The sequence below is a fragment of the Bradyrhizobium sp. WSM4872 genome, assembly GCF_055811715.1.
The window spans coordinates 113,978-216,816 of sequence record NZ_JBVVPT010000010.1; the positions used below are offsets into that span (position 1 = coordinate 113,978).

At 64.6% G+C, this 102,839-nt stretch carries 109 protein-coding genes and 2 pseudogenes (1 of these 111 cut by a window edge); 67 read left to right on the forward strand and 44 right to left on the reverse strand.

The annotated features are described in order from the left end of the window. On the forward strand, positions 1-541 hold the final stretch of the coding sequence (locus AC0L3C_RS16460; RefSeq protein ID WP_473258365.1) for a BaiN/RdsA family NAD(P)/FAD-dependent oxidoreductase. The gene continues 686 nt to the left of window position 1, outside the view; only the last 541 of its 1,227 coding nucleotides appear in the window; the start codon falls outside the window, past its left edge; its stop codon occupies positions 539-541. A 29-nt stretch (positions 542-570) separates the two neighbouring features. Here AC0L3C_RS16460 and AC0L3C_RS16465 read toward each other — a convergent pair whose 3' ends face one another. The 3 genes from AC0L3C_RS16465 to AC0L3C_RS16475 form a co-directional block, all read right to left on the reverse strand. Then, positions 571-1,650: a D-TA family PLP-dependent enzyme gene (locus AC0L3C_RS16465; RefSeq protein WP_473257401.1), complete on the reverse strand. Its 1,080-nt coding sequence runs from the start codon at positions 1,648-1,650 to the stop codon at positions 571-573. A gap of 64 nt (positions 1,651-1,714) precedes the next feature. Continuing rightward, a complete protein-coding gene (locus tag AC0L3C_RS16470) occupies positions 1,715-3,520 on the reverse strand; it encodes an ABC-F family ATP-binding cassette domain-containing protein (RefSeq protein WP_473257398.1) in 1,806 nt (601 codons plus the stop codon). A gap of 8 nt (positions 3,521-3,528) precedes the next feature. Further along, positions 3,529-4,026, reverse strand: a complete 498-nt coding sequence (locus AC0L3C_RS16475) for a YaiI/YqxD family protein (RefSeq protein WP_007609125.1) — start codon at positions 4,024-4,026, stop codon at positions 3,529-3,531. A gap of 141 nt (positions 4,027-4,167) precedes the next feature. On the opposite strand from AC0L3C_RS16475, the gene AC0L3C_RS16480 reads away from it, so the two are divergent. Then, positions 4,168-4,968, forward strand: a complete 801-nt coding sequence (locus AC0L3C_RS16480; RefSeq protein ID WP_473408479.1) for a hypothetical protein — start codon at positions 4,168-4,170, stop codon at positions 4,966-4,968. Positions 4,969-5,139: 171 nt separating this feature from the next. Here the strand turns inward: AC0L3C_RS16480 and AC0L3C_RS16485 are convergent, their stop codons facing one another. Next, complete coding sequence (locus AC0L3C_RS16485; protein ID WP_473408480.1) at positions 5,140-7,512, reverse strand: xanthine dehydrogenase family protein molybdopterin-binding subunit; 2,373 nt, start codon at positions 7,510-7,512, stop codon at positions 5,140-5,142. A 211-nt stretch (positions 7,513-7,723) separates the two neighbouring features. Here AC0L3C_RS16485 and AC0L3C_RS16490 point away from each other — a divergent pair, with 211 nt between their 5' ends. Both AC0L3C_RS16490 and AC0L3C_RS16495 read left to right on the forward strand, forming a co-directional pair. Beyond that, entirely contained in the window at positions 7,724-8,791 is a 1,068-nt protein-coding gene (locus AC0L3C_RS16490) for a Ppx/GppA phosphatase family protein (RefSeq protein ID WP_026233757.1), read from the forward strand. A 1-nt stretch (position 8,792) separates the two neighbouring features. Beyond that, positions 8,793-9,479, forward strand: coding sequence for an RlmE family RNA methyltransferase (locus AC0L3C_RS16495; protein WP_473280942.1), 687 nt, complete (start codon positions 8,793-8,795; stop codon positions 9,477-9,479). Positions 9,480-9,500: 21 nt separating this feature from the next. Here AC0L3C_RS16495 and AC0L3C_RS16500 read toward each other — a convergent pair whose 3' ends face one another. Then, entirely contained in the window at positions 9,501-10,991 is a 1,491-nt protein-coding gene (locus AC0L3C_RS16500; RefSeq protein WP_473257388.1) for an MFS transporter, read from the reverse strand. 393 nt (positions 10,992-11,384) lie between these two features. Here AC0L3C_RS16500 and guaB point away from each other — a divergent pair, with 393 nt between their 5' ends. From guaB to AC0L3C_RS16515, 3 genes are all read left to right on the forward strand, one after another. Beyond that, complete coding sequence (gene guaB / locus AC0L3C_RS16505) at positions 11,385-12,875, forward strand: IMP dehydrogenase (RefSeq protein ID WP_473408481.1); 1,491 nt, start codon at positions 11,385-11,387, stop codon at positions 12,873-12,875. A 120-nt stretch (positions 12,876-12,995) separates the two neighbouring features. Then, positions 12,996-14,018, forward strand: a complete 1,023-nt coding sequence (locus AC0L3C_RS16510; RefSeq protein ID WP_473257386.1) for an NADP-dependent oxidoreductase — start codon at positions 12,996-12,998, stop codon at positions 14,016-14,018. A 149-nt stretch (positions 14,019-14,167) separates the two neighbouring features. Next, positions 14,168-14,458, forward strand: coding sequence for a hypothetical protein (locus AC0L3C_RS16515; RefSeq protein ID WP_473257384.1), 291 nt, complete (start codon positions 14,168-14,170; stop codon positions 14,456-14,458). Between the two features lie 16 nt (positions 14,459-14,474). Here AC0L3C_RS16515 and AC0L3C_RS16520 read toward each other — a convergent pair whose 3' ends face one another. After that, positions 14,475-15,317, reverse strand: a complete 843-nt coding sequence (locus AC0L3C_RS16520) for a metallophosphoesterase family protein (RefSeq protein ID WP_473408482.1) — start codon at positions 15,315-15,317, stop codon at positions 14,475-14,477. Between the two features lie 70 nt (positions 15,318-15,387). Beyond that, positions 15,388-16,059, reverse strand: a complete 672-nt coding sequence (locus tag AC0L3C_RS16525; RefSeq protein ID WP_473408483.1) for an acriflavin resistance protein — start codon at positions 16,057-16,059, stop codon at positions 15,388-15,390. Positions 16,060-16,228: 169 nt separating this feature from the next. Here AC0L3C_RS16525 and AC0L3C_RS16530 point away from each other — a divergent pair, with 169 nt between their 5' ends. Together AC0L3C_RS16530 and AC0L3C_RS16535 are read left to right on the forward strand one after the other, a co-directional pair. Then, a complete protein-coding gene (locus AC0L3C_RS16530) occupies positions 16,229-16,651 on the forward strand; it encodes an MAPEG family protein (protein WP_473257380.1) in 423 nt (140 codons plus the stop codon). Positions 16,652-16,685: 34 nt separating this feature from the next. Continuing rightward, on the forward strand, positions 16,686-17,987 hold the full coding sequence (locus tag AC0L3C_RS16535) for an RsmB/NOP family class I SAM-dependent RNA methyltransferase (protein WP_473408484.1): 1,302 nt from the start codon (positions 16,686-16,688) through the stop codon (positions 17,985-17,987). A 207-nt stretch (positions 17,988-18,194) separates the two neighbouring features. Here the strand turns inward: AC0L3C_RS16535 and AC0L3C_RS16540 are convergent, their stop codons facing one another. The 3 genes from AC0L3C_RS16540 to AC0L3C_RS16550 form a co-directional block, all read right to left on the reverse strand. Next, complete coding sequence (locus tag AC0L3C_RS16540) at positions 18,195-18,404, reverse strand: cold-shock protein (protein WP_007592195.1); 210 nt, start codon at positions 18,402-18,404, stop codon at positions 18,195-18,197. A gap of 258 nt (positions 18,405-18,662) precedes the next feature. Next, positions 18,663-18,995 carry a DHCW motif cupin fold protein gene (locus AC0L3C_RS16545; protein ID WP_219683300.1) on the reverse strand — a complete coding sequence of 111 codons (333 nt, stop codon included), beginning with the start codon at positions 18,993-18,995 and terminating at the stop codon, positions 18,663-18,665. Between the two features lie 238 nt (positions 18,996-19,233). Next, positions 19,234-19,605 carry a nuclear transport factor 2 family protein gene (locus tag AC0L3C_RS16550; protein ID WP_473408485.1) on the reverse strand — a complete coding sequence of 124 codons (372 nt, stop codon included), beginning with the start codon at positions 19,603-19,605 and terminating at the stop codon, positions 19,234-19,236. Positions 19,606-19,754: 149 nt separating this feature from the next. On the opposite strand from AC0L3C_RS16550, the gene guaA reads away from it, so the two are divergent. Both guaA and AC0L3C_RS16560 read left to right on the forward strand, forming a co-directional pair. Further along, positions 19,755-21,353 (forward strand): glutamine-hydrolyzing GMP synthase, encoded by a 1,599-nt coding sequence (gene guaA / locus AC0L3C_RS16555; protein ID WP_473280993.1) that lies wholly within the window; start codon positions 19,755-19,757, stop codon positions 21,351-21,353. Positions 21,354-21,370: 17 nt separating this feature from the next. After that, positions 21,371-21,760 carry a hypothetical protein gene (locus AC0L3C_RS16560; protein ID WP_473408486.1) on the forward strand — a complete coding sequence of 130 codons (390 nt, stop codon included), beginning with the start codon at positions 21,371-21,373 and terminating at the stop codon, positions 21,758-21,760. 134 nt (positions 21,761-21,894) lie between these two features. Here AC0L3C_RS16560 and AC0L3C_RS16565 read toward each other — a convergent pair. From AC0L3C_RS16565 to AC0L3C_RS16585, 5 genes and pseudogenes are all read right to left on the reverse strand, one after another. Beyond that, positions 21,895-22,056: pseudogene (locus tag AC0L3C_RS16565) on the reverse strand (class I SAM-dependent methyltransferase); the annotation flags it as partial. An 83-nt stretch (positions 22,057-22,139) separates the two neighbouring features. Next, positions 22,140-22,550, reverse strand: coding sequence for a nuclear transport factor 2 family protein (locus AC0L3C_RS16570; RefSeq protein WP_473408487.1), 411 nt, complete (start codon positions 22,548-22,550; stop codon positions 22,140-22,142). Positions 22,551-22,635: 85 nt separating this feature from the next. Next, complete coding sequence (locus tag AC0L3C_RS16575; protein WP_473408488.1) at positions 22,636-23,235, reverse strand: NADPH-dependent F420 reductase; 600 nt, start codon at positions 23,233-23,235, stop codon at positions 22,636-22,638. A gap of 28 nt (positions 23,236-23,263) precedes the next feature. Then, positions 23,264-24,016 carry an SDR family NAD(P)-dependent oxidoreductase gene (locus tag AC0L3C_RS16580; protein ID WP_473408489.1) on the reverse strand — a complete coding sequence of 251 codons (753 nt, stop codon included), beginning with the start codon at positions 24,014-24,016 and terminating at the stop codon, positions 23,264-23,266. 50 nt (positions 24,017-24,066) lie between these two features. Next, complete coding sequence (locus AC0L3C_RS16585) at positions 24,067-24,801, reverse strand: SDR family NAD(P)-dependent oxidoreductase (protein WP_473408490.1); 735 nt, start codon at positions 24,799-24,801, stop codon at positions 24,067-24,069. Positions 24,802-25,067: 266 nt separating this feature from the next. On the opposite strand from AC0L3C_RS16585, the gene AC0L3C_RS16590 reads away from it, so the two are divergent. Together AC0L3C_RS16590 and AC0L3C_RS16595 are read left to right on the forward strand one after the other, a co-directional pair. Continuing rightward, positions 25,068-25,964: a LysR family transcriptional regulator gene (locus tag AC0L3C_RS16590; protein WP_473408491.1), complete on the forward strand. Its 897-nt coding sequence runs from the start codon at positions 25,068-25,070 to the stop codon at positions 25,962-25,964. 148 nt (positions 25,965-26,112) lie between these two features. Then, positions 26,113-27,015, forward strand: coding sequence for an HNH endonuclease (locus AC0L3C_RS16595; RefSeq protein WP_473408492.1), 903 nt, complete (start codon positions 26,113-26,115; stop codon positions 27,013-27,015). A 15-nt stretch (positions 27,016-27,030) separates the two neighbouring features. On the opposite strand, the gene AC0L3C_RS16600 is transcribed toward AC0L3C_RS16595, so the two are convergent. Then, positions 27,031-27,930: a LysR family transcriptional regulator gene (locus tag AC0L3C_RS16600; RefSeq protein WP_473257346.1), complete on the reverse strand. Its 900-nt coding sequence runs from the start codon at positions 27,928-27,930 to the stop codon at positions 27,031-27,033. 110 nt (positions 27,931-28,040) lie between these two features. On the opposite strand from AC0L3C_RS16600, the gene AC0L3C_RS16605 reads away from it, so the two are divergent. The 8 genes from AC0L3C_RS16605 to AC0L3C_RS16640 all read left to right on the forward strand — a co-directional run bounded on the left by AC0L3C_RS16605 (position 28,041) and on the right by AC0L3C_RS16640 (position 34,268). Beyond that, complete coding sequence (locus AC0L3C_RS16605) at positions 28,041-28,685, forward strand: DsbA family protein (protein ID WP_473257344.1); 645 nt, start codon at positions 28,041-28,043, stop codon at positions 28,683-28,685. A gap of 72 nt (positions 28,686-28,757) precedes the next feature. Then, complete coding sequence (locus AC0L3C_RS16610) at positions 28,758-29,654, forward strand: MBL fold metallo-hydrolase (RefSeq protein ID WP_473408493.1); 897 nt, start codon at positions 28,758-28,760, stop codon at positions 29,652-29,654. 1 nt (position 29,655) lies between these two features. Continuing rightward, positions 29,656-30,060, forward strand: coding sequence for a nuclear transport factor 2 family protein (locus tag AC0L3C_RS16615; RefSeq protein WP_473280913.1), 405 nt, complete (start codon positions 29,656-29,658; stop codon positions 30,058-30,060). A 238-nt stretch (positions 30,061-30,298) separates the two neighbouring features. After that, positions 30,299-31,180, forward strand: a complete 882-nt coding sequence (locus tag AC0L3C_RS16620; RefSeq protein WP_473280911.1) for an AraC family transcriptional regulator — start codon at positions 30,299-30,301, stop codon at positions 31,178-31,180. A gap of 167 nt (positions 31,181-31,347) precedes the next feature. Further along, positions 31,348-32,106 carry an SDR family oxidoreductase gene (locus tag AC0L3C_RS16625; RefSeq protein WP_473280991.1) on the forward strand — a complete coding sequence of 253 codons (759 nt, stop codon included), beginning with the start codon at positions 31,348-31,350 and terminating at the stop codon, positions 32,104-32,106. A gap of 111 nt (positions 32,107-32,217) precedes the next feature. Continuing rightward, complete coding sequence (locus AC0L3C_RS16630; protein WP_473280909.1) at positions 32,218-33,477, forward strand: serine hydrolase domain-containing protein; 1,260 nt, start codon at positions 32,218-32,220, stop codon at positions 33,475-33,477. 60 nt (positions 33,478-33,537) lie between these two features. Next, positions 33,538-33,825 carry a hypothetical protein gene (locus AC0L3C_RS16635; RefSeq protein WP_473257328.1) on the forward strand — a complete coding sequence of 96 codons (288 nt, stop codon included), beginning with the start codon at positions 33,538-33,540 and terminating at the stop codon, positions 33,823-33,825. Then, complete coding sequence (locus AC0L3C_RS16640) at positions 33,822-34,268, forward strand: PIN domain-containing protein (RefSeq protein WP_473408522.1); 447 nt, start codon at positions 33,822-33,824, stop codon at positions 34,266-34,268. Before AC0L3C_RS16635 ends, AC0L3C_RS16640 begins: the two co-directional genes overlap by 4 nt. A 3-nt stretch (positions 34,269-34,271) precedes the next feature. On the opposite strand, the gene AC0L3C_RS16645 is transcribed toward AC0L3C_RS16640, so the two are convergent. Continuing rightward, a complete protein-coding gene (locus AC0L3C_RS16645) occupies positions 34,272-35,822 on the reverse strand; it encodes a carboxylesterase/lipase family protein (RefSeq protein ID WP_473408494.1) in 1,551 nt (516 codons plus the stop codon). 117 nt (positions 35,823-35,939) lie between these two features. On the opposite strand from AC0L3C_RS16645, the gene AC0L3C_RS16650 reads away from it, so the two are divergent. From AC0L3C_RS16650 to AC0L3C_RS16660, 3 genes are read left to right on the forward strand one after another with little or no spacing between them, the layout of a single operon-like run. Beyond that, positions 35,940-36,737 (forward strand): AraC family transcriptional regulator, encoded by a 798-nt coding sequence (locus AC0L3C_RS16650; protein WP_473408495.1) that lies wholly within the window; start codon positions 35,940-35,942, stop codon positions 36,735-36,737. Between the two features lie 57 nt (positions 36,738-36,794). Then, positions 36,795-37,457 carry an SRPBCC family protein gene (locus AC0L3C_RS16655; RefSeq protein WP_473408496.1) on the forward strand — a complete coding sequence of 221 codons (663 nt, stop codon included), beginning with the start codon at positions 36,795-36,797 and terminating at the stop codon, positions 37,455-37,457. Beyond that, the gene (locus AC0L3C_RS16660; RefSeq protein WP_473408497.1) at positions 37,457-37,819 is read left to right on the forward strand and encodes an ArsR/SmtB family transcription factor; all 363 of its coding nucleotides are present in this window, start codon (positions 37,457-37,459) and stop codon (positions 37,817-37,819) included. The genes AC0L3C_RS16655 and AC0L3C_RS16660 overlap by 1 nt, the downstream gene beginning before the upstream one ends. A gap of 31 nt (positions 37,820-37,850) precedes the next feature. Here AC0L3C_RS16660 and AC0L3C_RS16665 read toward each other — a convergent pair whose 3' ends face one another. The 3 genes from AC0L3C_RS16665 to AC0L3C_RS16675 form a co-directional block, all read right to left on the reverse strand. Further along, a complete protein-coding gene (locus AC0L3C_RS16665) occupies positions 37,851-38,231 on the reverse strand; it encodes an MAPEG family protein (protein ID WP_473408498.1) in 381 nt (126 codons plus the stop codon). 49 nt (positions 38,232-38,280) lie between these two features. Beyond that, positions 38,281-38,727: a GFA family protein gene (locus tag AC0L3C_RS16670; RefSeq protein ID WP_473257316.1), complete on the reverse strand. Its 447-nt coding sequence runs from the start codon at positions 38,725-38,727 to the stop codon at positions 38,281-38,283. A 77-nt stretch (positions 38,728-38,804) separates the two neighbouring features. Then, positions 38,805-39,302, reverse strand: coding sequence for a peptide deformylase (locus tag AC0L3C_RS16675; RefSeq protein ID WP_473257314.1), 498 nt, complete (start codon positions 39,300-39,302; stop codon positions 38,805-38,807). 317 nt (positions 39,303-39,619) lie between these two features. Here AC0L3C_RS16675 and AC0L3C_RS16680 point away from each other — a divergent pair, with 317 nt between their 5' ends. Next, a complete protein-coding gene (locus tag AC0L3C_RS16680; RefSeq protein ID WP_473408499.1) occupies positions 39,620-40,840 on the forward strand; it encodes an MFS transporter in 1,221 nt (406 codons plus the stop codon). A 22-nt stretch (positions 40,841-40,862) separates the two neighbouring features. Here AC0L3C_RS16680 and AC0L3C_RS16685 read toward each other — a convergent pair whose 3' ends face one another. The 3 genes from AC0L3C_RS16685 to AC0L3C_RS16695 all read right to left on the reverse strand — a co-directional run bounded on the left by AC0L3C_RS16685 (position 40,863) and on the right by AC0L3C_RS16695 (position 42,606). Beyond that, positions 40,863-41,249, reverse strand: a complete 387-nt coding sequence (locus AC0L3C_RS16685) for an ester cyclase (protein WP_473257310.1) — start codon at positions 41,247-41,249, stop codon at positions 40,863-40,865. 57 nt (positions 41,250-41,306) lie between these two features. Continuing rightward, complete coding sequence (locus AC0L3C_RS16690) at positions 41,307-42,179, reverse strand: bifunctional helix-turn-helix transcriptional regulator/GNAT family N-acetyltransferase (protein WP_473257307.1); 873 nt, start codon at positions 42,177-42,179, stop codon at positions 41,307-41,309. Between the two features lie 73 nt (positions 42,180-42,252). Further along, the gene (locus AC0L3C_RS16695; RefSeq protein WP_473257304.1) at positions 42,253-42,606 is read right to left on the reverse strand and encodes an MmcQ/YjbR family DNA-binding protein; all 354 of its coding nucleotides are present in this window, start codon (positions 42,604-42,606) and stop codon (positions 42,253-42,255) included. 161 nt (positions 42,607-42,767) lie between these two features. Between AC0L3C_RS16695 and AC0L3C_RS16700 the strand changes: the two genes are divergently transcribed. The 9 genes from AC0L3C_RS16700 (at position 42,768) to AC0L3C_RS16740 (ending at position 48,005) form a co-directional block, all read left to right on the forward strand. Next, positions 42,768-43,115, forward strand: a complete 348-nt coding sequence (locus AC0L3C_RS16700; RefSeq protein WP_106943230.1) for a Lin0512 family protein — start codon at positions 42,768-42,770, stop codon at positions 43,113-43,115. Positions 43,116-43,119: 4 nt separating this feature from the next. After that, entirely contained in the window at positions 43,120-43,812 is a 693-nt protein-coding gene (locus AC0L3C_RS16705; RefSeq protein ID WP_473280893.1) for a GNAT family N-acetyltransferase, read from the forward strand. Positions 43,813-43,887: 75 nt separating this feature from the next. Continuing rightward, the gene (locus AC0L3C_RS16710; protein WP_473408500.1) at positions 43,888-45,072 is read left to right on the forward strand and encodes a serine hydrolase domain-containing protein; all 1,185 of its coding nucleotides are present in this window, start codon (positions 43,888-43,890) and stop codon (positions 45,070-45,072) included. Between the two features lie 98 nt (positions 45,073-45,170). Further along, entirely contained in the window at positions 45,171-45,380 is a 210-nt protein-coding gene (locus AC0L3C_RS16715) for a YgaP family membrane protein (protein WP_027517471.1), read from the forward strand. Next, positions 45,377-45,898 carry an RNA polymerase sigma factor gene (locus tag AC0L3C_RS16720; RefSeq protein ID WP_473280889.1) on the forward strand — a complete coding sequence of 174 codons (522 nt, stop codon included), beginning with the start codon at positions 45,377-45,379 and terminating at the stop codon, positions 45,896-45,898. Before AC0L3C_RS16715 ends, AC0L3C_RS16720 begins: the two co-directional genes overlap by 4 nt. A gap of 3 nt (positions 45,899-45,901) precedes the next feature. Beyond that, positions 45,902-46,249: a carboxymuconolactone decarboxylase family protein gene (locus tag AC0L3C_RS16725; RefSeq protein WP_473257291.1), complete on the forward strand. Its 348-nt coding sequence runs from the start codon at positions 45,902-45,904 to the stop codon at positions 46,247-46,249. 34 nt (positions 46,250-46,283) lie between these two features. After that, positions 46,284-46,949: a DUF429 domain-containing protein gene (locus tag AC0L3C_RS16730; protein ID WP_473257288.1), complete on the forward strand. Its 666-nt coding sequence runs from the start codon at positions 46,284-46,286 to the stop codon at positions 46,947-46,949. A gap of 114 nt (positions 46,950-47,063) precedes the next feature. Beyond that, positions 47,064-47,207 (forward strand): hypothetical protein, encoded by a 144-nt coding sequence (locus tag AC0L3C_RS16735; protein ID WP_007609210.1) that lies wholly within the window; start codon positions 47,064-47,066, stop codon positions 47,205-47,207. A gap of 93 nt (positions 47,208-47,300) precedes the next feature. After that, complete coding sequence (locus AC0L3C_RS16740) at positions 47,301-48,005, forward strand: glutathione S-transferase family protein (protein ID WP_473280989.1); 705 nt, start codon at positions 47,301-47,303, stop codon at positions 48,003-48,005. 18 nt (positions 48,006-48,023) lie between these two features. Here the strand turns inward: AC0L3C_RS16740 and AC0L3C_RS16745 are convergent, their stop codons facing one another. Beyond that, positions 48,024-48,395: a tRNA-binding protein gene (locus tag AC0L3C_RS16745; protein WP_456764689.1), complete on the reverse strand. Its 372-nt coding sequence runs from the start codon at positions 48,393-48,395 to the stop codon at positions 48,024-48,026. Positions 48,396-48,500: 105 nt separating this feature from the next. On the opposite strand from AC0L3C_RS16745, the gene AC0L3C_RS16750 reads away from it, so the two are divergent. Next, the gene (locus AC0L3C_RS16750) at positions 48,501-48,854 is read left to right on the forward strand and encodes an ArsC family reductase (protein ID WP_456764688.1); all 354 of its coding nucleotides are present in this window, start codon (positions 48,501-48,503) and stop codon (positions 48,852-48,854) included. 40 nt (positions 48,855-48,894) lie between these two features. On the opposite strand, the gene AC0L3C_RS16755 is transcribed toward AC0L3C_RS16750, so the two are convergent. After that, complete coding sequence (locus tag AC0L3C_RS16755; RefSeq protein WP_473408501.1) at positions 48,895-49,578, reverse strand: hypothetical protein; 684 nt, start codon at positions 49,576-49,578, stop codon at positions 48,895-48,897. A 335-nt stretch (positions 49,579-49,913) separates the two neighbouring features. Here AC0L3C_RS16755 and AC0L3C_RS16760 point away from each other — a divergent pair, with 335 nt between their 5' ends. From AC0L3C_RS16760 to AC0L3C_RS16790, 7 genes are all read left to right on the forward strand, one after another. Continuing rightward, complete coding sequence (locus tag AC0L3C_RS16760; RefSeq protein WP_018459153.1) at positions 49,914-50,669, forward strand: ABC transporter ATP-binding protein; 756 nt, start codon at positions 49,914-49,916, stop codon at positions 50,667-50,669. After that, entirely contained in the window at positions 50,662-51,408 is a 747-nt protein-coding gene (locus AC0L3C_RS16765; RefSeq protein WP_007609233.1) for an ABC transporter ATP-binding protein, read from the forward strand. The genes AC0L3C_RS16760 and AC0L3C_RS16765 overlap by 8 nt, the downstream gene beginning before the upstream one ends. A 33-nt stretch (positions 51,409-51,441) precedes the next feature. After that, positions 51,442-52,665, forward strand: a complete 1,224-nt coding sequence (locus AC0L3C_RS16770; protein WP_473257279.1) for an ABC transporter substrate-binding protein — start codon at positions 51,442-51,444, stop codon at positions 52,663-52,665. 72 nt (positions 52,666-52,737) lie between these two features. Next, entirely contained in the window at positions 52,738-53,601 is an 864-nt protein-coding gene (locus AC0L3C_RS16775) for a branched-chain amino acid ABC transporter permease (protein WP_027517483.1), read from the forward strand. 1 nt (position 53,602) lies between these two features. Then, positions 53,603-54,571, forward strand: coding sequence for a branched-chain amino acid ABC transporter permease (locus AC0L3C_RS16780; RefSeq protein WP_007609238.1), 969 nt, complete (start codon positions 53,603-53,605; stop codon positions 54,569-54,571). A 158-nt stretch (positions 54,572-54,729) separates the two neighbouring features. After that, positions 54,730-55,374, forward strand: coding sequence for a DUF47 domain-containing protein (locus AC0L3C_RS16785; protein ID WP_007609240.1), 645 nt, complete (start codon positions 54,730-54,732; stop codon positions 55,372-55,374). A gap of 15 nt (positions 55,375-55,389) precedes the next feature. Then, positions 55,390-56,397, forward strand: a complete 1,008-nt coding sequence (locus AC0L3C_RS16790) for an anion permease (RefSeq protein ID WP_473257276.1) — start codon at positions 55,390-55,392, stop codon at positions 56,395-56,397. Here the strand turns inward: AC0L3C_RS16790 and sugE are convergent. Continuing rightward, on the reverse strand, positions 56,390-56,704 hold the full coding sequence (gene sugE, locus AC0L3C_RS16795; RefSeq protein ID WP_204510973.1) for a quaternary ammonium compound efflux SMR transporter SugE: 315 nt from the start codon (positions 56,702-56,704) through the stop codon (positions 56,390-56,392). The two genes, AC0L3C_RS16790 and sugE, sit on opposite strands and share 8 nt — an antisense overlap. Before the next feature lie 169 nt (positions 56,705-56,873). On the opposite strand from sugE, the gene AC0L3C_RS16800 reads away from it, so the two are divergent. The 8 genes from AC0L3C_RS16800 (at position 56,874) to AC0L3C_RS16835 (ending at position 65,772) form a co-directional block, all read left to right on the forward strand. Then, the gene (locus tag AC0L3C_RS16800; RefSeq protein WP_473408502.1) at positions 56,874-58,493 is read left to right on the forward strand and encodes a peptide chain release factor 3; all 1,620 of its coding nucleotides are present in this window, start codon (positions 56,874-56,876) and stop codon (positions 58,491-58,493) included. A 234-nt stretch (positions 58,494-58,727) separates the two neighbouring features. Continuing rightward, entirely contained in the window at positions 58,728-59,306 is a 579-nt protein-coding gene (locus tag AC0L3C_RS16805) for a hypothetical protein (RefSeq protein ID WP_473408523.1), read from the forward strand. Between the two features lie 70 nt (positions 59,307-59,376). Then, complete coding sequence (locus AC0L3C_RS16810) at positions 59,377-59,961, forward strand: NnrU family protein (RefSeq protein ID WP_473257271.1); 585 nt, start codon at positions 59,377-59,379, stop codon at positions 59,959-59,961. An 80-nt stretch (positions 59,962-60,041) separates the two neighbouring features. After that, positions 60,042-61,634, forward strand: a complete 1,593-nt coding sequence (locus AC0L3C_RS16815) for a class I adenylate-forming enzyme family protein (protein ID WP_473408503.1) — start codon at positions 60,042-60,044, stop codon at positions 61,632-61,634. A gap of 169 nt (positions 61,635-61,803) precedes the next feature. Further along, positions 61,804-62,457: a tetratricopeptide repeat protein gene (locus tag AC0L3C_RS16820; RefSeq protein ID WP_247360562.1), complete on the forward strand. Its 654-nt coding sequence runs from the start codon at positions 61,804-61,806 to the stop codon at positions 62,455-62,457. A gap of 26 nt (positions 62,458-62,483) precedes the next feature. After that, positions 62,484-63,035 carry a hypothetical protein gene (locus AC0L3C_RS16825; RefSeq protein ID WP_473280879.1) on the forward strand — a complete coding sequence of 184 codons (552 nt, stop codon included), beginning with the start codon at positions 62,484-62,486 and terminating at the stop codon, positions 63,033-63,035. 104 nt (positions 63,036-63,139) lie between these two features. Then, on the forward strand, positions 63,140-64,522 hold the full coding sequence (gene der, locus AC0L3C_RS16830) for a ribosome biogenesis GTPase Der (RefSeq protein ID WP_473408504.1): 1,383 nt from the start codon (positions 63,140-63,142) through the stop codon (positions 64,520-64,522). Further along, positions 64,519-65,772, forward strand: a complete 1,254-nt coding sequence (locus AC0L3C_RS16835; RefSeq protein WP_473408505.1) for a TCR/Tet family MFS transporter — start codon at positions 64,519-64,521, stop codon at positions 65,770-65,772. The genes der and AC0L3C_RS16835 overlap by 4 nt, the downstream gene beginning before the upstream one ends. Positions 65,773-65,893: 121 nt before the next feature. Here AC0L3C_RS16835 and AC0L3C_RS16840 read toward each other — a convergent pair whose 3' ends face one another. The 6 genes from AC0L3C_RS16840 to radA form a co-directional block, all read right to left on the reverse strand. After that, positions 65,894-67,120, reverse strand: a complete 1,227-nt coding sequence (locus AC0L3C_RS16840; RefSeq protein ID WP_007609280.1) for an ABC transporter substrate-binding protein — start codon at positions 67,118-67,120, stop codon at positions 65,894-65,896. 169 nt (positions 67,121-67,289) lie between these two features. Beyond that, a complete protein-coding gene (locus tag AC0L3C_RS16845; protein ID WP_473408506.1) occupies positions 67,290-68,438 on the reverse strand; it encodes an NHL repeat-containing protein in 1,149 nt (382 codons plus the stop codon). 78 nt (positions 68,439-68,516) lie between these two features. Continuing rightward, positions 68,517-69,257: an SDR family NAD(P)-dependent oxidoreductase gene (locus AC0L3C_RS16850; RefSeq protein WP_473253481.1), complete on the reverse strand. Its 741-nt coding sequence runs from the start codon at positions 69,255-69,257 to the stop codon at positions 68,517-68,519. Positions 69,258-69,420: 163 nt separating this feature from the next. Further along, positions 69,421-70,926, reverse strand: a complete 1,506-nt coding sequence (gene purF / locus AC0L3C_RS16855; protein ID WP_219683207.1) for an amidophosphoribosyltransferase — start codon at positions 70,924-70,926, stop codon at positions 69,421-69,423. A 28-nt stretch (positions 70,927-70,954) separates the two neighbouring features. After that, on the reverse strand, positions 70,955-71,584 hold the full coding sequence (locus tag AC0L3C_RS16860) for a CvpA family protein (RefSeq protein ID WP_007592055.1): 630 nt from the start codon (positions 71,582-71,584) through the stop codon (positions 70,955-70,957). Between the two features lie 166 nt (positions 71,585-71,750). Continuing rightward, the gene (gene radA, locus AC0L3C_RS16865; RefSeq protein WP_473257257.1) at positions 71,751-73,196 is read right to left on the reverse strand and encodes a DNA repair protein RadA; all 1,446 of its coding nucleotides are present in this window, start codon (positions 73,194-73,196) and stop codon (positions 71,751-71,753) included. Positions 73,197-73,414: 218 nt separating this feature from the next. Between radA and AC0L3C_RS16870 the strand changes: the two genes are divergently transcribed. Both AC0L3C_RS16870 and AC0L3C_RS16875 read left to right on the forward strand, forming a co-directional pair. Beyond that, positions 73,415-74,572 (forward strand): ABC transporter substrate-binding protein, encoded by a 1,158-nt coding sequence (locus AC0L3C_RS16870; protein ID WP_473408507.1) that lies wholly within the window; start codon positions 73,415-73,417, stop codon positions 74,570-74,572. After that, on the forward strand, positions 74,572-76,641 hold the full coding sequence (locus tag AC0L3C_RS16875) for a putative bifunctional diguanylate cyclase/phosphodiesterase (protein WP_473257253.1): 2,070 nt from the start codon (positions 74,572-74,574) through the stop codon (positions 76,639-76,641). The genes AC0L3C_RS16870 and AC0L3C_RS16875 overlap by 1 nt, the downstream gene beginning before the upstream one ends. An 11-nt stretch (positions 76,642-76,652) precedes the next feature. On the opposite strand, the gene AC0L3C_RS16880 is transcribed toward AC0L3C_RS16875, so the two are convergent. After that, positions 76,653-77,378 carry a sulfite exporter TauE/SafE family protein gene (locus tag AC0L3C_RS16880; RefSeq protein WP_473408508.1) on the reverse strand — a complete coding sequence of 242 codons (726 nt, stop codon included), beginning with the start codon at positions 77,376-77,378 and terminating at the stop codon, positions 76,653-76,655. A 196-nt stretch (positions 77,379-77,574) separates the two neighbouring features. On the opposite strand from AC0L3C_RS16880, the gene AC0L3C_RS16885 reads away from it, so the two are divergent. From AC0L3C_RS16885 to AC0L3C_RS16895, 3 genes are all read left to right on the forward strand, one after another. Next, positions 77,575-78,441, forward strand: coding sequence for a L,D-transpeptidase family protein (locus AC0L3C_RS16885; protein WP_473408509.1), 867 nt, complete (start codon positions 77,575-77,577; stop codon positions 78,439-78,441). Positions 78,442-78,759: 318 nt separating this feature from the next. Continuing rightward, positions 78,760-79,128: a GFA family protein gene (locus tag AC0L3C_RS16890; RefSeq protein WP_473280865.1), complete on the forward strand. Its 369-nt coding sequence runs from the start codon at positions 78,760-78,762 to the stop codon at positions 79,126-79,128. Positions 79,129-79,227: 99 nt separating this feature from the next. Further along, positions 79,228-80,043 (forward strand): hypothetical protein, encoded by an 816-nt coding sequence (locus AC0L3C_RS16895; RefSeq protein WP_473408510.1) that lies wholly within the window; start codon positions 79,228-79,230, stop codon positions 80,041-80,043. Between the two features lies 1 nt (position 80,044). Here the strand turns inward: AC0L3C_RS16895 and AC0L3C_RS16900 are convergent, their stop codons facing one another. Continuing rightward, complete coding sequence (locus AC0L3C_RS16900; protein ID WP_473408511.1) at positions 80,045-80,815, reverse strand: exodeoxyribonuclease III; 771 nt, start codon at positions 80,813-80,815, stop codon at positions 80,045-80,047. Positions 80,816-80,855: 40 nt separating this feature from the next. On the opposite strand from AC0L3C_RS16900, the gene AC0L3C_RS16905 reads away from it, so the two are divergent. Continuing rightward, positions 80,856-81,074: a hypothetical protein gene (locus AC0L3C_RS16905; RefSeq protein WP_473280859.1), complete on the forward strand. Its 219-nt coding sequence runs from the start codon at positions 80,856-80,858 to the stop codon at positions 81,072-81,074. A 12-nt stretch (positions 81,075-81,086) separates the two neighbouring features. On the opposite strand, the gene alr is transcribed toward AC0L3C_RS16905, so the two are convergent. From alr to AC0L3C_RS16920, 3 genes are all read right to left on the reverse strand, one after another. After that, positions 81,087-82,367: an alanine racemase gene (gene alr, locus AC0L3C_RS16910; protein WP_473280985.1), complete on the reverse strand. Its 1,281-nt coding sequence runs from the start codon at positions 82,365-82,367 to the stop codon at positions 81,087-81,089. 51 nt (positions 82,368-82,418) lie between these two features. Beyond that, positions 82,419-83,927: a replicative DNA helicase gene (locus tag AC0L3C_RS16915; RefSeq protein WP_473257238.1), complete on the reverse strand. Its 1,509-nt coding sequence runs from the start codon at positions 83,925-83,927 to the stop codon at positions 82,419-82,421. Between the two features lie 757 nt (positions 83,928-84,684). Next, the gene (locus AC0L3C_RS16920; RefSeq protein WP_473408512.1) at positions 84,685-85,935 is read right to left on the reverse strand and encodes a class I SAM-dependent methyltransferase; all 1,251 of its coding nucleotides are present in this window, start codon (positions 85,933-85,935) and stop codon (positions 84,685-84,687) included. A 280-nt stretch (positions 85,936-86,215) separates the two neighbouring features. Between AC0L3C_RS16920 and AC0L3C_RS16925 the strand changes: the two genes are divergently transcribed. After that, positions 86,216-87,241, forward strand: a complete 1,026-nt coding sequence (locus AC0L3C_RS16925; protein ID WP_473408513.1) for a hypothetical protein — start codon at positions 86,216-86,218, stop codon at positions 87,239-87,241. 61 nt (positions 87,242-87,302) lie between these two features. Next, positions 87,303-87,509: pseudogene (locus AC0L3C_RS16930) on the forward strand (acyl-CoA thioesterase domain-containing protein); the annotation flags it as partial. Positions 87,510-87,549: 40 nt separating this feature from the next. Here AC0L3C_RS16930 and rplI read toward each other — a convergent pair. The 4 genes from rplI to rpsF all read right to left on the reverse strand — a co-directional run bounded on the left by rplI (position 87,550) and on the right by rpsF (position 90,083). Then, complete coding sequence (gene rplI / locus AC0L3C_RS16935) at positions 87,550-88,155, reverse strand: 50S ribosomal protein L9 (RefSeq protein ID WP_007592024.1); 606 nt, start codon at positions 88,153-88,155, stop codon at positions 87,550-87,552. Positions 88,156-88,218: 63 nt separating this feature from the next. Continuing rightward, the gene (locus AC0L3C_RS16940) at positions 88,219-89,196 is read right to left on the reverse strand and encodes a hypothetical protein (protein WP_473257229.1); all 978 of its coding nucleotides are present in this window, start codon (positions 89,194-89,196) and stop codon (positions 88,219-88,221) included. A gap of 129 nt (positions 89,197-89,325) precedes the next feature. Further along, positions 89,326-89,565 (reverse strand): 30S ribosomal protein S18, encoded by a 240-nt coding sequence (rpsR, locus tag AC0L3C_RS16945; RefSeq protein ID WP_007592020.1) that lies wholly within the window; start codon positions 89,563-89,565, stop codon positions 89,326-89,328. Between the two features lie 5 nt (positions 89,566-89,570). After that, a complete protein-coding gene (gene rpsF / locus AC0L3C_RS16950; protein WP_473257227.1) occupies positions 89,571-90,083 on the reverse strand; it encodes a 30S ribosomal protein S6 in 513 nt (170 codons plus the stop codon). A gap of 340 nt (positions 90,084-90,423) precedes the next feature. Between rpsF and AC0L3C_RS16955 the strand changes: the two genes are divergently transcribed. From AC0L3C_RS16955 to gmk, 9 genes are all read left to right on the forward strand, one after another. Next, positions 90,424-91,128, forward strand: a complete 705-nt coding sequence (locus AC0L3C_RS16955) for a TetR/AcrR family transcriptional regulator C-terminal domain-containing protein (RefSeq protein WP_473408514.1) — start codon at positions 90,424-90,426, stop codon at positions 91,126-91,128. A 3-nt stretch (positions 91,129-91,131) separates the two neighbouring features. Continuing rightward, the gene (locus AC0L3C_RS16960) at positions 91,132-92,157 is read left to right on the forward strand and encodes a fatty acid desaturase family protein (protein ID WP_473408515.1); all 1,026 of its coding nucleotides are present in this window, start codon (positions 91,132-91,134) and stop codon (positions 92,155-92,157) included. A gap of 187 nt (positions 92,158-92,344) precedes the next feature. Continuing rightward, on the forward strand, positions 92,345-93,304 hold the full coding sequence (gene fabD, locus AC0L3C_RS16965) for an ACP S-malonyltransferase (protein ID WP_473408516.1): 960 nt from the start codon (positions 92,345-92,347) through the stop codon (positions 93,302-93,304). A 102-nt stretch (positions 93,305-93,406) separates the two neighbouring features. After that, the gene (gene fabG / locus AC0L3C_RS16970; RefSeq protein WP_007592006.1) at positions 93,407-94,144 is read left to right on the forward strand and encodes a 3-oxoacyl-[acyl-carrier-protein] reductase; all 738 of its coding nucleotides are present in this window, start codon (positions 93,407-93,409) and stop codon (positions 94,142-94,144) included. 307 nt (positions 94,145-94,451) lie between these two features. Continuing rightward, positions 94,452-94,691 (forward strand): acyl carrier protein, encoded by a 240-nt coding sequence (locus AC0L3C_RS16975; protein ID WP_006020277.1) that lies wholly within the window; start codon positions 94,452-94,454, stop codon positions 94,689-94,691. A 108-nt stretch (positions 94,692-94,799) separates the two neighbouring features. Then, positions 94,800-96,065 (forward strand): beta-ketoacyl-ACP synthase II, encoded by a 1,266-nt coding sequence (fabF, locus tag AC0L3C_RS16980; protein WP_473257213.1) that lies wholly within the window; start codon positions 94,800-94,802, stop codon positions 96,063-96,065. Positions 96,066-96,190: 125 nt separating this feature from the next. Next, positions 96,191-97,465 carry an endolytic transglycosylase MltG gene (gene mltG, locus AC0L3C_RS16985; protein WP_473257208.1) on the forward strand — a complete coding sequence of 425 codons (1,275 nt, stop codon included), beginning with the start codon at positions 96,191-96,193 and terminating at the stop codon, positions 97,463-97,465. Between the two features lie 117 nt (positions 97,466-97,582). Next, positions 97,583-98,470 (forward strand): YicC/YloC family endoribonuclease, encoded by an 888-nt coding sequence (locus tag AC0L3C_RS16990; RefSeq protein ID WP_473408517.1) that lies wholly within the window; start codon positions 97,583-97,585, stop codon positions 98,468-98,470. Positions 98,471-98,473: 3 nt separating this feature from the next. Then, the gene (gmk, locus tag AC0L3C_RS16995; RefSeq protein WP_473257204.1) at positions 98,474-99,133 is read left to right on the forward strand and encodes a guanylate kinase; all 660 of its coding nucleotides are present in this window, start codon (positions 98,474-98,476) and stop codon (positions 99,131-99,133) included. On the opposite strand, the gene AC0L3C_RS17000 is transcribed toward gmk, so the two are convergent. From AC0L3C_RS17000 to AC0L3C_RS17010, 3 genes are all read right to left on the reverse strand, one after another. After that, complete coding sequence (locus tag AC0L3C_RS17000; protein WP_473408524.1) at positions 99,066-100,265, reverse strand: hypothetical protein; 1,200 nt, start codon at positions 100,263-100,265, stop codon at positions 99,066-99,068. The two genes, gmk and AC0L3C_RS17000, sit on opposite strands and share 68 nt — an antisense overlap. 150 nt (positions 100,266-100,415) lie before the next feature. After that, positions 100,416-100,913 carry a hypothetical protein gene (locus tag AC0L3C_RS17005; RefSeq protein WP_473257199.1) on the reverse strand — a complete coding sequence of 166 codons (498 nt, stop codon included), beginning with the start codon at positions 100,911-100,913 and terminating at the stop codon, positions 100,416-100,418. Between the two features lie 31 nt (positions 100,914-100,944). Continuing rightward, the gene (locus tag AC0L3C_RS17010; RefSeq protein ID WP_473408518.1) at positions 100,945-102,291 is read right to left on the reverse strand and encodes a caspase family protein; all 1,347 of its coding nucleotides are present in this window, start codon (positions 102,289-102,291) and stop codon (positions 100,945-100,947) included. Between the last annotated feature and the right edge of the window lie 548 nt (positions 102,292-102,839).

Genomic DNA, 102,839 nt, shown 5'->3' on the forward strand with positions numbered 1-102,839 from the left:
GATGATCACAAGCGGCGGGATCGAGGGCGGGGCGATCTATGCGTTGTCGGCCGAACTGCGCGAGGCGATCGCGGCGAACGGCGAAGCGGTCCTGCAGGTCGGTTTGCGGCCGGATATCGATCATGGCGAACTCGTCAAGCGCCTGTCCGCTTCGCGCGGCAAGCAATCGTTCTCCAACTTCCTGCGCAAGGCTGCGCAGCTGCCGCCCGTTGCGGTCGGGCTGTTGCAGGAAGCCGCCATCGGTGCTCGCCAATCGTTGTCGGCAATGTCGGCTGAACGATTGGCCGAGCTCATCAACGCGGTGCCAATCAAGCTCACGGGCGTCGCGCCAATCGCGCGCGCGATCTCCAGCGCCGGCGGGATTTCCTTCGATGAACTCGACTCGGACTTCATGATCCGCAAGCTGCCGGGCGTGTTTGCAGCCGGTGAGATGCTGGACTGGGAGGCACCGACGGGTGGCTATTTGCTCCAGGCCTCGTTCGCGACGGGGGCTGCGGCGGCCAGGGGCGTGTTGCGACGGCTCGCCCTGAAGGACGGGTAGAGCGCACGCTCCACCCATCCCACGGAGCCCTACCGCAGCTTTCCCCGTGCCGCCACCGGCAGTGTGCCGATGATCTCCTCGCCGCGCACCATCACGACTTCGTCCATCATGTTGACGACGACGCAGACGTGATTGGGCACGATGCGGACCACGTCGCCGACATTGGGCCGGGTGTTGCTGCGGGAGAGGTCGAGGAAGCCGTGCTCTTCGGCGAAGCGTGCGATCTTCGCTTCGGGGTGCTCCAGGATGAGGCCGTGGCCGTCGAGGCCGCCGGTGTCGGTCGTCAGCGTCTTCGAGCCGGCGTCCAGAATGCCGCGCTCAGGTGCAGCGCGGCTCACCACGGTCGAATAGATGTGCAGCGCGCAGTCGTCCCAGGTGGCGGAGCCGGCGGCGACCTGCATGCGGTCGTTGTAGATGTAGGTGCCGAAGCGGTGCTCGGTGCCGCCCTTGAGCTTGCCGATATTCTTCAGGTTCGGCGTTCCGCCGGTCGAGACGATTTTTGCATCCAGCCCGTGCGCGCGCACGCCAGCCAGAGCTTCGTCATAGAATTTTTGCGCGTCCGCCCAGCCAGTCTCGGTCGGATACATCATGAAGCCGGCGAACTCGAGCCCTTGGGACGCGGCGATTTCGCGCGCTAACGCGATTGCCTCGACGGGCGTCTCGACGCCGGCGCGCTTGCGGCCGGTATCGCATTCGACCACGACCGACAGCGGTCGGCCCGAGGCCGCGGCGGCCTTGGGCAGGCCGGCAACGACGGTCGAATTGTCGGCGGCGACCGTCATGTTGGCCTTCGCCTGCAGCGCCCCTAAGCGCGCCATCTTCTCTTCGCCGAGCAGATTGTAGCTGATCAGGATGTCGTCGATCCCGGCATTGACCATGATCTCGGCTTCACCGAGCTTCTGGCAGGTGATGCCCTTCGCGCCGGCCGCGATCTGCATCTTGCCGATCGTCGGGTTCTTGTGCGTCTTGATGTGGGGACGGTTGGCGATCCCGGAGTCATCGCAGGCCTTCTGAATCCGGGCGATGTTGCGCTCGACCTTGTCCATGTCGATGACGGCACAGGGGGTGCCGTACTCACGGGCGATCTTGGCGGCAAGGGTCGTTGTCATGGAAGTCTCTGAGTTGGCGCGCATTCCGTTTGCAAAAGCGGTGCCCACTTTTGCGAAATGCACGCTAGGCCTGTTCAATCTCTTCGCGCCGCACTTCTAGCTCCAGCCATTTGTCTTCGGCCTCGGCCAGCTCCTTTTGCGCCTTCGTCAGAGCGTCGGAGGCCTGGTCGAAGCGCTTGCGATCCTTGCGGAAGAGATCGGGGTCGTCAAGGAAGCGCTGCTGCTTGGCGATCTCGGCCTGCAGCTTGGCGATGGTCTTGGGCAGCGTCTCCAGCGCGTGTTGCTCGTTGAAGGTCAGCCGTCGTCTCGCGACGCCGGAAGGCGCGGCTGATCGCTGTTCTCTCGTCTCTTCGACGGCCTTCGCTGTCGCGCGCTTCACGTCGGCGCCGCGCTGGGCCAGCATGTCGGTATAACCGCCGGCATATTCGAGCCAGCGTCCGTTGCCCTCGGGCACGATCACGGACGTCACCACGCGGTCGAGAAAATCGCGATCGTGGCTGATCAGGATCACGGTGCCCTCGTAGTCGCTGAGCATTTCCTCGAGGACGTCGAGGGTCTCGAGGTCGAGGTCGTTGGTCGGCTCGTCCAGCACCAGGAGGTTGGAGGGCTTCGCCAGCGCGCGCGCCAGCATCAGCCGGCCGCGTTCACCGCCCGACAGCACCTCCAGCGGCGTGCGCATCTGTTCCTGGGCGAACAGGAAGTCTTTCATGTAGCTGACGACATGCTTCGGCTTGCCGCCGACCATGACATGGTCGCCGCGGCCGCCGGTGAGCGCCTCGGCCAGCGTCGTCTTGGGATCGAGACTTTCCCGATGCTGGTCGAGCGTCGCCATCTCGATGTTGGCGCCGAGCCGTATGCTGCCGCTGTCCGGTGCGCTGCCGCCGGTCAGCATCTCGATCAACGTGGTCTTGCCGGCGCCGTTCGGGCCGACGATGCCGATGCGGTCGCCGCGCTGGACGCGGATCGAGAAGCCGTCGACGATCTTTCGCTCGCCATAGGACCGGCTGATATTCTTGGCCTCAATGACGAGCTTGCCGGATTTGTCGGCTTCGGCAGCCGCGAGGTTGGCGTTGCCCGTCGCGCCGCGATGCGTGCGGCGCTGGTCGCGCAGCGCGTGGAGATTGCCGAGCCGCTTGACGTTGCGCTTGCGGCGGCCCGAGACGCCGTAACGCAACCAGTGCTCCTCGTTGACGATCTTGCGGTCAAGCTTGTGCTGGTCGCGCTCTTCCTCCGCGAGCACCTCGTCGCGCCAGGCCTCGAAGGCACTGAAGCCGCGGTCGATCTGCCGGATCTGGCCGCGGTCGAGCCAGGCGGTGCTGCGCGAGAGATTGCCGAGGAAGCGCCGATCGTGGCTGATGATCACCAGCGCGCAGCGGCGGCTCTCCAGTTCGCTCTCCAACCATTCGATGGTCGGAAGATCCAGATGGTTGGTCGGCTCGTCCAGCAACAGGATGTCGGGCGAGGGCGCCAGCACGCGCGCCAGCGCGGCGCGGCGCGCTTCGCCGCCGGAGACATGTGCCGGATCTTCTTCGCCGCTGAGACCGAGCTGCTCGACCAGATAGCGCGCCTGATAATGGTCGTCGCCGGCATTGAGGCCGGCCTCGACATAGGCCAGCGTGGTGGAGAAACCGGAAAAATCCGGCTCCTGCGGCAGGTAGCGAATGGTGGCGCCGGGCTGCACGAAACGGCTGCCGCCATCCGGTTCGACCAGGCCGGCGGCGATCTTGAGCAGCGTCGATTTGCCGGAACCGTTGCGGCCGATCAGGCAGACGCGCTCGCCGGTCGAAACCGACAGTTCGACGCCCGCCAGGAGCGGTGTGCCGCCAAAGGTCAGCTTGATATCGCGCAGTTGAATCAGCGGTGGCGCCATGCGGTGTCTCAGTCCTGTCTTGTTGCGGCCTGATCGGCGCGGCGGCGCTGGATGCGGCGGATGGTCTGGTCGAGCGTCGACAGAAACGTCGAGCGGTCGCGCGGTGAATACGATTTCGGACCGCCGGTGACTTCGCCGGCCGAGCGCAAATCGGTCATCAGGTTGCGGACCGCCAGCGTCATCCCGATCGATTCCTCGGTGAACGCCTTGCCGTTGGATGCAATCACATCGGCGCCGGCCTTCACGCAGCGGCTCGCGAGTGGAATATCCGAGGTAATGACGATATCGCCGGGCCCGGCGCGTTCCGCGATCCAGTCATCGGCCGCGTCCATGCCGGCACCCGCGGCGACCCGCTCGATCAGCGGATCCTGGGGCACGCGGATGAAGTTGCCCGCGACCACGCTCACGGGCAGGCCGTGCCTTCCGGCGACGCGATAGATCTCGTCCTTCACCGGACAGGCGTCGGCGTCGACATAGATGCGGGTGGTGTTTTGAGGGTTCGTCATTGTCCGTAGATGGGGCTTGCGAAGCGGTTTCGCAGCAGCCGCGTGGTACCCCATTCGGGCCGCAAAGGCGAGGGGATTGACCCCGGTTCCTCAGGGCCTACGATCGGCCCGAAACAACAAGAATTTGGGGAAAGCCAAGCCATGCCGAACCGGCTCGAAACCTATCGCGTCGAGGCCTACAACACGGCCAAGCAGTCCGAAAATAAGATGCATGACGACAATGTGGCGCGCCGCTTCGGCTTTTCCGGCGGGCTGGTCCCCGGCGTCGACGTCTTCGCCTACATGATGCATGTGCCGGTGGCGCGCTGGGGCCGCGATTTCCTGTCGCGCGGGTTGATCGAGGCGCGTTTCATCAAGCCGGTCTATGACGGCGAGACCGCCGATGTCGATGCGACCGAACACAACGGCCTGCTCACGATCGAGGTGTTCAGCCGCACCGAGCTCTGCGCGACGGGGACGGCGTCGCTGCCGGCGATTGCGACTGCGGTGTCGTTGAGCGACTATGTCGAGGTCCCCGCGATTGCCGAGCGCAAGCCGGTCAGCTCGGCAACCTTCGACACCGGTAAATGGTTCGGCACGACGCCGCGCCGCTGGGCGGGGCAGGATGCAGCCGACTACCTCGCCGACATCCGTGAGGCCGATCCGATCTTCGCGCGCGAGGGGCTCGGCCACCCCGGCCTGATTCAGCGCGTGATGAACCGCGTGCTGGTGGACAACACGATCCTCGGGCCCTGGATCCATGTCGGCAGCCGCATGCAATTGCTGTCGGCCGCACGCGCCGGTGACGAGATCACCGCGCGGGCAAAAGTCACCGCGAATTACGAGAAGAAGGGCCACCGCTTCGTCGAGCTCGACGCGCTGGTGGTCGCCAACGGCACGACGCCGCTGGCGCACTGCCAGCACACCGCGATCTACCAGCCGCGCGAGCAGGCGGCGGCGTAGAGCGCGGGCGAAGAGAGGCAAGTACACGGCTCCAAGCTCGGTGTCATGCCCAGCGAAGGCGGGGCATCCAGTACGCCGCGGCTTCTCCGTAAATCACTGCCGCCTCAGAGTACTGGATCGCCCGGTCGAGCCGGGCGATGACAGTGAGCTTGTGGAGGCAGAAGGGCAGCGCTACGCCGCTTTCCCCTTGGCCTCCTGGATCGCCCGCCACACCCGCTCCGGCGTCAGCGGCATGTCGATGTGCTTGATGGCGTAGTCGGAGAGCGCGTCGATCACCGCGTTCACGACCGTTGACAGGCTGCCGGCGCAGCCGGCCTCGCCGCAGCCCTTGCTGCCGAGCGGATTGGTCGTGGCCGGCACCGGGTGGTCGCCGATCGTCATGTTCGGAACGTCCTCGGCGCGCGGCAGAGCGTAGTCCATCAGCGAGCCCGTGATCGGCTGGCCGCTTTCGTCGTAGCGGACGTGCTCCATCAGCGCCTGGCCGATGCCCTGGACGACGCCGCCATGGAGCTGGCCCGCGACCAGCAGCGGATTGATCACCGTGCCGAAATCGTTGACCGCGCTGTAGCGCACGATCTGCACGACGCCGGTCTCAGGATCGATCTCGACCTCGGCGACATGGCAGCCGTTCGGGAAGGCCGAGGGCACCGGTTCGCTGGTGTGATCGACGTCGAGGCTGTCGGGCACGCCTTCCGGCGTCTTGCCGTCGTGCAGGCGCTTGGCGAGCTCCATGATGTCGATGCTGCGGTCGGTGCCGGCGATCGTAAAGCTGCCGCCCTCGAATTCAATGTCGGCTTCGGATGCCTCCAGCATGTGCGCGGCGGCGCGCTTGCCCTTTTCGATCACGAGCTTGGCGGCGCCCACGATCGCCATGCCGGTCGCGGTGATCGAGCGCGAGCCGCCGGTGCCATTGCCGGTGTGCACGATGTCGCTGTCACCCTGCACCAGCTTGACGCTGTCGAAGGGGACGCCGAGCTGCTGGCAGAGCACCTGCGCGAATGCGGACGCGTGGCCCTGACCGTAGTCGAGCGTACCGGTGATGAGCTGCACGGAGCCATCGGGATCGAACACGATCTTGCCGAGCTCGACGCCGGGAGGTGCGGTCACCTCCAGATAGGAGCCGACGGCGATGCCGCGCAACTTGCCGGACTTCTTGCTCTCCTTCTTGCGCTTGGCAAAGTTCTCGTGGTCGGAGATTTCGAGCGCCTTGTTGAAGACAGCCTGGAAGTCGCCGCTGTCGTAGGTGACGCCGGAGGACGCGGCGAACGGCATCTGGTTCTGCTTGATGAAGTTGCGCTTGCGCATCGTCAGGCGGTTGATGCCCATCTCGTCGGCGGCGCGGTCGATCAGCCGCTCCATGTAGTAGTTGGCCTCGGGCCGGCCGGCGCCTCGATAGGCGCCCATCAGCGTGGTGTTGGTCAGCACCGTCTTGATGTCGACGGCCATCAGCGGTGTGCGATAGACGCTGGAAAAGTTCTTGCTGGTATTGAGCGAGAGCGGACTGGGCGCGACCCCGGTGATGTAGGCACCGAGATTGCCGTAGCCCCATAGCTTGGCGGCGAGGAAATGCCCCTCGGCGTCCAGCGCGAGCTCCGCGTGAATCTTCTGCGCACGGCCGTGGCTGTCGGACAAGAAGCTGGTCGAGCGTTCGTCGAGCCATTTCACCGGCCGTCCCAGTTCCTTGGCCGCGTACAGGATGCACATGTACTCGGGATAGTTGACGTTCTTCATGCCGAAGGAGCCGCCCACATTGGCGGTGAGGATGCGCACCTTCTCGTTCGGCACCTTCAGGTTCTTGGCGAGGTTGGCGCGGTTGCCGGCGACGCCCTGCGTCGGCATCTGGATGGTGTAGCGCTCGGTCTTCTTGTCGTAGGAGGCAAGGCCGACGCGCGGCTCCATCGAGACCACGGCGACGCGGGTGTTCTCGATGTCGACCTTGGTCACGTGAGCGGCGCTGGCGAAGGCCGCATTGACCTTCTCGATGTCGCCATAGTGGTAGTCGAGCGCGACATTGTTCGGGATGTGGTCGTAGAGCTGCGGCGCGCCGGGTTTTGCGGCTTGCTCGGGATCGGTCACCGCCGGCAGCGGCTCGATATCGAGCTCGACCGCCTCGGCCGCGTCGCGCGCCTGGGCTAGCGTCTCCGCCACCACGAAGGCGACGGGATCGCCGACGAAGCGGACCTTGTCGGTTGCGAGCGGCTGGCGGTTGGTCTGGAGCAGGGGTGAGCCGTCACGGCTCTTCAGCGGCAGGCCGCAGGTGAAGGGGCCGTAGCCGGCCGCATCGAGGTCTTTGCCGGTCCACACCCCCAGCACGCCCGGCATCGCCCTGGCGGCGTCGATGTTGATGCCGCGAATGACGCCGTGGGCATGGGTCGAGCGGACGATCACGGCATGGGCCTGGCCCGGCAGGTTGAAATCGTCGGTGTAGCGGCCCTTGCCGCGCACCAGGGTATCGTCCTCCTTGCGGCGGACCGGCTGCCCGACACCATATTTTTGCAGTGCAATAGCGTTTTCGAGCGTGGAGGATTTGGTGTGTTCTTGCATGGAATTGACCTGAAAAGCCGGCAAATGCGCGGTTTGGGGGGCGCCTGGGGGACCGGACCCCTCAAAAATAACCCACCGGCCCGTTCACGACAACGCACGAATGGGCATGGTCCCATGTGATGCGTTGTTGCGCAGGATTGGCGCGCTGCTAATGTTTCAGGCGAAAAAGCAATTCCAGATCGGCCCAATCGGCCGCGGAAAGACAGTTTGTATGAATGACCACACGCGGCTCCGCGACGGCCTTGCGCCGCACGGTGAGCTGGGGTCGATGGCGGCGGCGTTCGCCACTGAACCGGCCGTCGGCGCGCAAGCGCCGGGAACCGGTGTCTACGCGGCGCTCGACCTCGGCACCAACAATTGCAGGCTCCTGATCGCCTGTCCGACCCACGACGGCTTTCGCGTGGTCGATTCCTTCTCGCGCATCATCCGGCTGGGCGAGGGCGTCTCGGCAACCGGGTGCATCAGCGAGGCTGCGATCGAGCGCGCCATCGTGGCGCTCGGCATCTGCCGCGACAAGATCAACCTGCGCAAAGCGCGGCGGCTGCGGCTGATCGCCACCGAAGCCTGCCGCGCCGCCTCGAACGCAGAGGGCTTTCGCAGCCGCGTCGCTGCCGAGACCGGGATCGAGCTCGAGGTGATCGACCGAGAGACCGAGGCGGCGCTCGCCGTGCTCGGCTGCTCGCCGCTGGTCGATCCCAGGGGACGCGGCGCGATCCTGTTCGACATCGGTGGCGGCTCGACCGAGCTGGTGCGAATCGAACGCGACGCCGCAAATCCGGAGCCGCGCATCAAAGCCTGGATGTCGATTCCGTTCGGTGTGGTCACGCTGGCCGAGCAGTTCGGGGGCCGCGACGTGACGCCCGAGATCTACGCCGCGATGGAGCGCGAGGTCGCCCATCACATCGCGCCGTTCGCCGAACAGCATGGCGGCGATCTCACTGATATGCATCTGCTCGGCACGTCAGGCACCGTGACGACGCTCGCGGGCATCCATCTCAATCTCGCGCGCTACGATCGCCGCCGCATCGACAGCGTCTGGATGAACGATACCGACGTCACCGCGACCATCAACAAGCTGCTCGGCATGAGCTACGAGGAGCGTGCCGCGAACAGCTGCATCAGCGTCGAGCGTGCTGATCTCGTGCTGGCCGGCTGCGCCATCCTCGACGCGATCCGCCGCGCCTTTCCGCTGCCACGCCTGCGCGTCGCGGACCGGGGCTTGCGCGAAGGCATGCTGGTCGAGATGATGCGCGAAGACGGCGCGCTCAGGAGCTGGTGAGATGGCCAAGGACACCACCGGCCGCTTGCACGTCCAGGTCAAGACCCACGGCAAGCGCAAATTGTCGTCGAAGCTGTGGCTGGAGCGGCAGCTCAACGACCCCTACGTGGTGAAGGCGAAGGCGCTGGGCTATCGCTCGCGCGCCGCCTTCAAGCTGCTGGAGATCGACGACAAATACCGGCTGCTCAAGCACGGCATGGCGGTGGTCGATCTCGGCGCTGCGCCGGGTGGCTGGAGCCAGATCGCCGCCAAGCGCGTTGGCTCGGTCGACGGCAAGGGCAAGGTCATTGCGATCGACCTGCTGGAAATCCCCGAGATTGCCGGCGTCGAGTTCGCACAGCTCGACTTCATGGACAATGACGCGCCGGACAAGCTCAAGGCCATGCTCGACGGCGGCGCCGACATCGTAATGTCCGACATGGCTGCCAACACCACCGGTCATCGCAAGACCGACCAGCTTCGCATCGTCGGCCTGATCGAGACCGCCGCCGCGTTTGCCTGCGACGTGCTGAAGCCGGGCGGGACCTTCCTGGCCAAGGCGTTCCAAAGCGGCGCCGACGCCGAGCTGCTCACCCAGCTCAAGCGCGATTTCGCCACGGTGCGTCACGTCAAGCCGGCCGCGAGCCGTGCGGATTCCTCGGAGCGCTATGTGCTGGCGACGGGATTTCGGGGCGGAGCGACGGAATAGCAACAACGACGAGAAGAGAGGCTACCCCAGCCGCTGATCCCGCACGTCCTGCGTATCCTCGGTTGCGGCCTTGACGGCCGCCTTGGCCGCGCCCTTGCCGGCACCCTTGCGGCTTGCGATCTCCACGGCCTTGCGGCCGGAGACTTCGTGGCCGGCATCGGCGGGCATCTGCCAGAAGAACCAGCTCGACGCCGCCGAGGTCAAGGCGACCACGAGGAAGGCCGGCGCGAACACGCTGGCGTTGAGCTCGCTGGCGTGGCTGAGCCACATCGTCGTCTCCACGGAGGCGGCGCCGACGGCGACGCCGGCCGAGACGGCGAGCTGCTGGTTGACGCTGACGAGCGTGGTGGCGCGGCTCATCTGCGCCTGCTCGACCTCGGCATAGGCCACCGTGTTGATCGCGGTGAACTCGAGTGAGCGGAAGAAGCCGCCAACCACCAGAATGATCATGATGATCAGCAGCGGCGTCGTCACGGTGAAGAGCGCACAGGCGGCGAGGAAAACTGCACTGATGATCGCGTTCATCGTCATCAGGTTGCGGAAGCCGAAGGCGCGGATGATGCGCGCGGCGAGCGCCTTCATGCCCATGGCGCCGAGCGAGGAGCCAAACGTGACGAGGCCGGACTTGAACGGCGAGAGGCCGAAGCCGATCTGCATCAAGAGCGGCAACAGGAACGGCAGCGCGCCGATGCCGAGGCGGAACATGAATCCGCCGAGAACGGCCGCGCGCAGCGTCGGCAGCCTCAACAGCGTGAAGTCCAGCACCGGTGACCCCGTTCGCCGCGCGTGAAGGACATACAGCGTCATCGAGATCGATCCGCCGACGACCAGGGCGGCAACCGTGCTCCATGGCAGCAGATTGAGTCCGGCAACCGACAGCCCGAAGGCGATGCCGGCGAGCCCGAGGCCCGCGAGCACCATGCCGTAGAGGTCGAACGGCTCTCGTTCCTCGCTCTTGATGGGATCGATGAAGCGCAAGGCCATGAAGATGCCGAGCAGCCCGATCGGGATGTTGATCAAGAAGATCCAGTGCCACGACGCGTAAGTCGTGATGAAGCCGCCGAGCGGCGGCCCGATCACGGGGCCGATCAGGGCAGGAACCGTCACCCACGCCATGGCATTGACCAGCGCGCTCTTGTCGACCGACCGCAACAGCACGAGGCGCCCGACCGGCGTCATCATCGCCCCGCCCATGCCTTGCAGGATGCGCGCGAATACGAAATCGGTGACCGATGACGAGAGCGCGCAGCCTACCGAGCCGACCATGAAAACGCCGACGGCAATCGCAAACACCATGCGCGCGCCGAACCGGTCGGCGGTCCAGCCGCTAGCCGGGATGAATACCGCAAGCGACAGCAGATAGGACGTGATCGCGAGCTTGAGCGTTAGTGGGCTGGTGCCGATGTCGGCCGCAATCGCGGGCAGCGACGTGGCGATCACCGTCGAGTCCATGTTCTCCATGAAGAGAGCAGTGGCCACGATCAGCGGAATGATGCGTTGCTTGTCGACCATGATGGATTGGTAATGGACATCGGAAGGAAGGGCGCGGATTGCGGCTTATCACCGCCACCGGGCCGCGACCATTGCGGATCGACGCATGGCACCTAAATCCTGAGTGACCCCGGGTGGGTGCGCCCTTCACCGGAGATCACGATGATCGGCCGGCACGGGGGGACGCCGTTCACCAGTAGGAGGCACCGCGAGGCTATCCCCCGCTGAATTTGCCCAAAAAGCCTGTGCATGGCTGGCCGGCGGTCCGAATTGCTTTGATTCGTCGCCCGCCCGTGCTATCGACCCGCGTCAACCCCACCGATGGGCTCCGATTCTCCGGCGTTGCCGCAAGGTACGCCGAGGGCGGCGCTCATCCATAGCTATTTGCGGCAGGGCCGCGGAAGGAGTTGGCACATGGCCACGGTGCAACAAGGCATTCGCGAAGCCCTCACATTCGACGACGTGCTGCTGAAGCCGGGCCTGTCGGACGTCATGCCGGGCGAGGTCGACATCCGCTCTCGCGTCACCCGCGCCATTCCGCTCAACATCCCGATCATGGCCTCCGCCATGGACACGGTCACCGAAGCCCGCATGGCGATCGCCATGGCGCAGGCCGGCGGCATCGGCGTCATCCATCGCAATTTCGATCCCGAAGGGCAGGCCGCCCAGGTTCGGCAGGTCAAGCGCTACGAGTCGGGCATGGTGGTGAACCCGCTCACCATCAGCCCCGACGCCACGCTGGACGACGCGCTCAAGCTGATGAGCGATCACGGCATCTCCGGCATTCCCGTCGTCACCGGTGCGGGCAAGTCCACGCCGGGCAAGCTGGTCGGCATCCTCACCAACCGCGACGTCCGCTTCGCCACCGACCGCCAGCAAAAAATCTCCGAACTGATGACGCATGAAGGTCTCGTTACGGTGCGCGAGAATGTCAGCCAGGACGAGGCGCGGCGGATGCTGCATCAGCACCGCATCGAGAAACTGCTCGTGGTCGACGAGCAGTATCGCTGCGTCGGTCTGGTCACCGTGAAGGACATGGAGAAGGCGGTCGCCCATCCGCTGGCCTGCAAGGACGCGCAGGGCCGCCTCCGCGTCGCCGCCGCCACCACGGTCGGTGACAGCGGCTTCGAGCGTACCGAGCGGCTGATCGACGCCGGCGTCGATCTCGTCGTGGTCGACACCGCGCACGGCCATTCCCGTCACGTGCTCCATGCGGTCAACCGCATCAAGCGCCTGTCCAATTCCGTGCAGGTCGTTGCCGGCAACGTCGCGACCTCCGAGGGTGCGCAGGCGCTGATCGATGCAGGCGCGGACTGCATCAAGGTCGGCATCGGCCCGGGCTCGATCTGCACCACGCGCATCGTCGCCGGCGTCGGCGTTCCCCAGCTCACCGCGATCATGGATGCGGTCGAGGCGGCGAAGAAGTCCGACATCCCCGTCATCGCCGACGGCGGTATCAAGTTCTCCGGCGACCTCGCCAAGGCGCTCGCTGCCGGTGCCGACATCGCGATGGTCGGCTCGCTGCTCGCCGGCACCGACGAGACGCCAGGCGAAGTGTTCTTGTGGCAGGGCCGCTCCTACAAGGCCTATCGCGGCATGGGTTCGCTCGGCGCGATGGCCCGCGGCTCGGCCGACCGCTACTTCCAGCAGGACATCAAGGACACGCTCAAGCTCGTGCCCGAAGGCATCGAGGGCCAGGTGCCTTACAAGGGCCCGGTCGGCAACGTCATGCACCAGCTAGCCGGCGGCCTGCGCGCCGCGATGGGCTATGTCGGTGCAAAGGACATGAAGGACCTGCACGACAAGGCCCAGTTCGTCCGCATCACGGGCGCGGGCCTGCGCGAAAGCCACGTCCACGACGTCACCATCACGCGCGAGGCGCCGAACTATCCGGGCGGGGGTTAGGCGCTCCACATTCCGCTGTCATGCCCTGGCTCGACCGGGGCATGACAGCGCCTGTTGGGTTTGCTTCATTCCCATCCACCTCCTAAATGATTGCGACAAAGCAATCTGGAGGAAGCCATCATGTCCCAAGGCAAACGCATCGTTCTCGCCGCGCGTCCCGTTGGCGAGCCAAAGCCGTCCGATTTCCGCATCGAGGAATTCGCGGTTCCTACGCCTGCCGCAGGCGAAGTCCTGCTGCGCACGATCTGGCTCTCGCTCGATCCCTATATGCGCGGGCGCATGAGCGACGGTCCGTCCTACGCAACCCCGGTGCCCGTCGGCGGCGTGATGGAAGCCGGTACGGTCTGCGAGGTCGCAGCCTCCAACAATCCGAACTTCGCCAAGGGCGACATCGTGCTCTCGCGCGCGGGCTGGCAGACGCACGCGATCTCCGACGGCAAGGGGCTGAACAAGATCGACCCGAAGCTCGCGCCGATCTCGACGGCCGTCGGCGTGCTGGGCATGCCCGGCATGACCGCCTACACGGGCCTGCTCGATATCGGCAAGCCGCAAGCAGGCGAGACCGTCGTCGTCGCCGGTGCCTCCGGTGCGGTCGGTTCGGCCGTGGGACAGATCGCGAAAATCAAGGGCGCACGCGCGGTTGGAATCGCCGGCGGCAAGGACAAATGCGATTACGTCGTGAAGGAGCTCGGCTTCGATGCCTGCATCGATCACCGCGATCCCGATCTGGCGGCGAAGCTGAAGGACGCCTGCCCGAAGGGCATCGACGTCTATTTCGAGAATGTCGGCGGCGCCGTGTTCGAGGCTGTGTTCCCGCTGCTCAATGCGTTTGCGCGCGTACCCGTCTGCGGCCTCATCGCCCATTATAACGACACTGAAGCGAAGCCGCCGAAATGGGCCGCCAGCATGATGCGCGCGACCCTGACCAAGCGCTTGACCTTCCGCGGCTTCATCGTCTCCGACTTCGCCTCCCGCCATGGCGACTTCCTGCGCGACATGTCCGGCTGGGTCCGCGAGGGCAAGGTCAAGTACAAGGAGTTCGTCACCGAGGGCCTGGAGAGCGCGCCCGACGCCTTCATGGGGCTTCTGAAGGGGGCCAATTTCGGCAAGCAGCTGGTGCGGGTCGGGCCGGATAGGGCTTGATCCGCCGTTCTCGGCCCCTCGGGAGCCGGTATGGTTAACAAAGAGTGACCGATCGGCCACACCCGCCCGTAAAAGCCGCAGGTGTGACCGTCGGTTCATTGACGGGCAGGCGAAGGCATTGAATCATTGCGCATATTTCAGGTGCGATGATGTTAGAGCTTGTTGTTTTCTGCGTAATCCTGCTGGCCGCCGGTTATTGGGCGACGATGTTTGTCATGGGCCGTCGCGACGACGTTATCCATGGCAAGTTCGTTCACACCGAGGACGCTGGCGCGTTCCCGCAATCCGCGATGCCCGCGCCGCCATTCCCCAAGCGTCCGGTCAAAGCCGCGCGGCCTGCCAATGTTCAGCCCGCCAACACCGGGGCCAAGCCGGTGAACAGCGACGCGCTGCAGTCCTTGCTTGCAGCGATCCAGCAGGATCTCAAAAGCGTCGCTTGAGCAGCCATGGGAAGCGCTAATGCTCGCCGTCCATCTGGGCGAGCAGCTCCTCGATATCGATGTCGACCTGGCCGGCGGCCCTGACGTGGCGAACCTCGAAGCCGTCGGGCTGGAAGCGGTACTCCACAAGGCCGACCTCCTTGATCGCGATCCGGTCCTGGCGCGCATCGTTGATCTTGAAGCCGGCCGACGGCGCCCAGACGTGGCGGGTGTGGCGCCAGGTGAAGTCGCGCCGCTGGTGCACGTGACCACTGGCGATGATGCGCAGGTCGACATGTGCAAACATCTCGATCAGCCGCGCGCGGGCCGGCTGCGGCACGTAGCGGATCGACGTCTCCGGCGTCTCGGGGTCGTCGGGCCCGTTGAGAAATACCGGCTTGTGCACGAACAGCGCGATCGGCTTGCCGTTCGCGCGCGAAACTTCCGAGGCGAGCCAATCGAACTGCTCGGCCTCGAAGGCGAGCCCTGAATTCATCACCAGCGAGTTGAGGCCGATGAAGCACCAGCCCGCGGCCTCGAACGACCAATGGTCCTCGCCGATGATCTCGCGGAATTGCTGGCGATGGGCTTCCGCGACCGGCGGCTTCGGCGCAGGGCCGATCGCGGTCGGATTGTCGCCGATGTCGTGATTGCCGGGGATGTAGCGGCAGGCGACGGGCAGGGCATCGTGCAGGCCCTTGGCGAATTCGACATCGTCGCGACTGGTCGGCCCGTCGAACGAGACGTCGCCGGTGTTGACGACGAGATCGGGCCTATCGGTGTCGATATGCGCGCTCAGCGCCTGGAAGTTGGCGATCAGGCCGGGGAAGCGCCGGCCGAGATGGGTGTCGGAGATCTGCGTCAGGCGAAATACGGACATGGATTGATCATAAGCGCCGCCCGACGTCGGAACGATGACGGCGCACCCGCGGTCAGCGATCGAACAATGTTTAAAGCACGCGATAGCGGATCGTGTAGGCGTCCTGCGGCGCGACCGGGCTTGCCAGCGGCGAGGCGATGCGATCGGCGAGGTGCCAAGGACCGAATTGAGGACCGAATTGAGGACCGAACTGAGGACCGAACTGCTCGGAGCGATGCGGCTCGGCGGGCAGGCGGAGGCGAAATTCGAAGGTGCCCTTGCCTGGCAGGTTCACGACCAGCACGCGGTCCGCAGTGCGGTGGTTGAGCACCACCGCGCCGCGCAGCACGGAGCGGCCATCACCGAGCTCCCGCACGCCCTCGACCAGTGCCAGCGTCTGGTTTCGGTCGGTATGCAGCTCAATCTGGGTGTCGGACGCCGCCGCCAAGGTCTCCTTGGGCATGCGGATCTCGAACTCGACCGCGGGTTTTGACGGATTGAGGCCGAGATAGGCCAGCGCGGCATGGCGCATGTCGTAGGCGGCAAAAGCGAACAGAGCGAGGGCGGCGAGCGCAGCGAGGCCATGCCTGAGGACATCGCGCCAGGTCCGATAGCTCATGCGGAAGTAGACCGTCATCGCCAGCGCCACCGCGAGCGCCGTCGCGATGCCTGCCAGCGCCGACATCAGGATGCCGAACTGGCCGTCGGCCGACTCGGTCAACGCGCCGCTCAGGCTGGCGAACTGGCTGAAGAGGGTGTTCATGGCGGTCTCTCGCCTTGCGCCCCCGAGGGGCCAAAATCGCTTTAACTGTCGGCAGTTGGTCGCCTCATCGGGAACGCCGGTTCAACTCGTTGATTGTCAGGACCAGCGGTGACCGCTAAGGGACGCTAGCTGTGCCTTCCGCCGGATGGGAAAATCCCGGGAAATTCCGATGTCCATTCAAATGGTTTTGCTGCCGGTCTTCGTGCAGGTCGGTCTCACCTTCGCGCTCCTGATCGCCATGGCGATGGGACGCCGGCGCGCGCTCGTCTCCGGCGAGACCAAGAGCCGCGACGTTGCGCTCGGCGAGCCCAACTGGCCCAAGGGCGCCACACAAATCGCCAATTGCTACCGCAACCAGTTCGAGCTGCCGGTGCTGTTCTACGCCCTGATCGCGCTGGCGCTCCCGTTGCGCCATGCCGATCTGTTCATCGTGCTGATGTCCTGGGTGTTCGTGGTGACGCGCTTCGTCCATGCCGGAATCTTCGTCTCCTCAAACAATCTTGGCCGCCGCTCCACGATCTGGCTCGCCGGCGTGCTTGTCCTGCTCGCGATGTGGATCTACTTCGCGTTGAAAATGCTGTTGCTGATCTAGGCGCTACTCGCCGATCCTGATCTGAAAGATTCAAATGACTCCCGCTGCCCGGCTGTCCGCAGCCATCGAACTGATCGACACCATCGAGAAAGACCGCGTGCCCGCGGCCAAGGCGCTGAAGGAGTGGGGCACCGCGCACCGCTTCGCCGGCTCCGGCGACCGCGCCGCCATTGCCGGCCTCGTCTGGGACGTGCTGCGCCGCTATGCCTCGAGCGCCTACCTGATGGATTCCGACACCGCGCGTGCTCGGCTGATCGGCATGCTTCGCCTCGAGCGCAACATGGATATCGCGACCATGGCCGCGCTGTTCGACGGCAGCCGCTTTGCTCCGGCGCCCTTGACCGAGGCCGAGCAGGCCGCGCTCGCCTCGCGGTCGCTTCAAGGTGCCCCGGCCGCGATCGCCGGCGACTATCCGGAATGGCTGGATCCGTATCTGGCAAAGGCGTTCGGCGACGAGCGCGTCGCGGAGGCGGCCGCGATGGCGAGCCGGGCGCCGCTCGACCTGCGCGTCAACACGCTAAAATCCAATCCCGACAAGGTGCTGGGGGCGCTTGCTCATCTTCATGCGAAACCGACGCAGTGGTCCACAACCGGGCTGCGCATCGAGCTTTCGGCCGATGCGCGCAACCCCGGCATCCAGGCCGAAGAGGATTTCATCAAGGGCGCCATTGAAGTGCAGGATGAGGGGTCGCAGCTTGCAGCTGCCCTGACCGCGGCAAAACCCGGCGAGCAGGTGATCGATCTCTGTGCGGGAGCCGGCGGCAAGACGCTGGCGCTCGCCGCGATGATGCAGGGCAAGGGCCGGCTGATCGCGACCGACAGCGACAAGCGGCAACTTGCGCCCATTCACGAACGACTGTCGCGCGCCGGCGTCCACAATGCCGACGTGCGCACGCCCAAGGGTGAGGCCGATCCGCTGGCCGAGATCAGCGCCACCGCCGACCTCGTCGTGATCGATGCGCCCTGCACGGGAACCGGAACCTGGCGCCGCAACCCCGATGCCAAATGGCGCATGCGCCCCGGCGCGCTGGAGATTCGCTTGCGGGACCAGACCGAGGTGCTCGAGCGCGCGGTTCCGCTGGTCAAGGCCGGCGGCCGCATCGCCTACATCACCTGCTCGGTGCTCTCAGAGGAGAACGGCGAGCAGGTGAGGGCGTTCATCGGCCGCCATCCCGAGTTCGCGGTGGTGCCGCCCGAGCAGACCGCGAGCGTGCTCTGGGACAAGGCGGAGGAGTTTGCGCAAGCCGCGCTGCAATCGCCGGAAGGCTGGCTGATGACGCCGCGGCGGACGGGGACGGACGGGTTCTTCGTCTCGGTCTTGAAGAAGGCGGGTTGATCTCACGGTCATTCCGGGGCGCCCGCAGGGCGAGCCCGGAATCCATCGCTCGGCAGTCTCCGCGGCCGAATGGATTCCGGGCTCTCGCTTCGCGAGCCCCGGAATGACGGGATCCCAAACAAAAACCCCGCGAACCGGAACCCGGTCGCGGGGTTTTCTAAGTCTGCGTTCTGCCGGTACGTCCGTGGTCAGAACGGTGCGCGGGCTTTAGCCGACGCGGAGATTGTCGGCCGAGGACTTGCCGCTGCGACGATCGGCGACGATGTCGAACGAGACCTTCTGACCTTCGTTGAGGGTCGAGAGGCCAGCGCGCTCGACAGCGCTGATGTGCACGAACACGTCCTTGTCGCCGTCATCCGGCTGAATGAAACCAAAACCCTTTTGATTGTTGAACCACTTCACGGTGCCCATAGCCATGGGGATTTCCTTTGCTTAAGAAGTTAACACGCGGACCGGTACGCACTATTGCGCCCATAATCCTGATCAGTCGATGTTGGAGAAATCATCTGAAGCGTGCGCGCCCGTCAGCAACGAAGCGAAGCGGCCCAGTCGTTCGGCCAAGTATCGATGATCACAATATAGCGAGATTTTGGGGCCACTTCAAGGCACCACCCGCCGCTCGGGATGTCGCCGGATTTTGCTATTTTGCGGTGCAAATTAACCCTTCCGGGGCGCTCAATCGACGATAAACAGCGTCGCCCCCGTCGCCGTCGAGGACCGGTGCGCGGCATCGCCGAAATCCGAGACCTGGTAGCTCATCCCCGCCGTGAGCTTGAACTTGCGGCCGTCGCGCAGCTCGCTGTCAAGCTCGCCCTGCAGCACGTAGAGCACGTGGCCGCGGTCGCACCAATGATCGGCGAGATACCCCGGCGTATACTCGACCATCCGCACCCGGAGATCGCCGATATTGAGCGTGCGCCACTGCGCTTGCCCGGTCTCGCCGGGATGGATGGTCGGCTCGACCTTGCTCCAGTCGGTGACGGTGAAGGGGGAGGTGGGAAGCTTCATGCTGATGTCCTGTTGGTGCCGGCGGCGGTGTTGTTAGCGTATGCGCCCGCCACAGTCTCCGTCATTGCTGCGCCCGCACTGAAGCGCTTGGGGCATGCTCGCGCCTAACTCTCGCTGTCATCGCCCGCGAAGGCGGGCGATCCAGTATTCCAGAGGCCGCGCTGTGATACGGAGAAGCCGCGGCGTACTGGATTCCCCGCCTTCGCGGGGAATGACAGTGGTGGGTAGTTGGCACCGCTCAATGCACCGTATGATTCGCCGACCCCTGCACGATCTTTCCGGCCGCATTTACCCGCAGATATTCGCAGATGCGCTTGCCGCGCTCGTTCTCGTAGAGCACCACCATGCTATCAGGGCTGACGAACAATTCGATCAGCGAGAAATGCAGGTTCGGCAACAGGGCGAGCGCCTTGCCCCAATAGGCGCGCAACGAATCCTTGCCGCGCACGGTGCCGCTTTCATCGAAGCCCAACACGGGGATGCGGTCAGAGGTCATCACGACGTCGTCGGCATAGAGCGTGAGCACGCGTTCGAGATCGCGGGCGTTCCAAGCCTCGACCCAGGTCCGGCCGAGCGCGGCGAGATTCGACGGCTGATGATGGTGTGGCATGGCGTTCTCCCTGATTGGCCCTTAAATGAGTGACGGGCCATATTAGGTCAATAATACTTACCTATATCGATTTGTCCATGCCCAAAGAAGAATGTGGGCGCGCGGCCCGCGCGGTTGCGGGCAGGGGCGCGGTCGCGTATTTGCTTGCCATGACAGCAGCACAGACCGACCGCTCCGCGTCGACGCCCTCAGTGGCCTCGGCGCACGACAAGATTCTCATCGTCGACTTCGGCAGCCAGGTGACGCAGCTCATTGCGCGTCGCGTGCGCGAGGACGGCGTCTATTGCGAAATCGTCCCGTTCAACAAGGCCGAACAGGCCTTCAACGAGATGAAGCCGAAGGCGGTGATTCTCTCCGGCGGGCCTGAATCGGTGCATGAGGCGGGCTCGCCCCGCGCCCCGCAAGCGATCTTCGATTCCGGCGTGCCGGTGATGGGCATCTGCTACGGCCAGATGGCCATGGCGGAGCAGCTCGGCGGCACGGTCGAGGGCGGCCATCACCGCGAATTCGGCCGCGCCGATGTCGAGGTGAAGGCGCCGAGCAAGCTGTTCGAGGACACTTGGTCTCTCGGTGGCAAACATCAGGTCTGGATGAGCCATGGCGATCGCATCACCAAGATGCCGCCGGGCTTCTCGGTGGCCGGCACGTCGCCGAACGCGCCCTTCGCGATCATCCAGGACGAGACGCGCAAATATTACGGCCTGATGTTCCACCCGGAAGTGGTGCACACGCCGGACGGCGCCAAGCTGATCCGCAATTTCGTCCGCAAGATCGCCGGCCTTTCCGGCGACTGGACCATGCGCGCCTTCCGCGAGGAGGAGATCGCCAAGATCCGCGCCCAGGTCGGCAAGGGCAGGGTGCTCTGCGGCCTCTCCGGCGGAGTCGATTCCGCGGTCGCGGCCGTGCTGATCCACGAAGCGATCGGCGAGCAGCTCACCTGCGTGTTCGTCGATCACGGCATGCTGCGTCTCGACGAAGCCAAGACCGTGGTCGATCTGTTCCGCCACCATTACAACATCCCGCTCGTGCACGTGGATGCCTCCAAGCAATTTCTCGGCGAGCTCGAAGGCGTCACCGATCCCGAAACCAAGCGCAAGACCATCGGCCGCCTCTTCATCGAGGTGTTCGAAGCGGAGGCCAAGAAGATCGGCGGCGCCGACTTCCTGGCGCAAGGCACGCTCTATCCCGATGTGATCGAGAGCGTCTCCTTCACCGGCGGCCCCTCGGTGACGATCAAGTCGCACCACAATGTCGGCGGTCTCCCCGAGCGCATGAACATGAAGCTGGTCGAGCCCTTGCGCGAGCTCTTCAAGGACGAGGTCCGCAAGCTAGGCCGCGAGCTCGGCCTGCCCGAAATCTTCGTCGGCCGCCACCCGTTCCCGGGCCCCGGCCTCGCCATCCGCTGCCCCGGCGACATCACACGAGAGAAGCTCGACATCCTGCGCAAGGCCGACGCGGTCTACATCGACCAGATCAGGAAGCACGGCCTCTACGACGACATCTGGCAGGCATTCGCCGTGCTGCTCCCGGTGAAGACGGTGGGCGTCATGGGCGACGGTCGCACCTACGACTTTGTGGTGGGCTTGCGTGCGGTGACCTCCACCGACGGCATGACCGCGGACTTCTACCAGTTCGACATGAAGTTTCTCGGCGAGACCGCCACGCGCATCATCAACGAGGTGAAGGGCGTTAACCGGGTGGTGTACGACGTGACGAGCAAACCGCCCGGGACGATCGAGTGGGAGTAGTTTTTAGAGACCGAGGCATGCTGATGCGCGCCGCGTTGAAAGCGGTGATGGCCGCGGTCTTTGCCATGCCGGCTGCGGCGGCTCTGGCGAAGTCTCCGGACTGCGCGAGTTGGCCCACGAACATGGCCCTCGTGCACCTCAAGAACGCCGGCCTGATTGATATCCCGTCGGTGATCGAGGCGCAGACCAAGGCCGTTCGTCTCGCGTCCGAAAAGATCGGTAAAGACCTCTACCAGCAGGTTTACGACATCACGTTTCACACCGAGGATGGCAAGACGATCGAGGTCATCACGAAAAACCAGGCATCGAGCGAGGAATGCTCGATGAGCGGCGTCGACGTCTACGTGGTCGCGAACAAAATCGGCGGGTCGGCAGAGCTGCCATCTGCCGGCACGCCTAAAAAGTGATCCGGCTGCACCGAAAGCTCAAGACCTGCAATTGACCCGCGGCGGATGCGTAGGGCGGATTAGCCGCAAGGCGTCATCCGCCCTCTCTCGCCGAGTCGCGCGCAAGATGGCGGGTTACGCTTTTATAGTCCGCCCTACGATCTCTCTCTCGGCTTCACGAACCGATAGGCGAAGTGATCGGTCTTGCCCTTGATCGCGGGATCGAACACCTTGATCGTGTGCGGATCGTCCTTGTTCGCGAGCAGGGTGCTTTCCGCGTCCAGCACGAAGCCGGCCGCCTCCACCTCCTTGCGAACGTCGATGACGGTGGAGCCCGCACGGATGCGTGCGAACCGGATCAACTCGGACAGCTTGGATTGGTCGTACATCTGGATCTCCTTTAGGCTTGGGCATTCGACGCGCGCGCGGCTTGCGCCAGTGCTTGCGTGTCGACGTACTCCCGGATGTTCGTCAGTTTGCCGTTGCGAACGGTGATGGCGAAGATCCAGTCGTCCCTAAACGTCTTGCTCGTGGCTTTGATCTTTCCCGTCGCGAAGCCGACGACCAGGACCCGGTCTCCTTGCGCGACGAACTCCCGGGGTTCGGTGGACGTTTCGATCGACTTGGATGCCGTCTCCACCAGATCCGTCACCCCGTCGTGCCCGCGATGCGTTCCGGCCAGCGGCCAGTCCTCCCCGGGGATGATCCACTCGATGTCCTCAGTGATCAGCGCCAGCAGAGCCTCGCTGTCGCCACGGCCGATCGCGGCGAAGAAGTCTTTCACGGTCTGGATGTTCTTCTCGATACTCATGGGAATTTCTCCATCTCGCTCGGATCGGATCGCGCGCGATCCGATCCCGTGTGTCGTATCCCCAAGGGTGGGGACGTCGTGTTCGTCAGCCGAACTTGACCAAATCCTTGAAGATCAGGTGGCCCCAGCTGTTTCCGCGCGCCTGCACGAGCAGTCCGCCTTCCGAAAGCCCGCCGAGTTTGATCGGCGCGAAGCCGAGCTTTTCCGCAAGCGTGCCAATCTCCGCTGCGGCAGCGTCATCGTCGCTCGCCAGGAACACGACTCTCCTGCCGCCATGGACGGCCGGATCCTGACCAAGCACGGCAGCACCCAAATGGTTGAAGCCCTTGACCAGTCGACCGCCGGTGAAGGCTTGCGCGACGGCCTTGGACGAAGGTTGTCCTGCCAGTTTCTCAGGCGGCACGCCGTAGGCGTTGGTCACATCGATGATGGTCTTGCCCTGCCAGGTGGGCAGCGCCTTCGTGACATCCTGGTGCGACTCGAAACGGACCGCCAAGAAGATGATGTCCGCCTTGACGGCGTCCGCCAGTTTTTTGGGAATGATCGTGGGTCCGATCGCGGCCGCGGCGGATGCAAAGTTTTCGGGGTCGCGCGTGGTTGCAACGGACACCTCGATGCCATTGCGGGCAAACGCCCTGGCCAGGGCCTGGCCGATAGGGCCGAAGCCGATAATCGCGTAGCTCATGATGTTTCTCCGATCTTGTCGATGGCGGTCAGACCTGCGCCATGCCGCCATCGACGGCGAGATCCACGCCGGTGATGTAGGAACTTTCATTGGAGGCGAGGAAGGTGACGGCAGCCGCGATTTCCTCCGGCTTGCCCCTGCGACCCATCGGGACCTGTGAAGCAAATCCGGCGGCGGCTTGCTCGGCTTGCTCGCGGGTCAAGCCCGTCGTTGTCGCTAGGGCCGGGGTCTCCGTTGGCCCGGGGCTCATCGTATTGACGCGGATTTTGCGGTCTTTCAGCTCCAGCGTCCAAGCACGCGAGAAGCTGCGCACCGCCGCCTTGCTGGCGGCGTAGACGCTGAACCCCGGCAGTCCCTTCACGTTCGACACCGAAGAGTTCAGGATGATCGAACCGCCGTCCCTGAAGAGGGGGAGGGCCTTCTGCACCGAAAAGAACAGCCCCTTCACGTTGACGTCGAAGGTCTGGTCGAAATGGGCCTCGGTCGCTCCTGCGAGCGGTGCGATCGTTCCTGCGCCCGCGTTCGCAAAGAGAATGTCGATGTGACCATGTTTCTCTTTCACGACGGTATAGAGCCGATCGAGATCGGTAAGGCGCGACACGTCGCCGACAACTGTCGTAACGTTTGTCTTGATAAAGGCTGCGGCCTCCTTCAGCTCTTTCTCGCGTCGCCCGGTGATCACCACGTGCGCACCTTCGTCCACGAAACGCTTGGCCGTGGCCAACCCAATCCCGCTGCTGCCGCCGGTGATGACTGCGATCTTGCCTTCGAGTTTTTTCATGATCTTTCTCTTTCGTTGTGTGTGGGTCAGGCGCGAGACCGCGCCCGGAATCAGAGTTGTGCCAGGCCGCCGTCGACGGCGACTTCGCTGGCGGTCATGAAGCTGCTGTCCGACGAGGCGAGAAAGGCAGCCACGGCCCCGATCTCCGCAGGATCGGCCATCCGCTGCAGCGGCGTCATCGCGGCGAAGACCTTCTGGCCTTCCTCGCCCAGCGCTTCCTTCGCGAGTTCGGTCGCGGTCGCTCCGGGCGACAGCACGTTGACCCGGATGCCGCTGCCTTTCAGGTCCTCCGCCCAGGTCCGCGCGAGGTTGCGCACGGCCGCCTTGCTGGCGCTGTAGGCGCTCATGGCCGGGGCGCCCGTGGTGCCGGCGCTCGATCCGGTCAGGATGATCGAACCGCCCCGGCGCATCAGCGGCAGCGCCTTCTGCACCGTGAAGATCGTCCCCTTCACGTTGGTGTCGAAGGTTTCGTCGATGTGCGCGGCAGTGATCTTGCCGAGCGCAAGCTGGCTTCCCGCGCCGGCATTGGCGAAGACGATGTCGAGGGTTCCGCGCTCGGCCTTCACCGCCGCGTAGAGTCGGTCGAGGTCGGCCTCATCCGAGACCGAGCCCTTCACCGCGCGGGCATTGGGCCCAAGCGCGGTGACAGCCGCGTCGAGCGCTTGCTGTCGGCGGCCGAAGATGAAGACGAAAGCGCCGTCCTCGATGAAGCGCTTTGCCGCGGCGCGGCCGATGCCGGTCGCGCCACCCGTGATGACCGCAACCTTGCCGTCGAGCTTTCCCATGATTTCTCCTGTCGTGGTGTCGGGACAGCATCTGCCCCCGACGACCCCGAGATAGGTCCGGCGGCGTCAGGCGTTGAGTGCGGAAGCGTGCACATCGGTGGTGCGAAATCGATCCGGCTGGGCGACTGACGCCAGCCGCGACGAGGGGTGTCCGCCGTTCGGAATGGGTCCTGCCGGCCGAAACCGGCTATGATGAACGCCCGTACTGCTGTACTAGGCATCCAGATACGGCTTGGAAGGCGCGCCGCGCGGTGCGGGATTGCACCATGATCGACTGGGACGACGTTCGCTATTTTCTGGCCGTCGCGCGCGGAGGCTCGGTGCGGGCGGCCGCCGAGCGCCTCGGCGTGAACCACGCGACCGTGCTGCGACGCATCGCCCAGCTCGAGGAACGCCTCGGGGTCCAGATGTTCGAAAAACTGCCTTCGGGCTACCGCCTGACGGCTGCGGGCGAGGAGGTCCTCGAATTCGCGGACCAGATGGAAGCGTCGTCGCACCAGCTGGAGACGCGCGTGTTCGGGCGCGACCAGAGTGTGCGCGGGCGTCTGCGGGTGACGCTGGCGCCGCCGCTCACGACACATTTGCTGATGCCTGATTTCGCCGACTTCGCGCGTCTGCATCCTGATATCGAGATGGATATCCTGTCGTTCGGCGAGCTGGTCAATTTGACCAACCGGGAGGCCGACGTCGCGATCCGCGTCGTCTACGACCGCAAGACCCTGCCGCTCAATCTTCACGGCGTGAAGGGACCGGAGCTGTTCGGCGCCGTCTACACGTCCAGGGATCGGCTGGCCGCGTGGCGTGCCGGCGCGCCTGATCCCATCCGCTGGATCGTCATCAGCAGTCACGGCATCCCGGACTGGGCCAGCGCGGGTGAGGTTCGCACCACGGGCGTTCCATTCAGGGTCACGGACGCCGGGGCGCAGATCGTTGCGGTCCGGCTAGGGCTCGGCATCACGACACTGCCGTGCTTCGTCGGCGATGCCGACCCGCTGCTGGTGCGAGTGCCGGGCACCGACCTGCACATGTACGGCACGGTTTGGCTCCTCACACAGGGAGAGACGCGCAAGACCAAGCGCGTGCGGCTCTTCACCGAGTTCGTATCCCGCAGGCTCGCCGCGTACGCGCCGCTGCTGGCGGGGCTGTCGGTGGCGCGCGACTGACGCGCGGCAAGTCACGGGCGTAAAGGTTGGCCTCGACAGATCAATGCGTTATCGTGCTTCAGAACAATCGAGTGGGAGTAGGGTTGTGACTGCTATTGAACCAGCGTTGCTGGGTGTTGTTTCCTGGAGAGGCAGCGCCGCTTAGATCATGGGATTTGGGGTATTCATCCATCGATTGGACTCGATCTACGATGACAGCCCCGCTGAGCAGTACCAATTTCCCAGTCAATATCTTCATCGCGTTGAAGCCTGCATCGGCGATTGGATAGTATATTACGAACCGAGCAAGGTTGCTGAAACGCGCGGTTACTTTGCAATCGCTCGGGTTCAGCAGGTTGTTCCCGATCCCGGTACTTCCGGGATGTTTCTCGCTTTGATTGAACCCGGAAGCTATCTCGATTTTGCCAATCCAGTCCCATTCAATGGACCGACAGGTCCAGTAGAGCGCGGCGTCCTTAACGAGCAGGGACGGATTTCAGGACGCGCTCAGTCCGCAGTCCGCCCAATCTCTTCCGACGATTTCAACAGAATATGCGAGCTTGGTTTCGCGGAGAACGCGCCGCTGCTGCCACGGCGCGACGGCGACCTCCCATTGCTCGAGCTTAACGACCAGCCTCAGGTGCCATTCGCGATTGAGCAGCAGCGCGACCGTGTTAGCGTGACGATTTCGAGAATTCTGCGCGATCGAGTGTTTCGCCGGGTCGTCCTCCGCGCCTACGACGAGCGTTGCGCCGTCACCGGCCTCAAGCTCATCAATGGAATGGGGCGCGCGGAGGTCGCGGCGGCTCACATACGACCCGTCGAGGCAAACGGGCCGGACATCATCAGCAACGGGGTTGCTCTTTCGGGCACCGCACATTGGATGTTCGATCGTGGTCTCATCAGCTTCGCGGATGATTTGGAGATATTGATCTCGCGCCAGACAAATGATCTGGGGGGAGTGCAATCGATCATCAACAAGACGGGGCGTGCGCTTGCGCCGCGCCGGGCGTCGGATCGGCCACATCCGCATTTCTTGAAGTGGCACCGCGAGCATTGTTTCAAACAATAAGCAAAGCCGTGCGGCTCATTCGACCGAACCCGCCCGTCGCTGAGCCGCGATCAGCATCTCCACAAACGCCGTCACCTTGGGTGGGCGGAATCGAGCCGCCGGGTAGACCGTGTGGATGCCGCCGGATGGCAGTTGCCATTGCGGCAGGATGTGGATGAGGCGCCCGGCCGCGAGATCGTCGGCCACCAGGAAATCCGGCAGCACCGAAAGGCCGCCGCCGGCGAGCACGGCCGCGAGCACCCCAGGCGTCGTGTCGATGGCGATGCTGGCCTGCAGGCGCACAGCGCGTCGGTCGAGATCGCCGCGCGAGAACTGCCACAGCAGCGGCTCGCGCAGCGCCATGTTGGCGACGAACGGGAGCGTCGCGAGATCGTCGGGATCGCGCGCGGCGGCGATCCGATCCGTGAATGCGGGAGCGCCGACCAGACATTGCCGGAACGCGCCGATCTTGCGCGCCTGCAGGCTGGAATCGACCAGCCAGCCGACACGGATCGCCATGTCGATCTGGCCTGAGGCGAGGTCGACCGTCTGATCTTCGAGCGTCAACTCCACGCGGCAGTTGGGATAGCGTGCCGCGTAGGCCGTGACGACGGCAACGACGACGGCTGTGCCGTAGTCGTTAGGCGCCGTGATCCGCAATGTGCCGGTCGGCGCGGCGGCCGCCTGCGCGAGCTCGTCGAAGGCATCCTCCGCTTCGCGCAAGATCATGACGCAGCGCGCATGAAACATGCGGCCCGCCTCGGTCGGATGGACCCGGCGCGTCGTGCGCACCAGAAGACTGGTGCCGAGATCGCGCTCCAGCTGCGCCACCTGCTGGCTCACCACGGCCTTGGTGATGCCGAGCCGCTCGGCGGCCCGCGTGAAGGATCCGGTGTCCACGACGGCTGCGAAATAGGCCAGTCGGTTCAGGTTCATTTGGTTCGTCCGGTCAGATCTATTGTCAGCCAATACCATACATTCTGTATATTTTGTTGATATTTATCTACCAATGCGCGCGTGCCACATTGCATTTCAAGGAGATCGCCATGTCCGCGCCCATTCATGTCACCTACCTGTTCGATCCGCTCTGCGGCTGGTGCTACGGCGCCGCCGCGCTGCTCGAACAGCTCGTGGCCCGACCAGATTTCGCGGTCCAACTTGCGCCGACAGGCCTGTTCGCCGGCGAGGGCGCCCGTCCGATGGACGACGGCTTTGCCGCTTATGCCTGGACCAACGACCAGCGGATTTCGCGCTTGAGCGGCCAGCCTTTCAGCGAAGCCTATCGCCGCGATGTGCTGGGCGACCGCACGCGCCTGTTCGATTCCGGCCCGGCAACACTGGCGCTCACGGCTGTTGCGCTCACGGCACCCGATCGGGAGTTCGCGGCGCTGAAGGCCTTCCAACTCGTCCGCTATGTCGGAGGCCGCGACAGCACGGACATGTCCGTGCTGTCGGACGTACTGCGCGCGATGAACTTGCCGCAGGTTGCCGCGCGTCTGGCAACGCCCGACGCCGCGTTGATCGCCGCGTATCGCGCGCGCCTCGAGGCTGCGCGTGCCGAGATGCGCCGGTTCGGCGCCAACGGCGTCCCGGCCCTCATCGTCGGGACGCGCCATGATCGCCGCCTCGTGCAAGCAAGCGCGCTGTTCGGCAGCCTCGACGTCCTTGTCGACGGACTGAAGGCGGCCTGAGCGCAGCGATCAACACAGACCGGACCATCCAGCTTTCATTTCGCGATCCCAGACCAGCACCAGGAGACCAGCATGCCGACAAGGAGAACCATCATGAAAACCACTCTCGCCGCAGGCGCTGCCGCCATCTTCGCACCCGCAGGCCTCGGCCATGCCGCCGGCGGGCTCGCCTGGAAGCATTTTCCCGCAGGACCGAACGGCTTCTTCCGGGCTCCCGTTCTGGTGTCCGGGCCGAGCGAAGCCGTGCTGATCGATGGCGGCTTCACGCTGTCAGATGGCAAGGCTGTCGCAGACGCCATCAAGGCAACCGGCAAGAAGCTCACCACCATCTATATCAGCCGGTCGGACCCGGATTACTATTTCAGCCTCGGCGCCATCAAGGCGGCGTTCCCGGAGGCCCGCGTGCTCGCGGCGCCCGCAACTGTGGCGGCCATTAACGCCAGCGTCGAAAAGAAGCTTGCCGTTTGGGGGCCGCAACTCAAGGCGAACGGCCCGCAGGTGCTCGCCGATGTGGTCATCCCCGAGGCGTTTGACGGCAAGACGCTCAGCGTGGACGGCGGGACCATCGAGATCGTCAGCGCGGACGGCCTGGTCAACCGGCGCTATCTGTTCGTTCCCTCGCTCAACGCGGTGTTCGGCGGCGTGCTGATCTTCTCCGGCGTCCATGTCTGGATCGCCGACACGCCGACCAGGGAGCAGCGTGCCGCCTGGATCGCCAATCTCGAAAAGATCGCGGCGCGCAAGCCGGCGATCGTCGTCCCCGGCCATCTGTCGGTAGATGCAAAGACCGATCTGTCCGGTGTCGAGCACACCATCACCTACCTTAAGGCCTTCGACCAAGAGCTGGCCAAGGCCAAGGATTCCGCCGCGCTCAAGGCGGCGATGGAAGCGCGCTTCCCCGGCCTCGGCATGGGCGTTGCGCTCGACATCGGCGCCAAGGTCGCCACCGGCGAGATGAAGTGGGGCTGAGATGGGGGCGAACCTCGACCTGATCCGCGCCACCTATGAGGGATCATCGTCGGAAGAGAACGGCCGCAACTTGCTGGCCGCTCTCGCTCCGGATGCCGCATGGACCGAAGCGGAAGGGTTTCCTTATGCGGGCACTTATGTCGGACCCGACGCGATTATATCAGGCGTGTTCCGACGTCTCGCCACCGAATGGACCGGCTATCGTGCCGACGTTCACACCTATCTGGAAGACGGCGATCGCGTCGCCGCCTTCGGCGTCTACTCCGGGACCTACAAGGCGACGGGCAAATCCATGCGCGCCAACTTCGCGCATCTCTATCTGGTGAAGGACGGCAAGATCGCCGGGATGACGCAATATGTCGACACCGCGATGGTGCAGAAGGCGCTGGAGACTGCTGGCCACTGACAGCCGGCTACGTCGGAATGTACGAGAAGGGAGCCCGCGACATGCGGGCTCCCTTTTTCCGTTTTGACGGCGGCCAGATCTTGATGAAGTTCGCCACGTCCGTTGCCGCCGTCTTGATCCTTGCGCAGGCGCCCATCACGCTAAAAATAGGGTCGACGGAATCCGTGCCAAACCGCAAGATCGGTCGAGCGTGTCATGGCCGTCAGCGACTAGATGGAGCCGCCACGGAGGAGGGACGATGAAGGCGGCGCTGCAGAACTATCAGGACCGGATGCGACGGGTGCTGGATCATATCGATCGGCATCTCGACGATGATCTGGATCTGGACACGGTGAGTGCTGTTGCGGCTTTCTCAAAATATCATTTCCACCGGCAGTTCTCGGCAACCTTCGGGTTATCAGTGCATCGCTATGTCCAGCTGGCCCGCATGAAGCGCGCTTCGCATCAACTGGCCTACATGGACGCCCTTGATGTCACGGAGATTGCGATGGATGCCGGTTACGACGCACCGGATGCCTTCGCCCGCGCCTTTCGGCAACGGTTCGGGCAATCGCCGTCGTCGTTCCGGAAGTCTCCCGACTGGGAGCCGTGGCTTGCGGCCTTAGGGCCTCTCGACAACGCCAGGAGCAAGCTCATGCAGAAAACGTTTACCACCGACGACGTGACGATCCGCGATGTGCCCCCTACGCCGGTCGCGATCATGGAGCATCGGGGAAGCCCTGAGACACTTGGTGACACGATCCGGCGGTTCATCGCGTGGCGCAGGGCCGCCGGCCTGCACCCCAGGACAAATCCCACCTTCACTGTTTGGCATTCCGAGGGGCGTCCGGCGCAGCAGGACGAATACAGCATCGACCTTTGTGTCGGGACCGACCAGCCGATCGCGGCGAACGGCGAAGCGATCAAGACCGGCGAGATCCCCGGCGGACGCTGCGCGGTGCTGCGCGTCGTCGGCTACACCGACAATCTGGAGCCTGCCGCGCTCTTTCTTTATCGTGACTGGCTTCCGGCCAGCGGCGAGGAAGCCCGCGACTTCCCGGTCTATTGCCAGCGGCTGAGCTTCTTCCCCGAGGTGCCGGAGCACGAGACCGTCGCGGACGTTTTCTTGCCGCTGAAGTAGCGTCCGCTGACGGCGCCTGTCGCTTCCGATCACGGAAACCGGCAGGCCGCCATTGGCGGATCAATACCGCCACGATGTGATCCCGCGTTCACCTCGGGAAACGGGTGGCCGCTCGCCGGTGCCTGATGTCTTGTTCGGCTCCTTTTCGACATCAGGAGAGTCTCACGGTGGAACTTGCAAACAAGACGATCATCATAACCGGCGCCAGCAGCGGTATCGGTGCTGCCGCAGCGTCGTTGTTCGCGTCCGAAGGCGCCAATGTGGTGCTCGGGGCGCGTCGCCCCGCCGAGCTGCAGGCCGTTGTTGCAAGCATCAAGAGCGCCGGAGGGCGCGCGACTTTTCTCGCGGGCGACGTTCGGGACAAGGGCTATGCAGCCCGCCTTGTCGCGCACGCCGTCACGACCTTCGGAAAACTTGACGGCGCTTTCGACAATGCCGGCATCCTCGGCGACATGATGCCGGTCCCCGAGATGAGCGTCGAAAACTGGACCGATGTGCTTGCGGTGAATCTCACCTCGGCGTTCCTCAGCGCGAAGGCGCAGATCCCGGCGCTGCGCAAGCAGGGCGGAGGTTCGATCGTTTTCACCTCGTCCTTCGTTGGCTTCAGCAACGGGGGCATGCCGGGAATGGCGGCGTACGCAGCCTCGAAGGCAGGACTGATCGGCCTGGCTCAATCACTGGGCGCCGAGCATGCGGCCGAAGGCATTCGCGTCAACGCGCTTCTGCCTGGAGGAACCATCACCCCGGCGGCAGGCGAGGGCAATCCAGACGCCCTGAATTTCATCGCCGGGCTTCACCCGATGAAGCGGATGGCCAGTCCCAAGGAGATCGCGCAGGCGGCCGTTTTTCTCCTGAGCGACCGGGCATCGTTCATGACGGGCAGCCCCATGACGGTTGACGGTGGCATGTCGGTCCGCCTGACGTGACGACGAACCCGCCAAGCGCGCGGCGACGGTCACCTCGGCGCAAACATTGGATGTTCGCCACGTATCTCCATGATACGAGACCCCGTCGTTCGCTTCCGGAGTTCAATATTGATGTCCGCCGCCACCGCCCCGAGTCAGTCGCCCGCGACCGCCGCCGAAACCGATCCCGAAACACTCGGTTGGATGAAGGGCTTCCCGCCTTCCCCCGACCGCACCATCAGCTTCCAGGATGGTTCGTTCCGCAGCTTCCCCGAGCTGCGCTGGGCCTGGAGCAACATCCGCCAGCTGGTGCCGACCGTGAATGTCTGGCGCGGGGCGGGGCCTGCGTCGGTGCTGCCGCGGCAAGACCATGACATCGGCGCGTCGGCCTCGACCACGATGGACGGCCGGCCCATGACCTTCGCGAAGATGCTAGAGGAGACCTACACCGACGGCATCGCCGTGCTGCATCGGGGCAAGCTCATCTATGAGCGCTATTTCGGCGCGTTGAAGCCGCACAAGCCGCATATCGCGATGTCGGTGACGAAGTCGTTCACGGGCGTGCTCGCCGGCATTCTGGTCGCCGAGGACAAGATCGACCCGCAGGCGCCCGTCACGGACTATGTGCCGGAGCTGAAGGCGAGCGCGTTCGGCGATGCGCGCATGCACGAGGTCATGGATATGACCACGGGGCTCGAATACACCGAAGTCTACACCGACAAGAACTCGCATGTGTGGGGACTGCGGCGCGCCAACGGCATGGCGCCGATTCCACCCGACTATGACGGTGCGACCACCATCTTCGAGTTTCTGATGGCGCAGAAGAAGCAGGGCGAGCACGGCAAGACCTTTGCCTACAAGACCGTCAACACAGACGTGCTGGCCTGGATCATCCGGCGCGTCAGCGGCATGAACTTGTCCGATCTGCTCTCCGAGCGCATCTGGCAGCCGATGGGCGCGGAGGAAGACGCGCATTACCACGTCGATCGCGTCGGCACCGAAAGCGGCGGCGGCGGCCTCTCCACCACCTTGCGCGATCTCGCCCGCTTCGGCGAGATCATGCGCAATCACGGCCGCTTCAACGGCCGGCAGATCGTGCCTTCATCTGTTGTCGAGGACATCGCGCGTGGCGGCGATCCCGAAAAATTCAAGCCCGCCGGTTACACCACGCTCCCCGGTGCGTCCTATCGCAATCAATGGTGGGTCACGCACAACGCCCACGGCGCCTATATGGCGCGCGGCGTTCACGGCCAGGGCATCTATATCGATCCCAAGGCCGAGATGGTGATCGCGCGCTACGCCTCGCACCCCGCAGCGGGCAATGCCGCCAACGACCCCATGACGCTGCCGGCCTACATGGCGTTGGCGAAGGAGCTGATGGCGGGCGAGTGAGGGCGCGGGTGCCTGTCGATCATCTTGCGAAGCATTACATATGGGTGTATGTAAGCCCCTATGGCGCACATCAGCATCCGCGATTTGCAAAAGATTTCAGGGGAGGCCATCGGTGCGTTGCCCGGCCCGACGCCTGTCAAATCGGGTGAGCGGACCGTAGGGCTGCTCATCCCCCTCAAGGCAGTCGATTCAGGCAAGCTCGCGGCGGTTCTGGCGCGGGCCGAGCGGTTCGCGAAGGGACGCGACGTGGCCGCGGACAACGCAGCGCTGGCTGAATTCGGTGACGTCGATCCGGTCGATTGGTCGGTCTCGGCCGTGAAGAAGCTCACGGCCAAGTCGAAGGCATGAGACGACCGTCAACCACGATCGTCGTTGACGCAGCCATTCTGATTGCCGCCGTTCGAGGCCGAAGCTCCGGCGCGCTCCTGAAGGCTGCTGAAATGGCGATCCTGGTGACGACGGACCGCGTTGTCCAGGAAGCGCGTCGCCGTATCGCGCTTGGGCTGCGGCGCCCGGAGCTGACCGAGCTGCTGGACGCGTTGGCTGAGCTGCTCACGATCGTTCCGGTAGCCGCATTGGAGCCTATGCTCGCCCGATGCGAAGAGACGCTTCGCGACGCCGTGGCAAGCCGCAATGGGTCCGAGCGCGACGCGCATGTGCTGGCGCTGGCCTGGAGCGTCGAGGCTGACGTTTGGACGACAGACCGCGACTTCGCCGGAACCGGTGTCGCGACATGGTCGACGCCGAACCTCATGCGCGCCTATGCGGATAGTGACGCGAAACCGGCTTGAGCCTTACGCCATATCCCGCCAGCGCATCGGCAAAATGCCGTCCTGCCTGAAACTGCCGAGGAAGCGGAAGCGGGCGGCTTGCGGATTGGGGCGGGCTTCGATCGGCGCGCCCAGGATCTGCACGACGTCTGCTTCGTCATAGGCGGGCCAGGGTGGCAGGCCCGATCCGTTCGGGTCCCCGTGCGCCGCGAAATTCACCCAATAGGCCATCATGGTCCGCGCCAGAGCGCGGTCCTCTTCGGCCGGCGGCGCCGAGCTGCCGATCACCTGTTGCGGTGTCAGTGTGCCGAACACGAACGGAATTTCGGTGACGTGCGAGGCGATCGGCGTGTAGTGCGAGGTATGGTTGAAGTGATAGCCGTAGACCGGCGCACGTCCCCCGCGCCGATGCAGACGCAGCCACTGCCAGCATTGCTCGCCGACCACGATGCCGCCGGTGAGCGCGGACGCGGACGCCTTGGCCTCCGCGTCGGTCGCGGCGGGGTAGACCTTCACGAAATCGGCCATGCGCTCCCTGCCGAACATCACCTCGGCCGCGGCGACAAAGGCTTGCGCCGATTGATCGGGAAGTGACTGCGAACGGAAAGGAAATTCCTCGACGGCATTCCAGCCCGCCAGCAGCGGGATGTGCATTTGTTCGCCGCGCAGGAAGCGCCGCGCGGGCACGTCAGGCACGACGTGACCATCGATGCTCGGCGAGAAGGCCGTCACGACCGGGCTGGTCCTGAAACTCCATGGCGCGGCTGCATTCAACCGATCGGCTGGCATGCTGCGCAAAGCTGCGATCGACCCGTTGCCCTGCTGCCGGGCAAAAGCCAGACCACGCGCGCGGGCTTCTTCGAAGCCCTGGAGTGGGCCGTGCTTGCCGTCCCAGAACGCGCCGCTCTGTCCAATGGCCTTGTGAAACAATCCGTGCGCGAGCGGCGAGGCCATCAAGATGCCGATGGCCATGGCGCCGGCGGATTCGCCGAACAGGGTGACGTTGCCGGGGTCGCCGCCAAAGCCGGCGATGTTGGCCTTGACCCAGCGCAGCGCCGCCAGTTGATCCTGCAGGCCGTAATTGCCTGACGGCGCCTCCGCATCGAGCTCGGGATGAGCCAAGAAGCCGAGGATGCCGAGGCGGTAGTTGAAGCTGACGACGACGACACCTTTCACTGCTAGCGCGCCTCCATCGGTTGCAGGATTGGCCGAGGAGCCGAACTGAAAGCCGCCGCCGTGAATCCACACCATCACGGGCCGCTTCTCATCCGCGCGCTTCGCCGCGGTCCAGACGTTGAGATAGAGGCAATCCTCGTCGCGCGGTCCCGGCCGCTGGTCGTTTTCGAGCGCCGACAGACACCCCGCGCCGAACACGCGCGCATGGCGCACGCCCTCCCAGGGCGTCGGCGGCTGCGGTGCGCACCAACGCAGAGGCCCGACCGGTGGCGCGGCATACGGAATGCCTTTGAACGCGATCACGCCGCTTGCATCGCGCGGGCCGCCACGCACGGAGCCTGCTTGCGTGCGGACCCCGCGTTCCAGCTCGGCTGCTGTCGCACTGGTGAAACCATGCATGGTCGTTTCTCCTGATCGCAGAGCGTGCCCGACCACCGCCGGGAGACAGCAGCCTATCGACATTCCTCTCCGTTCGATTTAGATGTTCCGCCAATCAATTGCTAAAAACCGGCAAGCATGCGGCAGCCGCTCCGTTTTCCATGGCCTGATCTCGATGTGGATGATGTCTCCGCGCCCGTTATCGCGGTGCGCGTCGACGTGATCGGGACCAAAGGCGAAGTGCCCGATCACAGCCACCGCAAGGGGCAGCTTGTCTTTGCGCTGGGAGGCGCCGTGACGTGCCGCGTTCCCACCGGCCTGTGGATGGTGCCGCCGCATTGCGCGGTTTGGGTGCCCGGGGGCCTGCAGCACAGCAACCTCGCGACAGAAAATGCCCGGCTGTTCTTCGTCTATATCGAGCCTGACGCCGTGGACCTGCCGAATCGATGCTGCACGCTCTCGATCTCCCCGCTGCTGCGTGAAGTGATCGTCGAATTGTCTGATCAGATCGCGGATGACAAGGCGAGGGTGAACCTTCTGGCGAGCGTCCTTCTGCGCGAGCTTCCCCGCATGCCGGTTCAGCAGCTTCATCTGCCGCTCTCGCCCGAGCCGCGGTTGAAGAAAATTGCCGCGGCGCTGGCAAAAAACCCTTCCGATCGCAGGACGCTGGCCGAATGGGCCGCTCGCGTCGCGCTGAGCGAGAGTAGCCTCGCGCGTCTCGTTGTCCGCGAGACGGGCTTAAGCTTCGGGCGCTGGCGCCAGCAATTGCACCTGATCGTCGCCTTGCGCGAGCTGACCTCCGGCGCGAGCGTGCAGCAGGTGTCCGCCGATCTCGGTTATGACTCCGTCGCGGCCTTCATCACCATGTTCAAGAAGGCGCTCGGGAAACCGCCGGGGAAATATCTGAGCGCTATCTCTGCTGAATATAAGACTTGACTTATATTAGGTTGGACCGATATTCATCCTTGCGCGAAACGACAGGGAGCAAGCGCTATGGAGATAGACGTCGCAAGAGTATTGGGGCTGGTTACGCGCTCGGTGAAGAATTTCGAGAAGGACGGGAAAGCGGCCAGTGCGGTGACACTGACGCGGCTTTACGAGACCAGCGTCGACGATCTCTGGGACGCAGTGACCAGCGAGCAACGCATTCCGCGCTGGTTCTTGCCGGTCGAGGGAGATCTCCGGCTCGGCGGAAAGTACCAGCTCAAGGGGAATGCAGGCGGGACCATCACGGCATGTACGCCGCCGACCCATTTTGCGGCGACGTGGGAATTCGGCGGCGCGATGAGCTGGATCGACGTCAAGCTGACGACAGAACGAAGCCAGGCGCGGCTGACGCTTGAGCACACCGCGATGATCGAGGATCATTGGAATCAGTTCGGTCCAGGGGCAGTCGGGATCGGTTGGGATCTCGCCATTGCGGGGCTGGAGCGATATGTTGCGACCGGGGCATCGGTCGACCATGAGACGGCCGAGGCGTGGATTGGCTCTCCCGCGGGCAAGGAATTCATGACGAGTAGCGGCGAGTATTGGCGCGCAGCGCATGTCGCAAGCGGCGTGGATCCTGCCTCCGCGAAACAGCGGTCGGACCGCACCATCGCTTTCTATCGCGGCGAGACGCCGCCCGACGTGGCGCATCCGGGCACAGGAAGCTGATGCAAATCTTCGAGGTCCTCGCCGACCCTGTCCGCCGTCGCATCCTCGAGCTGCTTGCGCCCGGCGAGATGGCGTCCGGTGAGGTCGTCGAAGTGATCGGAGCGGAGTTCGGGATCACGCAGGCAGCCGTGTCGCAGCACCTCAAGGTGCTGCGCGAGAGCGGCTTCGCGACCGTTCGGGCGGAGGCGCAACGACGGCTCTATTCGGTCGATGCTGCGGGGCTCCAAGCGGTGGATGCATGGGTCGGTCAGTTCCGCAGTTTCTGGGAGCCGAAGCTGGACGCCCTGGCGACGGAAATCGCGCGCGGCAAACGCGAGCGTCGCAACGCGCCAATGACCAAGCGGAGCGGGAAGCGGGCGTGATGGCGTCGCGGCAAAGTCGCATCGCGCCGCTTCAGTGAGGCACGAAAGCCGCCGCCAAAACAGCAAGCATACCAAAGCTGGCGATATTCCAGAACAGCGAGCGGACGAGCGGTATGCCGGATAGGTAAAGCGCGGTGTAGGCGATGCGTCCGCCAAGATAGGCGATCGATCCCCAATAAGTCAGCTCGTTGTGAACGCCTGCGGAGTGAGAGATGAGGATCGCGGCGGCAAAGAATGGAAACGTCTCCATGTAGTTGCGGAAATTTCGGTTGAGCCGGCCGGGGATGGCCTTGAGCGGCGGCATCTCGGTGTCGCGCGGGCTCGCAGCCCATCTGAGGCCGTACTGCAGGTTCGCGGCTTGCGCGGCGGCGACAAGCTGTACGAAGCCCCAGACGATCGCGGCGGCCAGCATCGATAGCTCGAAGCTCATCGCCATTGGCTGTCCCCCAAGCTGCAAGAAATCAGCGCGATCCCGGGTGCCATTCCGGGAGTTTGGGAATCTCGGGATCGAGGTGGTCCCAGGCATATCCGCGCGAGCAGAACAGCACGACGGACGGTTTGAACGTGCTGGCATCGTCCAGCGTGCCGACATGGATGCCGATGAACTCCGGCTTCTCGTCCGGCTTGTTGTAGATCGGCGAGCCGCAGCTCGGACAGAATCCCTTGCGCTTGACTGCGCCGCTGTCGGCAGTGCGCTCGATTTCGCGCACCTCGCCTGTCACCGAGACTGCGCTGCGCGCGAACACGAAGATGGAGCTGTGGCCGCTGCCGGTGTCGCGCTGACAGTCGCTGCACTGGCATTGGAAGCCGCGGATCGGCGCGGACGCAATGGTGTAACAAACCGCGCCGCAGGCGCAACGACCTGAATATGTCGTTCGTCTCCCTCCCGACGGGGCCGACCGTTCCAATCATATCAGGCTCGTTTGACTTCTCCACATCGAACAGCCTGCGCGATTTCACACGAGTCCGATCTTCGCCGGCACGCTCACCCGCGCGACATCTTGTCGAACTTTTTCACCAGCCGCTCCCGCTTCAGCCGCGACAGCCGCTGGATCCAGAACATCCCATCGAGCTGGTCGATCTCGTGCTGGTGGCAGACGGCACGCAAGGCTTCCGATTCTTCAGTGTGCATCTCGCCGTCGAGATCCTGATAGTTGATCCGCACGCGGGCGTGGCGCTGGATGTCGTCGTTGACGCCGGGCATCGAGACGCTGCCTTCGCGATGCAGGATCATCTCGGGTGAGGCCCATTCGATCTCCGGATTGACGTAGGTCTGCGCACCCTCCTTGGCGTCGAGCTCGAGCACGACGACGCGCAAGGGCACGCCGATATGCGGCGCCGTGATGCCGATGCCGGGCGCGGCGCGCATGGTCTCGAGCAGATCCGTTGCGAGCTCGCGAAGCGCATTGTCGAACGCGGTGACGGGGCGGGCCGGCAACGTGAGGCGGCGGTCGGGATAGCGGACGATCGGGCGAATGGTCATGCAGGCTCCTGGCCGGAACCCTTGCGGGCGAGGAGACGGCTAATCGGCTGCGCAAGGGAAGACGATCAAGAGCGGCGGGATGATGCCATGATGCAGGTGTTTTGCCCGACGAGTCAAACGGCGAGTCTTTCTTCGCACTGCAAAGAGCTGCGCTGTAAGTCCTTGATCCCAAAGCGCCCGGCTACTGTGCATGGGGTTGTTTTCGCATTTTTTGTTTGGCAGGTCACAAATGCGTGCCGCAAAAACTTGCGTCGGCCTGTCGGCCCACCATGTTCCCATTCGTCTTCCACCCAGACAGACCTGACGGGAGACCAAAAATGAACTCTTCCTCCTATCGCTGGGTGATCGTCGCCGCGGGCGGCTTGCTCGGCTGCGTCGCCATCGGCGGCATGTTTTCGCTGCCGGTGTTCCTGCAGCCGATCGCAAAGGATACCGGCTGGTCCGTGACCGGCATCTCCAGCGCGATGACGATCGGCTTTCTGGCGATGGCCTGCACCAGCATGGCCTGGGGGACGCTGACGGACCGGTTCGGGCCGCGGCTGGTGGTGCTGACGGGATCGACGGTGCTGACCGTGAGCCTGTTCGCGGCGAGCCACGCCACTTCGCTGCTTGCGTTTCAGTTCGTCTTCGGCCTTCTGGTCGGGGCGTCCTGTGCCGCGATCTTCGCGCCGATGATGGCGACCGTGACCGGCTGGTTCGACACCCATCGCAGCCTCGCGGTCTCGCTGGTGTCGGCCGGCATGGGCATGGCGCCGATGACGATGGCGCCGCTCGCGGCCTGGCTCGTCTCCGGACATGACTGGCGCACCTCGATGCAGATCGTGGCGCTGGTGGTCGGCGCCATCATGATCCCGGTCTCATTCCTGGTGCGCCGCCCGCCGGCGCTCGCGCACGCCTTGGCCGCGCCTGCGGGCGAGGGCGCCGTGCAAGGTGAGATGTCGATGGGAGAGGCATTGCGCTCGCCGAAATTCCTGATCCTGCTCGCGACCAATTTCTTCTGCTGCGCCACCCATTCCGGCCCGATCATTCACACCGTCTCTTATGCCGTGAGCTGCGGCATCCCGCTGGTCGCGGCGGTGACGATCTACAGCATCGAGGGTTTTGCCGGCCTCGGCGGGCGCATCGCCTTCGGTCTGATGGGTGACCGCTTCGGCGCCAAGCGCGTGCTCGTCTCGGGCCTGCTGTTGCAGGCGTTCGGCGCACTCGGTTATGTCTTCGCGCACCAGCTCACGACATTCTATGCGGTCGGGGCCGTCTTCGGCTTCATCTATGCCGGCACCATGCCGCTCTACGCCGTGCTGATCCGCGAAAACTTTCCGCTCAAGATGATGGGCACGGTGATCGGCGGCACCGCCATGGCGGGCAGTCTCGGCATGGCCACGGGCCCGCTCGCCGGCGGCCTGATCTACGATGCGTTCTCGAGCTACGCCTGGCTCTATATCGCCTCCTGGGCGATGGGCCTCGGGGCCTTCCTGATGGCGATGAATTTCAGGCCGTTCCCGAAGCCGCGAGCGGAGTTGGCGCCGGCGGCGGCGTAAGCAGGTTCATCGAGGCGCAGCGCTAGAGCTGCGCCTCGATCGCGGGCTTGTCGATGATGGACCACACGTGCCGTATTTTTCGGTCGTGAAATTGATAGAATACGTTTTCGCAGAAGGATACGCGCCTGCCGTTCACATCCAGCCCCAGAAACGTTCCAGCCGGCGTGCAGTCGAACTTCAGCCGGGAGGCAATGTGGGGCGGATCGCAGACCAGCAGCTCGATGTTGAAATGCAAATCCGGAATTGAGCGAAAATCCTGCTCCAGCATGGCACGATAGCCGGACAGTCCGAACTGTCGCGCATTGTGGGCGACGTCATCGTGAACGAACTGTCCGAGCGCGGGCCAATCCTGCCGGTTCAGGCAGGCGATGTAGTCGCGGTAGATGTCGGCGAGGTCGGACCTGGTCATGGCGTTGCTCCTGCGGCTCCGGCCATAACGCGGCAACGGGGCGATCGGCGCCCGCGCTCACAGACGTTTTTCGAAGAAGAGGTCCGGGTAGGGGTCGTCATTGAAGCGGGGGATCTCGCTCCAGCCGCTGCGTCGGTAGAGCTGGCCGGCCTCCGCCAGGGCGCTGTTGGTATCGAGCCGCAGCAGCTTGATGCCGAGCCCGCGCGCGGCATCCTCGGTCGCGTCCATCAGGCGCCGGCCGAGCCGCAATCCGCGCGCCGCCGGTGCGACCCACAGCCGCTTGATCTCGGCATAGCCGTGATCCGTGCCCTTCAGCCCGACGCAGCCAATCGGCAGCGTGTCCGAGATCGCGACGATGAACGTGCCGCGCGGGCGGCGCATGTCCTTGGCGTCAGGATCGCGCGACAGCGAGACGTCGAACCCCTGCTTGAAGCGGCGGCCGAGCTCGCCATAATATTCGCCGAGGCAATAACGGGCCTGTTCGCTCCGCGGATCCATCTCATCCAGCGTGACGCGGTCGCGCGTCAATGCGGAAGCAATCAAATCCATCGCCGCCAGCAGCGCCTCGCGTTGCGAGTGCTGGGCGAGGAAGCCCTCGGCCTGCGTGTTCGACAGCGCCTCATAGGCCGCGAACTCTCGCCGGCCCGCACGTGTCAACGTCGCGACGCGGCGGCGCGCATCGTCCTCATGCGCATTGGTCTCGACCAGCCCTTCGTCCTCGAGGCTGCGCAACAGGCGGCTCATCAGGCCGGAATCGAGGCCGAGGTAGTCGCGAATCTCAGCCACGTCCGAACGTCCGTGCCCGATCGCGTTGAGCACGCGCGCTGCCCCCAGCGGCCGCCCGCGTCCCAGGAATGACGTGTCGAGGGCGCCGACAGCGGACGTGACGGCGCGATTGAAGCGGCGGACGCGTGGAACAGGGTCGAGCATGATGTCTGACTTTAGTCAGGCATATCGTCGATGTCAATCAGCGCAGGCTTTCGCTTCACCGGCGAACTGCGCTTCAATCCAGGCCCAGCGCCTTGCGGGATTTCCGCGTGAGTTTTGCCGCGACCATCGCGTGCGCCTGCGCCAGATAGGCCCTGAGCTCGGCGTCCGGCAGCGCGTTGTTGCCGACGAGCTGCACCCATTTGGCGCGCGCCAGATACGGCGCCGGCCGCGCAAGGCCGTGCTCGATCAGCATGGCATAAGCCATGTTCGAGACTTTGAACATGTAGCCGCCGGAGCGCGCGGCAAAGCCGCCGCCGAGTGCGAACATCTTGCCGCCGACCTTGAACACCGAGGTGCCCTCCCACTGCACCACCTTGGTGACGGCGGGCAGGCGCAGGCAGCGGGTTTCGAAAGTTCTGGGAGTCATCGCTTGAGCGATAGCACAGCGCACGCGGCTTGCAACGCCGCAACGATGGAGCGCCACGGCGTGCCGCGCCGCGTCCGGGATAAGAGGGGACGACCCCACTTGTATCGTGCCGTCCGAATCCCCACACTCCCCACCATTCAATCAGTCACAGGAATAAGAACATGGCTCGCGTTCGCTGTATCACCGAGATGGGCATGGGCGTCGACGTCCATGGCAGGGACGCCACCAAGGCGGCGAAGCGTGCCGTCTCTGATGCCATCAGGCATTCGAGCCTCGGCTTCTTCCGGATGATCGACAAGACTGCGAACGACATGTTCGTGGACGTCACGATCGCGGTGCCGAATCCCGAAGCCGTCGACAAGGACGCGGTCGCGAAGGAGTTGCCTTACGGCACTGTCACCGTCAACGCGGTGAAGGGCGGGCTGGAGATTCCGTCGGCCCCCGAACAGGGCAACGACCCCATCCTCATCGCCAATGCCGCCGTCATCGTCAGCTTCGATAAGGACTAGGCCGGTGTCCGACCGTGACGAGACGCTGCTGGATCGCCCGATCTGGAGCGCGCTGACGACCAGCCACAAACATCTGGCCGAAGGTGGCCCGCGAGCATTGCGCTACCCGGTGGACGTAACGCCCTTTGCCGACATGGTCGACATGTCCGAGGCGAGCTTTGCTGCGCTCCGTGATCTCCTGTCGGGCGCGCAGGTCGCCGCACTGTTCACACCGGAGGCCGTCGACGTTCCCGCCGGGTTCAAGGTCGTGGTGGCCGGACCCTGCGAGCAGATGATCGGCTCTCCGGCCGACAGCCCGCTTCGCGATGCCGAGATCGTTCGGCTGGGGGTGGCCGACGTTCCCGCCATGATGGCGCTGACGGAGTTGACCAAGCCCGGTCCATTCGCGCGGCGCACCCACGAACTCGGGACGTTCCTCGGCATCCGTGCCGGCGGCGAATTGGTCGCGATGGCCGGCGAGCGCATGAAGCCGGGAAATTTCGTCGAGATGACGGCCGTCTGCGTCCACCCCGACCATCGCGGGCGGGGCTACGCGCAGGCGCTGCTGGCGGCGGTCGCACGCCAGATCGAGGCGCGCGGCGAAATTCCGTTCCTGCACGTGTTCTCGAGCAACTCATCGGCCATCGCGCTGTACCAGCGGCAGGGAATGCGGATTCGGCGCAGCCTGCACGTCACTGCGTTCATGAAGCAGGAATGAGCCGCGCCGTCCGGTCAGGCTTCTCATCCGGCGAATTCACGCTATATCGATCCCAACCATCATTGGGGGAAGCACATGGACGCCAGAACACCTGATTTTTCCGCCACGCGGACGGCAATGCAGCGTTACGTCGATCAGGAGATCATTCCCGGTGCATCCTGGGCGGTGCTGCGGGGCCGCGAGGTCGTCGATCAGCAGTGCGTCGGTTTTGCGGATCGCGAGGCGAGCACCGCGCTGCGGCCCGACCACATTTTTCGCGCGTTTTCCAACACCAAGATCTTCGTCACCTGCGCGATCATGCTGCTGGTCGAGGAAGGCCGCATCGGGCTCGAGGACGTTGTCGAGAAATTCCTGCCGCAACTCGGCAATCGCAAGGTTCTGAAGCCGGGCGCTTTGAGCCTTGCCGACGTCGAGCCGGCGAAAAGCCCGATCACGATCCGGCAGCTTCTGACCCATACCTCCGGCCTCAGCTACGGCATCTTCGATCCCGGTACGGTGCTGTTCAAAGGCTATAACGAGGCGCGCGTTCTCAATCCGTTGACGCCGCTGACCGACATGATCGACCAGCTCGCCGATCTGCCGCTGTCCTTTCATCCCGGCGCGTCCTGGGAATATTCGGTGGCGACCGACGTGCTCGGGCGTGTCGTGGAGGTCGTCTCCGGCAAGCCGCTCGACGCCGTCCTCAAGGCGCGCATCTTCGAGCCGCTCGGCATGACCGACACCGGCTTCCACGTGCCGGACGCGCAGCAGGGCAGGCTGGTCGCGCTCTACAACGGCACGGATGTGCTCGATCCCATGAAGCCCGGCCTCGCCCGGGCCGACGACCTGCCTTATCCGCAGGCCTATCGGCGGCAATTCCCGCGGCTGTCGGGCGGCGGCGGACTGGTCTCGACCTTGCCCTACATGCTTGCTCTGGTCCGCGCGCTGCTCCCGGGCTCGGATGCGCTGCTGAAGCCGGAGACGCTGCGGCTGATGATGACGAACCAGCTGCCCGCCGGCGAGAACATCCGCTTCGCCAATCTCGGCCCGATCCCCGGCAAGGGTTTTGGCCTCGGCGGCGCCGTCACCTTCGCGCCGATGCCGTTCGATCCTCCGAATTCGACCGGCGAATTCCAGTGGGGCGGCCTTGCCGGCACCCATTGGTGGATCTGCCCGCAGGCCAATACCGCCGGTGTGCTGATGACGCAGCGCTACATGGGCTTCTGGAATCCGTTCTTCTTCGAATTCAAGCGGCTGGCCTATCAGGCCGTCGGAGGCTGATCGCGAAAAAAACTGCATGTTGCCGCGAATCCTTTCTAGTCGTCGCGCCCTCTCTTGACGGTCGAGGCATTTTGCTTCGGCTTATGTCGGAGGATGTGATGGCATTTTACAGGAAGAACATCGGGGGCCTGCATCAGGCCGTGCGGATCGCCTTGGGCGTCGCGGTGGCCGTCGCGGCATTCGTATATCTTACCGGCGCCGCGGCTTGGCTGGTTGCGCTCGGCGGCGCCGGCTTCGCGCTGACCGGCCTCGTCGGCTATTGTCCGATGTGTGCGATGGCCGGCATCGGAAGGGGAGGCGTGTCGTGAGCGCCACCGTGATCTCGCCGGACCTGTTCGAGGCCGCGCGCCTCGGCGATCCCCAGGCGATCGCGTCTCTGCTCGAGACGGCGCAGCCGAACATCCGCCGCTATGCCCGCGCCACCTGTCGCAGCTCGGCGGATGCCGAGGATGCGACGCAGGAGGCGCTATGGATCCTGTTTCGCCATGTCGGCACGATCCGCTCGTGGCTGGCGTTTTCGGCCTGGCTGTTCAGTGTGGTCCGCCGCGAATGCCTGCGGCTCGCCCGCAAGGCAGGCCTCGCGTCGGCGATCGACGACGGAGAGGCGGAGGCGCTGCTGCTGTCGCGTCCTGAAGCCGATTTGCGGCTCGACGTCGCGGCGGCCTTCGAGGCACTGCCGCCGCACTACCGCGATGTCGCGCTGATGCGCGACGTCAAGGAAATGACCATCGAGGAAATCGCCGTCGCACTCGGTGTGACCCGGCAGGCCGTGAAGGCCCGCTTGCATCGCGCCCGCGCCCTGATGCGCGAATATCTGACGAGGTGAGCCATGGCCTGTTATCAAAGCCCTGACGATCTGAAATCCATCCCGGCCTTCGTGGCGCTCGCGCCGGTCGAGGCCAACGCGTTCCTTGCGTTCAACCACGCCGTCGAGCGCAAGGATGGATTGATCCCGCCAAAATATCGCGAGCTGATCTCGCTCGCCGTCGCGCTCACCACGCAGTGCGCCTATTGCGTCGACGTGCACACGGCGCAAGCGGCGAAAGCCGGTGTAACGCGCGAAGAAATCGCGGAAGCCGCGCTGATTGCGGCGGCGGTTCGCGCCGGCGGCACGCTCGGCCACGCGTTGCTGGCGCAGCGCCTGTTCGAGCGGCACCGGGGCGAGGAACTGCGATAGGGGAGCGGGCGGATGTCCGTCAGGGATCAGGAATTTGCCAAACTATCTCGGCCTTGACGGATTTCGCTCCGGCTGGGTCGCCGCCTGGATCGACGAGCGCGGCGATCACGGCTTCGATTATTCGCCGGGTCTCGCGCGGCTGCTCGCGCTGCCGCATGCGCGCGCGATGATCGACATGCCGATCGGATTGAAATGGAGCGGATACCGCATCTGTGATTTGCGCGCACGCGAGCTGGTCGGTCCCGCCGTGTTTCTCGGCGCACGCCGCGATCTCTGGACGTTCTCCGATATGGCGGCAGCCAATCGCCACTACTGGGAGTGCGAGGGCAAGGGCAGGGGCGTGTCGGCGCAGCTCTGGAACATCAGGGACAAGATCAGGGACGTCGACGAGATCATGACGCCGACGCGGCAGGCGACCATCGGCGAAGCGCATCCGGAATTGATTTTTTGGAATCTGGCTGGGCGGGCCCGGCTTGCAAAGAAGACATCGGCGGAGGGCCGCGAGCAGCGCATCGCACTCCTGGAGCAGCGCGGCTTCGCGCGTTTGCCGAAATGGCTGACTCAACGGCACGGCACCGGCATCGGCCGCGACGACCTCATCGACGCCTGTGGCTGCGCGATCGCGGCGCGCGACAGCACGCAGCGGTTCGGCGGTGAGGAGACCGACCCGCGGGGCTTGCGGATGGAGATCAATTATTGAGGCCGTCGGGGTGCGAGGGATCGGGAAAAAGCTGCAATTTATTTGAAGCTTGCAGGAACAGACGATGGCCGGCCCGCGTTCCTCGTGCGAACCGAACACGGAGAAGCTCGTCCGATGAGGGATGCCAGTCAATTCGCGACCGCGATGCTTGCGCTCGTGTTCACCGGAGCACTGCTCGTCACCGGCCAACTTTTCATCGAACAACGCGCACAGCGCGACGTGATGCACGCCACCAACCATTTGCTGCGGCCGTTGTGACCTGTGCGGGAAAATGATCTGACCACTCGACCTTGCGTCGTTCGTCCGCTTGCCTAAACTAGGCGGCATCTCATGAACGAAGCCGGGGTCCTGATGTCCGATCTGTCCGCCTTTCCCGTCACCGAGCGCTGGCCGGCCAAGCACCCGGAGCTGCTCCAGCTCTATTCGCTGCCGACGCCGAACGGCGTCAAGGTCTCGATCATGCTGGAAGAGATCGGGCTTCCCTACGAGGTCCATCTCGTCGATTTCGGCAAGGACGACCAGAAGACGCCGGAATTTCTCTCGCTCAATCCGAACGGCAAGATCCCGGCGATCCTCGATCCCAATGGTCCCGGCGGCAGGCCGCTGCCGCTGTTCGAATCCGGGGCGATCCTGCAATACCTCGCGGAGAAGACCGACAAGCTGCTGCCGCAGGATCCCGCGCGCCGCTACCAGACCCTCCAGTGGCTGCATTTCCAGATGGGTGGGATCGGGCCGATGTTCGGCCAGGTCGGCTTTTTCCACAAATTCGCCGGCAAGGACTTCGAGGACAAGCGGCCGCTCGAGCGCTACGTGGGCGAGGCCAAGCGGCTGCTCGGGGTGATGGAGATGCATCTTGCCGGCCGGCAATGGTTCATGGACGACGACTACACCATCGCCGACATCTCCGTGCTCGGCTGGGTGCGCAACCTCATCGGCTTCTACGGCGCCGGCGATCTCGTCGAGTTCAGCCAGTTCAAATCCCTCGCCGCCTGGCTCGAACGCGGGCTGGCGCGTCCGGCGGTCGAGCGCGGGCTGAACATTCCGAAGCGGCCGTAAGGTCGAAGCGGCTTGAGGCTAGAACAGCCGTCCGCCGTTTGGCACAGGCTTGCTTGGCTGCACCAGAACGACCTTGCCGTCGGCATCGGGGAAACCGAGGGTCAGCACCTCCGAGACAACAGGGCCGATCTGGCGCGGCGGGAAATTCACGACCGCAGCAACCTGTTGGCCCACCAGCGTTTCAAGCGGATGGTTCTCGGTGATCTGCGCAGAGCTCTTGCGCACGCCGATCGCGGGGCCGAAGTCGATCCACAGCCGCCAAGCCGGCTTGCGCGCCTCCGGGAACGGCTTTGCATCGACGATGGTGCCGACGCGGATATCGACCGCGAGAAAAGTGTCGAAGTCGATGGTCGGCGACGCAGTCGCGCCTGGATCGTGGGTGACGTGCATGGAGTGTCCATTCCAAGAGATGGCATCGTTCGCAATATTGTCGCGCGAACCGGAGTTGCGTACAACGCCTTGGGATCACGACACGACGGATGCGCGAGGAACGTTTTGCCCAACATCATCTACGGCATCAAGAACTGCGACACCATGAAGAAGGCACGCGCCTGGCTCGACACCCATGGTGTCGCCTACACGTTCCACGACTACAAGGCGACGGGGGTGGATAAGGACAAGCTCAAGCAGTGGAGCGACAAGGTCGGTTGGGAGACGCTGCTCAATCGCGCCGGAACGACCTTCAAGAAGCTGCCCGATGCCGACAAGGAAGGCCTTTCGGAGAAAAAGGCGCAGGCGTTGATGCTAGCGCAACCATCGATGATCAAGAGACCGGTGCTTGAAGTTGGCGGCAAGCTGCTGGTCGGCTTCAAGCCGGACGTCTATGCCAAGGAAGTCACGACCAAGTAAGTCACGACCAAGGAAGCCGCCGCCAAATCGCGCTGACCCGCTAGTTCAGCTCGATGATCTCGGTGGGAACACCGGAGCCCTGCTGGTCCGCGAACTCGACCAACTCGGCCGGCGCGATGCGGCCGGGGGTGCGGTGGAACAGGTCGCGGTCGATCACCGCGCGCAACCTCGGGCGCGGCAGCGCGTCATTTCCGCGCATCAGATTCTTGATCTCGAAGCCGCCGTCCTCGCAGAAGGTCTTGAGCGACGCGATGATGTGACAGACCTTGCCGTCAGTCTGGAACGGCAGCAGCAGGCGCTCATAGGCGACGATACGGCCGTAGATGTCATCGACGTCGGCAACGCTGTAGACAGGCAGCCCGCGCGCCACGCATTCATGATAGACCGGCATCACCAGGGGCGCGAGACGCGGTCCGATATAGTCGTCGAGCAGAGCGCCCTTGCCGGTGTGTCCATAGGCGCGCGAGATGCGCGTACCTTCGCTCTGGATGGTCAGACGCGGTGTCGGCGTCGAAATGTCCACCGTATAGTAGATCAGATCGGAGAGCTCTTCCTCGAGCCGCGCAGGCTGGTACTCCCAGATCGCCGGGGCCGTCTGCTCGCGCGCATAGAGCCGCAGCCACGTGTTCAGGAGATCACGCTGCCTGATCGACTTGACCACGGAAGGAGCGGCGCTTGCAAAATCCAAGACAATATTCCCGACGAATAGAAATTCCGGACGCATGAAACCCGCGCATGATCCTCGCCGCGGGAAAATTTTCCATGAAGGCTGGCGCATGGAACGAAAGACCGTTAACGACGGCTTGATGACCGGCGCTTTGCGAACCGGGAGGCCGGGCAGGCGCGACATCAAAACACGTCCGACTAAGGGAGCATAAGTCTCCCGGCCGGAGGCCTGACCTGCTCAGCTTTCCGCCTTGCCTAACCCCCGTCACCTCCGGCATATTCCGCGCCCGGAGGCGGCGTTCCGGATGGGCTTCAGGGAGTGGCTCCAAGGCCTCCGGAAAGCCGAAGCAACAAGGATAGCCACGCGCGTTGTGCGGGCAGGGGGAAAACTGTTTGGCCGATGAGTTCATTCTCGAAACGGAAGGCTTGACCAAGGAGTTCGCGGGCTTCTTCGCCGTCCGCGACGTTGCGCTCAAGGTTCGCCGTGGGAGCATTCACGCGTTGATCGGCCCGAACGGCGCCGGCAAGACGACGTGCTTCAATCTTTTGACCAAGTTCCTCAAACCGTCTGCCGGAAAAATCCTGTACAAGGGGCAGGACATTACCGCGATGGCGCCCGCCGACGTGGCGCGCCTGGGACTGGTTCGCTCGTTCCAGATTTCGGCGGTATTTCCCCATCTCACCGCGCTGGAAAACGTCCGCGTCGCGCTTCAGCGCCAGCACGGCAGCTCCTTCGATTTCTGGCGCTCCAAATCCGTGCTCAACCAGTTCAACGATCGCGCGCGCGAGCTGTTGAACGATGTCGGCCTCAGCGAGTTTTCCAATACGCCCGCGGTCGAGATGCCCTACGGGCGCAAGCGCGCACTGGAGATCGCAACCACGCTCGCGCTCGACCCCGAGATGATGCTGCTGGACGAGCCGATGGCCGGCATGGGCCACGAGGACATCGACAAGATCGCGGCGCTGATCAAGCGCATCTCCGCGAAATACACCATCCTGATGGTCGAGCATAATCTGAGCGTCGTGGCCAATCTCTCCGACATCATCACCGTGTTGACGCGCGGGCAGGTGCTCGCGCAGGGCCATTACAGCGAGCTCACCAAGGACGAACGCGTCAAGGAAGCCTATCTGGGAGCCGGTCATGGCTGAGACTGCAACGGCGGAAGCTCCCGCAAAGGCTGCGAGCGGCGGCAACCTCCTCCAGGTCCGCAACCTGGAAGCCTGGTATGGCGAGTCCCACATCCTGCACGGGATCAACTTCGACGTGAACGCGGGCGAGGTCGTCACCCTGCTCGGGCGCAACGGCGCGGGCAAGACCACCACGCTGAAGTCGATCATGGGCATCATCGGCAAGCGCACCGGCTCGGTGAAGTTCAACAACCAGGACATCATCCGTACGACCTCGGACAAGATCGCGCGGATGGGAATCGCGTTCTGCCCGGAAGAGCGGGGAATTTTCGCCAGCCTCGACGTGCGGGAGAACCTGCTGTTGCCGCCGGTGGTGCGTCCCGGCGGATTGCCGCTCGAGCAGATCTTCGATCTGTTTCCGAACCTGAAGGAACGGCTCAACAGCCAGGGGACCAAGCTCTCCGGCGGCGAGCAGCAGATGCTCGCGATCGCGCGCATCCTGCGCACCGGCGCGAATTTCCTGATGCTGGACGAGCCGACCGAGGGTCTCGCGCCCGTCATCATCCAGCAGATCGGCCACACCATTGCGCGGCTCAAGAAGGAGGGTTTTACGATCCTCCTGGTCGAGCAGAACTTCCGGTTCGCATCCACCGTCGCCGACCGCTATTACGTGGTCGAGCACGGCAAGATCATTGACGGATTTTCCAATGCGGAGCTTGCCGCCAACATGGACAAGCTCCACACCTATCTCGGTGTCTAGAACTGCCAACAAAAAGATTCGTAGGGAAGTAGCATGATGACAAAGTCGATTGCGTCGTTTCTGCTCGGCACGGCGCTGGCCGTGACCGCCGCCGGTGCAGCCTTCGCGCAGGACAAGACCGTCAAGATCGGCGCGCTGTCCGATCAGTCCGGGCTCTATGCCGATCTCGGCGGACCGGGCTCGACGCTCGCCGCGCAGATGGCCATTGAAGATTCCGGCCTGGCCGCGAAGGGCTGGAAGATCGACATCATCTCTGGTGATCACCAGAACAAGCCCGACATCGGCACCGCGATCGCGCGGCAATGGTTCGACGTCGACAAGGTTGACCTCATCGTCGACGTACCGAATTCCGGCGTGGCGCTCGCGGTCAACAACGTCGTCAAGGAAAAGAACGGCGTCTATATCAACTCGGGTGCTGCGACTTCGGACCTCACCAACGCGCAGTGCTCGCCCAACACGGTGCACTGGACCTACGACACCTACATGCTGGCCCACACCACCGGCCAGGCTCTGGTGAAGGCCGGTGGCGACACCTGGTTCTTCCTGACCGCCGACTACGCCTTCGGCGCGGCGCTGGAGCGCGACACCACCGCGGTCATCACCGCCAACGGCGGCAAGGTGGTCGGCGGCGTCAAGCACCCGCTGAACACGCCGGACTTCTCGTCCTTCCTGCTGCAGGCGCAGGCCTCCAAGGCCAAGATCATCGGCCTTGCCAATGCCGGCGGCGACACCACCAACACGATCAAGCAGGCGGCCGAGTTCGGCATCGTCAAGGGCGGCCAGAAGCTCGCGGCGCTGCTGCTGTTCCTCACCGACGTCAAGGCGATCGGGCTCGAGACCGCTCAGGGCCTCAACTTCACCGAGACCTTCTACTGGGACATGAACGACCAGACCCGGGCGTTCTCGAAGCGCTTCGCCGAGAAGATGAAGAACAATGCGCCGCCCACCATGGTGCAGGCCGGCGTCTATGCGGGCGTGCGTCACTATTTCAAGGCACTGGAAGCGCTCGGCGGCAACCCGCATGACGGCGCCAAGGTCGTCGAGAAGATGAAGTCGATGCCGACGGAAGACGATCTGTTCGGCAAGGGCGAGATCCAGCCCAACGGCCGCACCATCCACAATGCCTATCTGTTCGAGGTGAAGAAGCCCTCCGAGTCCAAGGGACCGTGGGACTTCTACAAGCTGGTCGGCACGGTGCCGGGCGACCAGGCCTTCACGCCGCTGTCCGAGAGCAAGTGCGCGCTGTTGAAGAAGTAAGCTAACCGCCCGCAGGCCATCAGGCCTGCGGGCGACTTTCAGGGAACGCCGAAGGGACCGGGTGCGGGATCGATGCAGGCTCTTTACGCTCAGCTACTGGTGGGACTGATCAACGGCTCGTTCTACGCGCTGCTCAGTCTCGGGCTTGCCGTGATCTTCGGCATGCTCAACATCATCAATTTCGCCCACGGTGCGCTCTACATGATGGGCGCGTTCGTCGCCTACTTCCTGCTGAACATCGGCGGCATCAACTACTGGTGGGCGTTGCTGCTTGCCCCGATCATCGTCGGCATCTTCGGCATGATCCTGGAACGGACCATGCTGCAATGGCTGACGGGGCTCGACCATCTCTACGGCCTGCTCCTGACCTTCGGCATTGCGCTGATCGTGCAGGGCGTGTTCCAGAACTATTTCGGCTCCTCTGGCATGCCTTACGCCATTCCGGACCAGCTCAAGGGCGGCATGAATCTCGGCTTCATGTTCCTGCCTATCTATCGCGGCTGGGTCGTCATCTTCTCGCTGATCGTGTGTATTGCGACCTGGTTCCTGATCGAGAAGACGCGGCTCGGCGCCTATTTGCGTGCCGCGACTGAAAACCCCACGTTGGTGCGCGCCTTCGGCGTCAACGTGCCGCGCATGATCACGCTGACCTATGGTTTGGGTGTCGGCCTGGCCGCGCTTGCCGGCGTGCTGTCGGCGCCGATCAACCAGGTGCGGCCGCTGATGGGCGCCGACCTCATCATCGTGGTGTTCGCGGTGGTCGTGATCGGCGGCATGGGATCGATCATGGGCTCCATCATCACCGGCTTTGCGCTCGGTGTGATCGAGGGCATGACCAAGTATTTCTACCCCGAGGCCTCCAACACCGTCGTGTTCGTGCTGATGGTGCTGGTGCTCTTGGTGAAGCCAACGGGATTGACGGGAAGGGCGGCCTGATATGACAGCCTTGACGGACGACACGCTGCCGGTAACCCCGCGCTCGATCCGCGATGAGATGATCGTGTTCGTGGTGATGGCGCTGCTGCTGGCTTCGGTGCCATTCACGGGGGTCTACCCGTTCTTCGTGATGCAGGCGCTGTGCTTCGCGCTGCTCGCCTGCGCCTTCAATCTCCTGATCGGCTACGGCGGTCTACTGTCCTTCGGCCATGCGATGTTCTTAGGGACGGCCGGCTATTGCAGCGCGCACGCGCTGAAGGTCTGGGCGCTGCCGCCCGAACTCGGCATCCTCGTCGGCGTCGCCGGTGCCTTCGTGCTCTCGCTCATCACGGGCTATATCTCGATCCGCCGCCAGGGCATCTATTTCTCGATGATCACGCTGGCGCTATCGCAGCTTTTGTACTTCATCTACCTCCAGGCGCCGTTCACCCATGGTGAAGACGGCATCCAGGGCATCCCGCAGGGACGCATGTTCGGCGTCTTCGATCTGACCAAGCCGACCGTGCTCTACTACGTGGTTCTGGTCGGCTTCCTCGCCGGCTTCCTGCTGATCTTCCGCATCATCAACTCACCGTTCGGCGAAGTCCTCAAGGCGATCCGCGAGAACGAGCCGCGCGCGATCTCGCTGGGTTACCGCACCGATCAGTACAAATTCCTGGCTTTCGTCCTCTCGGGCACGCTGGCCGGCTTTGCCGGTGCGCTGAAAGTCTTCGTGGCGCAGAATGCCTCGCTCACCGACGTGCACTGGTCGATGTCGGGCGAAGTCGTGCTGATGACGCTGGTCGGCGGACTCGGAACCGTGTTCGGTCCCGTGGTTGGTGCCTTCGTGATCATCGCCATGCAGCAATATTTGGCGGGGTTCGGCCAGTGGGTGACCGTGATCCAGGGCTCGATCTTCGTGATCTGCGTGCTCACCTTCCGCCGTGGCGTCATCGGCGAAATCGCGCATTACTTCCGGCGATCGCTGTAAGTCATTGATATAATGGAAGATGGGTTGATGCGCGAAAGCGGTGGATGATCCGGCTCCACGGGCGTGAGGTGGCACGCGCGTGGATCGAAAATGGTCTATGACAGTTTCATGACGGCCCGCCTGGGCCGGGCCATCATCCAACCGGTAGTTTCTCTCCCATGATGCGATTGTTTCGCGCTTTCCTGCCCAAGGAAGAACGGTTCTTCGACCTGTTCGACCGCCACGCCCAGACCGTGATCCAGGGCTCGATCGCGCTCCAGAGCATGCTCAACGGGGGCGAGGAGACGCCGGTCTATTGCCAGCGCGTCAACCAGTTTGAGAACGATGCGGACAACATCACTCGTGAGGTGCTGACGGCGGTGCGCCGTACCTTCATCACCCCGTTCGACCGCGGCGACATCAAGAACCTGATCACCTCGATGGACGACGCCATCGACCAGATGCAACAGACCGCCAAGGCCGTGATGCTGTTCGAGGTCCGCAGCTTCGAACCGCCGATGCGGGAGATCGGCGGGCTTTTGATCGAATGCGCCAATCTGGTCGGCCGTGCGCTGCCGCTGATGCAGAAGATCGGTCAGAACGTGGCCATGCTGACTGCGATCACGGAAGAACTGGGCAAGCTGGAAGGCCGTGTCGACGATCTCCATGATATCGGGCTGAAGGAACTGTTCCTCAAGCATCGCGACGGCAACGCGATGGATTTCATCGTCGGCGCGGAGATCTACGACCATCTCGAGAAAGTCGCCGACCGTTTCGACGACGTCGCGAACGAGATCAACAGCATCGTCATCGAGCAAGTTTAGGGCAGGGGCCACGCCGTGGATGTTGCGTTGGGTCTTCCCGTCCTGGTCGGATTGATCGCCGTCGCGCTGCTGTTCGACTTCCTGAACGGCCTGCACGACGCCGCCAATTCGATTGCGACCATCGTCTCGACCCGCGTGCTGCGGCCGCAATACGCGGTGTTCTGGGCCGCGTTCTTCAATTTCGTCGCCTTCATGGTGTTCGGGCTGCACGTCGCGCAGACCATCGGCACCGGCATCATCGATCCCGCGATCGTGGATGCTCAGGTGATTTTCGCTGCGCTCGTCGGCGCCATCGTCTGGAACTTGGTGACATGGGCACTCGGGATCCCATCGTCCTCGTCTCACGCATTGATCGGCGGCTTGTTTGGTGCAGGCGTAGCCAAAGCCGGCCTTTCGGCGGCGGTCTGGAGCGGATTGTCCAAGACGGTGATCGCCATCGTGCTGTCTCCGCTCGTCGGCTTCCTGCTCGCGATGATGCTGGTTGCGATCGTCTCCTGGGCATCGGTGCGCTCCACGCCCTTTGCCGTGGATCGCGCCTTCCGCATCCTGCAATTCGCCTCCGCCTCGCTCTATTCGCTCGGCCATGGCGGCAACGATGCGCAGAAGACCATGGGCATCATCGCCGTGCTGCTCTATTCGCAGGGCCAGCTCGGCGGCGAATTCTTCGTCCCCTTCTGGGTGGTGCTCTCGTGCCAGGCCGCGATGGCGATGGGGACGCTGATGGGCGGCTGGCGCATCGTTCGGACCATGGGCCTGCGCATCACCAAGCTGACCCCGATGCAGGGCTTTTGCGCCGAGACCGGCGGTGCCGCGACCCTGTTCATGGCGACCTTCCTCGGCGTTCCCGTCTCGACCACCCACACCATCACCGGCGCCATCGTCGGCGTCGGCGCCGCCCGCCGCCTCTCGGCGGTGCGCTGGAACGTCGCCAGCTCGATCGTCTATGCCTGGGTGATCACGATGCCGGCCTCGGCCATCGTCGCCGCGCTGAGCTGGTGGGCGGTCAAGATCTTCCTCAGGTAACCAGCTTCAGTCCGACGATCCCGGCGACGATCAGCCCGATGCTGGCGAGGCGGAACGCGGTGGCCGGCTCGCCGAACAGGATGATGCCGAGTGTCGCGGTACCGACCGCGCCGATGCCGGTCCAGACTGCATAAGCGGTTCCAATCGGGAGCGATTTGAGGGCGAGCCCGAGCAGGATGATGCTGCCGGCCATGGCGCCAAGCGTGAGGACCGACGGAACGAGCTTGGTGAATCCCTCGGTGTATTTGAGGCCGATCGCCCAGGAGACCTCAAGCAGACCGGCGACGAACAGGATGCTCCAGGCCATGGCGACCCTCCATTCAAGGCAGGGTCGTCCCCGCGACTGGCGTGCTGATGGGAAGGGAGGGCCGTCCCTCCCAACCTGATCCCAAGCCGGATATGGGGCTGGCCGGAAGGCTCTGCAATCACCAAATGAGGCTTGATCAGGCTCATTTTCCCTGCCAAACGCTGCCGCAATGTCCGACGTCGCCATCACAGCCGAATCGACGGCCCGTTCCTCGCTTGCCGCTGAAGTGTCGCGGCGGCGGACCTTTGCCATCATCTCGCATCCGGACGCCGGCAAGACCACGCTGACCGAAAAGCTGCTGCTGTTCGGTGGCGCCATCAATCTGGCCGGCCAGGTGAAGGCCAAGGGCGAGCGGCGCAACACGCGTTCGGACTGGATGAAGATCGAGCGCGAGCGCGGCATCTCGGTCGTGACCTCGGTCATGACCTTCGAGTTCGAGGGCCTCGTTTTCAACCTGCTGGACACGCCGGGCCACGAGGACTTTTCGGAAGACACCTACCGCACGCTCACGGCGGTCGATTCCGCCGTCATGGTGATCGACGCCGCCAAGGGCATCGAGGCGCGCACTCGAAAGCTGTTCGAGGTGTGTCGTCTTCGCGACATCCCGATCATCACCTTCATCAACAAGATGGACCGCGAGAGCCGCGACGTCTTCGAGTTGCTCGACGAGATCGAGAAGACGCTGGCGCTCGATACCACGCCAATGACCTGGCCTGTCGGCCGCGGCCGCGAGTTCCTCGGCACCTATGACGTCGTCAATGGCGGCGTGCGCCTGCTCGAAGGCGGCGGCGCCAAGACCGGCGCGGCGCAGCAGATCGAGATCGCCGAGCTCGCCAAGCTCAACGCCAATCTCGACGTGTCGGCGGTCAAGGACGAGCTCGAGCTCGTCACCGCGGCTTCAAAACCGTTCGAACTCGAAGCGTTTCGCGAGGGTCATCTGACGCCGGTTTATTTCGGCAGCGCGCTTCGCAATTTCGGCGTCGGCGACCTGCTGCAAGGACTCGGCAAGTTCGCGCCGGAGCCGCGCGCGCAGGAGAGCGACCAGCGTAAGGTCGAAGCCACCGACCCGCGCATGAGCGCCTTCGTGTTCAAGATCCAGGCCAACATGGATCCCAACCACCGCGACCGCATCGCCTTTGCGCGGCTGTGCTCCGGCAAGCTGAGTCGCGGCATGAAGGCGAAGCTCGTGCGCACCGGCAAGAGCATGCCGCTGTCCAGCCCGCAATTCTTCTTCGCGCAGGATCGTTCGGTTGCGGACGAAGCCTATGCCGGCGACGTCGTCGGCATTCCCAATCACGGTACGCTGCGGATCGGCGATACGCTGACCGACGGTGAGGATTTCAACTTCGTCGGCGTGCCGAGCTTCGCGCCGGAAATCGTCCGCCGCGTGCGTCTCACCGATGCGATGAAAGCGAAGAAGCTGAAGGAAGCGCTTCAGCAAATGTCGGAAGAGGGCGTCGTGCAGGTGTTCCGCCCGCGCGACGGCGCGCCCGCGCTGGTTGGCGTCGTCGGCGCACTCCAGCTCGACGTGCTCAAGGCACGGCTGGATGCGGAATATTCCCTGCCGGTCGAATTCGAGGTCAGTGAGTTCCAGCTCGCGCGCTGGGTTTCTTCGGACGACCGCAAGAAGCTCGACACCTTCATCGCGGCCAACACCTCCAGCATCGCCGACGATGTCGACGGCGATCCCGTCTATCTGGCGCGAAACGAGTTCTATCTCGGCTACACCAGGGAACGTGCCGAGGGCATCGAGTTCACCAACGTCAAGGACGTCAAGAAAAAGGGGTAGGGTGTGGCTTCGCCCGCGCTGTAGCTACTCCCCCTCCGCTGTCATGCCCCGCGAAGGCGGGGCATCCAGTACGCCGCAGCCTCTCGCCTCAATCACAAACGTCTCGGAGTACTGGGTCGTCCGGTCAAGCCGGACGACGACACCGTCCTTGGACGCGCGCATGTGAACAGCCGCAGGCTTGACGTTGCCGACGGCAATGCCACGTTCACCCATGTGGCCTTGCGAGTTCGCTTCATGTGGCGCGGCATCCTTGTTTTCCTCCTGCTGGCGATCTCGACGATCGCCGCCGACGCTCGGCCGCGGCAAATCAACCCAATTCCGTTTTCGCACGAACCGTGCAGCGTTCTCGACGGCAGGCCCTGCACGCCGTCCTATTGCAGCCCGCTCGAGCCTGGTCCCTGTATTCCCGAGATCGACTATCCCTACGGCCAGAACCTCCAGCTCACGATCCAAAGCGTGCCAGCGGAGGCCGATCGTGCCAAATACCAAAAGCCGGATCACGATCTCGATACGATCGGCGATCTCTTCGCCGAACTGCGCACCTGCTGGTCGCCACCATCGGACAATGCGCGCGCGGGCATGCAGATCGCCGTGCGTTTCAGCTTCAACAAGTCGGGCGGCCTGATCGGCCCACCGCGCCTGACCTTTGCGACCGCGGGCGTGCCCGCCGAGACGAAAACGACCTATCTCAATGCAATCAATTCATCGTTGAACGCCTGCCTGCCGCTGAAATTCACCGGCGGTCTTGGCGGTGCCCTCGCCGGGCGGCCGATCGCGATCCGGTATGTCGACAATCGCGAGATCGGCAAGTAGCGCATCAGTTGCGACCGGCGGCCAATCGATGATACGCCATGGGCTGGGCGCTGGTTGAGGGGAGAATCTCGTGGGTCTGCTGGTTATGATCCTGGGGCTTGCGCTGTTTTTCACGGCGCATGTGTTCACGACGAAACGCGAGGCGCGCGCGCAGGCCATCGCGAGACTGGGCGAGGGGACCTACAAAATCCTCTATTCGCTTGCCTCGCTCGCGGGGCTCGCGTTGATCATCTGGGGCTTTGCCCACTACCGCGCGACCGGCTGGATCGACGTGTGGTATCCGCCGAAGGCGCTGAAGCACATCACGCTCGCGCTGATGCTGCCCGCGGTCATCCTGGTGGTTGCGTCCTATCTGCGCGGCCGCATCTATGCGACGCTGAAGCATCCGATGCTGGCCGGCATCAAGCTGTGGGCGGCGGCGCATCTTCTGGCCAATGGCGACCTCGGCTCCATCATCCTGTTCGGCTCCTTCCTCGGCTGGGCGGTGTATGACCGCATCACGCTGAAGCGTCGCACCGATGGTGGCGGTCCGCCGATTCCGGTGGGCGGCGTCACCAACGACCTGATCGCGATCGCGGTCGGAATCGTCGCTTATCTGGCGCTGGCGTTTGCGTTCCATCCGGTCGTGATCGGCGTTCCCGTCATGGGCGGCTAGCTGATCAGCACAAGACAGCACCGCATGCCCATGTGCGGAAGGTGACAAGGTAACAAGAGCAACAAGCCAAGGTCATTCCGATGGACTGGTCGCATTCTCAGATCCCGCTGATGCGGTTCGAGGCGCGTTTCGGCGATCGGGTCGTGCCGGCATTTTGCGATCGGCCGTCGAGCCTGTGGGCGATGATCGCGGACGCCTGCGCCCGCAATCCCGACGGGGAAGCGCTGATCTCAGGCCATGTCCGGCTGAGCTGGCGGCAGGCCGCGGAGCAGGCTGCGCGGATCGCGGCGGGATTTCGCACGCTCGGATTGCAGCGCGGCGATCGCGTCGCAATCCTGCTCGGCAACCGCGTCGAATTCCCGCTGCTTCTATTTGCTGCCGCGCATGAGGGGCTCGTCACGGTGCTGCTCAGCACGCGCCAGCAGAAACCGGAAATCGCCTATGTGCTCGCCGACTGCGGCGCCAAAATCCTGATCCACGAGGCGGCACTCGCGGAGCGGCTACCGGAAGCACTAGACGTGCCCGATGTGATGCACCGTATCGCCGTCGACGACGATCCGGCTCTGTCGGATTTCGCGGTGCTCGTCGACAACGCGCCGGCCCCGGCGCCGGTCGAGACGAGCGAAGAGGACACCGCGATGATCCTCTACACCTCCGGCACGACAGGCAAGCCGAAGGGCGCGATGCTGGCCCATTGCAACATCGTCCATTCCTCGATGATCTTCGTGTCCTGCCTGCAATTGACGGCGGCCGACCGTTCGATCGCGGCGGTGCCGCTCGGCCACGTCACCGGCGTCGTCGCCAACATCACGACGATGGTCTGCTGCGGCGGCGCGCTGATCATCATGCCGGAGTTCAAGGCCGCCGAATATCTCAAGCTCGCCGCGCGCGAGCGCGTCACCTACACGGTGATGGTGCCGGCGATGTACAATCTCTGCCTGCTCCAGCCCGATTTCGAGCGCTATGATCTGTCGAGCTGGCGCATCGGCGGCTTTGGCGGCGCACCGATGCCGGTTGCCACCATCGAGAAGCTCAAGGCCATCATTCCGGGCCTCGAGCTGGCGAATTGCTATGGCGCGACCGAAACAACGTCGCCGTCCACGATCATGCCGGGCAGCTTGACGGCAAGCCATATCGACAGCGTCGGCCTGCCGTGTCCCGGTGCACGCATCCTGGCAATGGACGCGGACGGGCGTGAGCTGCCATCTGGGGAAATCGGCGAGCTCTGGATCCAGAGTGCCTCCGTCATCAAGGGCTACTGGAACAATTCAAAAGCCACGGCCGAAAGTTTCACCAGCGGGTTCTGGCATTCCGGCGATCTCGGCTCGGTCGACGCGGAGGGATTTGTCCGGGTGTTCGACCGGCAGAAGGACATGATCAATCGCGGCGGCCTCAAGATCTATTCGGCCGAGGTCGAATCCGTGCTGGCCGGCCACCCGGCCGTGGTCGAGAGCGCGATCGTCGCCAAGACGTGCCCGGTGCTGGGCGAACGCGTTCACGCCGTGGTGGTGGCGCGCGCACCGGTGGACAGCGAGGCTTTGCGTGCCTGGTGCGCGGAGCGGCTGTCCGACTACAAGGTCCCGGAAACCATGGTGATCACCGCGGAGCCCTTGCCGCGCAACGCCAACGGCAAGGTGCTGAAGCGGCAGCTGCGGGAGCTGTTGGGAAACTGACCCGGGGAGGTGGTCTCGCCGGGCTGTCTCGGGTGGTTAACGCCTTGATCGGGCTCGCTTTGCCTTGCCACCGCCATATCGTTAGGGTACCCCGCCGCCACGTGGGGGACGGGATTCCTGACGCGAACGCTTTGGCGCGCGCACCCGGACGGGCATGGGATTAGCATAAGTGTCTGAATTATTTGACGAAGTCGACGAGGAAGTACGTCGCGAACAGCTCAAGAAGCTGTGGGACAAGTATTCGATTTTGTTCATCGCCCTGATGGTGCTGATCGTCGCCGCCGTGGGTGGGTGGCGCGCTTACCAGTATGTGGAGGCCAAGAAGGCTGCCGAGGCCGGTGCTGCCTTCGAGAAGGCTGCCGAGCTGTCCGAGCAGGACAAGCATGCGGAGGCCGAGGCGGCCTTCACCGAGCTCGCAGCCAAGGCTCCATCAGGCTATCGCACCCTGGCGCGGCTGCGTGCTGCGGCCGAGGCGGCGGCCCGCGATCCCAAGGCAGGCGCCAAGCTGTATGACGACATCGCCGCCGACCGCAGCGTAGGCGGCGAGTGGCAGGATCTGGCAAAGATCCGCGCCGCTGGTCTCTTGCTCGACAGCGCCGGCTATGCCGACATGCAGCAGCGGCTGGAAGCCTCCACGGCGCCCAAATCGACCTTCCGTCATACCGCCCGCGAGATGCTGGCGCTGTCGGCCTGGCGCAATAACGACATGACCGCGGCCCGCAAATGGCTCGACGCGATTGCCGAGGACGGCGAAACGCCGCCGGGCCTGCGCTCGCGCGCCGAGGCGCTGCAGGCCTTGCTGCCGCCCGTAGCGAAGAGCTGAGCCGAGAGCTGAGACGAGATACCAATATGCGCCGTACGCCACGCTTGATCGCAGCCGCCGTCCTGATCGCCTTCACGGGCGTGCTGGGCGGTTGCTCCAGCTTCGATCCGAGCGACATGCTCGACTTCCTCGATACGAAGAAGAAGCTGCCGGGCGACCGCAAGCCGGTGTTCCCGGAAGGCGTGCCGGGCCTCGAGCAGGGCGTTCCGAAGGATATGTACAAGGGCGCGCAGCAACAGCCCGATCCGAACGGACCCGCCGTCGCGGCTCTGCCCACCGAGCCTCCGCCCGAGCCGGCCAAGCCGGCGAAGGGGGCCAAGGCGAAAAAGACCAGGCAGCCGGCCAGCGCGGCCGTTGCGCCGGCTGAGGCGCCCGCCGGCGAAGTCGATGGCGAGGCCCAGCCCGAGGCCGCGCCGCCCGCAGCCACGCCGCCACCCAGGCAGAAGATCGTGCGCAAGCGCACCACCGCGCCGCCGCCCGATCAGCCCGTCCAGCAGGCGCAACCGACCCAGACCACCCAGCAGCAATCGCAGGGCGCCTTCCCGGCACCGATGCCGAGCGGCAGCTTCTCGCGCTAGAGCATGATCCGGAAAAGTGTGAAGCGGTTTTCCGAAAAGATCATGCTCAAACAATTGTCTTCATTTCATTGACAGGCGCGGCTCCGGCAGCGCACGAATGACCCATGTCCTTTAAGATTACCATTATCGGCCGGCCCAATGTCGGCAAGTCGACGCTGTTCAACCGCCTGGTCGGGCAGAAGCTCGCGCTTGTCGATGACCTGCCCGGTGTCACCCGCGACCGCCGCGAGGGCGAGGCCAGGCTAGGCGATCTCGACTTCACGATCATCGACACTGCCGGCCTCGATGAGGGCGCCAAGGGCTCGCTGACCGCTCGCATGCAGGAGCAGACGGAGGCCGCGATCGCACAGGCCGACGCGCTGTTCTTCGTGATCGATGCCCGCATGGGCCTCACGCCCAACGATCGCGCCTTCGCCGATTTCGCCCGCAAGGCCAACAAGCCGGTGCTGCTGGTCGCCAACAAGAGCGAAGGCAAGCATGGCGATGCCGGCGCGATGGAGGCTTTCGCACTCGGCCTCGGCGATCCCATCCAGATCTCGGCCGAGCACGGCGAGGGCATGGGCGAGCTCTATGACGCTCTGCGCCCATTGATGCCGGAGCCGGTGGAGGAGGACGAGTTCGAAGACGACGAGCCGCTGACGGAGGAAGAGGCCGCCACGCGTCCGATCCGGGTTGCGATTGTCGGCCGACCCAACGCCGGCAAGTCGACGATGATCAATCATCTGCTCGGCGAGGAGCGCCTGCTGACGAGCCCCGAGGCCGGCACCACGCGCGATTCCATCGCGGTCGAGATCAACTGGAAGGGCCGCGAGTTTCGCGTGTTCGACACCGCAGGTCTGCGCCGGCGCTCGCGGATCGAGGAGAAGCTCGAGAAGCTCTCGGTCGCCGACGCACTGCGCGCCGTGCGCTTTGCCGAAGTCGTCGTGATGATGATGGATGCGCAGAACCGTTTCGAGGAGCAGGATCTCCGCATCGCCGACCTGATCGAGCGCGAGGGTCGCGCCGTCGTGCTCGCCGTCAACAAATGGGACCTGATGGAGAGCAAGGGTGGCGGCGCGATCTCGAACCTGCGCCGCGATGCCGATCATCTGCTGCCGCAGATCAAGGGCGTGCCGATCGTCGCCGTCTCCGGCTTGATGGGCGAGGGCATCGATCGATTGATGCAGGCGATCCAGGATGCCTATGCGCTTTGGAACAGGCGCGTGTCGACCGCGGCGCTGAATCGCTGGTTCGAGGAGGCGGTCCAGGCCAATCCGCCGCCGGCCGTGTCCGGCCGCAGGCTCAAGCTGAACTACATCACCCAGACCAAGGCCCGCCCGCCAAGCTTCGTGCTGTTCTGCTCGCGTGCGGACGCGGTGCCGCAGTCGTATCTGCGATATCTCACCAATTCGCTGCGTGAGGCCTTCGAGCTGCCGGGCACACCGGTGCGCATCACCCTGCGCGAAAAGGCCAATCCGTTCGCCCACAAGCGCAAGCGGCCGTCGTGAGTAACGAGGCCGGCGAGGCGATGGCGCAGGGCGCTGCGCCAGTCCGGCGCGGCGCGGTCGCCTTCATCTTCGTCACCATCCTGCTCGACATGCTCGCGCTCGGCGTGATCATGCCGATCCTGCCAAAACTGATCGAGAGCTTCGTCGACAACGACACGGCGCATGCGGCCCGCATCTTCGGCCTGTTCGGGACGGCCTGGGCGCTGATGCAGTTCGTGTTTTCGCCGGTGCTCGGCGCGCTGTCGGATCGGTTCGGGCGGCGGCCCGTTGTGCTGCTGTCGAATTTCGGGCTCGCGGCCGATTATGTGCTGATGGCGCTGGCGCCGTCGCTGGTCTGGCTGTTCGTCGGCCGCGTCATCTCGGGCATCACCTCGGCCAGCATCTCGACTGCCTTTGCCTATATTGCCGACATCACGCCGCCGGAGCGGCGCGCGGCGGTGTTCGGCCGGATCGGCGCTGCCTTCGGCGCCGGCTTCGTGCTGGGCCCGGCGCTGGGCGGTCTGCTCGGCGATATCGATCCGCGCCTGCCGTTCTGGGCCTCGGCGGCCCTAAGCTTGGCCAATGCGCTCTATGGGCTCTTTGTCCTGCCGGAATCGCTGGCGCCGGACAAGCGCGCGCCGTTCCGCTGGAGGAGCGCCAATCCGCTCGGAGCGCTCCGCCTGCTGCGTTCCAACGCGGTGCTCGCTGCGCTGTCTGTTGTTAACTTCATCGCGCAGGTCGCGCATGTCGTGCTTCCCTCGACCTTCGTGCTCTATGCCACCTATCGCTACGGCTGGGATTCGAAAACGGTGGGGTTGACGCTGGCGATGGTCGGCATCTGCGCCATGGTGGTGCAGGGGCTCGCGATCGGGCCGATCGTGCGCGTGCTCGGCGAGCGAAACGCCTTGTTGATGGGCTTGTGCTGTGGCGCGATCGGCTTCGTGATCTTCGGCGCGGCCCCGACCGGGCCGCTGTTCTGGATCGGCATTCCCGTGATGTCGCTGTGGGGCATTTCGGGCGCCGCCATGCAATCGCTGATGACGCGGCTGGTCGCGCCCGATCAGCAGGGCCAGTTGCAGGGCGCGACCGCGAGCGTGCAGAGCGTGTCGCAGCTCGTCGGCCCGTTCCTGTTCACGCTGACGTTTTCATATTTCATCGGCGCCAGCGCGCCGTGGCAGCTGCCCGGCGCGCCGTTCCTGCTCGCGGCGGTGCTGATGGTGGCGTGCGTGGCGATCGCGGTGCGGGCGCTGGGCGCGGCGAAGAGCGCCTGACGTGTCCGTCGTGGCCGGGCTTGTCCCCGGCGATCCACGTCCTTTGTCCGGGCTCAAAACGTGGATGCCCGGGACAAGCCCGGGCATGACGTCGTTGGGAACTTGCCTGAGCGCTACGCCCTTACTTCTTCACCAGCGGGCACTCGCTGTCCTTGAGCGGCTTGGCCGCGTCTTCCGCCGCGATCGTGGCGATCTGCTTGTAGTAGTCCCACGGTCCCTTCGATTCTTCGGGCTTCTTCACCTCGAACAGATAGGCCGGGATGAGACGACGCCCGTCCGCGCGCAGCGGACCCTTGCCGAACAGCGGATCGTCGGTCGGAAGCTCCTTCATCTTGGCGACGACCTTGGCACCGTCATGCGGGTTGCCGCCGAGCGCGTCCATCGCCTTGAGATAATGCAGCACCATCGCGTAATTGCCGGCCTGCGTCATGGAGGGCATCGCATTCTTGTTGGCCAGCGCCGAGAAGCGCTTCGACCAGGCGCGGGTCTGGTCGTTCATGTCCCAGTAGAAGGATTCCGTGAAGGTCAGGCCCTGGGCGGTCTTCAGACCCAGCGAATGCACGTCATTGATGAACAGCAGCAGCGCCGCGAGCTTCTGCCCGCCCTGTACAATGCCGAACTCGGCGGCCTGCTTGATCGCGTTGGTGGTGTCGCCGCCGGCGTTGGCGAGACCGACGATCTTCGCTTTCGACGACTGGGCCTGCAGCAGGAAGGAGGAGAAGTCGGCCGTGTTGAGCGGATGCTTGACGCCTCCGAGCACCTTGCCGCCGTTGGCGGTGACGACGGCGCTGGTATCGCGCTCCAACGCATGCCCGAACGCGTAGTCGGCGGTGAGGAAGAACCAGCTGTCGCCGCCGGCCTTGGTCAACGCCTTGCCGGTACCGTTGGCGAGCATGTAGGTGTCGTAGGTATAGGAGATCGTGTTCGGTGTGCAGGCCTTACCCGTGAGGTCCGCGGTGGCGGCGCCCGAATTGAGCAGGACCGCATTCTTCTCCTTGACGAGGTTGCTCACCGCGAGCGCCACGCCGGAGCTCGGCGTGTCCGCGATCGCATCGACCTTGTCGTTGTCGATCCACTGCCGGGCAATGTTGACGCCGACGTCCGGCTTGTTCTGATGGTCGCCGCTGATGACGTCGATCTTCCAGCCCTTCTTGAGCAGGCCGGAATCCTCGACCGCCATCTTGATCGCGACCACGGAGTTCGGGCCGCCGATGTCGGCGTAGAGGCTGGACATGTCGTTGAGCACGCCGATCTTGACGGTCTTGTCCTGGGCGAAGGCGGATGTGGCAAAACCGAAGGCGGCACAGGCCAGAAGGGCCGCAGAGCGGCGCGCGAACGTCGTCGTCATAAAAGATTTCCTCCATTGTCAAACATGCGGACGGCTCTCTTGAACGGAGCCTTGTTCCGGCTGATGGCTCTACCGTGTCCCACGGCCGGCGGCAATGCGCCTAAAGCCGGATGACGCTGCGTCGCAGCGTCATCCCTCCGTTAACTTTTGGGCAAAATGCGTCGAGACGCTATTTCAGCGCGTCCGATGTCAGCTTGAATTTCTGGATGCGCTTTCCGGTGTCGACCTCGGCGGTATAGACGTTACCATTGGCGTCGATCGCCATGGCATGCACCCAGTGGAATTGTCCGGCGTTGCGGCCGCTGTGCCCAAAGCTTCCGACCACGCTGCCGTCGTCTCGCCTGATGACCCTGATCTCGTTGTTCTCGCCGTCAGCGCTGAGCAGCCAGGTCTGCTTCGGATCGGGCCAGATCGCGATGTCCCACACGGCGCCGTTGCCGAGCGTGTTCTTCTCGAAGAAGAACTCCTTCACGAAGGTGCCGTCCGTCTTGAAGACCTGGATGCGGTTGTTGATGCGGTCGCAGACGTAGACGAGCCCGTCATTGGCGAGCTTCACGCAATGGACGGGATTGCCGAACTGCTGGGACACCGGCGCCTTGGGATCATACGCCGCCTGCTTGGCGTCGTCGGGCTTGTTGCCGTAGGCGCCCCAGTGCCGCTTGTAGGCGAGCGTGGTCGCGTCGAACACGATGACGCGGCGGTTGCCATAGCCGTCGGCGACGTAGATTTCGTTGGCGGCCTTGTCGATCGCGGTCTCGGCGGGCTTGCCGAGCTGCGCCGTGTCGTTGCTGCCGAGGCTCGGCGCGATCTTGCCGATCTGGGCGACGAACTTGCCGTCGAGCGTGAATTTCAGGATCGCGTTGTCGTTGTCGGCATTGCCGCCGACCCAGACGAAGCCGCGCTCGTCGACCTCGATGCCGTGCTCGCGGCCGACCCATTCATAGCCTTCGCCCGCGCCGCCCCACGATCGCAGCAGATTGCCGTCGCTGTCGAATTCGAGCACGGGCGGTGCCGAGACGCAGCATTTCGAACGCGGCGGGGTGAGGCTCGCGCCTTTCTCGTCGTCGGTGAGCGAGCGCGGCCGATGGATCACCCAGATGTGGCCCTGCCAGTCGACGGTGATGCCGCCGACCTGGCCGAGGATCCAGTTGTTCGGCAACGGCTTTGGCCAGGACGCATCGACCGCGAAGGTCGGGACATCGCCGGCGGTCGCCGTGCCCGGAAGCGCAAACGCGACGGCCGCGATCAGGACAGAGAGGACGCGAGAGACATTTGCGAGCGCATGCGTAGAGCCTGCGCGATTCCGCCATGGCGCCATGGCAACCTCCCTTTTTTGGCCTGCAGCTTGCTGCCGCTTGAGCGCGGGCAGTCAATCGCGGGGAGGCCGTCGAGTCAATCAGGCCGGCGAGCGGAAGCTCATCAGGCTGCGGGTCTTGTAGTCGTAGAACTTGCCGGTCTCGGTCCAATCGGGTGCGCACATCGGCACGATGAATTCGGCAACCTGCTCGGCTGTATCGAGCGTCGCCGGATCCTCACCCGGCATCAGCGTGGCGCGCATGCGGGTGCGGACGGGGCCGGGATTGAACAAATTGACGCGCAGCTTGGTGTTCGCGGTCTCCTGCGCCCAGGCGCGCGCCAGCGTCTCCAGCGCCGCCTTGGAGGCGGCGTAGGGGCTGACATAGGCGGTCGCCTTGTTGGCCGCGCCGGAAGTGACGAACACAGCGCGGCCGGCGTCGGACTGCTTCAGCAGCGGCTCCATGCAGCGGATCAGCTGGAAGTTCGCGGAGACGTTGACCGCCATCACGTCGGTGAAGGCCTTCAGCTCGATATGGCCGATCGGCGAGGAGGGGCCGAGCACGCCGGCATTGCCGACCAGGATGTCGAGCTTGCCGTAGCGTTCGTGCAGGCCGGCGCCGAGCCGCGCGATGCCGTCGGAATCGGTGAGGTTGAGCGGCACCAGCGTGGCGGTGCCGCCGTCCTTGCGGATCTCGTCGTCGAGCTCTTCCAGCCCGCCCTGCGTGCGCGCCACGGCGACGATATGCGCGCCGGCCTTGGCCAGCGCCTTGGCGGTGGCGAAGCCGATGCCACGCGAGGCGCCGGTGACGAGAGCGATGCGGTTGGCGAGGGGATTTGTCATTGAAAGGTTCTATCCAGCGTCGTCCTGGCGAAAGCCAGGATCCATACGCCGTGACGTTTATGGCTAGGGAAGATGATTGTCACACCTTCTTCGAACCAGAGAGGACTGTGGTAATGGGTCCTGGCCCCCGTGCGCAATTGCGCACTAGGCCAGGGAGACGGCCTCAGCTCGCCTCCGCCAGCAGCGACAATTGCCGCGGCTGCTGCTCGGTCTGGGTCTGGTCGGTGAGGTGGGTCGGATAGGCCCCGGTGAAGCAATGATCCGAGAATTTCGGATTGGCGGGGTCGCGGCCCGGCTCGCCCATGGCGCGGTACATGCCGTCGATCGACAGGAAGGCGAGCGAGTCGGCGCCGATGATCTCGCGCATCTCTTCGAGCGAATGCGTCGCCGCAAGAAGACCACCGCGGTCCGGCAGGTCGATGCCGTAATAGTCGGGATAGAGGATCGGCGGCGAGGCGAGGCGGAAGTGCACTTCCTTGGCGCCGGCATCGCGCATCATGCGCACGATCTTCTTCGAGGTGGTTCCGCGCACCAGTGAATCGTCGATCAGGATGATGCGCTTGCCTTCGATCGCGGCGCGGTTGGCCGAATGCTTCATGCGGACGCCGGATTCGCGGATCGCCTGCGTCGGCTGGATGAAGGTGCGGCCGACATAGTGGTTGCGGATGATGCCGAGCTCGAACGGCACGCCGGAATGCTGGCTGTAGCCGACCGCGGCGGGCACGCCGGAATCCGGCACCGGCACCACGACGTCGACCGGCACGTGGCTCTCCTTGGCGAGCTGCGCGCCGAAAGCCTTGCGCACCTCATAGACGGAGCGGCCGTGGACGATGGAATCTGGACGTGAGAAGTAGATGTATTCGAAGATGCAGGGCCGCGGCGCAATCGGTGGGAACGGCTTGTGAATGTCCTGGCCGCTCTCGTCGAACACGATGACTTCACCGGGTTCGATGTCGCGCACGAAGCGCGCGCCGATGATGTCGAGGGCGCAGGTCTCGGACGTCAGGATCGGACAGCCGTCGAGATCGCCAAGCACCAGCGGACGGATGCCGCGCGGGTCGCGCGCGCCGACCAGCTTTTTGTTGGTCAGCGAGACCAGCGCATAGGCGCCCTCGATCTCGCGTAGCGCGTCGACATAGCGCTCAATGAAGCGGCTGCGCCTGGAGCGCGCGACCAAATGCAGGATCACTTCGGTGTCGGTGGTCGACTGCATCATCGCGCCGCTCTTCACGAGCTCGCGGCGCAATGTCAGGCCGTTGGTGAGATTGCCGTTGTGGGCGACAGCAAGGCCGCCGGCATTCAGTTCGGCGAACAGCGGCTGCACGTTGCGCAGGATGGTGGCGCCGGTGGTGGAATAGCGGACATGGCCGACTGCCATTGTGCCGGGGAGGCGGTCGATCACCTCGCGGCGGGAGAAGGTGTCACCGACGAGGCCGAGGCGGCGTTCGGAATGAAAGCGACCGCCGTCATAGGAGACGATGCCGGCTGCTTCCTGACCACGGTGCTGAAGGGCGTGGAGGCCGAGCGCCGTGATGGCGGCGGCATTGGGGTGGCCGTAGATGCCGAAGACGCCGCATTCCTCGCGCAGCGTATCCCCCTCCAGATCGTCTTGAAGTTCCAGCGCGGCCGGGCCGAGATCAAGTAGGGCGTCCTGGTCAGGATTTCGCATCTCGTCCGAGCCTCTCGTTAGGGCTTAGTCATCGCGCCGCGGGTTTCTCGATCAGCTTTTTAAGGCTGTCACGAGCCGGTTTGCTGTATCCGTCGCCACTGCCCGAAGGCTGCTGCTCGGAATCAGTTTGCTCTTCATCTGGTTTGTTTTTCTTGAATCTCTTCAAGATGGTGTTCTCGGGGTCGTCAGGCAAGAGGGCCATCAGCCAATCCCCGGTTCCCTGCAGCACCACGCGGGATTTGGCCCCTGTGACCCAATCCGGGCGCTGCTTGTCGGGCACCAGCCAGGTGAAGAACAGGAAGGCGACCACGACGATCAAAAGCCCGCGCGCCAACCCGAACAGAAAGCCGAGGGTGCGGTCCAGCGCGCCGATGCGCGAATCCAGGATCATGTCGGAGATCCGGACTGTGATCACGGAGACCACGACCAAGGTGCCCACGAACACGCCGGCGACCACGACCACGCTCGCGACGGTGTCGTTGTTGAAATAGGTCTTTGCGGTCGGCAGCAGCTTCGAGAACGAATAAAGGGTGACGATCGCCGCCGTGCCCCAGGCCGCGATCGACAGGATTTCGCGCATGAAGCCGCGAACCATGGCGAGCAGGCCCGAAATCAGCATCACACCGAGCAGGATCAGGTCGAGGATGGTTACTGGCATCGGCTGGTCTGGTCCGCTCGTACTTCAAGGTGCTCAGCGAATCGGTGTTTGGCCGCCCGCCCTAAGTGAGGGCCAGACGACGTTCCCGGCAAGGCCGCAACCACGCAATCCCATGCTGCTTTTGTGACGGCTGTATAGCGGCGGGGGCGGGGGACGTCACCACCGGCTAACCCTCTCCACGGCGGAATCTTGCCGGTGTGGCATTTTTCTCTGCCGGAGCGCTCGAGTCGCCCCGCCGGGAGCCGCGCGCGGCGATCTCGGCGACCAGCGTCGTCAGGCTGTTGATCGCGTTCAGCGACAGGCCGGCGTCGCCGCCGGCTTCGCCCCGGGCCGATTCGGGCAGCACGGCACGCAGAAAGCCGAGTTTTGCCGCTTCTTTCAGCCGGGCCGGGGTCTGCGCCACCGGGCGCACCACGCCGGACAGCGAGATCTCGCCGAAATAGACCGCATCGGTGGGTAACTGCGCATTAACCAGGGAGGACACCAGCGCCGCCGCGGCGGCCAGATCAGCCGCGGGCTCGTGGATGCGCAGGCCGCCGGCGACGTTCAGATAGACGTCGTGGCCGGACAGCTTGACCCCGCAATGGGCTTCCAGCACCGCCAGCACCATCGAAAGCCGGCTCGGATCCCAACCGACCACGGCCCGTCGCGGGGTGCCGAGCGAGGTCGGCGCCACCAGCGCCTGCAATTCGACCAGAACGGGCCTTGTGCCTTCGATGCCCGCGAAGACTGCGGTGCCGGGCGTGCCGAGATCGCGCTCCGACAAAAACAGCTCGGAGGGATTGGTGACTTCGCGCAGGCCAAGCCCGGTCATCTCGAACACGCCGATCTCGTCGGTCGGCCCGAAACGATTCTTCACGGCGCGCAGGATGCGGAATTGCTGCGAGCCTTCGCCCTCGAACGACAGCACCGCATCGACCATGTGCTCGACCACGCGAGGGCCTGCGATCTGGCCGTCCTTGGTGACGTGGCCAACCAGGATGATGGCCGCGCCGGTCCTTTTGGCAAAACGAATCAGGGCCTGTGCCGAGGCGCGCACCTGGGTGACCGTGCCGGGCGCCGATTCCACCGTGTCGGTCCACATGGTCTGGATCGAATCGATCACGATCAGCCGGGGCACCGCGCCCTCGGACAGCGTCGATACGATGTCTTCGACCGACGTCTCGGCGGCGAGCTGCACCGGCGCATCCGACAGCCCGAGCCGCTCCGCGCGCAACCGCACTTGTGCGACCGCCTCTTCGCCGGAGATGTAGACGACGCGGTGTCCGGCGCGCGCGAGCAGGCTTGTGGCCTGCGTCAGCAGCGTCGACTTGCCGATGCCGGGATCGCCGCCGACCAGAAGCACTGAGCCGCGCACGAATCCGCCGCCGGTCACGCGATCGAGCTCCGTCATGCCCGAGGACAGGCGCGGGGCGTCCTGGGTTTTTCCGGACAGGCTCTCCAGCGCGAACGTCCGCCCCTTGCGCTTGGAGCGGATCGACACCGGCACGCTGCCGGTCGTGTCCTCCTCCGCGAGCGTATTCCACTCGCCGCAGGACTCGCACTTGCCCTGCCAGCGGTTATAGGCCGCGCCGCAGTTCTGGCAGACGAAGGAAAGTGTGTTCTTGGCCATGGGGACAGCGAGTCCGGGGGATAGCGAGTCGGGGGTTTCAGGTTTGCTGATAGCACGGAATGACGGGTTGAGAGCGTGAGTCCGAGCGGACCGCATATCGCAGTTCGGCACGCCTGATACACCCTTTGTTAGCTCTATGCCGCCGCAACAGGCCGGACTTTGCCAAATGTTAGCGGACGCGGGTCCAGTTTCGGAACCAATACGGGATGGCGAAACGAATGACCGGACTTTTGCGGATATTGCTGGCTTTCGGCATCACCTGCGGCGCTCTGATGCCGTCTGGCGGCGCTGTTGCGGCCGATGCGAAGCGTCTCAACGTCGTCTTCGTCAACCCGGGCAAGACCGGTGAGGTCTATTGGGACATGGTTTCGCTGACCATGCAGGCCGCCGGCCGCAAGCTCGGCGCGCATGTCGAGGTGCTGACCAGCGAGCGCAATTACCGCATCATGCAGGAGCTCGGGTTCGGCGTGGTGGCACGCAGCGACAAGCCCGACTTTCTCATTCTCTCGAACGAGGAATCGGCCGCCGTCCCGATCATGGAGGCAGCCGAGGCCACCGGGATCAGGACGCTGCTACTCTCGAACACGCTGATCGGTGACGATGCGGCGCGTCTTGGACCGCCGCGTCAAAAGCTCAAGACCTGGCTCGGCGACATCACGACGGATCTTCAGACCGCGGGCGCGCGGATGGCCAATGCCCTGATCGACGCGGCGCGTGCCGAGAAATGGCAGAGCCCGGACGGCAAGATCCACATTCTCGGCATCGGTGGCGACGAGATCACGCCGGCCTCGATCGCCCGCAACGCGGGTCTCAAGCTCGCGGTGGACGCCGCGCCCGACGTCGTGGTGGATCGGATGCTGTTCGCCAACTGGACGCAGTCGGAGGCCGAGCATGTCACCACGAATTATCTGAGCTGGGCCACGCGCAAGGAGATCCGGCCTGCGGGCATATGGGCCGGAAACGATCCGATGGCGCTGGGAGCGCTTCGCGCAGTGAGCGCTGCCGGCCTCACGCCCGGGCGGAACATCCAATTGGTCGGCCTCAACTGGTCGGAGGATGCGCTGCGCGAGATCAAGGCGGGCCGTCTGCTCTTGACCGACGGCGGGCATTTCCTGCTTGGCGGCTGGTCGATCGTTCTCTTGCGCGACTACGCTGATGGCTGCGATTTCGGGGCCCTATCACCCCGCGTCGAGGTCAAGACGTCCGCGATCACGCGCGACAACCTCGCTGCGGTCGGCGACCTCATCACCACGCGCGCCTTCGACCGGATCGATTTCGCGCGTTTCAGGGCCAAGGCAGGGCGCTGCGGCCAGTACGACTTCTCCGTCGATGCGCTGATCTCGTCGCTGACCCCTGTGGAAGGCGCTGCCGACTGATGCGAAACGGCGACGACATGACCGATCCGGATCGCAAGCAGCAGGCGGCGCCGCCGCGCTTGCGCTCGGTCGTCCGTGCGATGATCTGGGCGACAGTACCTGTTCTGTTGCTGGTTCAATTGCTCGCCTCCGCCGGCGTCGAGGCCTCGAGCTTCTGGTCGCAGATTAGGCAGCTCGACGCCCGCATTGCCCGCGTCGCCGAGAGCCGCGCCGAACTGATCGCCGAACCGCTCTGGAAGATGCGTTACGACCAGGTCACGAGCGTGCTCAACGAGATCATGCACGACGAGAGCATCGCCGCGGCGGCCGTTTACGACGATACCGGAATCGCGATTGCCCGCGTGGTGGCGCGCCCGGCGGGACAGGCGGTCGCGGAGATCTCGCGTCCGATCAACTACAGCAACGGCAACATGGCGGTCCAGGCCGGCCGCATCGCGATCGTATATTCGCAAGCGGCGCTCTACGCAGACACGGGCAGCCGGCTGGTGCTGCTGCTGGTCGTCGGCCTGTTGGCAACGTTTGCGACCCTGATCGCCATGCGGATCTCCGCCAACCTCTTCATCGGCAGGCCGCTGGCGGCGATGATGTCCGCGATCCAGCGCAGCAAGCAGGACGGCCGCGCCTATCCGGCGGAAGTCAAATCCTCGAACGAGTTCGGTCAGCTCGCGCATGCATTCAATGCCATGCAGCACACGACGTCAGGTGCGCTCGACCGACTCGGGCACATGGCCGCGCACGATCCGCTCACGGGGCTGCCCAATCGCCGCTCGCTCTCCGAGCACCTCGTGACCCTGAGTCACGATGCCGGCTCGCCGGACGCGCTGATCGCGCTCTGCTTCATCGATCTCGACGACTTCAAGGGCATCAACGACACTTTTGGCCATGATTCCGGCGACAAGTTCCTGGTGCACATTTCCGAGCGCCTCCGTGGTGCGGTCGAACCGCAAGATTGGGTGGCCCGGCTCGGCGGCGATGAATTCGTCGTCATTCGCCCCGAGGTCAGCAACGAGGAGACCGCGCAGAAGTTTTCGCGCCACTTGCTGGATGCGATTTCCGAGCCGATCCGGCTTCACGACAAGCGGGTGGTGCCGCGTGCCAGCATCGGCCTTGCCGTGCGCCGTGCCGGAGATCCCGAGCTTTCGCACCTGCCGGCGCTCGCCGACATCGCGCTCTACCATGCCAAGAGCAAGGCGCCCGGCACGGTCGCGGTGCTCGACGAAGCGCTTCAACGCGACTATCGCCGCCGCCGGGAGCTCGAACTTGCCATTCCCACAGGCTTCGACGAGAGGCAATTCGAGGTCTGGTATCAAAGCCAGGTCGATCTCGAAAGCCACGACATCGTCGGCCTGGAAGCGCTGATCCGCTGGCGCCATCCGGAGCATGGCGTGATCGGTCCGGGCGAATTCTTGCCGCTGATCGAGCGCAGCGGCAACAATGCGCGGCTGACGCGCTATGTGCTCACCGACGCCTGCCGCGCGCTGCAACATCTGGCTGCGGCCGGCAGGCCGCATATCCGGATCGCGATCAATCTGCCGCCGTCCGAGCTCGCCGACCATTCGTTCGCCGCCGAGCTGCGGGCGACCTGCGCGCGCTTCGACGTCGCGGCATCATTGCTGGAACTCGAGATCACCGAGGGATCGCTGATCAACAACATGGCCAGCGCATCCGAGACGCTGCACCGGCTGCGGCGCCTGGGTGCCACCATCGCGCTCGACGATTTCGGCACTGGCTACAGCTCGCTCGCCCATCTCAGGCGGTTTCCGCTGGACAAGGTCAAGATCGACAAGGCGTTCATCAGCGAGATCCCCGATAGTGCGGAAGACAAGGCGATTGTTGGCGTCATCGCATCGCTCGCCGGTACGCTGGGCCTCACTTTGGTGGCGGAAGGCATCGAGCGCGCCGAGCAGGCCCAGGCCATGCGCGAGATGGGCGTGAGGTTCGGGCAGGGCTTTCTCTATCATCGGCCGCAGCCACTCGAGGCCGTGTTGCTATGGCTCGAGGGACAGCGGGCTCACCAGAGCCGCGTCATCGAGGATAGCCCGTCGATCGCGCCCGAGTTCGCGGTCTGAGCGCAGCGCCGCTACGGCTGCGCCGCATTCCACAGCATGGAGAGGCCGGCGGCGATCATGATCGCGTCCATCACCACGCGGAACATCTCCGGCTTCAGGCGCAGCACGAAGCGTTTGGCGATGAAGGCGCCCGCCATCAACGAAGATCCAGCGATCAGGCCTTTGACGAACACATCGCCAGTCAGCGCGCCGAACCGTTCGAAGGTCACGGATTTCGCGGCATAGAGCCCGAGCGAAGAAGCCGCTTCGGTGGCGAGGAAAGCGCCCCGGGACAAGCCGTAGAACAGGAACAGCGGGACGCTGAGCGGGCCGGTTGAGACGACGATGCCGGTGAGGTAACCAATGACGGCCCCGCCGATCGCCAGATGCCAGAGATTGGCCTTGAGATCGTGCCGCGCCAGCCAGTGCCGCACCGGCACCATCGCGATCAGGAAGACGCCGATGGCGAGATCGACGGCGTGCGAGGGCAGCGCCAGCAGCGTCCGCGCGCCGAGCACGGCAGCCGGAATGCCTGTCACCGAATAAGCCGCGCAGGCCCGCCAATCGACCTCGCGCCACCAGGCCAGGATCCGTGAGAGATTGGCCATGACGGCGGCCACCGCCATGATCGGCACCGCCTCCTTTGGCCCGTAGGCATAGACCAGCACCGGCATCAGCATGATCGACGAGCCCGTGCCGACGATGCCGGAGATGGTGCCTGCGACGAGGCCGACGACGAGGACGAAGAGAAAAGCCAAAACGGTCTCCACGAATCGGGAGAGTTTAGCCGCGGCCAGCGGCGCGGGCGATCCGCGAGGCGAGGGAACCCCATCTTGCCGAAGGAGAGCCCGGCGTTAACCATCGCCGACGGTTCCAGTCTGAGCGAAATCGCTTCGAAGTTTCTTAAATCTTACTGGGTACCTCTCGTGAGCATAGTGAGCTGGGGGAAGAGTAATGGGTAAGCGGGCCAAGCGCGGAAAGGCGAAGACGTTCGCAATCCCGATGGCCGCGAGAGTTGCAATTGGCGCCGTGGCCGTTGGCGCATTGGGGTACGGTTTGCTGTCCCGGCCGACGAACGTGCAACCGGCACGAAAGCCGTCCGCGCACGAAGCTCAAGCGTCGTCAACTCCGGTTTACGTGGCAACGCCGGTTCATGCATCAGCTCCGGCACCGACTTCGGCTCCGCTTCCGGCCCCGGCGCCTCTGGTCGAACCACCAAAAGCGGCTGACGTTCCGGGAGCATTTGTTCGGCAGGTGGTTGACTACGCCAGCCGTCAGACGCCAGGCACCGTGATCATCGATACCAAGAACACATTCCTCTATTTCGTCCTGAACGACGCGCAAGCGCTGCGCTATGGCATCGGTGTTGGCCGCGAAGGTTTCACATGGTCCGGTGAGCAGACTGTGGCTCGCAAGGCAGAATGGCCCGATTGGCATCCGCCTGTTGAGATGGTCTCGCGTCAGCCTTATCTGCCGCGCTTCATGGCAGGCGGTCCCGGCAACCCGCTTGGCGCTCGGGCGATGTATCTGGGCGACACCGAATATCGAATTCACGGCACCAACAAGCCCGATACGATCGGGAAGCGGGTCTCGTCCGGCTGTATCCGGCTGACCAATGAGGACGTCGTTGACCTCTATGATCGCGTGAAAGTCGGCGCGAAAGTGATCGTGCTTCCGACAACCGTTGCCCGCCGACCACCCCAGGGAGCGCCGGCCGACGCCGCTTTCCGATTACCGGACCCGGCATCGCCGTCGAACCGGTCCTCGGCAACTCACGCGCAGATCCCGTCATCCGGACCGAGGATCGCCGAGGCCCGGTAACGCGTCCTCATCCTCGTCCTGCAACTCAGGACGAGGAGGCAATGCAAGTCGCCTACGAGGTCAGCTCCTGGCCCATCGCACCATTGCGTGTCGGGCGAGGCCTCTCGACCGGTGAAACCTGCGTTTCGGAGTATGCGTAACCCATTGATTCGCCAACGATCGGCTACTGTGCATGGGGTTGTTTTTCATCTTTTTGTCGAGTTGGCGCGGCAAGTCGGTGCTCGCAGCACGTGGACCAAGGCCGGCTGCGCGCTGCTGACAGCATGTTGGCAGCAGGGTCCGGCTACGACCATCTCCTGACAAAACGGAGAGCGGGTCATGCCGATCGAGGCAAGCTGTCATTGCGGTGAGACGGTGTTCGAGGTGACGGAGGTGCCCTCGAGCGTGACCCGTTGCACCTGCTCGCTCTGCGCCAAGCGCGGCGCGTTGTGGGCCTATTACACGCCGGCGCAGTTTCGGCTGCTGTCGCCCGCCGAGAACGTCGCGACCTACCTCTGGGGCAGCCGCACGGTCAAGCACCATTTCTGCGCAAGCTGCGGCTGCGGTACCTATTCGGAGTCGCCGGACTGGTCGACCGGCAAGCCCGATTTCGACAATCCGAGAGTCGCCGTCAACGCGCGCCTGTTCGACGAATTCGATCTGGAGGCCGTGCCGGTGACCATGATCGATGGCAAGAATTTATGGTGAGCATGCGCTCTCGCGCATGTCTGCTGCTCGTCCGTGTTCTTGTGGCACTCTTGAAAAGCTGATCTGTTTCCGGCCCGACAGAAAAAGGGGAGGAAGCCGATGATGCGTCTTTTCGCGCGAGTGATGCTCGCGATGTGTCTGGCCGTTGTAGTCGGCTTCAATGCGCAGGCGCAGACCAGGCCCAAGGTCACGACATCAGGACCGGATTTCCCCAAGGCCGCGCTGTTCGTCGGCAACAGCTTCTTCTACTACAACAACGGCATGCCCGGGCATCTCTCCTTCATGGAGCGGGCTGCCGATCCCGAAAACAAGGCGGCCTATCGCAACACCATGGCAACGATCGGCGGCTCCGGCCTCGATTGGCACGATATGGACAATCTGCTGCGGCCGGGCGGCCTCGGCGCCTATTCGTTCGACGAGCAAAACAACGTCGTCTTCAACAAGCCGGGCAGGCAGTACGACGCCGTCGTGATGATGGATTGCAGCCAGTGCCCGATCCATCCGCAATTGAAGGACGCGTTCGCGACCTTCGTGAAGAAGGACAGCGAGATCGTCCGCGCCCACGGCATGCGCCCGGTCCTGTTCATGTCATGGGCCTATGCCGACAAGCCTGAGATGACGGAAGCGCTGGCCGAGGCCTACACGATCGCAGGCAATGCCAATGATGCGCTGGTGATCCCCGCAGGTCTCGCCTTCGCGCGCGTGCGCAAGCTGCAGCCCGAGCTCAATCTGTATGCGCCGGACAAGCGGCACCCGAGCCCCGCAGGCACGTATCTGGCGACCTGCGTGACGTTCGCCGCGCTGACCGGCCGCTCGCCGGTCGGCAATTCCTACACGATGGGACTGGACGCACCGACGGTGGAGCTGCTGCAAAAAGCAGCGTGGGACACGGTGCAGGATTATTACGGGCGTTGACCTAGCGCAGCACGATCCATGCCGGTGCGTGATCGCTCGCGCCTTCCTCGCCGCGAACCTTCTTGTCCACACCGGCTTTTGCCAGGCGTGAGGCGAGGGCAGGGCTGAGCAGGAGATGATCGAGCCGCAGGCCCGCATCGCGCGGCCAGCGGTTTCGCTTGTAATCCCAGAAGGTGTAGATGCGCTTTTCCGGGTGCAGTTCGCGGATCGCGTCACACCAGCCTTGTGCCACCAGCGAGGCAAAGGCCGCACGGCTCTTCGGCTGGATCAAGGCATCCTTGTCCCACGAGCGCGTCGGATAGATGTCGATCTCATCAGGCGCAACGTTGTAGTCGCCGGCGAGCACCACGGGCAGGTCCTGCTTAATCAAGGTTCTGGCGTGGCGCTTGAGCCGCGCGAACCAGTCGAGCTTGTAGTCGAATTTCGGTCCCGGCTGCGGATTGCCGTTCGGCAGGTAGATGCTGATGACGATGACACCGCGTACCGCGGCCTCGATGTAGCGGGCTTCGTGATCGGCAGGTTTTCCCGGCAAGCGATCGCGGGTGAGAACGGGCTCGGCATTGCGGGCCAGGATGGCGACGCCGTTCCAGGTCTTCTGCCCACACCACACTGCGCCGTAACCGGCCTTTTCGATCGCGGCCGCCGGAAATTCGCCATCACTTGCCTTCAACTCCTGAAGTGCGACGACATCGGGCTTCGCCGTTCGCATCCATGCCAACAGATTGGGCAGGCGGCGATTGATGTTGTTGATGTTGAACGTCGCGATCTTCATGTAGAGCTACCGGCTCCTGCCTTCCGCTACCGGAGAAACAATGTCCAAGTTGAGCTTTGCCGTTATTGCCGTCGCCGTTGCGTTCTCCGGGGTCGCCTCGGCACAATCATCCGATCCGCGCGGCGCGTGCAAGGCGGACTATGACAAATTCTGCGCCGGCCTTGCGCCGGGCGGCGGCATCGTCGCCTGCCTCAACGCCAAGCGCGACAAGCTCAGCGCAACCTGCAAGACGGCGCTGGACAGCAGGAAAAAGAAGTAAGCGGCAAGCTGCTCAGCCCGGCAGAGGCGGCGGGCTTTCGGGCTGCTCGATCGGTGGCGGAGCGGGCGTCTGCTGCTCGGCTGCCTGCCCGAGAGCTGGCTTGGCCAGCGGCTCCACCACATTCCCGCCCTTGTAAATACGGGCGTAGCGGCGGCCGAGGCTGGTCAGCACCTCGTAGCCGATCGTTCCGAAATGATGCGCGAGCTCGTCGACGGTGATGCCCTCGCCGAGCAGCGTCACCATGTGGCCGCGCCGCGCCGCGTTCGGCGGCAGATCGGTGATGTCGATCGCGATCAGGTCCATCGAAACGCGGCCGGCGACCGGGCAGCGCTTGCCGGCGACGATGACCTCGGCACCGCGGGTGCCGTCGTTGGAACTTGCGGCGCGGAAATAGCCGTCGGCATAACCGACCGCGATGATCGCGAGTTTCGTCGGCCGCCGTGCGGTCCAGGTGCCGCCATAGCCGACGCTCTCGCCGCGCTCGATACTGCGGATCTGCACGATGCGGGCCTTGAGATCGACCACCGGCTGCATCGGATTGTCGGCCTCCGGCGTCGGGTTGACGCCGTAGAGCGCGGCGCCCGGCCGCACCATGTCGAACTGGAAGGGCGCGCCGAGGAAGACGCCGGACGAATTGGCGAGTGCCGCCGGCACGCCGGAGAATTCGCTGGCGATGCCGCGAAAGGCCGCGAGTTGCTTGGCGTTCACCGGGCTGTTGAGCTGCTCGGCCGAAACCAGATGGCTCATCACCAGCGTGATGCCGTGATCGCCGGCGTTGATGCGGGGGATGATGGCTTGCGCTTCCGCGAGCGTCAGGCCGAGCCGGTTCATGCCGGTGTCGATGTGGATGGCGGCGCCACCGGTCCAGCCGGTGCGGCGACAGAACACGTCCCATTCGGCGAGTTCGTTGAGATCGCCGATCACGGGGCGGCAGTTGATCTGGGCGTAGTGCTCGCCGGTGTTCTGGAAGTAGCCGCCGAGCACGTAGATCGAGGGCTCCGGCACCGCCGCGCGCACCTTGCGCGCTTCCTCGATGGTGGCGACGAAAAAGGTCTTGCAGCCGGCCTTGTTCAGGGCACGCGCGACCTGCTCGGCGCCGCAGCCATAGGCGTCCGCCTTGATCACAGCCGAGCATTCGGCCGGTACCGCCGTCTTCTCGAGCTTGCGCCAATTGGCGATGATGGCGTCGAGATCGACGGTGAGCACGCCGCCGAAGGTCGCGAGTGCGGCAGCCTGATTGGCCTCCGCGGAGAGAAGGCCGGATTGCGGGATCATTTTCGGGTCGGACGCCATTATCATGGCGCCGTTTTACGCAAGAGGCCGGTCAGGTTCAACCCAGGGAACTCAGTAGTCGCCGCCGCCGCGGTCCGGCACCTGGCTGTCCGGCGCAAGGTCGCCGAACCGTGTGACCGACGCTTCGAAGGCCAGATCAACGGTGCCGGTCGGGCCGTGGCGCTGCTTGCCGATGATGACTTCGGCCTTGCCATGCGCAAGATCCATGTCCAGGCGCCATTTCTCGTGCTCTGGTGTGCCCGGGCGCGGCTCCTTGTTTCCGAGGTAATATTCCTCGCGATAGACGAACAGCACGACGTCGGCGTCCTGCTCGATCGAGCCGGATTCGCGCAGGTCCGAGAGCTGCGGCCGCTTGTCGTCGCGCGACTCGACCTGGCGCGAGAGCTGCGAGAGCGCAATCACGGGCACGCTGAGTTCCTTGGCGAGCGCTTTCAGACTGGTCGTGATCTCGGTGATTTCCTGCACGCGGTTTTCGCTGCGCTTGCCCGAGCCCGACAACAGCTGGATGTAGTCGATGACGATGAGGTCGAGGCCCTTCTGCCGCTTCAGCCGGCGGGCGCGCGCCATAAGCTGGGCAATGGAGAGACCGCCGGTCTCGTCGACATAGAAGGGCAGCGACTGCAGCTCGATCGAGACCTCGCGGATCTTCTCGAAATCGGCCTCCGAGATGCCGCCGCGGCGGATCGACGAGGAGGGGATGCCGGTGCGCTCGGCCACGATACGCGTGGCGAGCTGGTCGGCCGACATTTCGCAGGAGAAGAAGCCGATGACGCCGCCATGGGCGGCCTTCATGGTGCCGTCGGCCTGGAGCTCTGGAACGTAGGCCCGGGCGACGTTGTAGGCGATGTTGGTTGCGAGCGACGTCTTGCCCATGCCGGGGCGACCGGCGACGATGATGAGGTCGGAGTGCTGCAACCCGCCCATCTTGTTGTCGAGGTCGCGCAGGCCGGTCGAGATGCCCGACAGCTTTCCGTCGCGCTGGAACGCTTTCGCGGCCAGATCGACCGCAAGCGTCAGCGCCTGCGAGAATTTCTGGAAGCCGCCGTCATAGCGGCCGGATTCGGCGAGTTCGTACAGGCGGCGCTCGGCGTCCTCGATCTGCGCCCGCGGCGCGAAGTCGACCGGGGCGTCATAGGCGACATTGACCATGTCCTCGCCGATGCCGATCAGGTCGCGCCGCAATGCCAGGTCGTAGATGGTGCGCCCATAATCCTGCGCATTGATGATGGTGGTCGCTTCGGCGGCGAGGCGTGCCAGATATTGCCCGATGGTCATGCCGCCGATATCGGTGTCGGCGGGCAGGAAGGTCTTCAGCGTGACGGGCGTCGCGATCTTGCCCATCCGGATCAGGCTCGAGGCGGTCTCGAAGATGGTCTGGTGCAGCGGCTCGAAGTAATGCTTCGGCTCCAGGAAGTCGGAGACGCGGTAAAACGCGTCGTTGTTGACCAGGATCGCGCCCAGAAGGCTCTGTTCCGCTTCAATATTATGCGGCGCGCTTCGATAGGCGGGGGTTCCGGCTTCGGGCGCGAGTTTGAGAACGTTCGAATCAGTCAGGGCCATGGTCGAGCGATAGCAATTTTCTGGGGCGGATGCGGGGCCGGGATAAAGCGCCGCCTCAGACCAAAGCGGAAGCGAAAGCTCGCCGCTATCAACCGATCATTAAAATGGTGGATGATTGCCCGCCGCAGCACGCGCCGCGCTTGACGGATTTTCGTGGAACCAAGTCGCCGCCTGGAAGCGGCCGATACCGTTGCCGCAGAAAACGCCGGATGAAGTGAACCTGAGGGGTCGGCGGGCTGACATATCGAGACGCGCGCGAATGACGCACGCTGGGCGCTTTCGGCTTTGTTCAGACCAGCAGGAGGTAGACCAGCGCAACCAGAGCCGCCCCGACGCCGGTAGCGATCAGGGCGTAATCGGTGCGGAGGTCGTCCTGCACGTCGAATGAGGTTTTGGTCTCGTTGCTCATGGCGACGGTCTAAGCCAGGGCCGACGAGACTTATGTGAAGCAGATCACATCTCCCCGGATTCTTTCGGGGGTACAGCCGGAACAGGCTAGCGGGCGGGGGGTTGTCTCCCGATCTGCCACCAGGGAACGAGGCAAGCGATGCGGCCAGAACGGCAGCCCCGGAATTGGCGAAGCGAAGCAGGCAGCCGACTTTGGCTGTCGGGGCTGATCGCGGCCATGGAGCACGCTGCGCGGCCGGAAGTGCGTCGGGAACCGGTCGCCCCCGAAATCCTGAAGGCACTGCGGATACAATTGGCCTTAACGGATTCTTACCGGTCCGCTCCGGTTTCGACCCTGCGCCACTAGGACCTATTCACCAGCCAGCTTCAGTCTCGGCGTGGCGCCGGCTTCGACAGCCCGCAGCCGGGCCTCTTCACGGGCGATGTAGTTGCGCGTCATCGGCACGACGCCCTGACGCCGGGTGAGTTGGATCTGGAAGTTCATCATATTTTGCTTGCGGAATGTCATCTCGCTGGCTGCCAGATAAAATTCCCACATCAGCGCGAAGCGTTCGTCGTACAGCTGTACGGCTTCTTCGCGTCGCGCCATGAAGCGCTCGCGCCATGCCTTCAGCGTTTCGGCGTAATGCAGGCGCAGTATCTCGATGTCGCAGACCAGCAGGCCTGCGCGCTCGATCGCCGGCAGCACCTCCGAGAGGGCGGGGATGTAGCCGCCGGGAAAGATGTATTTGGCGATCCAGGGATTGGTGGAGTCCGGGCCCTGCGAACGGCCGATCGAGTGCAGCAACATGACGCCGTCCTTATCCAACAGCTCGGCACATCGCTGGAAGTAGATGTCGTAGAAGCGGGCTCCGACATGCTCCAACATGCCGACCGAGACGATGCGGTCGAACGGGCCGGCGACGTCGCGATAGTCCTGAAGCAGGAATTTGGCCGATCTGGTCAGGCCCTTTTCGGCTGCGCGCGCATTGGCGATCTGCAACTGCTCGGTCGACAACGTTATGCCGGTGACGTCAGCACCTGCGATCTCGGCGAGATAGAGCCCAAGTCCGCCCCAGCCCGAGCCGATGTCGAGCACGCGCTGGCCGCCCTTGACGAGCAGCTTTGCGGCCACGTGCCGTTTCTTGGCAAGCTGCGCATCGTCGAGCGTGCTCTCCGGCGTCTCGAAATAGGCGCAGCTGTATTGCTTGTCGGCGTCGAGGAAGAGCGAATAGAGCCTCGCGTCGAGATCGTAATGGTGTGCGACGTTGCTGCGGGAGCGCGGGCGCGGATTGAACTGCTTCAGGTGCCGCACCAGATAGCGCAGGTGCCACCAGGGTTTTGCCCAGTGCGGCAATAGGTCGGGTTGATCGAGCAGGATCGCGAGGGCATCAGCTATGGTGCCGTGCTCGACGACGAACTCGCCGTCCATGTAGGCCTCGCCAAGCCCGAGCTCGGGATTGACGAGGATCTTCCGCTCTGCGTCCGCGGTGACGAAGCGGACTGCGACCGGTTCGCCCGAGCCGTCGCCGACGGTGAACTTCGAGCCCTTCGCCGTGGTCACCGTCATCGACCCGCGGCGGATGAATTGAGACAGGAATTGACGCAACAATCGATCCATCGGCACCCATCCTCTCGAGCGAACCCGAAGAGATGCGACTAACCCGGCCTTCACACCCTACGTCCGGGCATCTCAGCGGTTCCTATGCGTTTGCATCCAAATCTAGGGAGGTGTTCCGGGCCTGCTATTGCGCTGTGTTCAAAGCGGATATTCCAAAACCGCTTAATCACATCCTTGCGCGCCGAGCCTGCTTCCATTCGCGGCTCAATCGGATAAAAGGTGACCCGCCGCGGCGCCGCCTGCCGGCTGCACCTCTCGGAATTCAATGGAGATGATGGGAATGTCGAGCCGAGCGCTCAGCCTCGCGACGATCTTGCTTCTGATCGGCTTCGGCGCGACCGATACCGTTCTCGCGCAGGCGACGAACCTCGAGGCCGGCAAGGCCCCATCCCAGCTTTTCGCGCAGACCTGCAATGCATGTCATAAGAGCCCGCGCGGCCTGTTGAAGACGGTGGCGCCGGGCTCGCTTCCGGGCTTCCTGCGTCAGCATTACACGACCAGCCCCGACATGGCCGGCGTGCTTGCCTCCTATCTCGTCTCCAACGGAGCCACCGACACCCGCTACCAGGCCAAGGACGGCCATAAGGAAGGTAAGGACAAGAAGGACGGCGCCAAGGACAAGGAAGCCAATACCAATCCCGTGCAGGCCCCTGAGCATCAGGGCCGCCGGCAACGTTCCCAGGAATCCGCCAAGCCGGAAGGCGAGGGTGCCGCTCCCGTGGCCGAGGGCGCGCGTCAGAAGCGCGCCGCGCGGCCGGCCGAAGAAGGAACGAAGGAAGGCGTGAAGCCCGAGGGCCAGGCTGCACCCGAAGGGCGCAAGACCAAGCGTCTCGGCAAGCGCGGCCAGCCGGGAAGTGATGAGGCGCCGAAGGTTGATGCCGCGGCGCCGACAGCAGACGACAAGAAGAGCGAGCCGAAGGTCGAGTCCAAGCCCGACACAAAGCCCGAGACTGCGAAGGTGGATTCCGGCGAGGCCAAATCCGAAGGCAGCAAATCCGAAGGCAGCAAGCCGTCCGAGAAGCCCGCCGAGGCCAAGCCGGAAAGCGCCAAGGTGGAGCCGCGCGGCAGCAGCGAAGCTCCGGCGGTGCGGCCCGATCCGGTGCCGCAGGTGACGCCGGCGGCACCATCCGCCGCGAAGCCCGCCGAGCCAACTGCGCCCAAAGCCGCGGAAGAAGCTGCTCCCAAGCCCGCCGCGAGGTCCGAACCGCCAGCCAAGTCGCAGGAGCCGGCGCCGCCCGCGACTGCCGCGGCCCCGCCAGCGCCGGCCGAATCGTCCGGTCCGCCGGCGCCGCCGATTTCGCGATAAGCGACCATATTTTATAGACATGCGAAGGCCGCGCTCTGGCGCGGCCTTCGCATGTCTTGGGTACAAGCTCAATCTGTTGTCGCCCGCGGCCGGCGAGAAGCTGATCTGCCGGGCGAGGGTGATCAAGCCGGGGCGTCAGGTCTCCGTGGTCGCAGCCGACGTTTTCTGCGTCACCGACGGCGTCGAGAAGCATACGGCAACGGCGCTCGCGTCGACCGCGATGCTGGGCGAGGACGTTGCCGCCACAACGAAAAGCCCGGCCGCCTGAGGCGACCGGGCTTCGCAGCCTGCGCAAACGAGCGCGAGGCTTACTTCTCGGTCTCTTCCGCAGCCGGCGCCGGCTCGGCGTCGTCCTGCTGGGCTTCGGGGTCGAAGAACTCGCCGGCGGCTGCGATCGCTTCGGCCGCAGCATCCCGGTCTTCGTTCCGGCTCGAGATGTCCTCGCCGCGGTTGATGCGCTCGGCCTCGTCCTGGCTGCGCGCCACGGTGACGCTGATCTCGATCTCGACCTCGGGATGGATGGCGACCGTGATGGTGTGCTTGCCGATGGTCTTGATCGGCGCGTCGAGCTGAACCTGCGGGCGGGACAGTGAAACGCCGTCGGCTTCGAACGCCACGACGATGTCGCGCACGTTGACCGAGCCGAACAGTTGGCCGGCTTCCGAAGCCTGACGGATCACGATGATGTTCTTGCCCTGGATCTTCTCGGCGACCTTGGACGCCTCGCCCTTGGACTCAAGGTTGCGAGCCTCGAGCTCGGCCTTCATGCCGTCGTACTTGGCACGATTGTCGGCGGTGGCGCGCAGCGCCTTGCCGCGCTTGAGCAGGAAATTGCGGGCATAGCCGTCGCGAACCTTCACGACTTCGCCCATGTGACCGAGCTTGTTGACGCGTTCCAGCAAAATGACTTCCATATTCGTTCTCCTTTGATGTGCTGAGTGAGGTGGAATTTCGAACTTGAACTTTCGGACTTGAACTCAAGAGGTCGGCAGCGGCGGTGGCTGGCGCGTACGAAGAAAGCGTTCGCGGAGGCCGAACACGGCATCCGCGAGGCCGAGGATCACCATCGCGATGACGGGCCATCCGAACACGACCACGACGGCGTAGGTCGAGCCGAGCCAGAAGGTGCGGCTCTTCAGCGCCAGCGTCAGCGTATGCAGCACGGCAAAGCCGGTCAGCGCATATCCCATCATCAGCGCAGCCGTCGCGATTTGCGCCACGATCGCAAGCAGTCCGCCGGTGAAGCAGAAGGCGAGCGCGATGCAGAGCGCCACGAGCGTCATCGGCGGCAGCTCCGCCGTCATCAGGTCCGGCCAGGGGCGCCGCAGCCGGCCCGACGTCGCCGTCACCTTGGTGCTGAGCCAGAGGTTGAGGGTCAGCGTCATCATCGCAACGATGGTGGCACCGGCCGGCAAGATACGCACCAGTGCGCCGACGAATTGGTCGGTCTCGCCGGAGCTCTGCGGGTCGGCGGCGCGGAGGAGGCGCATCAAGCCACGGCGCAGCGTGCCGGTGATGGTCTCGGCGTCGGTGCCGATCGTGAGCAGCGCGGCGATCGTGGTCAGTGTGGCGAAGCCCGCGATCCACAGCAGGATGCGGCCGACCGGATACCACTCGAGCGCAGGCCCGGTGGGCAGCTCGGCGGCGGGCTCCGGCGCGGCGGGTCCCACCGGCCGGCTGAGCAGGACGAGATGGCCGAGCCACCAGGCCGGCAATGCGACGGTGACGGCGAAGGCGATGCAGTAGGGCAGGCCGAACAGGGCGCCAAGGCCAAGGGCGGCGGCGATGCCGCCGAGGCTCGCGCAAAGCGGTCCCCAGCCGATCGAAGCGACCATCAGCGGCAGCGGTGCGAGATAGAACAGGACGAGCGAGATCAGCGCGCCCGAAATGATCGAGGCGAACATCAAGGCCGACGCAGCGCCGGCGATCAGGGCTATCAGTCCAAAGGCCATCATCAGCTGTCCCGCTCCCTTCGAGCGGTTAGAGGCATCTCGCCCCAACCATCGGCGACCGGACGACCCGGAAGCCTTATGAAAAACTAGGTCGTTCGGCCGGCGGCGATGTCGCCGCCGGCCGAATTCGTCTTAGCGAATGACGTAGGGCAGCAGGCCCAGGAACCGCGCGCGCTTGATGGCGCGGGCAAGCTCACGCTGCTTCTTCGCGGACACCGCGGTGATGCGGCTCGGCACGATCTTGCCGCGCTCGGAGACGTAACGCATCAGCAGCTTGGAGTCCTTGTAGTCGATCTTCGGAGCATTCGCGCCCGTGAACGGGCAGCTCTTGCGGCGACGGAAAAACGGGCGGCGTGCACCAGCTTCAGCCATTGTTCTTACTCCCCATCCGTCGTGGTGGTGGTGGTTTCAACGTCTTCGCGCGGACGGCGCGGACCGCGGTCACCGCGGAAGCCGCCGCCTTCACGATCGCCACCACGGAAACCACCCTCGCGGTCGCCACGGAAGCCACCGCCTTCGCGATCGCCGCGGAAGCCGCCGCCACGGTCGTCACGCTCGCGGTCACGGTCGGCCTTGCGCATCATCGCGGACGGACCTTCCTCGAGCTCCTCGACGCGGACGCTGAGATAGCGGATCACGTCTTCGCTGATGCGCTCCTGGCGCTCGATCTCGGCGATCGCCGAGGACGGCGCGTCGATGTTGAGCAGCACGAAATGCGCCTTGCGGTTCTTGTTCATGCGGTAGGTGAGGGAGCGTACGCCCCAATTCTCGGTCTTGGTGACCTTGCCGCCGAGACCCTCGACGATGCCGGTCATCTGCGCAGTCAGCTCTTCGACCTGCTGGGTGCTCGCGTCTTGGCGCGCGAGAAAAACATGCTCATAGAGAGCCATGGAAGTCCTTTCCTCATGTTGGCGCATCGCCCGGCGTCAAGCCCTTAAGAGGCCTTCGGAAAGGACTCTGGGATTAAGCTCAGAAGGCGGAAACACGGGACGACGGGCCGACTGGCCCTGCCACACCAAAATCACGAATGATTTGCTGAGACCGTCCGTTCAGCTCCCGGCCGGGGTCTGCGGATGGGCGCGTTATACGGATTTCGGCCGACTTGGCAAGGTTGCAGGCGCCGTTTTCGGCGCGGGGTCCCGATGCGGAGTGGATCCCCCGCCGGCTACCATACCGGCTTGATTTGTTTGTTTGTATATCATACAAATAAGTCAACGGGAGCGAAGCCCAATGGCAGAAAAGCCGGCCCACGAGCCGATCGAGGCGGCAGGCGACCCCAAGCACGCCGCCCGCGCCACGCGGTCGGCCGGTCGCAAAATGCGCTCGCTGCTGCTGGATGCCGCGAGCCCGCTGTTTCGGGAGCGGGGGCTGTCGGGTACAGCGATCGCCGACATCGCAGCCGCTGCGAACGCGTTCCCGAGCCAGATCACCTATTACTTCCGCACCAAGGAGGCGCTGTTCGTCGAATGCGCCTGCCGCGAGCTGCTGTATCTGGCGCGAGCGACCGAGCAGGCGGCGCTGAAAGCCCGCACGCCGCAGGATTATACCCGCGCGCTGGCCGAGACCGTCACGGCGAGCGATTCGGTAACCTTCTTCGCCGAGGCGCTGACGCTGACGCGGCGGCGCCAGGATCTCGCGCCGCTGGTTGAGCGCACCATCGAGCGCCTGCACAGTGAAGGTGCGCGGGCCTATGCGAGCCAGGTCGCGCGGCACGGCTGGCGCTCCCTGCGCGCGCCCGATGAGAGTTCGCGGCGGTTCTGGGCCGTCGCCATCGGAATCATCCTCGAGGGTTACGCCATGGGCCGGTCGCCAGAGGCGCTATGCGCCGAGATGCTGCGCGTGCTGGGCGAACAGGCGAAATCCGAGCATGACGCTGCGCGCCTGCGCCTCGTCGACGCGCGCGACGCCTCAAGCCATTCGAATGAGGAGAGTTAGGCCATGACTGCGCTTCGCATGCGTGCCCGCGATTTCCTGACCGACGACCAGCTTGCCGACGTGCGCCGGCGCGTGACCTGGAAAGGCGTCGCGCTGATCGCGCACGCCTGGGCGCTCATCATCGCCGCAATCGCCTTGGTCGCGTGGTGGCCCAATCCGATCACCTATATTGTCGCCGTCGCTATCATCGGCTCGCGCCAGCTCGGGCTCGCGATCCTCATGCATGACGGCGCGCATGGCTGCCTGTCCGCCGACGAGAAAACCAATCTGACCTTGAGCCAGTGGTTCTGCGCCTATCCTCTGTTTGCGGAGACGCGCAGCTACCGGCGCTATCATCTTCAGCATCATGCGCGCACGCAGCAGGAGGATGATCCCGACCTCGTGCTGTCGGCGCCATTTCCCATCACGAAGCTGAGCTATCGCCGCAAGTTCATTCGCGACCTCACCGGGCAGACCGGCTACCAGCAGCGCAAGGCGCAGTTGCTCAATACGCTCGGTCCGAAGGACTGGCCGTTGCGACAGCGCGCGGCGCATTTTTGGGAGAAGCTTGGGCCCCAATCTCTGGTCAATGGCGCGATGTTCGCAGCGCTCACGGCGGCCGGCGTATGGTGGGCCTATCCGCTGCTATGGCTGGTGCCGCTCCTGACCTGGATGATGGTCATCACCCGCATCCGCAACATCGCCGAGCACGCGGTCGTGCCCGACAGCAGCGATCCCTTGCGGAACACCCGCACCACCTACGCCAACTTCCTCGAGCGTCTGTTCATCGCGCCGTATTACGTGAACTACCACCTCGAACATCATCTCCTGTTCTACGTGCCCTGCTACAATCTGCCGAAGGTGCACCGCCTGCTGAGCCAGAGCCGGTACGCGGGTCGCATGGAGGTGCAGCCGAGTTACGCGGCCGTGCTGCGGCTTGCGACCGCGAAGCCGAACCGCGACGACCGGCCGGGGCAATTGGTCAACAGTGCGCGCCGCGCGCAGGCTGGGTCCGAGGTCGACGCCAACCAGACGGCCGGCGGATTTTAGGGACCCGTCTCTCCAGTTGAAGGCTGCCGGTTGAAGGCTGGTCGAAGTTCCTATCTTGGCTTGACATTCCGGCCCCGGACAGTGTCTACGGCCCCCTTTGGAGCATGATCCGGAACCATGGCCTAAGGCCGTGCGTCATCGGCTGCCGGTTCTCGCAGGGATCACGCCCGACAAGCAGGGAGCGCCGATGACGGCAGCATTCACATTTCCGGGGCAGGGTTCCCAGGCGGTCGGCATGGGCAAGGCCCTGGCCGATGCCTTTCCGGTGGCGCGCGCCGTGTTCGACGAGGTCGACGCCGCGCTAGGGGAGAAGCTGACTGCGACCATCTGGGATGGTCCGGCTGAAACCCTCCAGCTCACCCAAAACGCCCAGCCGGCCCTGATGGCCGTGTCCGTCGCCACCCTGCGGGTGCTGGAGGCCGAAGCCGGGTTTTCCGTGGGGCGGGATGCGGCCTTCGTCGCCGGCCACTCGCTCGGTGAATATTCGGCGCTGGCCGCGGCCGGCAGCCTGACCATTTCCGACACCGCGCGGCTGCTTCGCATCCGCGGTCTCGCAATGCAAAAAGCCGTGCCGGTCGGCGTCGGTGCGATGGCCGCTCTGCTCGGCCTCGACTACGAGGCCGCCGTGGCGGTGGCGGACGAGGCCGCTCAGGGGCAGGTCTGCCAGGCCGCCAACGACAATGGCGGCGGACAAGTGGTCGTCTCCGGCGACATGGCCGCGGTCGATCGCGCCGTCGAGATCGCCAAAACCAGGGGCGCCAAGCGCGCGATGTTGCTGCCGGTGTCCGCGCCGTTCCATTGCAAGCTGATGCAGCCGGCTGCCGACGCGATGGCGGAGGCGCTGGCCGAGGTCACGATCAAGGCGCTGGCGGCCCCGTTGGTGTCGAACGTGCTGGCGAGCGCGATCACCGATCCCGACGAGATCCGCCGCCGCCTGGTCGAGCAGGTCACCGGTACCGTGCGCTGGCGCGAGTCGGTCGCCTATATGGCGGGGCAGGGCGTCACGCGTTTCTTCGAGATCGGTGCCGGCAAGGTGCTGACCGGCCTCGTCAAGCGTATTGCGGACGGTGCCGTCGGCGTTGCGGTCGGTGGTCCCAACGACATTGCTGCCGCCAAGGATGCATTGGCCGCTGCCAAGCAGGCCTGAGGCGCGATAATTCGTCGTCGCGCGCGAGTTCTTTAGTTGACGCACGATCCTTTCGGAAAACCGCTGCGCACTTTTCCGGATCGTGCCTTGGAGGAGTTATCGATGTTCGATTTGACTGGCAAAAAGGCGCTCGTCACCGGCGCAACCGGCGGCATCGGCGGCGCGATCGCGCAGGCGCTGCACGCGCAGGGCGCCACCGTTGCGATATCAGGCACGCGCAAGGAAGTGCTGGATGAGCTTGCCGGCAAGCTCGGCGAGCGCACCCATGTGCTGCCCTGCAATCTCTCCAAGGCCGACGAGGTCGAGGCGCTGGTGCCCGCCGCCGAAGCGGCGATGGGACAGGTCGACATCCTCGTCGCCAATGCCGGCATCACCCGCGACAATCTCTTCGTGCAGCTCCGTGACGAGGACTGGGAGGAGGTCATCAACATCAATTTGACCTCGACCTTCCGGCTTGCCCGCGCCGCCACCAAATTGATGATGCGCAAGCGCTTCGGCCGCATCATCGCCATCACCTCGGTTGTCGGCGTCACCGGCAACCCGGGGCAGGGCAATTATACCGCGTCGAAGGCGGGCCTGATCGGGATGATCAAGACGTTAGGTGCCGAATACGCCAAGCGTGGCGTCACCGCGAACTGCATCGCGCCCGGCTTCATCAAGACGCCGATGACCGATGCGCTCAACGACAAGCAGCGCGAAACGATTCTGACCAAGGTTCCGGCCAATCGCCTGGGCACGCCAGAGGACATCGCGGCGGCCGCCGTCTACCTGAGTTCGAACGAAGCGGCCTATGTCACCGGCCAAACCATCCACGTCAACGGCGGCATGGCCATGATCTGACGCTTCATGCCGCACCGCCCCCTGGGGTGCGGAATGCGGCAAACGGCCGTTTCCGGAGCGAAATGAGGCTTGTAGTCAACGCAATTGAAGTATGATAACCGGACCTTCAACGGATGGGCAAAGAACGCCATTGCAGGTTTTTGAAACCCTGTATATTGGCGATGCGGAGCCTTGGCCGTCATTCGCCGGGCCTGCATCGGTTAGGATGGGGCCAGATCAAAGTTCGTAAGCGAAGGCAGTCAACGACCACGACGGCTCGTATCGTCCCGGGGGGTCGGGTCTACAGGGAACAACACGAGGTTATGCAATGAGTGAGATTGGCGAGCGGGTTAAGAAGATCGTGGTCGAACACCTTGGTGTTGAACCCGAGAAGGTTGTCGACGCTGCGAGCTTCATCGACGACCTCGGCGCCGACAGTCTGGACACCGTCGAGCTGGTGATGGCGTTCGAAGAGGAATTCGGTTGCGAGATTCCGGACGATGCCGCGGAGACGATTCTCACCGTCGGCGACGCCACCAAGTTTCTCGAGAAGAACGCGAAGAGCTAAGGCTCTTTATTTTCGCGGGGACAACATTGAAACCGGACGGACCGCCCAACAGCGGTCAGCCGGTTTCTTGTTATTGGCCGTGAATCTTTCGATGCGGAGTTTTCGAATATGAGGCGGGTTGTCGTCACGGGTCTTGGCATGGTTTCGCCACTCGGCTGCGGTGTCGAGCCGACCTGGAAACGCATCCTCGACGGCCAAAGCGGCGCACGCAAAATCGAGAGCTTCGATGTCTCCGATCTTCAGACCAAGATCGGCTGCACGGTCGTGCGCGGCGACGGCACCAACGACACTTTCAATCCCGATATCTGGATGGAGCCGAAGGACCAGCGCAAGGTCGACGACTTCATCATCTTCGGCATGGCCGCAGCCGGCCAGGCGCTCGATGATGCCAACTGGCACCCTGAGACCGAAGAGGACAAATGCGCAACCGGCACCATGATCGGATCCGGCATCGGCGGCCTCAACGGCATCGCCGAGACCGCGGTCCTGTTGAAGGAGCGCGGGCCGCGCCGGGTCTCGCCGTTCTTCATTCCGGGCCGCCTGATCAATCTCGCCTCCGGCTATGTCTCGATCAAGCATGGGCTGAAGGGGCCGAACCATTCGGTGGTCACGGCCTGCTCGACCGGCGCTCACGCGGTCGGCGATGCCGCCCGCCTGATCGCGCTCGGCGATGCCGACGTCATGGTTGCCGGCGGCGCGGAATCGCCGATCGGCCGCATCGGCATTGCCGGCTTCAACGCCGCGCGTGCGCTCTCGACAGCCTTCAACGAAACGCCCGAGAAGGCCTCGCGCCCCTACGACAAGGACCGCGACGGCTTCGTCATGGGCGAGGGCGCCGGCGTTCTGGTCCTGGAAGAGCTCGAACACGCCAAGCGCCGCGGCGCGAAGATCTATGCCGAGGTGATCGGCTACGGTCTTTCGGGCGATGCCTATCACATCACCTCGCCGTCACCCGACGGCGACGGCGGCTTCCGCAGCATGGCGGCGGCGCTCAAGCGCGCCGGCCTCACCGCGTCCGATCTCGACTACATCAACGCGCACGGCACCTCGACACCGCTCGGTGACGAGATCGAGCTCGGTGCCGTTGAACGTCTGCTCGGCAATGCCGCTTCCAAGGTCGCGATGTCCTCGACCAAGTCGTCGACCGGTCACCTCCTGGGTGCGGCCGGCGCGATCGAGGCGATCTTCGCCATTCTCGCGATTCGCGATAATGTTGTGCCGCCGACCATCAACCTGGACAATCCGTCGGTCGAGACTGCGATCGATCTGGTGCCGCATCAGGCGAAGAAGCGCGAGGTCAACGTCGCGTTGTCGAATTCTTTTGGTTTTGGCGGTACCAACGCATCGGTCGTCTTCCGGCGTCTGGTCCACTAGTTTGTTGTTGCGACGAATCCACCGTTTTGCCGTATTCGGCGATAGTCATGGAAGCGGGCGCGTGCATTTGGCTCGGCAAGCGATTGTCAGGTCGCGATTGAACCGGCAGGATTCAGGTTGCTTCGATGAGTGAAAGGCCGCCCATTTCGCCCCGGAGCCCGCGGGCAGCGCTCGAGCCCGAGCAGGTCCCGCCGCCGCCGAAGCGATCGGATCGCGCGCGCAATCCCTTCGTGATCGTCGGCAACGCCATCATCACCCTGCTGCTGATTGCGATGATCGGCGCGGGCGGCGCGTACTATTACGGCCGACAGGTGCTCGAGGCGCCGGGACCGCTGAAGGAAGACAAGATCGTCAACATCCCGCAGCGCGCCGGCAAGCGTGACATCGCCGAGACGCTGAACCGCGAAGGCGTGACCGACGTCAATCCGTGGGCGTTCATTGCCAGCGTCGCTGCGTTGAAGGCGAGCTCGGACCTCAAGCCCGGCGAATACTCGTTCCAGAAGAACGCATCCTTGCGCGACGTGATTGCCACCATCGTCGAGGGCAAGGTGGTGCAGCATGCCGTGACGATCCCGGAGGGCCTGACCTCCGAGCAGATCGTGGCGCGGCTCTCCGACAACGACATCTTCACCGGCAGCGTGCGTGAGCTGCCGCGGGAAGGCACGCTGCTGCCCGAGACCTACAAGTTCCCGCGCGGCACCCCGCGCGATCAGGTGATCCAACGCATGCAGCAGGCGCACAAGCGCGTGCTGACCGAGATCTGGGAGCGCCGCAGTCAGGACATTCCGGTCAAGAGTCCGGAGCAATTGGTGACGCTGGCCTCGATCGTGGAGAAGGAGACCGGCAAGCCGGACGAGCGCAGCCGCGTCGCCGCGGTGTTCGTCAATCGCCTGAAGCAGAGGATCAAGCTGCAGTCCGATCCCACGATCATCTATGGCCTCGTCGGGGGCAAGGGCACGCTCGGTCGTCCGATCAAGCGCAGCGAGATCACGCAGCCCTCGCCCTACAACACCTATGTCATCGAGGGCCTGCCACCGGGCCCGATCTCCAATCCCGGCCGGGCCTCGCTCGAGGCTGCCGCCAACCCGGCCCGCACCCGCGATCTCTATTTCGTTGCCGACGGCACCGGCGGGCATTCCTTCACCGAGACCTACGACGCGCATCAGAAGAACGTCGCCAAGCTGCGCGCGATGGAAAAGCAGATTCAGAACGACACGGTCGAGCCGGCCGAGGACGCGCAGGCACCCGCCGCCGCCGCGCCCGGTACCGCCGATACGCCGACGGCGACCACGCCGGCCCGGCCGAACCAGCAGAAAAAGCCGCCGGCCGCTCGCCCCGCGGGTCCGCCGCCGGCCCGGCAAGGCGCGGTGCAGCCCTCGCCCCCGGTGGTCCAGCGCTAGGCCAGGTGCAGACCTGCCCCGCGGGACTTTGCGGATTACATTTTCCTGCAAAATAGTCTTAAGATTCGCGTGGCTTGATGGCCGCGCGAATCCCGTGCTTCTGGAGAAATTGACCTGATGGCGTTGTCGTCCATGACCGGCTTTGCCCGAAGCCACGGCGCGAGCGGGCCGTATACGTTCGAATGGGAATTGAAGTCGGTCAATGCCAAGGGCTTTGATCTCAGGGTGCGGCTGCCGCAGGGGTTCGACGAGCTCGAGGCTCATACCAAGAAGCGCGCCGCCGAGCTGCTCTCGCGAGGCACGGTCTACGCCAATCTGACCGTCAAGCGCGCCAATGCGGCCACCAGCGTCCGCGTCAACGAGGACGTGCTCAACGCCGTCCTCAAGGCCGCCGCCGTGATCGCCGGCAAGGTCGATGCGGTCGCGCCGAGCGTCGACGGGCTTTTGGCCATCAAGGGTGTCATTGAGGTCGCCGAGCCCGAGGGCGACGAGGAAGAGGACAAGGCCGCGCGCGCCGCCGCCGCGGACGCCTTCGACAAGGCGCTCGCCGAACTCGTCCAGATGCGCAAGCGTGAGGGGACCTCGCTCGGGCAGATATTGATCCAGCGCGTGGACGAGGTCGAGCAGTTGGCGAAGAAGGCGGAGGCCGCGCCCGGCCGCAAGCCCGAGGCGATCAAGGCCAGGCTCGCCGAACAGATCGCGAGCCTGCTCGACACTTCCGACCGTTTCGATTCCGACCGCCTGATGCAGGAAGCGATCCTGATTGCGACCAGGGCCGACATCCGCGAGGAGCTCGACCGCATCGCCTCGCACATCGCGCAGGCGCGCGAGCTGATCGGCAAGGGCGGCCCGGTCGGGCGCAAGCTCGACTTCCTGGCGCAGGAATTTCACCGCGAGGTCAACACCTGTTGCTCGAAGTCGAACGACATCGAGCTGACCAATACGGGGCTCGCCATGAAGAACGTGGTCGAGCAGTTCCGCGAGCAGGTCCAGAATCTGGAGTGATCGATGACGATTGGCGGTCACGGAACGGATGGTGTCGAGCGGCGCGGATTGATGTTCGTGCTGTCCTCGCCGTCGGGCGCGGGCAAGACGACGCTGTCGCGCATGTTGATCGACCGCATGCCCGGCCTTCGAATGTCGGTGTCGGCGACCACGCGGGCGATGCGGCCGGGCGAGGTCGACGGCAGGGATTATTCGTTCGTCGACAAGGCCACCTTCGAGGCGATGGCGAAGGCCGACCAGCTGCTGGAATGGGCGACCGTGTTCGACAACAGCTACGGCACGCCGCGTGCGCCGGTTGAGGCGGCGCTGTCAGCTGGGCAGGACGTGCTGTTCGACATCGACTGGCAGGGCACGCAGCAGCTCCGAGAGAAAGCACGCGCCGACGTCGTCAGCGTGTTCATCCTGCCGCCCTCGGCCGCCGATCTCGAGAAGCGGCTCCATTCGCGCGCGCAGGATTCCGACGAGGTGATCCGCAAGCGCATGAGCCGCGCCAGCCACGAGATGAGCCACTGGGCCGAGTACGACTACATCGTCATCAACCATGACGTCGACGAGGCCTTCGCCGAGGTACAGTCGATCCTGAAGGCCGAACGCCTCAAGCGCGAGCGGCAGACCGGCCTCGTGGGGTTCGTGCGAGGTCTGCAAGGCCAGCTTCAAGGTTAGGCTCCGTCAGCCGCGGCCCGTCCTTCGCCAGCCGTTCCAGCATCGTCGTGATCACGTCGATGTCGATGGCGTCCTCGGCTCCCGCATCTTCATCGCGACCGGCCGGCTCTTCGTCATTGACGCCGTTGGCCGCGAGCTGCGGCGCGGCCTCGATCTGGAATTCTCCGTTGAAGATGTCGGCATCGTCGAGCTCTGCGGCATCGTGGTGCGCTTGCGGTGCGCGCTCATCGATCACATCAATCTCGCGATCGATCGCGGCAAGCTGCTCGGTCTTGAGCTGGGCTGGCTGCGGACGCAGGGCATCGAAATCCACCGGGCGGGGCTGCCGAGCATCCGGCGCGTCGGCGGGCGCTGCGTTGAGCCACGGCGCGCGGCCATCGTCGTGATCGTGCGGCTCAAAATTGTCCCAGTTGACGCGGCGCTGGTCGGCGGCCTGAACGCGGATGCGCCCACCGGCGAAGCGGTAGATGACGCTGGCGAGGATGCCGGCAAGCGCCAGCGCGCCGCCGATCACGAGCAGCAGCATCTGGAGCGAGCCGGTCTGCTTGTCGGCGGTGCTGTCTGCCGCGGTCAGAGCCATCGGAGCAGGGGACTTCGCCGGCTTCGCGGTCGGCTGCGCGGCGACCGCGGCAGGTGCAGGCGAGGGCTGCTCTGTGGGCGCGGCGGACGCCGTGGAGGCCTCGGGCCAGCGCGCGGCGACGTCGGGCTGCTGCGCGTTGGCGTCGGCGGCGGGGCTCGCAGCTTGTTGCGTCGGCGCAGGTCCCGCCTGTGCAGGCGTCTTCACCGTGGCGATGCTCTGCGGCGTCAGATATTCGGCGCGCGCGTCCTGGACCGAGTGCTGCTGCGGCACGGGTGTATCCGCTGCAGGCGTATCGGGCACAGCCTGTGCGGTTTGGGTGGCCTTGCCGCCTTCGGCGCGCAGATACCAGCACTGCCGCTTGGTCGCGCGCTCGAGGCGATAATGCCAATGCTGGCCCTGCGGGGCGGCGCCCTTTGGCGAGCCGAGGCAGTCGCTCGCGGCATTTGCCGTGCTCGGTGGCGTCGTTGCATTCTGCGACACGGCGGCAAGTGGCGCGCCGACAATGATGCTGCCCATAAGGGCGGATAAGAATTTTGCGGTGCGGTTGCCCATCCTGGTCTCCCGATTACGCATGACGCAACTCGTTACCTTCCCTTTGTCGTCAAAGACTTGGGTGGCAATGAGCCGCAAATCCGGAGAGGATGTGGCCTGAATCGGGCCTGCGCGGCGTTCGTTCCGCCGCGGAAGCAGACTTTTTCGCTGCTATTGCTTGGTCGAAGTCCAGGTTCCGCCGCAGCCGTCCGAGCGGCGGAAGGATCCGGAGCCACTGCGGGCAGCGAGGCGGCCGGAGCCGGTGAAGGTCACGCCGTCGCCTTGACCGAACGTGCTGACCGCGCCGCTCGCGCTGACGGTACCAGTGACGCCTTGGCCTATGACCTTGCCTGAGGAGACCACGACCGCGCCGGACGTGGTGCCGCCGCAGCCGACGCTGACGACCATCCAGGCGCCGTCGAAACTCCCGCCACCGCCACCACCCCCACCACCGCGTCGCGAGGAGCTGCGCGGCTCCTCGGCCGGCTTGCTGCGGCGCGCCGAGGGCGCCGGCTCGGCGGAACGGTCCGATCGCGAGCCGGACAGCGATTTCTCGTCATTGCCGATCGAGCCGCCGGCACTGCCGGACTGCGCAACGGCGGACGGTGGAGCGACGGTGACGGACAGGAATAAGGCCAGGGCAATCGCAGGGATGACGGCATTGCGCATGAGCAAAAATCCAAAAAAATGAAAAATCGTATCAGCGGCCGGAGCCGTCGGCACAGACGGAACCGATAATGCGGCAAGCTTTGCCAGCCTTGCCGCATTCGTCAAGCGCGGCGTCTTTCGCGCGCTGCACGCTGTCGCGCTGGACCAGCGACCAGGATTTGTCGGAGATCGCGAACGCGCCGCAGCGGTTGCCATAGAAGGACAGTTCGATCGGACATTTGGCGCCGGCGCAATTGCCGCGCGCATCCGCTACCGCCGCGCGCCGCGAGGCGTGGTTCCAGGAGATGCCCCATTTGCCGCCGTCGGGCCCGTAGACGATCGAGCCCCATGGCTTCAGGTCCTCCATCTTGCGCATCCGCAGCAGAAGGCCCTCGGTGGCTTCGCCCGTCGGCGCCATGGAAATCCGCTGCTGGAGCTTCGTGATCGCGCGGGTCAGTCCATCGGGGCTGTCAGGATCGAAATTGAGCTCGTAGAGCCGCTCGCTGAGTTCGCTCAGCAGGGCGGCATCGCGCAAGGGGACGCGGTCCGGATCGGCGCGCAACCGATCCGCCGGAAGCACATCGGGCTGCATCGCTGCGACCTGCGGCGGCGCGGTTTGCGTCGGGGCTACGAAATAGAAGGTGCCGTCGATCGGGGAGGACGACACCCAGGGCTGCTGCGCGCCGGAGGTGGCGCGCTTCACGGCGAGGCCGACCTGATTGAAAGTCTGGAATACGTCGAGGCCCGCGGTCCGGACCGTCGCGGCCAATGCCTTGGTGTAGGGGCTGTGGCCGTCGCTGCCGTCCTGGGCGACGTTGCCGGGTTGCGTTGCGTAGGAGATCAGCGTGCCCTCAGGCGCGCGCATCTGCGCGAGGCCGCCATCTGAGGCGCGCAGGCCGCGCGAGCCGAAGGGGTTGTTGCGGCAGGCGTCCAGGATTACGAGGTTGAGCCGCGTGCCCGATCCCTGCATCTGGCGCAGCACGAGGTTGACGTCGGTCATCTGGAAGTCGACGTCGGCCTCGCGCGTCGGATTGGCGCCGACCGGCACGAGATAGTTGGCGCCCGAGACCTGCACGCCGTGGCCGGCATAATAGAACAGCGCGACGTCGGCGCCCTGCACTTGCCGGCCAAAGCTCTGCACCGCCAGGTCCATGGCGCCCTTGTCGAGATCGAGCTGGGCGCGGCCTCCGACCAGCGTGAAGCCGAGCAGGCCAAGCGTCTCGGCCATCAGGCTCGCGTCCCTGGATGGATTGTCGAGCGGCATGATGTTCTTGTAGGCGGAGTTGCCGACCACGAGCGCGATGCGCTTCTCGGCCGATGCCGGGTGCGTGGCGACGACGAGCAGGGCTGCGACCAGCGTCGCCAGCCCCGGGACGCGATTGAAAATTCTCGCGCGCATCAAAATTCCCCAAAATAATGGCGTCAGTCTAACAGTCCGGCGCGCCGGCGAAAAGTGGTGCGACGGGGGGCAGCGGCGCAGGCGGCTCGAGCGCTTGCTGCCGATCCCGTCATCCTGAGGCGCGAGCCATGCGTCGCAACGCGACGTGTGGAGAGCCTCGAAGGATGAACGGCTGAGCCGCCAGCCGCCGTCGCTCTTCGAGGCCTCCGCTACCCTCCTGCACCTCAGAGCGACGGTGAAATAGAAGGGGCGCTCAATCCAGATTGCGAACGCGGCCGCGCGTTCCCGCGGCAGATTCTGCCCGAGCCTTGCTGCCGTTCATCGCCCAATGGAGGCCAAAGGGCGCAGGGAAGGCCGGGCGCCGGCGGCACCCGTTGGTCCGTGCGCTACAGGAGTGCACACGGGGTGGACCGATAGGGTGGCCGATCGCCCGGCCTTCCCTGCGCGGATGGTTTTAACGGTGTCCTTCGTGCTCTTGTGTCCAGAAAATCTGACAAGATGTGCAAACGGGCGGTTCTCGCAAAACCGCCCGTCGCTGGATCTGAGCC

What these genes read in the sequence shown, in the direction of transcription:
- AC0L3C_RS16845 (WP_473408506.1), bottom strand. Translation starts at nt 68,438, where the DNA reads ATGGCGCCATGGCGGAATCGCGCAGGCTCTACGCATGCGCTCGCAAAT.
- AC0L3C_RS16785 (WP_007609240.1), top strand. Translation starts at nt 54,730, where the DNA reads ATGATGCGATTGTTTCGCGCTTTCCTGCCCAAGGAAGAACGGTTCTTC.
- AC0L3C_RS16605 (WP_473257344.1), top strand. Translation starts at nt 28,041, where the DNA reads ATGTCCGCGCCCATTCATGTCACCTACCTGTTCGATCCGCTCTGCGGC.
- AC0L3C_RS16640 (WP_473408522.1), top strand. Translation starts at nt 33,822, where the DNA reads ATGAGACGACCGTCAACCACGATCGTCGTTGACGCAGCCATTCTGATT.
- radA (WP_473257257.1), bottom strand. Translation starts at nt 73,196, where the DNA reads ATGGCCAAGAACACACTTTCCTTCGTCTGCCAGAACTGCGGCGCGGCC.
- AC0L3C_RS16815 (WP_473408503.1), top strand. Translation starts at nt 60,042, where the DNA reads ATGGACTGGTCGCATTCTCAGATCCCGCTGATGCGGTTCGAGGCGCGT.
- der (WP_473408504.1), top strand. Translation starts at nt 63,140, where the DNA reads ATGTCCTTTAAGATTACCATTATCGGCCGGCCCAATGTCGGCAAGTCG.
- fabG (WP_007592006.1), top strand. Translation starts at nt 93,407, where the DNA reads ATGTTCGATTTGACTGGCAAAAAGGCGCTCGTCACCGGCGCAACCGGC.
- AC0L3C_RS16610 (WP_473408493.1), top strand. Translation starts at nt 28,758, where the DNA reads ATGCCGACAAGGAGAACCATCATGAAAACCACTCTCGCCGCAGGCGCT.
- AC0L3C_RS16955 (WP_473408514.1), top strand. Translation starts at nt 90,424, where the DNA reads ATGGCAGAAAAGCCGGCCCACGAGCCGATCGAGGCGGCAGGCGACCCC.
- AC0L3C_RS16590 (WP_473408491.1), top strand. Translation starts at nt 25,068, where the DNA reads ATGATCGACTGGGACGACGTTCGCTATTTTCTGGCCGTCGCGCGCGGA.
- AC0L3C_RS16975 (WP_006020277.1), top strand. Translation starts at nt 94,452, where the DNA reads ATGAGTGAGATTGGCGAGCGGGTTAAGAAGATCGTGGTCGAACACCTT.
- AC0L3C_RS16545 (WP_219683300.1), bottom strand. Translation starts at nt 18,995, where the DNA reads ATGAAGCTTCCCACCTCCCCCTTCACCGTCACCGACTGGAGCAAGGTC.
- AC0L3C_RS16905 (WP_473280859.1), top strand. Translation starts at nt 80,856, where the DNA reads ATGTCCAAGTTGAGCTTTGCCGTTATTGCCGTCGCCGTTGCGTTCTCC.
- guaA (WP_473280993.1), top strand. Translation starts at nt 19,755, where the DNA reads ATGACAGCAGCACAGACCGACCGCTCCGCGTCGACGCCCTCAGTGGCC.
- AC0L3C_RS16620 (WP_473280911.1), top strand. Translation starts at nt 30,299, where the DNA reads ATGAAGGCGGCGCTGCAGAACTATCAGGACCGGATGCGACGGGTGCTG.
- AC0L3C_RS16500 (WP_473257388.1), bottom strand. Translation starts at nt 10,991, where the DNA reads ATGGTCGACAAGCAACGCATCATTCCGCTGATCGTGGCCACTGCTCTC.
- AC0L3C_RS16525 (WP_473408483.1), bottom strand. Translation starts at nt 16,059, where the DNA reads ATGAACACCCTCTTCAGCCAGTTCGCCAGCCTGAGCGGCGCGTTGACC.
- AC0L3C_RS16825 (WP_473280879.1), top strand. Translation starts at nt 62,484, where the DNA reads ATGCGCCGTACGCCACGCTTGATCGCAGCCGCCGTCCTGATCGCCTTC.
- sugE (WP_204510973.1), bottom strand. Translation starts at nt 56,704, where the DNA reads ATGGCCTGGAGCATCCTGTTCGTCGCCGGTCTGCTTGAGGTCTCCTGG.
- rplI (WP_007592024.1), bottom strand. Translation starts at nt 88,155, where the DNA reads ATGGAAGTCATTTTGCTGGAACGCGTCAACAAGCTCGGTCACATGGGC.
- AC0L3C_RS16700 (WP_106943230.1), top strand. Translation starts at nt 42,768, where the DNA reads ATGGCTCGCGTTCGCTGTATCACCGAGATGGGCATGGGCGTCGACGTC.
- AC0L3C_RS16685 (WP_473257310.1), bottom strand. Translation starts at nt 41,249, where the DNA reads ATGACCAGGTCCGACCTCGCCGACATCTACCGCGACTACATCGCCTGC.
- purF (WP_219683207.1), bottom strand. Translation starts at nt 70,926, where the DNA reads ATGCGAAATCCTGACCAGGACGCCCTACTTGATCTCGGCCCGGCCGCG.
- AC0L3C_RS16675 (WP_473257314.1), bottom strand. Translation starts at nt 39,302, where the DNA reads ATGACCATTCGCCCGATCGTCCGCTATCCCGACCGCCGCCTCACGTTG.
- AC0L3C_RS16665 (WP_473408498.1), bottom strand. Translation starts at nt 38,231, where the DNA reads ATGCTGGCCGCCGCGATCGTCTGGGGCTTCGTACAGCTTGTCGCCGCC.
- AC0L3C_RS16680 (WP_473408499.1), top strand. Translation starts at nt 39,620, where the DNA reads ATGAACTCTTCCTCCTATCGCTGGGTGATCGTCGCCGCGGGCGGCTTG.
- AC0L3C_RS16765 (WP_007609233.1), top strand. Translation starts at nt 50,662, where the DNA reads ATGGCTGAGACTGCAACGGCGGAAGCTCCCGCAAAGGCTGCGAGCGGC.
- AC0L3C_RS16515 (WP_473257384.1), top strand. Translation starts at nt 14,168, where the DNA reads ATGTTAGAGCTTGTTGTTTTCTGCGTAATCCTGCTGGCCGCCGGTTAT.
- AC0L3C_RS16490 (WP_026233757.1), top strand. Translation starts at nt 7,724, where the DNA reads ATGAATGACCACACGCGGCTCCGCGACGGCCTTGCGCCGCACGGTGAG.
- AC0L3C_RS16550 (WP_473408485.1), bottom strand. Translation starts at nt 19,605, where the DNA reads ATGCCACACCATCATCAGCCGTCGAATCTCGCCGCGCTCGGCCGGACC.
- AC0L3C_RS16510 (WP_473257386.1), top strand. Translation starts at nt 12,996, where the DNA reads ATGTCCCAAGGCAAACGCATCGTTCTCGCCGCGCGTCCCGTTGGCGAG.
- AC0L3C_RS17005 (WP_473257199.1), bottom strand. Translation starts at nt 100,913, where the DNA reads ATGCGCAATGCCGTCATCCCTGCGATTGCCCTGGCCTTATTCCTGTCC.
- AC0L3C_RS16635 (WP_473257328.1), top strand. Translation starts at nt 33,538, where the DNA reads ATGGCGCACATCAGCATCCGCGATTTGCAAAAGATTTCAGGGGAGGCC.
- AC0L3C_RS16860 (WP_007592055.1), bottom strand. Translation starts at nt 71,584, where the DNA reads ATGCCAGTAACCATCCTCGACCTGATCCTGCTCGGTGTGATGCTGATT.
- fabF (WP_473257213.1), top strand. Translation starts at nt 94,800, where the DNA reads ATGAGGCGGGTTGTCGTCACGGGTCTTGGCATGGTTTCGCCACTCGGC.
- AC0L3C_RS16570 (WP_473408487.1), bottom strand. Translation starts at nt 22,550, where the DNA reads ATGAGTATCGAGAAGAACATCCAGACCGTGAAAGACTTCTTCGCCGCG.
- AC0L3C_RS16630 (WP_473280909.1), top strand. Translation starts at nt 32,218, where the DNA reads ATGTCCGCCGCCACCGCCCCGAGTCAGTCGCCCGCGACCGCCGCCGAA.
- AC0L3C_RS16735 (WP_007609210.1), top strand. Translation starts at nt 47,064, where the DNA reads ATGAGGGATGCCAGTCAATTCGCGACCGCGATGCTTGCGCTCGTGTTC.
- AC0L3C_RS16480 (WP_473408479.1), top strand. Translation starts at nt 4,168, where the DNA reads ATGCCGAACCGGCTCGAAACCTATCGCGTCGAGGCCTACAACACGGCC.
- AC0L3C_RS17000 (WP_473408524.1), bottom strand. Translation starts at nt 100,265, where the DNA reads ATGGGCAACCGCACCGCAAAATTCTTATCCGCCCTTATGGGCAGCATC.
- AC0L3C_RS16615 (WP_473280913.1), top strand. Translation starts at nt 29,656, where the DNA reads ATGGGGGCGAACCTCGACCTGATCCGCGCCACCTATGAGGGATCATCG.
- AC0L3C_RS16870 (WP_473408507.1), top strand. Translation starts at nt 73,415, where the DNA reads ATGACCGGACTTTTGCGGATATTGCTGGCTTTCGGCATCACCTGCGGC.
- AC0L3C_RS16465 (WP_473257401.1), bottom strand. Translation starts at nt 1,650, where the DNA reads ATGACAACGACCCTTGCCGCCAAGATCGCCCGTGAGTACGGCACCCCC.
- AC0L3C_RS16805 (WP_473408523.1), top strand. Translation starts at nt 58,728, where the DNA reads ATGTGGCGCGGCATCCTTGTTTTCCTCCTGCTGGCGATCTCGACGATC.
- AC0L3C_RS16900 (WP_473408511.1), bottom strand. Translation starts at nt 80,815, where the DNA reads ATGAAGATCGCGACGTTCAACATCAACAACATCAATCGCCGCCTGCCC.
- AC0L3C_RS16755 (WP_473408501.1), bottom strand. Translation starts at nt 49,578, where the DNA reads ATGCGTCCGGAATTTCTATTCGTCGGGAATATTGTCTTGGATTTTGCA.
- AC0L3C_RS16535 (WP_473408484.1), top strand. Translation starts at nt 16,686, where the DNA reads ATGACTCCCGCTGCCCGGCTGTCCGCAGCCATCGAACTGATCGACACC.
- AC0L3C_RS17010 (WP_473408518.1), bottom strand. Translation starts at nt 102,291, where the DNA reads ATGCGCGCGAGAATTTTCAATCGCGTCCCGGGGCTGGCGACGCTGGTC.
- AC0L3C_RS16695 (WP_473257304.1), bottom strand. Translation starts at nt 42,606, where the DNA reads ATGACTCCCAGAACTTTCGAAACCCGCTGCCTGCGCCTGCCCGCCGTC.
- guaB (WP_473408481.1), top strand. Translation starts at nt 11,385, where the DNA reads ATGGCCACGGTGCAACAAGGCATTCGCGAAGCCCTCACATTCGACGAC.
- AC0L3C_RS16650 (WP_473408495.1), top strand. Translation starts at nt 35,940, where the DNA reads ATGCGGCAGCCGCTCCGTTTTCCATGGCCTGATCTCGATGTGGATGAT.
- AC0L3C_RS16660 (WP_473408497.1), top strand. Translation starts at nt 37,457, where the DNA reads ATGCAAATCTTCGAGGTCCTCGCCGACCCTGTCCGCCGTCGCATCCTC.
- AC0L3C_RS16875 (WP_473257253.1), top strand. Translation starts at nt 74,572, where the DNA reads ATGCGAAACGGCGACGACATGACCGATCCGGATCGCAAGCAGCAGGCG.
- AC0L3C_RS16940 (WP_473257229.1), bottom strand. Translation starts at nt 89,196, where the DNA reads ATGATGGCCTTTGGACTGATAGCCCTGATCGCCGGCGCTGCGTCGGCC.
- AC0L3C_RS16725 (WP_473257291.1), top strand. Translation starts at nt 45,902, where the DNA reads ATGGCCTGTTATCAAAGCCCTGACGATCTGAAATCCATCCCGGCCTTC.
- AC0L3C_RS16560 (WP_473408486.1), top strand. Translation starts at nt 21,371, where the DNA reads ATGCTGATGCGCGCCGCGTTGAAAGCGGTGATGGCCGCGGTCTTTGCC.
- rpsR (WP_007592020.1), bottom strand. Translation starts at nt 89,565, where the DNA reads ATGGCTGAAGCTGGTGCACGCCGCCCGTTTTTCCGTCGCCGCAAGAGC.
- AC0L3C_RS16715 (WP_027517471.1), top strand. Translation starts at nt 45,171, where the DNA reads ATGGCATTTTACAGGAAGAACATCGGGGGCCTGCATCAGGCCGTGCGG.
- AC0L3C_RS16925 (WP_473408513.1), top strand. Translation starts at nt 86,216, where the DNA reads ATGTCGAGCCGAGCGCTCAGCCTCGCGACGATCTTGCTTCTGATCGGC.
- fabD (WP_473408516.1), top strand. Translation starts at nt 92,345, where the DNA reads ATGACGGCAGCATTCACATTTCCGGGGCAGGGTTCCCAGGCGGTCGGC.
- AC0L3C_RS16990 (WP_473408517.1), top strand. Translation starts at nt 97,583, where the DNA reads ATGGCGTTGTCGTCCATGACCGGCTTTGCCCGAAGCCACGGCGCGAGC.
- AC0L3C_RS16540 (WP_007592195.1), bottom strand. Translation starts at nt 18,404, where the DNA reads ATGGCTATGGGCACCGTGAAGTGGTTCAACAATCAAAAGGGTTTTGGT.
- AC0L3C_RS16890 (WP_473280865.1), top strand. Translation starts at nt 78,760, where the DNA reads ATGCCGATCGAGGCAAGCTGTCATTGCGGTGAGACGGTGTTCGAGGTG.
- AC0L3C_RS16645 (WP_473408494.1), bottom strand. Translation starts at nt 35,822, where the DNA reads ATGCATGGTTTCACCAGTGCGACAGCAGCCGAGCTGGAACGCGGGGTC.
- AC0L3C_RS16960 (WP_473408515.1), top strand. Translation starts at nt 91,132, where the DNA reads ATGACTGCGCTTCGCATGCGTGCCCGCGATTTCCTGACCGACGACCAG.
- AC0L3C_RS16920 (WP_473408512.1), bottom strand. Translation starts at nt 85,935, where the DNA reads ATGGATCGATTGTTGCGTCAATTCCTGTCTCAATTCATCCGCCGCGGG.
- AC0L3C_RS16475 (WP_007609125.1), bottom strand. Translation starts at nt 4,026, where the DNA reads ATGACGAACCCTCAAAACACCACCCGCATCTATGTCGACGCCGACGCC.
- AC0L3C_RS16470 (WP_473257398.1), bottom strand. Translation starts at nt 3,520, where the DNA reads ATGGCGCCACCGCTGATTCAACTGCGCGATATCAAGCTGACCTTTGGC.
- AC0L3C_RS16485 (WP_473408480.1), bottom strand. Translation starts at nt 7,512, where the DNA reads ATGCAAGAACACACCAAATCCTCCACGCTCGAAAACGCTATTGCACTG.
- AC0L3C_RS16885 (WP_473408509.1), top strand. Translation starts at nt 77,575, where the DNA reads ATGGGTAAGCGGGCCAAGCGCGGAAAGGCGAAGACGTTCGCAATCCCG.
- AC0L3C_RS16775 (WP_027517483.1), top strand. Translation starts at nt 52,738, where the DNA reads ATGCAGGCTCTTTACGCTCAGCTACTGGTGGGACTGATCAACGGCTCG.
- AC0L3C_RS16800 (WP_473408502.1), top strand. Translation starts at nt 56,874, where the DNA reads ATGTCCGACGTCGCCATCACAGCCGAATCGACGGCCCGTTCCTCGCTT.
- AC0L3C_RS16655 (WP_473408496.1), top strand. Translation starts at nt 36,795, where the DNA reads ATGGAGATAGACGTCGCAAGAGTATTGGGGCTGGTTACGCGCTCGGTG.
- gmk (WP_473257204.1), top strand. Translation starts at nt 98,474, where the DNA reads ATGACGATTGGCGGTCACGGAACGGATGGTGTCGAGCGGCGCGGATTG.
- AC0L3C_RS16710 (WP_473408500.1), top strand. Translation starts at nt 43,888, where the DNA reads ATGGACGCCAGAACACCTGATTTTTCCGCCACGCGGACGGCAATGCAG.
- AC0L3C_RS16740 (WP_473280989.1), top strand. Translation starts at nt 47,301, where the DNA reads ATGTCCGATCTGTCCGCCTTTCCCGTCACCGAGCGCTGGCCGGCCAAG.
- AC0L3C_RS16690 (WP_473257307.1), bottom strand. Translation starts at nt 42,179, where the DNA reads ATGCTCGACCCTGTTCCACGCGTCCGCCGCTTCAATCGCGCCGTCACG.
- AC0L3C_RS16840 (WP_007609280.1), bottom strand. Translation starts at nt 67,120, where the DNA reads ATGACGACGACGTTCGCGCGCCGCTCTGCGGCCCTTCTGGCCTGTGCC.
- AC0L3C_RS16745 (WP_456764689.1), bottom strand. Translation starts at nt 48,395, where the DNA reads ATGCACGTCACCCACGATCCAGGCGCGACTGCGTCGCCGACCATCGAC.
- AC0L3C_RS16520 (WP_473408482.1), bottom strand. Translation starts at nt 15,317, where the DNA reads ATGTCCGTATTTCGCCTGACGCAGATCTCCGACACCCATCTCGGCCGG.
- alr (WP_473280985.1), bottom strand. Translation starts at nt 82,367, where the DNA reads ATGGCGTCCGACCCGAAAATGATCCCGCAATCCGGCCTTCTCTCCGCG.
- AC0L3C_RS16770 (WP_473257279.1), top strand. Translation starts at nt 51,442, where the DNA reads ATGATGACAAAGTCGATTGCGTCGTTTCTGCTCGGCACGGCGCTGGCC.
- AC0L3C_RS16915 (WP_473257238.1), bottom strand. Translation starts at nt 83,927, where the DNA reads ATGGCCCTGACTGATTCGAACGTTCTCAAACTCGCGCCCGAAGCCGGA.
- AC0L3C_RS16850 (WP_473253481.1), bottom strand. Translation starts at nt 69,257, where the DNA reads ATGACAAATCCCCTCGCCAACCGCATCGCTCTCGTCACCGGCGCCTCG.
- AC0L3C_RS16585 (WP_473408490.1), bottom strand. Translation starts at nt 24,801, where the DNA reads ATGGGAAAGCTCGACGGCAAGGTTGCGGTCATCACGGGTGGCGCGACC.
- AC0L3C_RS16600 (WP_473257346.1), bottom strand. Translation starts at nt 27,930, where the DNA reads ATGAACCTGAACCGACTGGCCTATTTCGCAGCCGTCGTGGACACCGGA.
- AC0L3C_RS16595 (WP_473408492.1), top strand. Translation starts at nt 26,113, where the DNA reads ATGGGATTTGGGGTATTCATCCATCGATTGGACTCGATCTACGATGAC.
- AC0L3C_RS16530 (WP_473257380.1), top strand. Translation starts at nt 16,229, where the DNA reads ATGTCCATTCAAATGGTTTTGCTGCCGGTCTTCGTGCAGGTCGGTCTC.
- AC0L3C_RS16495 (WP_473280942.1), top strand. Translation starts at nt 8,793, where the DNA reads ATGGCCAAGGACACCACCGGCCGCTTGCACGTCCAGGTCAAGACCCAC.
- AC0L3C_RS16580 (WP_473408489.1), bottom strand. Translation starts at nt 24,016, where the DNA reads ATGAAAAAACTCGAAGGCAAGATCGCAGTCATCACCGGCGGCAGCAGC.
- AC0L3C_RS16895 (WP_473408510.1), top strand. Translation starts at nt 79,228, where the DNA reads ATGATGCGTCTTTTCGCGCGAGTGATGCTCGCGATGTGTCTGGCCGTT.
- AC0L3C_RS16780 (WP_007609238.1), top strand. Translation starts at nt 53,603, where the DNA reads ATGACAGCCTTGACGGACGACACGCTGCCGGTAACCCCGCGCTCGATC.
- mltG (WP_473257208.1), top strand. Translation starts at nt 96,191, where the DNA reads ATGAGTGAAAGGCCGCCCATTTCGCCCCGGAGCCCGCGGGCAGCGCTC.
- AC0L3C_RS16575 (WP_473408488.1), bottom strand. Translation starts at nt 23,235, where the DNA reads ATGAGCTACGCGATTATCGGCTTCGGCCCTATCGGCCAGGCCCTGGCC.
- rpsF (WP_473257227.1), bottom strand. Translation starts at nt 90,083, where the DNA reads ATGGCTCTCTATGAGCATGTTTTTCTCGCGCGCCAAGACGCGAGCACC.